The organism is Lactobacillus sp. IBH004 (assembly GCF_026185255.2).
GTDB lineage: Bacteria > Bacillota > Bacilli > Lactobacillales > Lactobacillaceae > Lactobacillus > Lactobacillus melliventris.
The window spans coordinates 1,034,898-1,150,240 of the sequence record NZ_CP110217.2 but is presented as its reverse complement, the minus strand read 5'-3'; the positions used below and the strand labels follow the sequence as shown (position 1 = coordinate 1,150,240).

At 35.7% G+C, this 115,343-nt stretch carries 111 protein-coding genes, 1 tRNA gene and 2 other annotated features (2 of these 114 cut by a window edge); of the genes, 95 read left to right on the top strand and 17 right to left on the bottom strand.

The window, feature by feature from the left end:
* Positions 1–268: the end of a nucleoside phosphorylase gene (locus tag LDX54_RS05765; RefSeq protein WP_265667652.1), read on the top strand. It extends 500 nt beyond the left edge of the window; the window shows 268 of its 768 coding nt (coding positions 501–768); its start codon lies off the left edge, out of view; its stop codon occupies positions 266–268.
* Between the two features lie 225 nt (positions 269–493).
* Here LDX54_RS05765 and LDX54_RS05760 read toward each other — a convergent pair whose 3' ends face one another.
* The gene (locus LDX54_RS05760) at positions 494–793 is read right to left on the bottom strand and encodes a hypothetical protein (RefSeq protein ID WP_265666626.1); all 300 of its coding nucleotides are present in this window, start codon (positions 791–793) and stop codon (positions 494–496) included.
* A gap of 59 nt (positions 794–852) precedes the next feature.
* Between LDX54_RS05760 and LDX54_RS05755 the strand changes: the two genes are divergently transcribed.
* Positions 853–1,227, top strand: a complete 375-nt coding sequence (locus LDX54_RS05755; protein WP_265666627.1) for a MerR family transcriptional regulator — start codon at positions 853–855, stop codon at positions 1,225–1,227.
* Positions 1,228–1,264: 37 nt separating this feature from the next.
* On the opposite strand, the gene lexA is transcribed toward LDX54_RS05755, so the two are convergent.
* Positions 1,265–1,888 carry a transcriptional repressor LexA gene (gene lexA, locus LDX54_RS05750; RefSeq protein WP_046325032.1) on the bottom strand — a complete coding sequence of 208 codons (624 nt, stop codon included), beginning with the start codon at positions 1,886–1,888 and terminating at the stop codon, positions 1,265–1,267.
* A 142-nt stretch (positions 1,889–2,030) separates the two neighbouring features.
* Between lexA and LDX54_RS05745 the strand changes: the two genes are divergently transcribed.
* From LDX54_RS05745 to LDX54_RS05725, 5 genes are all read left to right on the top strand, one after another.
* On the top strand, positions 2,031–2,279 hold the full coding sequence (locus LDX54_RS05745) for a DUF896 domain-containing protein (protein ID WP_046325031.1): 249 nt from the start codon (positions 2,031–2,033) through the stop codon (positions 2,277–2,279).
* Positions 2,280–2,347: 68 nt separating this feature from the next.
* A complete protein-coding gene (locus tag LDX54_RS05740; protein ID WP_046325029.1) occupies positions 2,348–2,563 on the top strand; it encodes a YneF family protein in 216 nt (71 codons plus the stop codon).
* Between the two features lie 72 nt (positions 2,564–2,635).
* On the top strand, positions 2,636–4,390 hold the full coding sequence (locus LDX54_RS05735) for an ABC transporter transmembrane domain-containing protein (protein WP_187157479.1): 1,755 nt from the start codon (positions 2,636–2,638) through the stop codon (positions 4,388–4,390).
* Between the two features lies 1 nt (position 4,391).
* On the top strand, positions 4,392–6,182 hold the full coding sequence (locus tag LDX54_RS05730; protein ID WP_265666628.1) for an ABC transporter ATP-binding protein: 1,791 nt from the start codon (positions 4,392–4,394) through the stop codon (positions 6,180–6,182).
* Positions 6,183–6,455: 273 nt separating this feature from the next.
* Positions 6,456–7,856, top strand: a complete 1,401-nt coding sequence (locus tag LDX54_RS05725) for an FAD-binding oxidoreductase (RefSeq protein ID WP_265666629.1) — start codon at positions 6,456–6,458, stop codon at positions 7,854–7,856.
* A gap of 71 nt (positions 7,857–7,927) precedes the next feature.
* Here LDX54_RS05725 and LDX54_RS05720 read toward each other — a convergent pair whose 3' ends face one another.
* A complete protein-coding gene (locus LDX54_RS05720; protein WP_265666630.1) occupies positions 7,928–9,103 on the bottom strand; it encodes a cyclopropane-fatty-acyl-phospholipid synthase family protein in 1,176 nt (391 codons plus the stop codon).
* An 82-nt stretch (positions 9,104–9,185) separates the two neighbouring features.
* Positions 9,186–9,800, bottom strand: a complete 615-nt coding sequence (locus tag LDX54_RS05715) for a 1-acyl-sn-glycerol-3-phosphate acyltransferase (protein ID WP_174795366.1) — start codon at positions 9,798–9,800, stop codon at positions 9,186–9,188.
* Between the two features lie 58 nt (positions 9,801–9,858).
* Between LDX54_RS05715 and LDX54_RS05710 the strand changes: the two genes are divergently transcribed.
* The 7 genes from LDX54_RS05710 to LDX54_RS05680 all read left to right on the top strand — a co-directional run bounded on the left by LDX54_RS05710 (position 9,859) and on the right by LDX54_RS05680 (position 17,319).
* The gene (locus LDX54_RS05710; RefSeq protein WP_265666631.1) at positions 9,859–10,890 is read left to right on the top strand and encodes a GIY-YIG nuclease family protein; all 1,032 of its coding nucleotides are present in this window, start codon (positions 9,859–9,861) and stop codon (positions 10,888–10,890) included.
* A 155-nt stretch (positions 10,891–11,045) separates the two neighbouring features.
* Positions 11,046–11,849 carry a 30S ribosomal protein S2 gene (rpsB, locus tag LDX54_RS05705; protein WP_110446199.1) on the top strand — a complete coding sequence of 268 codons (804 nt, stop codon included), beginning with the start codon at positions 11,046–11,048 and terminating at the stop codon, positions 11,847–11,849.
* A 40-nt stretch (positions 11,850–11,889) separates the two neighbouring features.
* Positions 11,890–12,765 carry a translation elongation factor Ts gene (gene tsf, locus LDX54_RS05700; protein WP_110446198.1) on the top strand — a complete coding sequence of 292 codons (876 nt, stop codon included), beginning with the start codon at positions 11,890–11,892 and terminating at the stop codon, positions 12,763–12,765.
* Positions 12,766–13,422: 657 nt separating this feature from the next.
* Positions 13,423–15,447 (top strand): FAD-dependent oxidoreductase, encoded by a 2,025-nt coding sequence (locus tag LDX54_RS05695; protein WP_265666632.1) that lies wholly within the window; start codon positions 13,423–13,425, stop codon positions 15,445–15,447.
* A gap of 89 nt (positions 15,448–15,536) precedes the next feature.
* On the top strand, positions 15,537–16,382 hold the full coding sequence (locus LDX54_RS05690; protein ID WP_265666633.1) for a MerR family transcriptional regulator: 846 nt from the start codon (positions 15,537–15,539) through the stop codon (positions 16,380–16,382).
* 24 nt (positions 16,383–16,406) lie between these two features.
* Positions 16,407–16,589 (top strand): hypothetical protein, encoded by a 183-nt coding sequence (locus tag LDX54_RS05685; RefSeq protein WP_122037689.1) that lies wholly within the window; start codon positions 16,407–16,409, stop codon positions 16,587–16,589.
* A 103-nt stretch (positions 16,590–16,692) separates the two neighbouring features.
* Complete coding sequence (locus LDX54_RS05680; RefSeq protein WP_265666634.1) at positions 16,693–17,319, top strand: hypothetical protein; 627 nt, start codon at positions 16,693–16,695, stop codon at positions 17,317–17,319.
* Positions 17,320–17,378: 59 nt separating this feature from the next.
* Here LDX54_RS05680 and LDX54_RS05675 read toward each other — a convergent pair whose 3' ends face one another.
* Both LDX54_RS05675 and LDX54_RS05670 read right to left on the bottom strand, forming a co-directional pair.
* A complete protein-coding gene (locus LDX54_RS05675; RefSeq protein WP_265666635.1) occupies positions 17,379–18,500 on the bottom strand; it encodes an acyltransferase family protein in 1,122 nt (373 codons plus the stop codon).
* Between the two features lie 98 nt (positions 18,501–18,598).
* Positions 18,599–19,471, bottom strand: coding sequence for a LysR family transcriptional regulator (locus tag LDX54_RS05670; RefSeq protein ID WP_265666636.1), 873 nt, complete (start codon positions 19,469–19,471; stop codon positions 18,599–18,601).
* Between the two features lie 157 nt (positions 19,472–19,628).
* Between LDX54_RS05670 and LDX54_RS05665 the strand changes: the two genes are divergently transcribed.
* The 33 genes from LDX54_RS05665 to LDX54_RS05505 all read left to right on the top strand — a co-directional run bounded on the left by LDX54_RS05665 (position 19,629) and on the right by LDX54_RS05505 (position 58,380).
* Complete coding sequence (locus LDX54_RS05665) at positions 19,629–20,486, top strand: acyltransferase domain-containing protein (protein WP_046325227.1); 858 nt, start codon at positions 19,629–19,631, stop codon at positions 20,484–20,486.
* A 4-nt stretch (positions 20,487–20,490) separates the two neighbouring features.
* Positions 20,491–22,131, top strand: a complete 1,641-nt coding sequence (mdcA, locus tag LDX54_RS05660) for a malonate decarboxylase subunit alpha (RefSeq protein ID WP_265666637.1) — start codon at positions 20,491–20,493, stop codon at positions 22,129–22,131.
* 14 nt (positions 22,132–22,145) lie between these two features.
* Positions 22,146–22,439: a malonate decarboxylase acyl carrier protein gene (gene mdcC / locus LDX54_RS05655; RefSeq protein ID WP_046325010.1), complete on the top strand. Its 294-nt coding sequence runs from the start codon at positions 22,146–22,148 to the stop codon at positions 22,437–22,439.
* Entirely contained in the window at positions 22,429–24,096 is a 1,668-nt protein-coding gene (gene mdcD, locus LDX54_RS05650) for a biotin-independent malonate decarboxylase subunit beta (protein ID WP_265666638.1), read from the top strand. Before mdcC ends, mdcD begins: the two co-directional genes overlap by 11 nt.
* Positions 24,084–24,746 (top strand): malonate decarboxylase holo-ACP synthase, encoded by a 663-nt coding sequence (locus LDX54_RS05645; protein ID WP_265666639.1) that lies wholly within the window; start codon positions 24,084–24,086, stop codon positions 24,744–24,746. Before mdcD ends, LDX54_RS05645 begins: the two co-directional genes overlap by 13 nt.
* Positions 24,747–25,556, top strand: a complete 810-nt coding sequence (locus LDX54_RS05640) for an alpha/beta hydrolase (RefSeq protein WP_265666640.1) — start codon at positions 24,747–24,749, stop codon at positions 25,554–25,556.
* A gap of 1 nt (position 25,557) precedes the next feature.
* Positions 25,558–26,394, top strand: coding sequence for an AraC family transcriptional regulator (locus LDX54_RS05635; protein ID WP_046325006.1), 837 nt, complete (start codon positions 25,558–25,560; stop codon positions 26,392–26,394).
* 98 nt (positions 26,395–26,492) lie between these two features.
* Entirely contained in the window at positions 26,493–27,698 is a 1,206-nt protein-coding gene (locus LDX54_RS05630; RefSeq protein ID WP_122037679.1) for an MFS transporter, read from the top strand.
* Between the two features lie 15 nt (positions 27,699–27,713).
* A complete protein-coding gene (locus LDX54_RS05625; RefSeq protein ID WP_265666641.1) occupies positions 27,714–28,766 on the top strand; it encodes a PHB depolymerase family esterase in 1,053 nt (350 codons plus the stop codon).
* Between the two features lie 182 nt (positions 28,767–28,948).
* Positions 28,949–29,860, top strand: a complete 912-nt coding sequence (locus tag LDX54_RS05620; RefSeq protein ID WP_265666642.1) for an ROK family protein — start codon at positions 28,949–28,951, stop codon at positions 29,858–29,860.
* A 163-nt stretch (positions 29,861–30,023) separates the two neighbouring features.
* Positions 30,024–30,755 carry a UMP kinase gene (pyrH, locus tag LDX54_RS05615; protein WP_265666643.1) on the top strand — a complete coding sequence of 244 codons (732 nt, stop codon included), beginning with the start codon at positions 30,024–30,026 and terminating at the stop codon, positions 30,753–30,755.
* Entirely contained in the window at positions 30,748–31,305 is a 558-nt protein-coding gene (frr, locus tag LDX54_RS05610; protein WP_046325001.1) for a ribosome recycling factor, read from the top strand. Before pyrH ends, frr begins: the two co-directional genes overlap by 8 nt.
* A 4-nt stretch (positions 31,306–31,309) precedes the next feature.
* Positions 31,310–32,044: an isoprenyl transferase gene (locus LDX54_RS05605; RefSeq protein ID WP_265666644.1), complete on the top strand. Its 735-nt coding sequence runs from the start codon at positions 31,310–31,312 to the stop codon at positions 32,042–32,044.
* Positions 32,045–32,052: 8 nt separating this feature from the next.
* The gene (locus tag LDX54_RS05600) at positions 32,053–32,850 is read left to right on the top strand and encodes a phosphatidate cytidylyltransferase (protein WP_265666645.1); all 798 of its coding nucleotides are present in this window, start codon (positions 32,053–32,055) and stop codon (positions 32,848–32,850) included.
* 10 nt (positions 32,851–32,860) lie between these two features.
* On the top strand, positions 32,861–34,117 hold the full coding sequence (gene rseP / locus LDX54_RS05595) for an RIP metalloprotease RseP (RefSeq protein ID WP_265666646.1): 1,257 nt from the start codon (positions 32,861–32,863) through the stop codon (positions 34,115–34,117).
* A gap of 25 nt (positions 34,118–34,142) precedes the next feature.
* Entirely contained in the window at positions 34,143–35,843 is a 1,701-nt protein-coding gene (locus LDX54_RS05590) for a proline--tRNA ligase (RefSeq protein WP_122026154.1), read from the top strand.
* A gap of 5 nt (positions 35,844–35,848) precedes the next feature.
* On the top strand, positions 35,849–40,156 hold the full coding sequence (locus LDX54_RS05585; RefSeq protein ID WP_265666647.1) for a PolC-type DNA polymerase III: 4,308 nt from the start codon (positions 35,849–35,851) through the stop codon (positions 40,154–40,156).
* Positions 40,157–40,261: 105 nt separating this feature from the next.
* Entirely contained in the window at positions 40,262–40,735 is a 474-nt protein-coding gene (rimP, locus tag LDX54_RS05580) for a ribosome maturation factor RimP (protein ID WP_046324995.1), read from the top strand.
* 19 nt (positions 40,736–40,754) lie between these two features.
* Positions 40,755–42,011, top strand: a complete 1,257-nt coding sequence (gene nusA, locus LDX54_RS05575; protein WP_265666648.1) for a transcription termination factor NusA — start codon at positions 40,755–40,757, stop codon at positions 42,009–42,011.
* 18 nt (positions 42,012–42,029) lie between these two features.
* Positions 42,030–42,326, top strand: a complete 297-nt coding sequence (locus LDX54_RS05570; RefSeq protein ID WP_110446180.1) for a YlxR family protein — start codon at positions 42,030–42,032, stop codon at positions 42,324–42,326.
* 2 nt (positions 42,327–42,328) lie between these two features.
* Complete coding sequence (locus LDX54_RS05565; RefSeq protein WP_046324994.1) at positions 42,329–42,640, top strand: ribosomal L7Ae/L30e/S12e/Gadd45 family protein; 312 nt, start codon at positions 42,329–42,331, stop codon at positions 42,638–42,640.
* A gap of 4 nt (positions 42,641–42,644) precedes the next feature.
* On the top strand, positions 42,645–45,284 hold the full coding sequence (gene infB, locus LDX54_RS05560) for a translation initiation factor IF-2 (protein ID WP_265666649.1): 2,640 nt from the start codon (positions 42,645–42,647) through the stop codon (positions 45,282–45,284).
* A gap of 17 nt (positions 45,285–45,301) precedes the next feature.
* Positions 45,302–45,664 (top strand): ribosome-binding factor A, encoded by a 363-nt coding sequence (locus LDX54_RS05555; RefSeq protein WP_046324992.1) that lies wholly within the window; start codon positions 45,302–45,304, stop codon positions 45,662–45,664.
* 46 nt (positions 45,665–45,710) lie between these two features.
* Positions 45,711–46,604 (top strand): tRNA pseudouridine(55) synthase TruB, encoded by an 894-nt coding sequence (gene truB, locus LDX54_RS05550; protein ID WP_265666650.1) that lies wholly within the window; start codon positions 45,711–45,713, stop codon positions 46,602–46,604.
* Between the two features lie 18 nt (positions 46,605–46,622).
* A complete protein-coding gene (gene ribF, locus LDX54_RS05545; protein ID WP_046324990.1) occupies positions 46,623–47,555 on the top strand; it encodes a riboflavin biosynthesis protein RibF in 933 nt (310 codons plus the stop codon).
* 135 nt (positions 47,556–47,690) lie between these two features.
* Positions 47,691–48,740, top strand: coding sequence for a heat-inducible transcriptional repressor HrcA (gene hrcA, locus LDX54_RS05540; protein ID WP_046324989.1), 1,050 nt, complete (start codon positions 47,691–47,693; stop codon positions 48,738–48,740).
* A gap of 12 nt (positions 48,741–48,752) precedes the next feature.
* Positions 48,753–49,346, top strand: a complete 594-nt coding sequence (gene grpE / locus LDX54_RS05535) for a nucleotide exchange factor GrpE (protein ID WP_265666651.1) — start codon at positions 48,753–48,755, stop codon at positions 49,344–49,346.
* 18 nt (positions 49,347–49,364) lie between these two features.
* Entirely contained in the window at positions 49,365–51,221 is a 1,857-nt protein-coding gene (dnaK, locus tag LDX54_RS05530; protein ID WP_046324987.1) for a molecular chaperone DnaK, read from the top strand.
* Between the two features lie 80 nt (positions 51,222–51,301).
* The gene (gene dnaJ, locus LDX54_RS05525; protein ID WP_187157522.1) at positions 51,302–52,444 is read left to right on the top strand and encodes a molecular chaperone DnaJ; all 1,143 of its coding nucleotides are present in this window, start codon (positions 51,302–51,304) and stop codon (positions 52,442–52,444) included.
* A gap of 369 nt (positions 52,445–52,813) precedes the next feature.
* Positions 52,814–54,652, top strand: coding sequence for a translation elongation factor 4 (gene lepA, locus LDX54_RS05520; RefSeq protein ID WP_265666652.1), 1,839 nt, complete (start codon positions 52,814–52,816; stop codon positions 54,650–54,652).
* 31 nt (positions 54,653–54,683) lie between these two features.
* On the top strand, positions 54,684–56,960 hold the full coding sequence (recJ, locus tag LDX54_RS05515; protein WP_265667653.1) for a single-stranded-DNA-specific exonuclease RecJ: 2,277 nt from the start codon (positions 54,684–54,686) through the stop codon (positions 56,958–56,960).
* Between the two features lie 100 nt (positions 56,961–57,060).
* Positions 57,061–57,588, top strand: coding sequence for an adenine phosphoribosyltransferase (locus LDX54_RS05510; RefSeq protein WP_265666653.1), 528 nt, complete (start codon positions 57,061–57,063; stop codon positions 57,586–57,588).
* A 273-nt stretch (positions 57,589–57,861) separates the two neighbouring features.
* Complete coding sequence (locus tag LDX54_RS05505) at positions 57,862–58,380, top strand: GNAT family N-acetyltransferase (RefSeq protein WP_265666654.1); 519 nt, start codon at positions 57,862–57,864, stop codon at positions 58,378–58,380.
* 102 nt (positions 58,381–58,482) lie between these two features.
* On the opposite strand, the gene LDX54_RS05500 is transcribed toward LDX54_RS05505, so the two are convergent.
* Complete coding sequence (locus tag LDX54_RS05500; RefSeq protein WP_265666655.1) at positions 58,483–60,756, bottom strand: HAD-IC family P-type ATPase; 2,274 nt, start codon at positions 60,754–60,756, stop codon at positions 58,483–58,485.
* A 613-nt stretch (positions 60,757–61,369) separates the two neighbouring features.
* Here LDX54_RS05500 and LDX54_RS05495 point away from each other — a divergent pair.
* Positions 61,370–61,705, top strand: coding sequence for a hypothetical protein (locus LDX54_RS05495; RefSeq protein ID WP_265666656.1), 336 nt, complete (start codon positions 61,370–61,372; stop codon positions 61,703–61,705).
* A 70-nt stretch (positions 61,706–61,775) separates the two neighbouring features.
* On the opposite strand, the gene eno is transcribed toward LDX54_RS05495, so the two are convergent.
* Positions 61,776–63,062: a phosphopyruvate hydratase gene (gene eno / locus LDX54_RS05490; RefSeq protein ID WP_046324981.1), complete on the bottom strand. Its 1,287-nt coding sequence runs from the start codon at positions 63,060–63,062 to the stop codon at positions 61,776–61,778.
* Positions 63,063–63,305: 243 nt separating this feature from the next.
* On the opposite strand from eno, the gene LDX54_RS05485 reads away from it, so the two are divergent.
* The gene (locus tag LDX54_RS05485; protein ID WP_174795341.1) at positions 63,306–64,136 is read left to right on the top strand and encodes a DegV family protein; all 831 of its coding nucleotides are present in this window, start codon (positions 63,306–63,308) and stop codon (positions 64,134–64,136) included.
* Positions 64,137–64,233: 97 nt separating this feature from the next.
* On the opposite strand, the gene LDX54_RS05480 is transcribed toward LDX54_RS05485, so the two are convergent.
* Positions 64,234–64,815: a phosphatase PAP2 family protein gene (locus tag LDX54_RS05480; RefSeq protein WP_187157516.1), complete on the bottom strand. Its 582-nt coding sequence runs from the start codon at positions 64,813–64,815 to the stop codon at positions 64,234–64,236.
* A gap of 240 nt (positions 64,816–65,055) precedes the next feature.
* On the opposite strand from LDX54_RS05480, the gene LDX54_RS05475 reads away from it, so the two are divergent.
* Together LDX54_RS05475 and LDX54_RS05470 are read left to right on the top strand one after the other, a co-directional pair.
* Positions 65,056–65,976, top strand: a complete 921-nt coding sequence (locus LDX54_RS05475) for a hypothetical protein (RefSeq protein WP_265666657.1) — start codon at positions 65,056–65,058, stop codon at positions 65,974–65,976.
* Between the two features lie 1,234 nt (positions 65,977–67,210).
* A complete protein-coding gene (locus LDX54_RS05470) occupies positions 67,211–67,945 on the top strand; it encodes a hypothetical protein (protein ID WP_265666658.1) in 735 nt (244 codons plus the stop codon).
* A 640-nt stretch (positions 67,946–68,585) separates the two neighbouring features.
* On the opposite strand, the gene LDX54_RS05465 is transcribed toward LDX54_RS05470, so the two are convergent.
* On the bottom strand, positions 68,586–68,717 hold the full coding sequence (locus tag LDX54_RS05465; RefSeq protein ID WP_265666659.1) for a hypothetical protein: 132 nt from the start codon (positions 68,715–68,717) through the stop codon (positions 68,586–68,588).
* 321 nt (positions 68,718–69,038) lie between these two features.
* Positions 69,039–69,128 (bottom strand) — tRNA-Ser (locus LDX54_RS05460).
* A 212-nt stretch (positions 69,129–69,340) separates the two neighbouring features.
* Between LDX54_RS05460 and LDX54_RS05455 the strand changes: the two genes are divergently transcribed.
* Positions 69,341–70,048 carry an AzlC family ABC transporter permease gene (locus LDX54_RS05455; RefSeq protein WP_265666660.1) on the top strand — a complete coding sequence of 236 codons (708 nt, stop codon included), beginning with the start codon at positions 69,341–69,343 and terminating at the stop codon, positions 70,046–70,048.
* Positions 70,035–70,358, top strand: coding sequence for an AzlD domain-containing protein (locus LDX54_RS05450; protein WP_122037654.1), 324 nt, complete (start codon positions 70,035–70,037; stop codon positions 70,356–70,358). Before LDX54_RS05455 ends, LDX54_RS05450 begins: the two co-directional genes overlap by 14 nt.
* Before the next feature lie 112 nt (positions 70,359–70,470).
* Here the strand turns inward: LDX54_RS05450 and LDX54_RS05445 are convergent, their stop codons facing one another.
* On the bottom strand, positions 70,471–70,839 hold the full coding sequence (locus tag LDX54_RS05445) for a MerR family transcriptional regulator (RefSeq protein ID WP_265666661.1): 369 nt from the start codon (positions 70,837–70,839) through the stop codon (positions 70,471–70,473).
* A 158-nt stretch (positions 70,840–70,997) separates the two neighbouring features.
* On the opposite strand from LDX54_RS05445, the gene LDX54_RS05440 reads away from it, so the two are divergent.
* The 5 genes from LDX54_RS05440 (at position 70,998) to pnuC (ending at position 74,739) form a co-directional block, all read left to right on the top strand.
* A complete protein-coding gene (locus tag LDX54_RS05440; protein ID WP_046324931.1) occupies positions 70,998–71,405 on the top strand; it encodes a carboxymuconolactone decarboxylase family protein in 408 nt (135 codons plus the stop codon).
* A 156-nt stretch (positions 71,406–71,561) separates the two neighbouring features.
* Positions 71,562–72,269, top strand: a complete 708-nt coding sequence (locus LDX54_RS05435; protein WP_265666662.1) for an AzlC family ABC transporter permease — start codon at positions 71,562–71,564, stop codon at positions 72,267–72,269.
* Complete coding sequence (locus tag LDX54_RS05430) at positions 72,256–72,579, top strand: AzlD domain-containing protein (protein WP_265666663.1); 324 nt, start codon at positions 72,256–72,258, stop codon at positions 72,577–72,579. The genes LDX54_RS05435 and LDX54_RS05430 overlap by 14 nt, the downstream gene beginning before the upstream one ends.
* Before the next feature lie 156 nt (positions 72,580–72,735).
* On the top strand, positions 72,736–73,881 hold the full coding sequence (locus LDX54_RS05425) for a cation:proton antiporter (protein WP_265666664.1): 1,146 nt from the start codon (positions 72,736–72,738) through the stop codon (positions 73,879–73,881).
* A gap of 144 nt (positions 73,882–74,025) precedes the next feature.
* Entirely contained in the window at positions 74,026–74,739 is a 714-nt protein-coding gene (pnuC, locus tag LDX54_RS05420; protein WP_265666665.1) for a nicotinamide riboside transporter PnuC, read from the top strand.
* A gap of 33 nt (positions 74,740–74,772) precedes the next feature.
* Here pnuC and LDX54_RS05415 read toward each other — a convergent pair whose 3' ends face one another.
* Positions 74,773–75,081 carry a TipAS antibiotic-recognition domain-containing protein gene (locus LDX54_RS05415; protein ID WP_281214424.1) on the bottom strand — a complete coding sequence of 103 codons (309 nt, stop codon included), beginning with the start codon at positions 75,079–75,081 and terminating at the stop codon, positions 74,773–74,775.
* Between the two features lie 163 nt (positions 75,082–75,244).
* Between LDX54_RS05415 and LDX54_RS05410 the strand changes: the two genes are divergently transcribed.
* The 5 genes from LDX54_RS05410 (at position 75,245) to LDX54_RS05390 (ending at position 78,914) form a co-directional block, all read left to right on the top strand.
* The gene (locus LDX54_RS05410) at positions 75,245–75,754 is read left to right on the top strand and encodes a dihydrofolate reductase (RefSeq protein ID WP_265666667.1); all 510 of its coding nucleotides are present in this window, start codon (positions 75,245–75,247) and stop codon (positions 75,752–75,754) included.
* A gap of 1 nt (position 75,755) precedes the next feature.
* The gene (locus tag LDX54_RS05405; protein WP_046324926.1) at positions 75,756–75,944 is read left to right on the top strand and encodes a hypothetical protein; all 189 of its coding nucleotides are present in this window, start codon (positions 75,756–75,758) and stop codon (positions 75,942–75,944) included.
* 59 nt (positions 75,945–76,003) lie between these two features.
* Positions 76,004–76,242 (top strand) — a binding site (T-box leader).
* Positions 76,243–76,284: 42 nt separating this feature from the next.
* On the top strand, positions 76,285–77,136 hold the full coding sequence (locus tag LDX54_RS05400; RefSeq protein WP_265667654.1) for a MetQ/NlpA family ABC transporter substrate-binding protein: 852 nt from the start codon (positions 76,285–76,287) through the stop codon (positions 77,134–77,136).
* A 19-nt stretch (positions 77,137–77,155) separates the two neighbouring features.
* Entirely contained in the window at positions 77,156–78,220 is a 1,065-nt protein-coding gene (locus LDX54_RS05395; protein ID WP_265666668.1) for a methionine ABC transporter ATP-binding protein, read from the top strand.
* Complete coding sequence (locus LDX54_RS05390) at positions 78,213–78,914, top strand: methionine ABC transporter permease (RefSeq protein ID WP_046324923.1); 702 nt, start codon at positions 78,213–78,215, stop codon at positions 78,912–78,914. Before LDX54_RS05395 ends, LDX54_RS05390 begins: the two co-directional genes overlap by 8 nt.
* Positions 78,915–78,976: 62 nt before the next feature.
* On the opposite strand, the gene LDX54_RS05385 is transcribed toward LDX54_RS05390, so the two are convergent.
* Together LDX54_RS05385 and LDX54_RS05380 are read right to left on the bottom strand one after the other, a co-directional pair.
* Entirely contained in the window at positions 78,977–79,258 is a 282-nt protein-coding gene (locus LDX54_RS05385; protein ID WP_046324922.1) for an HU family DNA-binding protein, read from the bottom strand.
* A gap of 160 nt (positions 79,259–79,418) precedes the next feature.
* On the bottom strand, positions 79,419–80,279 hold the full coding sequence (locus LDX54_RS05380; protein ID WP_265666669.1) for a glycosyltransferase family 8 protein: 861 nt from the start codon (positions 80,277–80,279) through the stop codon (positions 79,419–79,421).
* Between the two features lie 208 nt (positions 80,280–80,487).
* Between LDX54_RS05380 and LDX54_RS05375 the strand changes: the two genes are divergently transcribed.
* The 21 genes from LDX54_RS05375 to citX all read left to right on the top strand — a co-directional run bounded on the left by LDX54_RS05375 (position 80,488) and on the right by citX (position 102,611).
* Positions 80,488–81,132, top strand: coding sequence for an SLAP domain-containing protein (locus LDX54_RS05375; RefSeq protein ID WP_110446157.1), 645 nt, complete (start codon positions 80,488–80,490; stop codon positions 81,130–81,132).
* 51 nt (positions 81,133–81,183) lie between these two features.
* Positions 81,184–81,666: a nitroreductase family protein gene (locus LDX54_RS05370; protein WP_265666670.1), complete on the top strand. Its 483-nt coding sequence runs from the start codon at positions 81,184–81,186 to the stop codon at positions 81,664–81,666.
* A gap of 169 nt (positions 81,667–81,835) precedes the next feature.
* The gene (gene dhaK, locus LDX54_RS05365; protein WP_198203091.1) at positions 81,836–82,831 is read left to right on the top strand and encodes a dihydroxyacetone kinase subunit DhaK; all 996 of its coding nucleotides are present in this window, start codon (positions 81,836–81,838) and stop codon (positions 82,829–82,831) included.
* Positions 82,832–82,845: 14 nt separating this feature from the next.
* Positions 82,846–83,430, top strand: a complete 585-nt coding sequence (dhaL, locus tag LDX54_RS05360; RefSeq protein WP_265666671.1) for a dihydroxyacetone kinase subunit DhaL — start codon at positions 82,846–82,848, stop codon at positions 83,428–83,430.
* Complete coding sequence (gene dhaM, locus LDX54_RS05355) at positions 83,427–83,798, top strand: dihydroxyacetone kinase phosphoryl donor subunit DhaM (protein WP_265666672.1); 372 nt, start codon at positions 83,427–83,429, stop codon at positions 83,796–83,798. The genes dhaL and dhaM overlap by 4 nt, the downstream gene beginning before the upstream one ends.
* Positions 83,799–84,056: 258 nt before the next feature.
* Entirely contained in the window at positions 84,057–84,776 is a 720-nt protein-coding gene (locus LDX54_RS05350; protein WP_110446153.1) for an MIP/aquaporin family protein, read from the top strand.
* Positions 84,777–85,127: 351 nt separating this feature from the next.
* On the top strand, positions 85,128–86,084 hold the full coding sequence (locus LDX54_RS05345) for a N(4)-(beta-N-acetylglucosaminyl)-L-asparaginase (protein ID WP_265666673.1): 957 nt from the start codon (positions 85,128–85,130) through the stop codon (positions 86,082–86,084).
* A gap of 27 nt (positions 86,085–86,111) precedes the next feature.
* Positions 86,112–86,750 carry a copper homeostasis protein CutC gene (locus LDX54_RS05340; protein ID WP_265666674.1) on the top strand — a complete coding sequence of 213 codons (639 nt, stop codon included), beginning with the start codon at positions 86,112–86,114 and terminating at the stop codon, positions 86,748–86,750.
* Positions 86,751–86,947: 197 nt separating this feature from the next.
* Positions 86,948–87,197, top strand: a binding site (T-box leader).
* A 92-nt stretch (positions 87,198–87,289) separates the two neighbouring features.
* Positions 87,290–88,663: a branched-chain amino acid transport system II carrier protein gene (gene brnQ, locus LDX54_RS05335; protein WP_265666675.1), complete on the top strand. Its 1,374-nt coding sequence runs from the start codon at positions 87,290–87,292 to the stop codon at positions 88,661–88,663.
* A 124-nt stretch (positions 88,664–88,787) separates the two neighbouring features.
* On the top strand, positions 88,788–90,815 hold the full coding sequence (locus LDX54_RS05330) for a copper-translocating P-type ATPase (RefSeq protein ID WP_348650908.1): 2,028 nt from the start codon (positions 88,788–88,790) through the stop codon (positions 90,813–90,815).
* 185 nt (positions 90,816–91,000) lie between these two features.
* A complete protein-coding gene (locus LDX54_RS05325; RefSeq protein WP_265666676.1) occupies positions 91,001–92,404 on the top strand; it encodes a class II fumarate hydratase in 1,404 nt (467 codons plus the stop codon).
* Between the two features lie 30 nt (positions 92,405–92,434).
* Positions 92,435–93,829 (top strand): flavocytochrome c, encoded by a 1,395-nt coding sequence (locus tag LDX54_RS05320; RefSeq protein WP_265666677.1) that lies wholly within the window; start codon positions 92,435–92,437, stop codon positions 93,827–93,829.
* A 402-nt stretch (positions 93,830–94,231) separates the two neighbouring features.
* Entirely contained in the window at positions 94,232–95,161 is a 930-nt protein-coding gene (locus tag LDX54_RS05315; protein ID WP_265666678.1) for an L-lactate dehydrogenase, read from the top strand.
* Between the two features lie 20 nt (positions 95,162–95,181).
* Complete coding sequence (locus tag LDX54_RS05310) at positions 95,182–95,892, top strand: RraA family protein (protein WP_265666679.1); 711 nt, start codon at positions 95,182–95,184, stop codon at positions 95,890–95,892.
* 5 nt (positions 95,893–95,897) lie between these two features.
* Positions 95,898–97,364: a DASS family sodium-coupled anion symporter gene (locus tag LDX54_RS05305; protein WP_187157229.1), complete on the top strand. Its 1,467-nt coding sequence runs from the start codon at positions 95,898–95,900 to the stop codon at positions 97,362–97,364.
* Positions 97,365–98,159: an alpha/beta hydrolase gene (locus tag LDX54_RS05300; protein ID WP_265666680.1), complete on the top strand. Its 795-nt coding sequence runs from the start codon at positions 97,365–97,367 to the stop codon at positions 98,157–98,159.
* A 20-nt stretch (positions 98,160–98,179) separates the two neighbouring features.
* Positions 98,180–99,235: a [citrate (pro-3S)-lyase] ligase gene (gene citC, locus LDX54_RS05295; protein ID WP_265666681.1), complete on the top strand. Its 1,056-nt coding sequence runs from the start codon at positions 98,180–98,182 to the stop codon at positions 99,233–99,235.
* Positions 99,225–99,521 carry a citrate lyase acyl carrier protein gene (gene citD / locus LDX54_RS05290; protein WP_265666682.1) on the top strand — a complete coding sequence of 99 codons (297 nt, stop codon included), beginning with the start codon at positions 99,225–99,227 and terminating at the stop codon, positions 99,519–99,521. The genes citC and citD overlap by 11 nt, the downstream gene beginning before the upstream one ends.
* Positions 99,522–100,436: an aldolase/citrate lyase family protein gene (locus LDX54_RS05285; protein ID WP_046324903.1), complete on the top strand. Its 915-nt coding sequence runs from the start codon at positions 99,522–99,524 to the stop codon at positions 100,434–100,436.
* On the top strand, positions 100,426–101,964 hold the full coding sequence (gene citF, locus LDX54_RS05280; protein WP_281214423.1) for a citrate lyase subunit alpha: 1,539 nt from the start codon (positions 100,426–100,428) through the stop codon (positions 101,962–101,964). Before LDX54_RS05285 ends, citF begins: the two co-directional genes overlap by 11 nt.
* Before the next feature lie 89 nt (positions 101,965–102,053).
* Positions 102,054–102,611 (top strand): citrate lyase holo-[acyl-carrier protein] synthase, encoded by a 558-nt coding sequence (gene citX / locus LDX54_RS05275; protein ID WP_122037628.1) that lies wholly within the window; start codon positions 102,054–102,056, stop codon positions 102,609–102,611.
* Here the strand turns inward: citX and LDX54_RS05270 are convergent.
* Both LDX54_RS05270 and ybaK read right to left on the bottom strand, forming a co-directional pair.
* Complete coding sequence (locus LDX54_RS05270; RefSeq protein ID WP_046324900.1) at positions 102,608–103,552, bottom strand: sugar-binding domain-containing protein; 945 nt, start codon at positions 103,550–103,552, stop codon at positions 102,608–102,610. The genes citX and LDX54_RS05270 overlap by 4 nt on opposite strands.
* A gap of 132 nt (positions 103,553–103,684) precedes the next feature.
* Positions 103,685–104,185, bottom strand: coding sequence for a Cys-tRNA(Pro) deacylase (ybaK, locus tag LDX54_RS05265; RefSeq protein WP_046324899.1), 501 nt, complete (start codon positions 104,183–104,185; stop codon positions 103,685–103,687).
* Between the two features lie 63 nt (positions 104,186–104,248).
* Between ybaK and prmA the strand changes: the two genes are divergently transcribed.
* From prmA to LDX54_RS05210, 11 genes are all read left to right on the top strand, one after another.
* Positions 104,249–105,193, top strand: coding sequence for a 50S ribosomal protein L11 methyltransferase (prmA, locus tag LDX54_RS05260; protein WP_265666684.1), 945 nt, complete (start codon positions 104,249–104,251; stop codon positions 105,191–105,193).
* Between the two features lie 43 nt (positions 105,194–105,236).
* Positions 105,237–105,590: a hypothetical protein gene (locus tag LDX54_RS05255; protein ID WP_194240838.1), complete on the top strand. Its 354-nt coding sequence runs from the start codon at positions 105,237–105,239 to the stop codon at positions 105,588–105,590.
* 20 nt (positions 105,591–105,610) lie between these two features.
* A complete protein-coding gene (locus LDX54_RS05250) occupies positions 105,611–107,851 on the top strand; it encodes a bifunctional (p)ppGpp synthetase/guanosine-3',5'-bis(diphosphate) 3'-pyrophosphohydrolase (protein WP_046324893.1) in 2,241 nt (746 codons plus the stop codon).
* Entirely contained in the window at positions 107,851–108,288 is a 438-nt protein-coding gene (gene dtd / locus LDX54_RS05245; RefSeq protein ID WP_187157223.1) for a D-aminoacyl-tRNA deacylase, read from the top strand. The genes LDX54_RS05250 and dtd overlap by 1 nt, the downstream gene beginning before the upstream one ends.
* A gap of 269 nt (positions 108,289–108,557) precedes the next feature.
* On the top strand, positions 108,558–109,844 hold the full coding sequence (gene hisS, locus LDX54_RS05240) for a histidine--tRNA ligase (RefSeq protein WP_198203075.1): 1,287 nt from the start codon (positions 108,558–108,560) through the stop codon (positions 109,842–109,844).
* Positions 109,845–109,846: 2 nt separating this feature from the next.
* Positions 109,847–111,697, top strand: a complete 1,851-nt coding sequence (gene aspS / locus LDX54_RS05235; protein WP_198203074.1) for an aspartate--tRNA ligase — start codon at positions 109,847–109,849, stop codon at positions 111,695–111,697.
* A gap of 164 nt (positions 111,698–111,861) precedes the next feature.
* Positions 111,862–113,346 (top strand): PRD domain-containing protein, encoded by a 1,485-nt coding sequence (locus tag LDX54_RS05230; RefSeq protein ID WP_265666685.1) that lies wholly within the window; start codon positions 111,862–111,864, stop codon positions 113,344–113,346.
* Positions 113,306–113,770, top strand: a complete 465-nt coding sequence (locus LDX54_RS05225) for a PTS sugar transporter subunit IIA (RefSeq protein WP_265666686.1) — start codon at positions 113,306–113,308, stop codon at positions 113,768–113,770. Before LDX54_RS05230 ends, LDX54_RS05225 begins: the two co-directional genes overlap by 41 nt.
* A gap of 78 nt (positions 113,771–113,848) precedes the next feature.
* On the top strand, positions 113,849–114,793 hold the full coding sequence (locus LDX54_RS05220) for a ketose-bisphosphate aldolase (protein ID WP_110446131.1): 945 nt from the start codon (positions 113,849–113,851) through the stop codon (positions 114,791–114,793).
* An 18-nt stretch (positions 114,794–114,811) separates the two neighbouring features.
* Positions 114,812–115,264: a PTS sugar transporter subunit IIA gene (locus tag LDX54_RS05215; protein WP_174795453.1), complete on the top strand. Its 453-nt coding sequence runs from the start codon at positions 114,812–114,814 to the stop codon at positions 115,262–115,264.
* Positions 115,265–115,282: 18 nt separating this feature from the next.
* Positions 115,283–115,343 carry the 5' end (the start) of a fructose PTS transporter subunit IIB gene (locus tag LDX54_RS05210; RefSeq protein WP_110446130.1) on the top strand. The gene runs 254 nt beyond the window's last position, so the window shows 61 of its 315 coding nt (coding positions 1–61); it begins with the start codon at positions 115,283–115,285; the stop codon falls past the right edge of the window.

Sequence of the window (115,343 nt, the reverse complement as noted above, 5' to 3'; positions counted from 1 at the left end):
TGAAGAAGTAACTACCTGGACAACTGATGGCTTCTTTAGGGAAACTGTCAAGAAAGTAAAGCAGGCTAAAGAGTTGGGAGCCTCTTGTGTAGAGATGGAATGTGCAGCAATGGCTGCGTGTGCACAATTTAGAGGGGTCGACTTTGCACAAATATTATTTACAGCGGATTCTCTTAAAGACCTAGAAAAACATGATGACAGAGGCTGGGGCAGGGATGCTCATGAGACTGCTATCAATTTGGCAGCAAATATTATTAAGGAAATTTAACCAAGTTTGTGAAAAAATACTGCTGTGGAACCAAAGTGAAACAGCCACACAATTCACAAGCAAATAACATAAAAGCTTTAGAAACAACATTTTGAAGTATATTTTCAATATAAAGTTTGTGAATAGATCTAAAGCATTAGTTGTGGAAAGTCAATTTCTTGCCATCATGACAGTATTTTGAGAAGTTACGCTTGACTATTAACAGGAATTTTGCTAGATAAATATCTAAAAATACTTAAAGTTCAAGCAAATCAAAATAATAGTCAAAATAAGTCTGATAAACCAGTGAGACCAAGTGATTTGTCCGTAAAGAAAAATTCCATTTGCTAGAGCGGTAAGTAAAACTGCTACTAGAAATATACTAGTTAAAAGTGGTTTTTTTAGAAAACTTCCGGCAATAATGCCTAATGCGGACAAAACGTTGATCATGATTAGCCAAATTGGCAAACTAGTAAAAGATAGAAAGCTGGCGCTGATCATGATAACACTATATATAATATTAAATAAAATTGTAAGATATGACATTTTAATACCTCCACAAAAATTTAACCATCTGGGGTCGACCCAACGTCAAGGAAATAATTATGTATTTGAAAGAATTTATTCAAAAGGAAAATACTACACCTGATACCGTTAGACATTATATCTATTTAAAATTATTAAATCCTGGTCGTAAGGGAAAAAACTATTGGTTTACTGAAAACGAAACTGATTCTTTTGAAGCAATTAAAGAGTTCCAAGGCTTAGGCTTTTCACTTCAAGAAATAAAGGACATAAAAAAACTACACGATGAGTCGTGTAGTACTGAAAAGCAGCGTAAACAAAACTTAAAGTTAATTAAGGATAAAATCGCTGTTATAAATGCAAAAATAAACAAATTAAAAATGCAGAAAAAAGTGCTAGAAGAAGTAGGAGAAATTTTGCAAATAAAAAGCATTATTGAAACTCGTAAAAAATAATTTTTATTTATCCCAATAATGCTATAAAGTTCTTTTGTTAAATAATAGTATTACGGTATAGACCAACTACCTTACCTAAAATGTGAACACTTGACAATATAATCGGTGCCATCGTATCATTTTCAGGCTGCAATCGATAGTGACCTTTTTCCTTGTAAAATCGTTTTACAGTTGCTTCATTTTCATCGGTCATAGCCACTACAATTTCTCCGTTGATTGCTGAAGACTGCTTACGGACAATGACATTGTCTCCGTTTAAGATACCAGCGTTGATCATACTTTCACCATGAACTCTCAACATGAAAAGATCTCCGGCATCGTTTGCCAGATCTGGAGGTAAGGGAAAGTAATCTTCTATATCTTCAACAGCCAAAATCGGTTGACCAGCTGTGACATCACCAACTACGGGAATTTCTTTCGGCTGGACGCCAATTGCTTTTTTACCTTCATCTGTTATTTCCAGAGCTCTTGGTTTGGTGGCATCCTTGATCAGTAGACCTTTATTTTCTAGCCTAGATAAATGGCCGTGTACAGTTGAAGTTGAAGATAAATCTACAGCATGACAAATTTCGCGTACAGTAGGAGGGAATCCTCTGTCCTCAACTGTTTCATATATATAGCGTAGAATTTGCAACTGCTTAGTATTTTGTTTAGTTGTCATAATTATCTCCAGTATTATAAACGTTTTCTTATATATTTAATTTTAGCAAAATATTTCGTATAATGCAAACAAACGTTCTAAAAATTTATACTTTTTTTCGTTGCCAAAATAAGGTAGAATTTTTTAATTGAGAGGTGCAAAGATGAGTGAAGATCCCGAAAAAAAATTAATCAATCGTATTAATGAGCTTTATCACAAAAAGAAATCCGTAGGCTTAACTGAAGCTGAAGAGAAAGAACGTAAGGAATTACACCAGGAATTTATCAAAAATTTTAGAGCTGGCTTCAAGCAAGATGTTGAAAATTTAGTCATAATTGACAAGAATGGTAAGGAAATTACGTCTGAGAAAGCAAAGCGAGCTCAAAGAAAAAAAGGTTTAAGAAAAGATTAACTTTGATCTTTAATTTTCCTTATTTTTTAGGTAAGATATAACTATTGGACAAATTGAGGTGATTTTTTATGAATTTAGGATTAGCGATTTTTCTGATTGTGATTGCACTATTATTGGGCCTTGTAGGGGGCTTCTATGGTGCTAGATCATATATGAAAAAATATTTTAAAGATAATCCGCCAATCAGTGAAGATATGATTGTTGCTATGATGTCTCAAATGGGCCAAAAGCCTTCGGCTAAGAAGGTCAACCAAGTGATGAACATGATGAAGCACCAAAAATAACAATTTTACTAGATTGAATTAGTGCGGCGGAGAATAATTTCTCCGCTTTTTTACTGAATTTTAAGGTGAATAATGGGAATATTTTTTAAATTAGGATGGTTCTTTAAAAAAGAGAAAAAGCGTTACCTCATCGGTATTACATTTTTAGCACTTACATCTGTTGTTAACTTAGTACCACCGAGAATTTTAGGCTTAATGGCAGATCAATTGGATAAGGGTCACATTAGCTGGCAAGAATATAGTCTGTTAATTTTAGCTATTATTTTCTCCGCTCTTTTGCTTTATGGCTTTCGCTATTTTTGGCGTAGACAAATATGGGGTGGAGCTGCTGAACTTGAATTGCAATTGAGATCGAAATTATTTGATCACTTTATGGCGATGGATCGTACTTTTTATCAACGTCACAGAACCGGGGACTTAATGGCTCATGCCACAAATGATGTTTCAGCTGTCCAGGAAGTTGCGGGTGAAGGTGTTTTAACTTTGGTGGATTCTCTTATCATGAGTGTATCGACTATGGTTGCAATGATTGCATTTGTTGATTGGCGCCTGACGATTGTTGCTCTTTTGCCATTACCATTTCTAGCTTGGGGAGCTTGGAAATTAGGTGACAGGCTTCACGATGCATTTGACAAATCCCAAGCGGCTTTTTCAAGGCTGAATAATAAAACGCAGGAATCAGTTTCAGGTATTAAAGTTTTAAAAACATTTGGTCAGGGTCAAGAAGATACTGCCGCTTTTGACCAGATGGTTGAAGACACCATTAAAATTAATAAACAAGTTTTTAAATGGGATTCACTGTTTGATCCTTTAGGAACATTGCTTATTGGTTTAACCTATACTATTACCATTATTTATGGTGGTCTTTTGGTTTTCAATAAAGCTCTTACCATTGGTCAACTGGTTTCTTTTATTGCATATATTGGCAATATGGTTTGGCCGATGTTTGCGATTGGTTATCTTTTTAATATCTTAGAGCGTGGTAGTGCCAGTTACGACCGTATAGAAAAGTTGCTGGAAGAAAAATCAGAAATTACTGATAAATTTGCAGATCAAAAGATTTCGGCTAAGGACATAGCAGGGGATCTTGATTATCACGTTAAATTTTTCGCATATCCGGATGAACCAAATGTTCAAGTGCTGAATAATATTAATTTTACTCTAAAAACGGGACAAACTTTGGGACTTGTTGGTAAAGTTGGAGCCGGTAAAACAACTATAATTCAGCTTTTGCTGAGAGAATTTGACAAGTATGATGGCCAGATAACTCTAAATGGGTATGATATTAGAGAAATTCCACTTAATGTTTTATTGCGGCAAATTTCTTATGTACCGCAGGATAATTATTTATTTTCTACTAGTATTCAAAAGAACATTGCATTTTCAAATGCAGATAGTGATAAGGATGCAATTATCACTGCCGCAAAAAAGAGTGATTTACACAATGACATTTTAGAAATGCCGGGTGGCTACAACACCCTGGTTGGTGAAAATGGTGTTTCACTTTCTGGTGGGCAAAAGCAAAGGATGTCGATTGCGAGAGCTTTACTTAAGCACAGTCAAATATTAGTTTTAGATGATGCTCTCTCTGCTGTTGATGCCAGAACAGAAATGGCTATTTTGCATTCTTTAAAGAAAGAAAGACAAGGCAAGACAACTTTAATTGCGACACACAGACTTACTTCTGTCATGAATGCCGATTTAATTTTAGTATTAAAAGACGGCCGCATTGTTGAAAGAGGTACTCACGATCAGTTACTCAAACTAGATGGCTGGTACGCTGATATGTGGCAAAGACAGGAATTAGAAGACAAGGTGGGTGAATAAGATGGATGATGAAAACTCATTTCAATCTGTTTGGTCTCAAGAAATACCAGTAAAAGAACAGCTCAGCATTTTTAAGCGCCTTTTGCGTTTTGTAATGCATTTTAAGAACGAAATGATTATTGCCGGAATTGGAGCGCTTTTAGTAAGTATAATTAATGTTCTGCTGCCATATGGCTTACAGTATTTTTTAGATAACTTTTTGGTAAAAGCAGATGTAACCACTCAAATAATATTATTTGCTGGTTTTCTCTATGCTTTTGGTTCAGTTGTCAAAGGAATTTTACAATTCACATACGAGTACTTCTTTGCCCTAGGTTCTGAAAAATCGCTTGAAGGCTTGCGTGCGGAATTGTATCAAAAATTACATACTCTGGGAATGCGCTACTTTGATCAAACTCCGGCTGGATCGATAGTTTCAAGAGTAACTAATGATACTATGACATTGAGTAATTTTCTTACCGTTTTATCTAGTGTTGTAATGTCGTTTTTCTCAATCATTTCAGCCATGGTGGCAATGTTTTCAACAAATGTGATGGCTGGGCTGATTGTGTTGGCTTTTCTGCCCTTACTCTTGGTAATAATATGGCAATATTCTAAAAGAAGTTCCAAACTTTACCGCAGTTACCGTGAGCGATTGAGTCGCATTAATACTAACCTGAATGAGTCAATCGAAGGAGTTTCGTTAATCCAGCAATTTAAGCAGGAACAACGTATGACTAATCATTTTGAAGATGAAAATACAGCTTTAATGAAAACAAGATTTAATATGATAAATCTTAATTCTCTTTTGCTTTCCCCTTTGACTAGTTTACTGTATTCACTCGCCCTTGCTTTAACTTTAATGTACTTTGGTTTTCCATTAAGGGAAACTTTTGTACCAGCTGGTGTGGTTTACGCATTTTCACAGTACATCTCACAGTTTTTCAATCCAATCGCTAATATGATGGATCAAATGACTTTCTTCCAGGACGGTATCGTTGCGGGCAAAAGAATTTTCCGGATTCTGGATAATACTGACTATGAACCTAAACAAAATGCTGAAAAAGGCCTGACAATAACACAAGGAAAAATTGAATTTAAGCACGTCAGTTTTTCATACGATGGTAAAAACGAAATTTTACATGATATTTCATTCACCGTTAATCCCGGTGAAACTCTCGGTATTGTAGGTCATACTGGCTCAGGCAAAAGTTCAATTATAAACGTGATGATGCGTTTTTATGAATTCTATCAGGGTGAAGTCTTAATTGATGGTGTAGATATTAAAAAGTATCCTAAAGCTGAATTGCGTAAAAAACTTGGCCTGGTATTGCAGGAGCCGTTCATGTTTTATGGGGATATAAATTCAAATATCCGTCTTTATAATAAAGATATTACTGATGAACAAATAAAAGAGGCTGCTGAAACTGTCCAAGCGGACGGCTTTATTGAAAATCTTCCCGGTAAATATCATGCAAAAGTGGGTGAAGGAGGAAGTGAATTTAGCCAAGGACAAAGACAACTGATTTCATTTGCACGTACATTAGTTACTGATCCTAAAATTTTAGTTTTAGATGAAGCTACAGCAAATGTTGATACTGAAACCGAAACACTTATTCAACAGGGCTTGAAACGGCTTCGTAAGGGTCGTACTACTCTTGCTATTGCGCACAGACTTTCAACTATTGTGGATGCAGATCAAATTATTGTATTAAATGACGGCAAAATCGTTGAAAGGGGTAATCACGAAGAGCTTCTTTCACAAAAGGGTTATTATTATAACTTGTATACATTACAGAACAGTCAAAAGTAAAAAGGTACTCGATTAAAAGCTTTGATAAAACCTCCAAATTATTTCAATTTGGAGGTTTTATTGTGTCTATTTTTAATAAAAGAAACCAAATTAAAAGCTTTTATTTTTATTTTCTAGGATTAAAGAAGTGTAATTGAAACTTTTAATGGACTTTTAACTTGGAAAATATTTATATACGTTATAAATATATACACTATTGACAGCGTTTGCAGTATAGAGTAAATTAATTTATAAGCATAGGATACTATGCTTTTTAGTAAGAAGGGAATTATAATGGAATATCATAAAATCAATGAAACTGATTTGGAAAATTTAAGAAAATTTATCTCAGATCCAGAAAGATTTATTACTAATCCCACAAAGCACTGGGATCATGACCAATTTCGTACTGTGAGGGCAATGCCAGATTTGGTAATTCAACCGACAACTAATGAAGAAGTCATGAACGTTGTTAAATATGCAAGTGACCACTCAATACCTTTAGTTCCAAGAGGTAATTCCACTGGTTTAATGGGAGCTAACTTGACAGTTGATGGCGGAATTTCACTTGATATGATCAAGATGAATAAGATTTTAGAATACGATCCTGAAAACTTGACAATGACAGTTCAAGCAGGAATCAGGTTGAAGGACCTAGACGAGTTTTGTGCTGATAAGCCATTTGTTTATATGCCAGCACCTGCTATGCATTGGGCTACAATAGGAGGAAATGTTTCAACAAACGCCGGTGGTCTTAAGGCTATAAAGTACGGTGTAACGAGAGAGCATATTCGTGAGATCAAGGCTGTTTTGACAAATGGCAAGTTATATAAATTTGGCTCCAAAGCAGTTAAATCATCGTCAGGTTATTCGTTAAAAGATTTGTTTATCGGTGCTGAAGGTACTCTTGGGGTTATAACGGAAGTTACAATCCGGTTATATCCAAAACCTCACAAGTCAATAAATGCTATTATTCCATTTCCAACTCTAAATGATGCAATTAAATCCGTTCCGGCTATTTTAAGATCAGGTGTTGTGCCAACAACTGTTGAATTTATGGGACGTAAAGTAATTAAATTATGGGAATCATATGCTAAAGATGAATTTCCACTTAAAAAAGGTGATGGCTTCATTATGATTGGTATTGATGCCTTTACTGAAGATGAGTGGAAGGCGGAGCTGAAGGAAACTTTGGAAGTAGTAAAGCCGTTTAAAGCTGAAAAAGCTGTTGTCCTGGGTGCTGATTCCGAAGAAGCCAAGAAAATTTGGCAATGTCGTGAAGAATTGCTTTTAGCAATTCAAAATTCCACTCCAAAAATGGACGAAATAGATGTTTGTGTACCAATAAATCACATTCCTGTAGTTTTGGACCGCATCGAAGAACTTGAGCAAGAGCTGAATATTCGCATTCCAAACTTTGGTCACGCAGGCGATGGTAACCTGCATATCTACCTTTGCTCTGACAATATGACAGATGAAGAATATGTCAAGACTAGCAATAAGGTTATTTCTGAACTATATAAGACTGCTAAATCTCTTGATGGTAATATGTCAGGTGAACATGGTATTGGTTATGCTAGAGCAAATTACTTTGAAGACTTTTACGGCAAAGAATATACTGATTTATTGCGTGAAGTTAAAAAGCTATTTGACCCTAATTATATTATCAACCCAGGAAAAATTTTTGAACCTTAAAAAATTTTCTTGTTTTAACATTAAAAAAGCTGATAAATTTTGTTTTATCAGCTTTTTTTATGTAATATTTTTTACTTGTTTAACATATATTTCCTAGTCATAGGTAAATTTTTACCAGATGGTCCTTTGGTGATGAGATATTGCACAACATCAATATTTCCCGATTCAAAGGAAGCAGCACAAGCCTGTAAATATAGATCCCACATTCGGGTAAAACGTTCGCCCATATTCTTTTGAATTTGATCTCGTTTGCTGTTGAAGTTATGATCCCAAATTTCCAAAGTTTTTTGATAATGCCTTCTTAGCATTTCGATGTCTGCAATTTGCATATTATTTGCAATAATATGGTCAATATTTTCTGCTAAGCCAGGAATATAACCACCCGGGAAAATGTACTTATTAAGCCAAGCATTTTTAGCACCACCTTGCTGGCGAGTAATGCCGTGAATTAAAGCGACTCCGTCCTTCTTTAAGTATTTTGCAACATCTCCGAAATATTGGCCTAAGTTTTCTTTACCAACATGTTCAAACATGCCGACAGAAGTTACATAGTCCCACTGCTGATTGCCTAATTCGCGATAGTCCTCTAACCTAACTTCAGCAACATCTTGTAAGTTTTGATCATAGATTTTCTTTTGCACTAACTTATATTGTTCTTCACTCAGGGTTACACCAGTCACCTTTAGGCCGTATTCTTTTGCAGCTAGCAGCATGAGTGTTCCCCAACCACAACCAATATCAAGCAGAGTTTTCCCTTTTTCCGGATTTAATTTGTTGAGAATATGATGTATTTTTGCCAACTGCGCAGTTTCAAGGTCATCATTTTCATTTTCGAAATAAGCACAGGAATAAGTTAAAGTAGGATCGAGCCATAATTTGTAAAAGTCATTACCGATATCATAATGACGTTGAACATCTTTTTCGCTTTGTTCTTCTGTATGCTTTTCTTTTGGTAAAAATTTACGGAATTTACTGGAGCGCAAAAAGCTTCCAGCACTTTCATAAGCTCCGCAAATTAATTTTTGCAAACTCCCTTTAATTTCAATTTTTTTATCCATATATGCTTCTCCAAGAGCTAAAGAAGCATTTTTAGAAATAGCGCTGGTTGGGATCTTTTCGTTAAAAATAATCTCAATATTCGGAGTACCGTTTCCATATATTTCGCTTTTACCGTCCCAGTAAGTTACTTTAACAGGGAACGGAAAAGACTTACTTAACATTGTTCTGTAAAAAGTTTTTTCTAACAATTTTCAAAATCCTCCGTCTGACATTTTCACACTAATATTCTAACACCGGAATAAAATAATTTTTATGTAAAACTATCTCTTTTTATTGAGGATGGTAATGAAAATTTGGATTCTGTTCGTAATCAATTTTATCCCAGGCCTTTTTTAATTTGTTATCGATCTGTGCTTCATTTTCATGTGTAAGCTTAGTTTTACGATCAACCATGAATGGTTCGCCAAAACAAACTTCCAAAGGTTGCCTCTTTAACAATCCGGTAAAGGTTAGGGGACCTTGATAAACGACGGGGACTATGGGCTTATTCGACAGTTTGGCAATAGCAATAGTGCCACCTTTCATTTCAGCTGAATGTCTGGTACCTGAGGGGAAAATAATTAGTGAATAGTTCCCATTTTTCAAACCTTTAATTGGTGTTTTTAAAGCTGAAGGTCCAGGATGTTTCCGATCAACAGGAAAAGCATGTGCGTGCTTTAAGATAAAGCGCAATATGGGATTTTTGAATAATTCTATCTTAGCCATAAACATAAATTCTTTGGGACTAGCGGCAAGTGCAAACAATATTGGTTCCCACCATGTTCTGTGCGGTGCTGCTAAAATATAGTTGCCTTCTGGAATTCTTTCTTTATGATTAACGTGTAGATGTCCGTTTAATAGCCAAACTATAAAGCGAGCTACGGGACGAATAAAATGATAAAACATAATTTCCTCCAATTGATGTAGAATATTATAACAAAGCTGAGGAAGAGGACAAATTTTTATGGCAAAATTATTGAAAAATGAACGCATTGATTATATGTATAGTGATGATTTACGAATTATTCAAAATAAAACCTCTTTTAGTTTTTCTTTAGATACGCTGTTATTAGCGGCAGCCGCAAAAAATGCTATCAAAGACAGTTCTAAAGTAGCTGATTTATGTGCCGGCAATTGTGCAGCTACGATATACATGGCTTTTTTTAATCGTGCTAAATATGATGCAATTGAAATTCAAAAAGAAGTGGCATCACAGGCAAGACGATCTATTGCATTAAACCATATGGAAAACAGGATTCAAGTTTTTCAAGAAAATGTTAAGGATGCCCCCAAATTTTTAAGAAAAGATTCTTATGATGTTATTGTCGTAAATCCACCGTATTTTAAAGTGGCACCAAATCATAAAGTCAATCCTGATCCAGCAAAAGCCATTGCTAGACACGAGATCTTAATTAATCTTGAAGAAATAATTGCTGTAGCAAGCGGCCTGCTTAAGATGAAGGGAAAAATGTTTATGGTTCATAGGCCTGAGCGGTTAAACGAAATTGCTTATTTTTGTCTTCAGCATGATTTGAGTATAAAAGTGATCCAGCCATACGTTTCTCATCGCGGAGAAGACTGCAATTTAATAATTATTGAAGCCGTTAAACATACAGGTAGCGACGGACTAGTGTTAAAGGATGCAATTGAAGTACACGATCAACAAGGCAATTATCTTCCCGCTATTCAGTGTATCATTCGTGAGACTGAACAAGATAAGGTCAAAAGGAAAAAATTAAAAAAATACTTTTTTTATGTTTTGTTGTGCAGCGATGGCAGCTTTTATGGGGGCTTTACGGACGATCTATTAAAAAGATTAGAGGCTCATAACAACGGTAAGGGTGCTAAATATACTAAATCACGCAGACCAGTAAAATTAATTTATCATGAAGAATTTCAAGATAAAAATTTGGCACTTAAGAGAGAATACTGGTTTAAACACCATAACAGATTATGGAAAGAAAAGTTTTTAAAAGAGCATAAAGTTGACTTTTAGCCTTGCATCTTCAGCAATAATCTAGTATTATTTTAACGTATGCGTTTTAGCATATATGTAGAAAACATCAAGGGCGATCAGTATTTTGGTGCCACACAATGGTGAAATACTGAAATGACCGCTTGAGAGGATTAAAACCGTAGGAGGAATTTAATATGTCAGTAGTTTCAATGAAACAATTGCTTGAAGCTGGTGTCCATTTTGGTCACCAAACCAGAAGATGGGATCCTAAGATGGCTCCTTATATCTTCACCCAAAGAAATGGTATTTACATCATTGATTTGCAAAAAACCATCAAAATGTTGGATGATGCTTATGCCTTTGTTAGAGCCGTTGCTCAAAATGGCGGAGTTATTCTTTTTGTTGGTACTAAGAAGCAAGCACAAGATTCAATTGCTGAGGAAGCTACTCGTGCTGGTCAATACTACGTTAACCAACGTTGGTTAGGTGGTACCTTGACTAACTGGAAGACTATCCAAAGCCGAGTACAAAGATTAAAAGATTTGAAGAAGATGTCAGAAGATGGCACATTTGATGTGTTGCCAAAGAAGGAAGCCTCTCTTTTGACTAAAGAAAAGGATAAATTGGAAAGATTCTTAGGTGGTATTGAAGATATGCCTAGAATTCCTGACGTTTTATTCGTAGTTGATCCTAAGAAAGAAAAGATTGCTGTTCACGAAGCTAACATTCTTGGTATCCCTGTTGTTGCTATGGTTGACACTAACACTGATCCAGATCCAGTTGACGTAGTCATTCCTGCAAATGATGATGCTATCCGTGCAATTCGTTTAATTACTGGTGCCATGGCTGACGCTGTTATTGAAGGTAAACAAGGTCAAGATGACGATGATGCCGAGGCTGAAATGGCTAAGGGTGCAGAAGAAAAGCATGCTGATACTGAAAATGATGCAGAAAAAGCAGTAGAAGCTGAAGAAACTTCTGACGCAGATGAAGACTAGTTTTTAATTATCAATAAGTTTTTATTTGGAAGGGAAAATAATGGCAAGTATTACTGCTAAACAAGTAAAAGAATTACGTGACCGCACCGGTGCCGGCATGATGGATTCCAAGAAGGCTTTGGTTAAAGCTGATGGTGATATTGAAAAAGCAATTGACATTTTAAGAGAAAATGGCGTTGCTAAAGCTGCTAAGAAGAGTGGTCGTATCGCAGCTGAAGGCCTGGCTGAATATGCTTTTGATGGCAACGATGCAGTTGTGGTTGAAGTCAACTCAGAAACTGACTTTGTTTCATCTAATGATAAATTTATTAAGTTGGTAGACGATGTTACCAAAGCTATTTTGGCAGCGAAACCAGCAAACGTTGACGAAGCATTGAAAGCTCCGCTGGCTGATTCAACAATTGGTGATGCTATCACTAATTTAACAGCAGTTATTGGTGAAAAAATCACTTTAAGAAGATTTGATTTAATTACTAAAAATGATGACGAAGTCTTTGGTGCATACAAGCATAATGGTGGTGCAATTGTTGCGGTTGTTACCTTAAAAGGAAACAGTGAAGAAGCAGCCAAGAACATTGCCATGCACGTTGCCGCAATTAATCCAGAATACTTGAACAAAGATTCTGTACCAAAGGCTGACTTTGATCGTCAAAAAGAAGTTTTCACTAAGGAAACTGAAAATGAAGGCAAACCTGCTAAGATTATTCCTAAGATTGTTGAAGGTAGAGTAAACAAGTATCTTAGTGAAATTTGTTTAGTAGACCAACCTTATGTTAAAGATGGCGACATGACTGTAGCAGAATATGCTAAATCAGAAGGCTGCGAAGTTGTCGGCTACAAGCGCTACGAAGTTGGCGAAGGTATTGAAAAGAAGCAAGAAGACTTTGCTGCTGAAGTAAAAGAACAAATGAAATAGATATTTTTGATAAAATTATCTGATGAAAAGCTCTCATCTCTATTGATGAGGGCTTTTTGTATTCAGTTGAACGCTCATTTTAAGGTAACAAAAATCTTAATCAAGCCTAAATGATAAGAAAAAACAAGATAACGTATAAAATAAACAGCTATCTCAACAAAAAAACTTAAATTTTCTTTTATTTTTAAAAGCAATTTACATTTATTGCGGAATTTCTTTTAGAATTAGTGCAGTATTTATTAAAGGACAAAATTTTGTTTATAACTAGATTTATTTATAACGAGGTGATATTTATGGGTTTCTGGGTTATGATTCTTTCACTAATTTTCGGAGCAATACTAATATACCTTAGCTTTGCTGGTCGGCTTTCTAAAACAACAAAATATATTGCTTTTTTAGCAGGATTTTTACTGTTAGCTGGAGCCATTTTTATAGCTACACCAGACGGAGCGGACTTTATAATGAAAATCACATAGGAAAGTGAAATGTATTTAAGTGCTAGAGCTTTTATAAAAATTGGCACTGTATCTTGTTGCACTGGCAGCAAGATACTTTTTTTATAAAAATTGTGACTTTTATCACTTATGATCTTGACGATGAAGTTACTTCATCAATTAAAATAAATTTGTAAAAGATATTTAATAAGGAGATTTAAAGATGACTAAGAAATCATTTGTAGGTAAAGGCCAGGGATTTAAGAGTCAGATAGTTTTAAAAGGAGAATTTGCTGACAATAAATTAAGTGAAATAGAGTTAGTTTCAAGTAATGAAAGCCAAGATATCGGCGAAAAGGCTTTACCCAAATTAATTACTGCAGCTAATAAAAGTAAGAGTTTTCAAGTAGATGCTGTTTCTGGTGCTTCCAGAACCTCTAAGGGTTTTAATGATGCGCTAAAAGATATTGAGAATCAGCTTAATGGTGTAGAAGCCGAAACAGAAACTGCTGTAAAAGATGGTAATTATACAGTTGAAGTAAAGTCTTTTAAAGAAAACCAGGGACTGCCTGGTACTGGCAGGGCTTTGATGAATGTCACATTTAAAGATAATAAAATAACAAATATTGTTGTGCCAGAATATACTGATACGCCAGTAATTGGCGGAATGGCATTTGATTTGTTAAAAAATAAAATAATAGAAAATCAGTCTACTGCTGTTGATGTGATCACTAGTGCAACAGTTTCTTCAAATGCATACATTTCTGGTGTTGCAAAAGCAATTTCAAAAGCGGGTGGTAACCCTGAGTCTTTTACAAATCGCAAAATTCAAAAACCTGTTGCTAAGCATAAGGAAATACATACAGATGTTATAGCTATTGGAGCAGGTTTAACTGGGTTTAGTGCTGCAATTGAAGCAGCAGACGAAGGTGCTAAAGTAATCCTTCTAGAAGCAGGACAAACTTATAGCAGTTCTACTACCCGTGCACAAGGATTTGTCATGGGTGCTGATACGGATGAACAAAAGAGAAGGGGGATTAAGGACTCAGCCGATGACTTTTATAATGATTTAATGACTGTTTATGGTGATGAGCCAAATATTGAACCCAAATTGTTACGCAAGCTAGCTAATGAGTCTGCAGATTATATTTCATTTTTAGAAAATCAGGGAATAAAATGGGATAAAGTGGTTAATATAGCTCCTAAAAAGCCAAGATTAACAAAACGCGCTCACACTATTAAAGGTATGGGAACCACTTTAATTCATGCTCTGGTTGATTCAGCCAAAGCAAAAGGTGTAGATCTGCGATTGGGAATAAAAGTAGATGAGCTAATCGTGGAAGATGGAAAAGTTAAAGGTGTTAAAGCAACTACTGTAGATGGTGATAAACTGTCGATCTATGCGTCAGCGGTAATAGTTGGAACAGGTTCTTATACCGCAAATATGGCAAAAATTAAGGAACTTAATCCTAAAATGACCAATATAGAGGTAATAGTTGGCAATGGCGATGGATCAGCTTTGAACTTTTTCAAGCAGGTTAATGCCAAAATAATAAATGTTCCTTATTTGCAATTTATGTATTACTTTTACGGTGTCTCTTTTGGCGATAAATTCCCAGAGGCAATTCCTGAATCTCCTACTTTACCAAACTATGATGTCTTATGTGTTGATGGTGGCGGTCACAGACTGGTTTCTGAAGATGATTTCACATTTGAGTTTACTAAAAGATGCTGGCGTAATGGTTATGATGAAGGCTATGCCGTTTATGGGCAGAAGACGGCAGAAAAGTATCCAGTTATGACGGAATTGGGCCTAACCAAAAAGACAATTCATGGTAAAAACTTTGGTTATAAAGAAGATAATCTTGAAAAATTGGCAAAGGATGTTGGAATTAATCCTGATAACCTCAAAGAAACAGTTTCGCGGTACAATATACTCTGTGAAAAAGGAAAAGATGAGGACTTCCACAAAAACAGTAAAAATATGATCAAAATAACTGCGCCATTTTACATTTTAAGAATGCCACAAATTTGTACTGATGGTTATACTGGAGCAAAAATTAATGAAAACGGTCAGGTGCTCGATAATACTGAAAAGCCCGTTCCAGGATTATACGCAGCCGGTTCATGTGCTGACAGTGGAGTAATGGGAATCGATTACTTTGGAGATGGTATGTCATTACTAAATTGTGGAGTATTTGGACGCGCTGCAGCTAAAGATGCCGTTTCTAAATTGAATGAAAACTAGTTAAAAAAATTTAAAAGACTTTGACAAAATATGTTAAAGCCTTTTTTTCTGCTTTAATATAGCTATAAGCATGCAAAGGAAGTAGAAAAATGATAGATCATAAAGCGTATCCCTATGTTTATACTTCTTCACAGTTGGGAAAGTATTTTGGAATTTCCATTAAAGGCATAGAATATTATGAGAGAAAAAAATTAATCAAGCCTAAAAGAGTAGGCAATAATAATCAGAGACAGTTTAATTTAAATGATACATATCGAATTTTCATGGCTAGGTATCTTAGTCAGTCGGGTTTAACTCTTAATGACACACTGGATGTATTAAACGCTTCAAATGAACAAATTGCTTTAAAGTTTTTAGTAAAAAATTTGCATGATTCTGAAAAAGAATTTGACCGTATTAAAGCCTCCATAGAAGTAATGACTCACAACATAAAGCTTTTACAAAAAGTTTTGAACTATCACAGTTTTTTTGAAATAACAAAATCACCAACATTAAAAACATTGTTTTTACGAGAAATGGACGGCCCTCATAAAAGTAATCAAGAACAAACAGATGAATATCGCACTTGGAATGAGTTAATGCCAATAACCAATGGCTCAATCCGTTACAGAAAAAAGGATATTTTGAATAAAACATCAAAAATTGAACCAGAAATTGAAATGATTATCAGCGAAAAATATTTCAAAGCTTTTGGTTTAAAAAATAGTAATCGTGTTAATACTATCCCTTCCAAAACTTGCTTGCATACAGTTGTAGTGGGTAATGCTCAAAATATTGATAATAAGGGGTGGTTAAATTCTATAAGATCTTATTTAAAAGAAAATAATTATCTTTTAAATGGTGATATCATAACTTCCTTACTTTTAGTCTTAGATAATTCGCAAAAGCATATCAGATATGATGAGGCCTGGATACCAATAAAAAGTAAGTGGTGAAAATAGTAACATAGGAGGAAATTTATGAAGTTTTGGATTATGGTTTTAGGTCTTGCCTTTGGAGCAATATTAATTTATCTTGGTTTTGCTGGTCGGTTTTCTAAAACAACAAAATATATTGCTTTTTTGGTCGGTTTCTTGTTAATAGCTGGAGCTATTTTCTTATCTACACCAGACGGAGCCGAATTTGTAATGAAAATCACTTGATTTATCATGAAATCGCTTGCAAAAGATTAGCATTCCGTGTATACTTTAAAACTGCACTGTTAATTTACAGCGCAGTATTTTAGTTTTTAATGGAGGCGTGAAAATGGAATTTACTGAGCAAGATTTTGAAAATCGTAAAAATTTTGTCAAAGGTATGTTTTCTTTGGGCGGATTAAGTGAATGTGGCAAATCAGCTGCTGGAATCTATTTTGACAGCATTGGTATTAAACGAATGAAGATTATTGCAATAGAAAAAGAAATGATGATAGAACGTAATTATCAGTTCACTGGACATCCATCAGAACAAGATTTTACCAATCTTTATGCCAAAGACACTGAAAAAGTGTTTAAAGAGTTTTTATATCGTTTAATAGGTAAAATGCAAGAAGAAAATATTCATTATGCATCAATAGAAAGCCTCTACCGTTCGAAATTAGGTGTCTATCTTAAAAACGAACTGGGTCCTAAAATGATGAACATTTACGTTGAAGCGCCTCTTGAAGTTCGCGCACAAAGAGAATATAAAAAGCAAACAATCGATAACGGCGAGAATTTTACTTTTGATGAAATAGTAGAACGCACCAAAAAGAAGGATCAGTTCAAAATCAAGCATGGAGCGCTAAAAGTAAAGGATATAGCAGATATTATTGTTAACAATGACTCTTTTGTGGAAAATGAAAAACAATACTTAAATATTATGGCAGGCATTGCTTCTATAGTAAAAAAGTAAAAAAATAAAGCACTTTGACTCTTTTTAGTGTCAAGGTGCTTTTTGGTAAGAAATATTTATTATTTTAGACTAAACCCGCTTAAGAACTTTTTTGCTTTTGACCACCAAGTATGAAGACAATATGCTGAAGTGAAGGATAATGTCCATGTCAGTACCCACATGCCAAAAAAGGTTAGAAATGGGTGATAAACAGCATGATAACTCATATTTAAGCCACGCCACAGCAGTTGATTCCAAAACACATTTGATAAATATGCTCTATAGGCATAGGTTGCTAAAAAGTGAAAAACTTTTAAACAAGTTTCTGATTTGTGTCTAACGTTAAATAAACATAGTGCAGCTATCAAAGCAATTACAGCCAAGCAATAAAATGTCATTGATGGTTTATAATAAGGCGCGTTTGCAAAAAGAACCGGATGACCAAAGCCATGTAATTCAAAATTAGTCCAGAAAAAACATGCAGCAAAAACAACTAAAATTAGCCACCAAAACTTATATAGAAACGTGTTAACGTAATCCCTAAATTGCCACGCCAATACACCAAAAACACCGTAAATCACAAACGAAATGAAAATACGATCTAGCAGATACCAACTTTTTTCGTGTGGCCCATGAAAAACGTAAAAGTCATAAAACCACAGCCAGAAAAAATACAAAACAAACGTAATACCGGCAACTGATAAACCCCGTTTTACGTTGTTAGCAACATAACGACTGATTCCCCAGAAAATTGGCATCAAAATTATAAATTGTAACATCATGGTGTTATACCATAGATGAGGAGCAGCATTACCGTTGACAAATTGCCAGCAAAATGTACCAAAATTATTGAACTTTCTTATTTGCTGAAGCCAGGGCATTCCCAACAAGTAGATCAAAGTCCACCAGATTGTAGGAACAAACAAATTTGACCAGTTTGCTCGTAAATGTTTTTGATATGAAAAATTGCCTGCTATATCGTTAGTACGAATAGTTGTATACAAAATGCCAAAGATAAATGCTGGAGCAGTGTACTTAACCAAATTATACATAACGCCAAAAATATCTTGCGTATTATATGGTTGTCCCACTCCCATAATTAAGGACATTATTGGTTGAGACATAACGGCGCTGCAAGCAAAAACCTTTAGGTAATCACCTATGTCAGCTATTTCGTATGCCGGATAATGATATTTATCCATTTTATTTAAGACCTTTCTTAGTAGATTTGTGAGATCCCTAAGAAGTTAAATTCAATATATGCGCTTTTTTAAAAAAATGCAAGCTCATTTTCTGTAATTTAATATGATTGTGCTTCTACTAATACATTGGCAATTTCATTACTGAACAATCTTTGCGTGTCAGTTAATGTCTGGTGTGGCGTGTTTAAATAAATTATGCGATGAGGAGATTTAGGAATAATTCTGGCAATATCAATTGCATTAGAATTTTTAAAGTATTCTCCCCAAGTTACTGAAGGAATAAACCCTATTCCTAATCCAGCAATGATCATTTCTCTAACAGTCGCCGGTTCATCTGACTGGTATTTAAAATTCAATTTTAAATCATTACTGAGCATAAATTTATTGATAGTTTGCTGTAATTCTGTTTCGTCATTTTCACCTACAAAAGTAAAATTTTCTAGTTCAGTAATATTAAACATATTCTTTTTTCGCATAAAGTTTCTTTTCCAGCCAATTACAATTTCTTCTCTTAAAAGTGGAATTGTCGTAAAATCGGTGATCTTATTTGAAGAAATAATAAAATCGAATTGCTTGAGATCCTTGGCAAAGGTTGTCCTTTGATGAATGTTCAAACTGACATTGGGCAGTAATTTTTGCATTTTTAAAGCAATAATTGGAATTAAGGGAGAACCTACGGTAAAAAGTACGTTAATTTCACTGGTTTTGTTTATAGAATTAACCCTAACAGCGTTTATGCCACGATTCAATAAATTAAGGCTGTCAGAAACATACGTGTAAAAAACCTTTCCTTGTTGATTCAATTTAATAGTTCTTCCTTGACGATCAAACAACTTAACCCCAATTTCTTCTTCAAGTTGTTTAATCGTTTTACTAATTGCCGATTCACTTACAAACGCCCTTTTAGCAGCTTCAGTAACTGATCCAAGGCTTGCAACACTGACAAAATACTTCAGACCTGTTAAGTTCATTTTTTACCTTCACTAATAACTTTTTGGTTAACTATTATTCCTATTATCTATTATAAATGGTTATTAAATGGGATTAAACTAATATTGTGAGATCCAAAGAGGTGATAACGTGAAGTGTTTGTGGTTGTTTCCTGGGCAGGGAGGTCAAAACCCAGGTATGTTAAAAGATATAGACCCAGATTTGAAATTAAAAGTTGAAAATTGGACGGGAGTGAAGTTAACAGACAGTTTAGAAGGCTACCAAGATTCACAACAGATACAGCTAAGTATATTGCTTTTGCAAGTTAGCGAGGTTGATCAACTTAAAAAAATGGGTTGGCAACCAGATCTTGTTGCGGGTCATTCTCTCGGAGTTTTTGGCGCTGCTTATGCCGCAAATGTAATTACTAAAGAGGATGTTTTTAAATTAGTTAGTTTAAGGGCAAAATTAATGCAGTCTTCTTATCCAGAAGGCTATGGTATGGGAGTAATAGTAGGTTTATCTCGGCAAGAAGTTGCTGAAATGGTTAAAACTATACATACGTCAGAAAATCCGGTATATTTGTCCAATCAAAATTCGGAATTGCAAAACACATTGTCAGGCAAGCTTTCTGCCATTAAGCAGGTACTAAATCTTGCTACTAAAAGTGGTGCGACAAAGGCTAAATTGTTGCGCGTTCCCAACCCATCACATTCGCCTTTAATGGCAAAAGTAGCAAATAAATTGAGTCAGGAAATAACAAAGCTGAACTTGCAGGATCCTGACTGTATTTATCTAGCAAATAATAATGGTCATCCTGTGAAAAAAGCTGAAGAAGTTAAATATGATTTAGCAAATAATTTAATCCATCCAGTTTTTTGGGAAACAATGATCGATGTGGCGCTTGAGTATAATCCTCAAATTAGTATTGAGTTTTCTCCGGGGAACGCGTTTACCAAATTATTAAAAATGAAAACAGATCAAATAGCTAATATTGTTTTAAGTGAAATGTCAGTGTCAGATGCCGACTTTTTACTTAATAAATGGAAAGGATAATAAAATGAGTGAAAGAAATTGGCATTCTCATCGAGATGCAAAGCTTGCTCGGCTAAATAGTGCAAGTAAGCTTCTGGATGGTAAATTTGCTCAAACAGAAGATGTTGTTAAGGTTCTTGAGACTTTAATTAAGCCTCAGGATAAAGTGGTTTTAGAAGGTGATAACCAGAAACAGGCTTCCTTCTTGTCTGAAGCCCTAGCTAAAGTAGATGTGGAAAAAGTTCATGATTTGCATATGATTATGTCCAGCATTTCCAGGCCGGAACATCTTGATATTTTTGATTTAGGTATTGCTACTAAAATGGACTTTTCATATGCTGGCCCACAAAGTACGCGAGTATCACAGATGATTGCCGATGGGACCATGAAAGTAGGTGACATTCATACTTATCTAGAGCTTTTTGGGCGTTTGTTCATTGATTTAATTCCAAATGTTGTTTTAGTAGCAGCGGACAAAGTTGACCATGAAGGTAATTTATATACTGGCTTTAACACTGAAGAAACACCTACGATAGTTGAAGCAGCAGCTTTTCATGATGGAATTGTCATTGTGCAAGCAAATGAAATTGTTGACAAGGTTCCTCGGGTAGATATTCCAGCTGATTGGATAGATGTAGTCATTCCTGCTGATAAACCTTATCAACTTGAACCCTTGTTTACGCGTGACCCCCAAGCAATTAGTGAATTGCAAATTTTGATGGGAATGATGGCAATTCGCGGAATTTATGAAAAACATAATGTTCAAACTCTTAACCATGGTGTCGGCTTTAATACTTCTGCCATTGAGCTTTTACTACCAACATATGGCGAGCAGTTAGGCCTTAAAGGTAAAATTTGTCGTAACTGGGAACTGAACCCGACTCCAACTTTAATTCCTGCAATTGAAAGTGGCTGGGTCGATTCGATCCATTCATTCGGCGGAGAAGTTGGTATGGAAAAATATATTGCTGCTCGTCCTGACATTTTCTTTGTGGGTAAAGACGGCACTATGCGTTCTAACCGTGCTCTTGGGCAGGTAGCTGGTCAATATGCCTGCGATATGTTTGTTGGCTCAACTTTGCAAATTGATCAGTGGGGCAACTCTTCTACCGTTACTCATGGTCGTTTATCAGGCTTTGGTGGTGCTCCTAACATGGGCTCAAATCCAACAGGGAGACGGCATTCGACTGCAGCCTGGCAAAGCTTAAAGCCGGCTGATAATCCGTTAGCAAAAGGTCAAAAATTAGTGGTACAAATGGTTGAAACCTTTGGTTCAAATAAAAAACCAGTTTTTGTCGATCATTTGGACGCAGAGGAAGTTAGAAAAGAAGCAAAACTAGCTAATGTGCCAATCATGATTTACACAGAAGATACCACGCATATTGTGACTGAAGAAGGGATTGCATATCTTTATAAAACAGATAGTATGCAAGAGCGTAAAGCTGCTATTGAAGCAATTGCCGGTGTCACTCCTATTGGGCTTCGTTCTGATTCTGCAGAGGTTAAGAAATTGCGCGCCCAAGGGATTGTTGCTTTGCCTGAAGACTTAGGAGTTCGCAGACAAGATGCTAAACGCTCATTACTAGCTGCTCAAACAATGGATGATCTGGTCGAATGGTCACACGGTTTATACAATCCACCGGCTAAGTTCAGATCATGGTCATAATGGAGGTCAATAAAATGGAGAAACTTAATTTTACTTATCAAAATTCAGAAACTGTAAAAAAATTTGTTCATGTTGGTGTAGTGGCTTCCGGAGACTTGGAAATCTTACTTTATCCGGCCGAGAAGACAACGGTAGACATCGTAACTGGTAGTGATGGGTTCAAAGAAGTTTGGCATAATGTTCTTGATCGCTTTTTTACTCGTTATCCTTTAAAGGGTAAATTTGTTATTCATGATTTTGGAGCGACCCCAGGCGTGGTTAATCTTCGCCTCACTCAAGCAATGGAGGCATTAAACGATGAAAAATAGTTTTGTAGAATTGAATGGACGTCAACGTGCTTTTAGTTTACTTGATGAAAATTCAGGCCGCGAAATTGTTGGCCCTGAATTTGATTTCATTTCACCACATTTGGAACCACAAAACATTGTTCCTGAAAGTGATGATGGTGTGATTGTCGTCAAAGGTAAATTAAACAAAAAGGATGCCGTTATAATCTCAATTGAAGGAAGCTTTCAAGGAGGCGGAATTGGTGAGGTTTCTGGTGCAAAAATTGTAGCTGCCTTAGAAAAAACGCTTGAGGATAATAAAAAAGGTGAAAAAGAGTATCCAATTATTATCCTTGATACTGGTGGCGTACGTTTGCAGGAAGCTAATTACGGGTTGTTGTCAATTTCAGAAATACAAAATGCAGTTATTGCTCTCAAGAAATATGTGCCGGTAATAGGTGTTGTACCTGGAAGAGTAGGTAGTTTTGGCGGCATGTCTATTACAAGTGCAATTCTCTCATACCTTATTACAACTCCAAAAGCCAGGATTGCGCTGAATGGCCCAGAAGTTATAGAGCAAGAAGCTGGTGTTAGAGAATTTGATTCAAGTGATAAGAATTTAATATGGGACACTTTAGGCACACGTCAAAGGGTTAAAACTGGCATTGCTGATGAAGTCGTTACAGATGATGTTGCAGCCATTAAAGAAGCTATTTCAAATGCAATTATGGAAAATAAGGATGCACATAGAACTGAGCAAGCTGATTTTTATCTTTCTTTAATAGATAAAATTGATTTTACTCAACCCCTAGAAACCAAGGAGTATAGTAATTTATTTGCGGCAAACAATCCAGTAGAGCATGAAGTTCAAGAAGCTCATGCAAGTAAACAACCAAAAACAAAATCACGTGGTCGACTCTGGTTTGAAAAACTGACAGGAATTGAAAATGCTGAATCTAATTACTCTACGGTTCTTCATGCTGCAAAAGATGGGAAAGAATATATTGCTATTGTTCCTGATGAGCATAATCGTTTTCCTCGAGTACGAGAAGGTGAAGTTGGCTTACAGGAAGGTTTCTTAGTAGCTAAAGTTGTTAACCAGATTGTTGCAGAAGATAAAGATAAGCAGACAAAGCGTCCGCTGGTTTTAGTGGTGGATGTACCAAGTCAGGCTTATGGTTATAAAGAGGAATTAATTGGTATTCATATAAGTTTGGCATCTGCTGCTGCGGCTTACGCAAAAGCCCGTCAATCTGGACATCCCGTAATTGCCTTTATTCCTGGTGACGCTGTTTCAGGTGGATTTTTGGCCCACGGATTGCAATCAAATCGCATTATTGCTTTAGCAGACGATTCAATCACAATCCAGGCCATGTCTAAAGCTTCTGCCGCTCGAATTACTGAGCGTACAATTGCAGAACTTGAAGAGGCTACTAAGCACGTTCCAGCAATGGCCTATGATATTCATAATTATGAAAAACTAGGTGCTTTATACAAGTTAGTGCCCGATGTTTCTTCATGGGATGCTAATGAGGAAGCGACTCAAAAGATTGAAACAATTATTAACGAAGCAATTGTAAGCACTAAAAATCAACCAACTGATTTAAGTTTTAGATACGAGACACCAATTGCTGTTGAAAGTGGACGAAAAGCAACAAACCAAATGCGGAAAATTGTGTTTGATCAATGGAAAAAATAAAACAAGTTTGGCCACATGACTTGCTAACTTTCAATGACAACCATGATTTAATTCTAAAAGGGAATCCTTTACCTGACTGGGCAAAGGATTCTTTGTCTAAAGCAAAAATCGTTGTTGTCAGACGTGGACTTGCAAAGCAGGGCCTTATTCCTGTGGGTCTGAGAGGAAGTCGTAGGAGTCAGCGCTTAGCTGGATTTTTAGTGAAAAAGCGAGTAATAAATTGTTATAGTCCAGCTTATTTTATAAAAAATAAATCATGGGAAATTTTGACTCCTGAAAGGCGAAAACTGCCTCAGTTTCAAGCTCTAGAAAAAATATGTCCCTTATTAAGGAAATATAGTTGGGGTATTGGTGGTTCCTTGGCTTATGAAATGGCAACAGGTATTGCTATGGTACAAAATAATTTAAATCATAGAAGTGATTTAGACATAATTTTAGTTGCAAAAAGAAAGATTAATATTGAACAGTCTAGAAAATTATTGACCATGCTAAGCCAATATCAAGTTCATGCAGATGTTCAGGTAGTTAAAGGACAAAATGGGTTTGCGTTAGCAGAATACGCAGCAAACCGTAGTCCCAAAGTATTAGTCAAGACAACTGCTGGCCCAGTCCTTACGGCTGATCCATGGCATTTTTTAAAGGTAAACTAGATGAGCTATTATCAAACAAAAGACGGTGTAAATTTAAATTTTCATCTCTACGGCAAAGGTAAACCAATAGTGCTAATAACCGGTTTTGGAGGTTATCAAGAAATTTGGCTGAAACAAATCTCTTATTTAGTGGATATGGGTTACCAGGTCTTAACTTATGATCATCGTAACATGGGTCAAAGTGAGCGGACGGCATGCGGTCATACTCTTAGGCGATTAACTACTGATCTAATTGAATTGTTGGATTTTCTTGCAATTAATCACGCTGCTTTTATTGGTCACTCAATGGGAGGCAGCGTTTTATTTGCATTAATTGATAGCAAGCCAAGCTTAATTGATTTAGCTTGTATTGTTGATCAGAGCCCATATATGCTAAACACGACAAATTGGCATTTTGGCTTTATGAATTTCACTGCCCAAAATTACAAAACTCAATGTCAAAAAGCTCCAGATATCAAAGAAACTTTACATGGACTTGATTCGGATGTAACTCATAGACTTAATTTAATTAAAAGAAAGTTTCCTTTTAATAGACAAAGCAATCTGGACCTTTTACAAGAGCATATTCAATATGATTGGCGCGATCTTATAAAATATACTGATCGTAAAATGGCTGTTTTTGCTTCCCGCCAAAGTCCATATTACAATGCAAAATTTGCCGAGTGGATGTGTCTAAATAATCTACACATTAAGTGCGCCATTTTGGATAACTGTGGACATGATATAATGGCAGAAGTACCAAGCCAGTTCAACCAACTTTTACGCCATTTTCTATTAGCAAGCGGCTATTTACCTGGAGGGGGCAATTAAAATGTTTCGACACGAAATAGTCATTACACAAGGAATTTTACCGTTTAAAATCATTATTCATAACAAGTCTGTTATTCAAATCACTAAGCACTGGCATCAATCTCTGGAAATTGATTATACAGTACACGGTGATGGTGACTATTTTGTTTCAGGTCATAAAACTCATTTAAAAGATGGAGATTTCATAATTATAAATTCTGGAGAAGTTCATGGTGTTGAAAACATTGCTCCAGGTGACAAAAGAAGATCGCTCACTCTTTTAATTCCTGCAAAAACCATGAAAAAGATGGTGCCTAATATTGCTAATTACTATTTTGTTTCCCAACATACCGATCCTAAGAAAAATAAAATTATTAAAAAGGAGTTAGCGGCCATTTATTATTTGTGGACGAAGAAGGATAATCACTATGCTCAAATTGAAATTCTCGGGCACTTTTATTTACTATTTTCGCATCTTTTGCAAGATTTTTTAGTCCAAAAAAACGAAGTTTTAACATTTAATGAGGTTAAAAAACAGGATAAAGTTAAAGAAATTATTGCTTATCTTTCGCAAAATTTTACCGAAAATTTGACACTTAGCGATATAGCAAAACACTTTAATTTCTCTAAAAATTATCTTGATCGTCTTTTTGAAAAGGAAGTTCATACAAGTCTTATGCATTACCTCCAATTGATTAGATTACAATATGCTTATCAGGAAATTGCCAATACCAACTTACCCATTAATATTATTGCCGATCATTGTGGCTTTGCTAATGTTAAGAGCCTACAAAAGCTATTTAAAAAAATATACCAAGTTTCTCCTAAACAATATCGTGAACAATTAAAAAGTCAATAATTTGCCTATTATAAGTTAATTTTTTTAACTTTGTAAAGCACATTTTCCCTATACTTAGTGTGTAGTTAATGCAAGCGATTACATATTAAGGAGGAGCTATGACTATTAAAATTGATAAAAATAAGCCGCTTTTAAAAATAGGTATTTTAGCTATTTCAACCTTATTGACAGCTGCCAGTGCAGTTTCTGGTACTATGCCAATGATGGAAAAGCAGTTTTCAGGTGAAGGGTCAGCAAATGTGAAGGCTTTACTGACTATACCATCAATCGGAATGGTAATTTTTGTGCTTTTGTCATCTATTTTTATTAAATATTTAGGTAAGCGCAAAACCGTTTTGCTGGGGCTATTTTTAGGTTTAATTGGTGGAACCTTACCATTTTTTATAAATAATTTTCATGTAATTCAGGTATCGAGATTTGTTCTAGGAATGGGTAATGGACTTTATTCCACCTCAACTGCGAGTTTAATAGGTGATATTTGGTCAGGAGATGAACAAAGGACACTTCTGGGATACCAGTCGGCCATTCAAACATTTGGCCAAAGTCTAGCAGTTTTTGTTGCTGGACTATTACTGGGAATAAATTGGCATGCGGCATACTTAGTTTATTTGCTTTTTATCCCAATTATTATTCTTTTTGCCTTGGGATATACACAAAGTACTGAAAACCGAATACAGGCCGAACAAAAAGAAATTCTCAAAAATGCTAAAGCTGAAAAAAAGACCACAAATGTACCAGTTTTGGCTTTAATAGCTATTTTGATGTCTTTTGTTTATTTCAATGCCATTATGCCTCAACAAACTGATGCGCCACTAGTAATCCAGCAATTAAATTTGAATCATCAGGAATTCTTTTCCACCTCTTTAGCTTTGGCTGGTCTTGTGGGAGCTGTTTTTACCGCTTTTTACGGCAAAATTTATAAAGTGCTGAAACATTATACTCCTGTATTTGCAATGGTCTTAGGTATTATCGGTTATTGGGGCATCATACATTCGCCTAACATGCTGGTATTTACAATTTCAATGATGATTATTTCGGCCACTAATATCATTTTTCCTTACATTTATGGCGCAGTAATGGAAGATGTGCCCGCAACTTCGAAAGACTTTTTCCTCTCTCTTGCTAAGGTATTTAATAATGGGGGAGCATTCCTTTCCCCATATACAATGGCGCTGACAGCATCCATTTTAGGTGTTTCCGGTCCAATTGCTATTATTAAAATAGGAATGTGGTACCTGGTGTTCGTGGGAATAGTTTTTATAATACTAGCAGTTTTACGCAATAAATTAGCAAAAAGGAATTAAGGCAGGTATCACAAAATGAATATTAATATAATTTACCAAGAAGAAGTTACAGATAATGGCACTTTTGTCACTAGTGCTATGCTCAAGTCTGATACTGATTTAAAAAAACTAGAAAAGGACGTTTCTTTTACGGTAAATAATAAAGAAATTAATATTAGAAACGTTGAAGAAAAATCAAATAGCTTAATTTATTACTTTGAAGAAATGAGTGAATTGTCAGTTTTAAGCTTTGATGCCGAGAAATTTATTAATAATGTATCATTGCCTAATATTCTTGTTCAAGTAAAAAATTATTTACCACATATTGCAGCAGAATACCGCAAAGATCCCTTCTTAAAAGATTTTGCAGAAAAAATCATACAAACCGATAAAGTACAGTTAAGCTATTCAATTTATGCTTCTGGTAATAAAAATGTTCCCAGGCCTTTGGTATTATTTTTACATGGTTCAGGTGAACGCGGCTTTTATAATGGTATGCCACTTTTAGGAAATGATGTCCCCAAGACCCTATATACATATGCTAAGGAAAAAGAGAATGCTGTAATTTTGGTTCCCCAAGCTACATGGGCACCGACATTAAATGGCTGGTTTAGAAAAGAATTTCGCGCTGCTCTGTTTAAATTATTGAAACAGATAACAAAAGAATATAATATTGATTCAAAACGAATTTATCTAACAGGACTTTCAAATGGTGCCTCTACTACCTGGTTTTTGGGAGCTAATTATCCTGATTTGTTTGCAGCACTCGTTCCTTGTTCAGGCTATGTCTATGAAGATGGCAAAAAAGGTTATGGAGAACAAGGAAAGGGCAGATATATGTTGGCTACGAGTGAAGAAGGACAGTCCTTGGCGCAACTACCAATCTGGGCTTTTCATGCTGAAGATGATCCGGTAGTAGGGGTTTTAGGCACTAAAAAAGCTGAGGAGGCAATTAAAAACGCTGGGGGAAAGAAACTGAAGGTGACAATTTTCCCTAAAGGGAAAGTGAGACCAAATCCACATGCTAGCTGGGCATATGCATATAATAATCCTGAGCTTTTACCGTGGCTTTTTAAGCAGCATAAATAAAAGCTGTTCTAAAATTGTAAATTTTGCTATAATGAACAACTTGTTGAAATAAAATTTAAACACCAAGTAATAAATTATATTTCAAATTTAAAACTGTTTTGGTGTAAAATTTTTAGTGCTGGATTGTGCTAGCTTTAAAGCCAAACGGTTTTATTGATTTTGTCATTATATGGAAGAGATTTATGAAAAATTATTTGAGCATTGATATTGGTGGAACTGAAATTAAATTTGCTAAATTAGATTCTGCAGGAAATATAATTGAAAAAGATAAAATTGCTACTGATCAAGATAAAGCAAAGTTTTTAGAAAATATTGACCAGATTGTTAGCCGCTATATTTCAGATATCAAGGGCATCGGCTTTTGTGCTCCTGGTAAAATTGAAAATACTAAAATTAGATTTGGCGGGGCCTTACCATTTTTAGATGGCATTGACTTTGCCGAAATATATGGTAAAAAGTATCACATAGCGGTTGCTGTTATTAATGATGGTAAAGCCAGTGTTCTAGCTGAAAACTGGTTGGGGAGTCTAAAAGGTGAACAAAATTGTGCCGCTATTACTTTGGGAACAGGAGTTGGCGGTGGCATAATTATTGATGGTCACTTATTAAGAGGAACACATTATCAGGCTGGTGAATTAAGTTTTATGATTAATGATTTATCTCACCCAGATAATATGCAGGGCTCTTTGGGTAACATTGGCTCTGCCGTCAATTTTATTAAAAAGATAAACCAACAACTTAATTATCCTAAAGAAAATGATGGACTTCATGCTTTTGAGGCAATTAAGGAGAAGTCACCTGACGCGGTAAATATCTTTCAGAACTATTGTCTTACAATAGCTGGTTTAATTCTCAATATCCAAACCGTAGTAGATGTTGAAAAAATTGCTATTGGTGGTGGTATCAGTGCCCAACCAATTTTAATAAGTGGTATTAACAAAGAATATGACAAATTGGTACAGGAAAAGAACCCTATTATAGGAAATACTTTAACTAAGCCTGCCATTGTTTCTGCTCATTTTAGGAACGATTCAAATTTGTATGGGTCACTTTACAATTTATTGCTGCAAATTAATAGGGAAAATAAATATTAATTATATTTTGAAAATCTCGAAGTAGATAACTTTGAGATTTTTTGCTTTTCCCGTTAATTTTTAGTTCAAAGAATTTTTTTAAGAAATCCCTCTCTTTTATTTCTAAGTCCACATTTGCGCTTTTTATATGGTAGAATAACTAAAGTTAATAGAGGAGGCTGTCATGACTAAAGTTAAGTATAAGCGTATAGTTTTAAAAATTTCTGGTGAAGCTCTTGCTGGTGCTGAAGGAACTGGAATAAATTCCACGGTCATTAGTCATTTAGCAAAAGAAATCAAATCAGTTCATGAACTCGGTGTTGATATTGGTATTGTCGTTGGTGGCGGTAACATGTGGCGAGGTGAAACTGGTGCAAAACTAGGAATGGAGCGTTCACAAGCTGATTATATGGGTATGCTTGCTACTATAATGAATGGTTTAGCTCTTCAAGATGGCTTGGAACATGTAGGCGTACCTACTAGATTACAAACATCGATTGAAATGAGACAAATAGCAGAACCATATATTAGAAGAAAAGCAATTCGTCATTTAGAAAAAGGGCGAGTAGTAATTATGGGTGGTGGCACTGGTAATCCTTACTTTTCGACTGATACCACTGCTGCACTAAGAGCCGCTGAAATAGGCGCGGATGTCATTCTGATGGCTAAAAATGGAGTTGACGGAGTTTACTCTGCTGATCCGAAAGTTGATCCCAATGCCAAAAAATATAGTGCACTTTCCCAGTTAGATCTTATTTCTAAAAACTTAAAAGTCATGGACAGAACGGCAAGTTCACTTTCAATGGACACGAACATTCCTCTTATTGTATTCAACGTTAATACTGAAGGTAATATTAAAAAAGTGGTTTTAGGTGAAAATATTGGAACAGTAATCGGAGGAGAAAATAATGAATAATGATGCTATTAAAAAAGCACAAGATAATATGAATAAATCAATTACCGTTTTTGAAAAAAACTTGGGCTCTATTCGTGCTGGTGTTGCTAATGCAGCTTTACTTGAAGGTGTAAAAGTTGATTATTATGGTGCCCCGACACCACTAACGCAAATGTCCAGTGTCACTATTCCGGAGCCGCGAGTATTATTAATCACGCCCTATGACAAAAGCAGTCTTGATAATATTGAACATGCTCTTTTGGCTTCAAACTTGGGCTTAACACCTGCAAATGATGGTAAGGTGATCCGTTTAGTGATCCCGCAACTTACTGGTGAAAGACGACAAGAAATTGCCAAAGAAGTCAACAAGATGGCTGAAGAGAGTAAGATTGCCATTAGGAATGTTCGTCGTGATGCTATGAACAGTCTGAAAAAACAACAGAAAGACGATGAAATCACGGAAGACGAACAACGCAATTTGGAAAAGAAAGTGCAGAAAGTTACGGATGATGCTACTAAAAGAATCGACAAAATTGCGGAAGAAAAGCGTAAGGAAATTACACAAGGCTAATTAAATGGCAAGTAAAAAAAATCAATTAAACCATTTAGCTATTATAATGGATGGTAATGGTCGTTGGGCAACTAGGCAAGGGAAACCACGAATAGCAGGCCATTACGAAGGCATGAATAATGTCGAAAGAATAACTTTGGCAGCAGATCAGCTTGGTATCAAAGTCTTATCACTATATGCATTTTCTACAGAAAATTGGGCCAGACCTAAGGAGGAAGTAGCATATCTGATGAACTTGCCAGTGCGTTTTTTTGATAAATTTATGCCTACACTGATGAAGGAAAATGTCAAAGTGAATATTATGGGCTACTTAGATGAGCTGCCGCCTAAGACTTATGATGTCGTCCAAAGAGCAATGGCGGAAACCGCCACAAATAGCGGCTTAATTTTGAACTTTGCTTTCAATTATGGCTCTAGAAGAGAGATTACGACTGCAGTAAAAGAACTTGCCACGCTCGTTGAAACAAATGCGATAACAAGCGAAGAAATTGATGAGGAAATGATTTCCCACAGATTGATGACTGCGAGTTTTGGCGAATATAGCGATCCTGATCTATTAATTAGAACATCTGGTGAACAAAGGATTTCTAATTTTATGCTTTGGCAGTTAGCTTATTCAGAACTTGCTTTTAGTGAGAAAAATTGGCCAGATTTTACTAAAACTGATTTAGAAAAATTTGTTAATAATTTTCAGAATCGTCATCGTCGTTTCGGCAAACTTGATGAATCGGATAGTTAGGTATTTATATGAAACAACGTATAATCACAGCAGTAATTGCTTTAATTTTATTTATTCCTATTGTAATTATGGGTGGGCTCTGGATGGAATGGCTCACCGTCATCTTTGCAGCCGTTGGTATTAGTGAATTCTTTTTAATGAAAAAGCAAATTCTGGTTTCAGTCAATTTTTTATTGGCGTTACTGGCTACAATCACTTGGGCTGTACCAGATAATTTTATCCAGTCAATGCCATTTCACTGGACGAAATATGGTATTTATTTTGCCCTTATCATGCTAATGCTTACCTGGACTGTTTTAACTAAAAATAAAACCACTTTTGACGATGTAGCCGTTTATACTTTAGGCTCATTATATGTCGGCACAGGCTTTCATTATATGGCAAGCGTCAGAAATGCAAGTAATGGTCTTGCACTTCTTTGCTACGTTTTTGTCGTTGTATGGCTTACTGACACAGGTGCATATATGATTGGCCGAAAAATTGGTAAACATAAGTTATGGCCTGTGATAAGTCCCAATAAAACTTGGGAAGGATCAATTGGAGGCACAATTTGTGCAGTGATTTGTGCGGCAATTTATGTTTATTTTGTCAACTTAAATCATTCTCAAATTGAAATGATTATTTTTGCCTTTGTGCTATCAATTGTTGGACAAATGGGCGACCTAGTTGAATCAGCTTATAAGAGATATTACGGGGTTAAGGATTCTGGCAAAATACTACCTGGTCATGGCGGTATTTTAGATCGTTTTGACAGTATGCTCTTTGTTTTGCCTGTATTTGCTGCTCTAATGGGAATCATGCACTAGGAGAATTCTTGTGAAAGGTATACTAATCTTTTTAGTTGTATTTGGAATATTGGTTTTTGTCCATGAGTTTGGGCATTTTATTGTTGCTAAAAAATGCGGCATTTTAGTGCGTGAATTTTCAATTGGGATGGGACCTAAACTTTTCCAAGTGCGACGCAATCCTACTACTTATACCATTAGATGGCTGCCTTTAGGTGGCTATGTGCGTTTGGCAAGTAAAGATGATGAAACTACGTTAGCTCCTGGTATGAGAGTAGTTTTGCAACTTAATCAGCAAAATGAAGTAGTCAGGATTGATGCTTCTGAGTCGGATGTCCTGCTTGAAGGAATTCCATTGCAGATCACTAAGTTTGATCTAGTTGATAAACTCTTTATTTCAGGGTATGAAAACGGCGAAGAAGAAAAACTAGTAACATATCATGTTAATCATGATGCCACTATCATTGATCAATCAAATACTGAACTGATCATTGCTCCCCGTGACACGCAGTTTCAAGAAGCAAATGTCTGGCAAAAATTAGCTACTAACATTGCTGGCCCTTTAATGAATATTATTCTGGGTTTTGTTGTCTTTTTGATTTGGACCTTTACCGTTCCTGGTCCAGCTACTACAGAAGTAGCAGAAGTGGCACCAAATTCGCCGGCTGCGCTTGCAAAACTTGAGCCTGGTTCAAAAATAACGGCTGTTAATGGTCATAAAATAACCTCTTTTGAACAAATATCTGAAGAAATTTATCAAAGCAAAGGCAAAAAAACTAATATTGCGGTGGTCAAAAATAATCACCAAAAAGTGATAAGTGTTCAACCACAAGTCGTTAAGGTGCAGGGGCAAAAAGTTTATCAAATTGGAATTAGAGCAAAAAGCGATGATAGTTTTAATGCTAAGTTTAAGCGTGGCTGGGATACAGCCGTTTCCACTACGGGGATGATTTTTAATGCAGTTGGTGGTTTATTCCGTCACTTCAGCTTAAATAAACTTTCTGGCCCAGTTGGGATTTATTCACAGACATCACAGGTTTCTAAAATGGGCTTCACCTATATTTTGGCTTTTTTGGCAATGATTTCTATTAACTTGGGTATTGTCAATCTAATACCAATTCCTGGCTTAGATGGTGGTAAATTTTTACTAAATATTATTGAAATCATTCGTGGTAAACCAATTTCTGAAAATCATGAAGCTATAGTGGAATTAATCGGTTTCGGTTTACTGTTAGTTTTAATTATTGCTGTAACGGGCAATGATATCTACCGTTACTTTATTAAATAAAAAAACAATTTGGGAGAGAGAATTAATGCGTCAATCTAAATTATTTATGCCGACTTTAAAAGAGGCACCAGCTGATGCTGTTGCTGAAAGTCATAAATTAATGTTGCGAGGTGGATATGTTCGCCAAGTAACAGCTGGAGTTTATGCCTATTTGCCCTTAGGATATCGCGTCTTAAGTAAAGCCGAGAAAATAATGCGCGAAGAAATGGCAAAAATCAATGTGCCGGAAATGGCAATGCCAGATCTTTTGCCTGCGACTCTATGGGAAGAATCGGGTAGATGGCAAAAATATGGGCCTGAAATGTTTAAATTAAAGGACAGACATGGCCGCCAAAGTTTACTGGGACCGACTCATGAGGAAACCTTTACTGATATTGTCGCTAAAGATTTAAAGAGCTACAAACAAATGCCAATCGCTCTTTTCCAAATTCAATCAAAGTTTAGGGACGAAAACAGACCTCGTTTTGGTTTATTAAGGTCTCGTGAATTTATAATGCTTGATGCCTATAGCTTTGCTGCCACTAAAGAGCAACTTGATCAGCAGTTTGAGGATGAAAAGAAAGCTTTTACGGCCGCTTATCATCGGTGTGGTTTAAAGGTTACCCCAGTAATTGCTGATTCTGGTACTATGGGTGGCAAAAATTCGACAGAATTCCAAGCTCCTGCAGCAATTGGTGAAGATACTATTGCCACTAATGAAACAGGAACATATTCAGCTAACTTAGAAATGGCTTCAAGTGTCGATACTTTCAAGCCAGAAGAAGAACAATTAAAGCAAGTTGAAGAAGTTGCTACTCCAGGTAAAGAAACTATTTCTGATCTTGTTCAATTCCTGCAAGTGCCAGCTACACGGATAGTTAAAAGTATCCTTTACCTTGCTGATGAAAAAGCAAAGGTATTGGTTTTAATTCGTGGCGACAAACAGATCAACGAAGTAAAATTAAAGCACCTGTTAGATGTAAATTCACTTAGAGTAGCTACAGATGATGAACTAGAACAGATAACTGGTGTCACTAAGGGAAGCGTCGGACCAATTAATGCTGACTGGGCAGATCAAGTTGTTGCAGATAACACGGTTAAAAACTTGTATAATGTTGTTGTTGGTGCTAATAAAACTGGTTTTCAATTTAAAAATGTGAATTTAAAGCGTGATATTAATCCAGACAAGTTTGGAGATATTAGGGTAGCCAATGAAGGTGAACCGGATCCGGTTGATCATCTCCCTTTAAAATTCACTACTTCTATTGAAGTTGGTCATATTTTTAAACTGGGAACATATTATACCAAAACCATGGGTGCAGACTTTTTAGATCAAAATGGTAAAGCCCAGCCCGTTATAATGGGTTCATACGGCATTGGCGTTACCAGAGTATTATCTGCAGTCATTGAACAACATTTAACCAAAAATGGTGTAGCCTGGCCCAAAGAAATCGCACCATTTAGTCTTCATATCGTTCAAATGAAAATGAAAGATAATGATCAATCTGCTCTGGCTCAAAAACTTGAAGAAAAATATAGTGCTAAGTATGATGTATTATATGATGATCGTAATGAGCGTGCTGGTGTGAAGTTTGCGGATGCTGACTTACTTGGCGCTCCGGTCAGGGTAACAGTCGGTAAAAAAGCAGCTGAAGGTGTAGTCGAAGTCAAAAGACCTGCTGACGAAAAAGCTACTGAAATGACACTGTCTGAATTAGATGATTTTGTTAATAAAGAGTTAGGATAATTTTCGTGACTGATAAAAATAAACTATTTTTAAGGTTATTGCAGCAAATAAAGTTTCCGCAAGAATTTGCAGATAATAAATTGTTGCAAAAAGGCGAAATTGAGAACGTGGATGTTTACGCTAGAGAACACAGGTGGGATATCCACGTTCTTTTTACTACACCGTTAAAATTTGCAACTTTTGATGCACTAAATAAGGCAATAACCGCTAATTTTTCTTCTTTTGTTAATACTCGCTTGTATATTCGTTCCCAGGATGGAGCAGATGACTATTTAACCGATTATTGGCACTATGCTGTTCAGAATTCTCAGGCTTTGCAGCCGGTGGCTCGAGAATTTATTTCCAGCCATAAGCCTAAAAAGGAAGATGGGCGCTGGATTATTCCCGTAGATAATTTAGTAGTTGATGGGCTGCTTGAACAAAAGATGCTTGATGAGCTAGCTGAAGAAATGAGGAATTACGGTTTCTTTAATTTAAAGTTTGTAACTGAAATCGATGATGAAAATTCTCTCAATAATTTAGCCAGTCTGCAAGAATTGCAGCAGCAGCATGAGCAAAACATGCAGGAAGAATATGATGCTGCTCCAACACAAGAGAAAGTCAAAACTCCAAGTTATCCTACTAAAAAAAGTCGTTATGGCAACCGTAAGCTTGATGAAAATCTGCCTCTAACACAAATTAAAGATGTTATCGATGGCAGCAGAAATGTTGTAATAGAGGGAAATATTTTTAATATTTCCAGCAGAGAATTAAAAACCGGTTCAATTATATTTACTGGTGAAATAACAGACTATACTGATTCTATCTCATTTAAGAAATTTGTTTCTGATAAAGATCAAATTCAAAGTATGAAAGACATAAAACCTGGAACCTGGGCAAAAATGCAGGGATCAGCTTCTCAGGACCAGTGGAGTCATGATACAGTTTTTAACATTTCGGCTTTGGAAATTATTGAGCATGGCGGTCGAACGGAAAAGTATCAAGGCGAAGAAAAAAGAGTAGAATTACATCTGCACACCAATATGAGTCAGCTTGATGCAACCAATACGGCAACAGACTTTGTCAAAGCCGCCAAAAAATTCGGTCAAAAAGCAATCGCGATCACAGACCATGCCGATGTTCAAGCCTTTCCAGAAGCATATAATGCTGGTAAAAAGAATGGCGTCAAAATTATTTATGGTCTTGAAGCTAATATGATTGATGATCATGCTCTGCTTGTTCTTAATCCTGCATCAATGACTTATAAAGATCGTGAATTTGTCATTTTTGACGTTGAAACAACTGGTCTTTCTTCTGTTTACGATACTATCATTGAAATTGGCGCCGTTAAGATGAAAAATGGTGAAGTTCTGGAAAGATTCGATAAATTTATTAATCCCCACCATCCATTAAGCGAACAGACAATTAACTTAACTTCAATTACTGATGAAATGGTTGGGGCTGCTGATGACGAAGCTGTAGTAATTAAGCAATTTCAAGATTTTTATGGCGATCGACCACTTTGCGGTCATAATGTGCAATTTGACGTTGGATTTGTTAATGCTGCATTAAGACGGGCAGACCTCAGCGAAATAACTCAACCGGTAGTGGATACACTTGAAGTATCGCGCTTGCTTCACCCAGAACAATCAAGACATACACTTGATTCACTGGCTAAAAAATATAATGTAGTCTTAGAGCATCATCATCGAGCTAATCAGGACGCTGAGGCTACGGGCTATTTAATGTTTAAGCTTCTGGAAGCTTTTACCAAAAAGTATCATGAAGATGATTTAGGTAAGATGAACGAATATGCTGCTCAAGGTCAAGTGTTTAAGAGAGCACGACCACAACACATGACTATCTTAGCTAAAAATCAGACGGGTCTTAAAAACATGTACAGGTTGGTTTCAATCGCAAGTACAAAAGATTTTTATCGGATACCAAGAACGCCAAAGTCTGATTTGGTGAAAAATCATGAAGGCTTGCTATACGGTTCAGGTTGTTCTGAGGGCGATGTTTTTGTCGCAATGATGCAGAAGGGATATGATGAGGCCCGTAAAAAAGCCCGCTTTTATGATTATCTCGAAATTCAACCTCCCGCAAATTATTCCATTATGATTGAAGATCATTTGATTGCCGATGAAGCAGAACTTGAAGAAATTCTGACTAACATTTATAAATTGGGTAAGGAATTGAATAAACCAGTGGTAGCTACTGGAGACGCGCATTACATTGAGGAACATGATGCTATTTACCGTACAATTTTAATTTCGGCACAACGCAGCAATCCTGATAGAAACAAAAAGCAGCCTGATATGCACTTTTACACCACTCAGGAAATGCTGGACGCATTTAGCTTTTTAGGTGAAGATGTTGCTAAGGAAATAGTCATAACCAACCCTAATAAAATAGCTGAATCAATTGAAGAAATTTCACCTATTAAAGATGGACTTTATCCTCCTCACATTGATAATGCAGATGAAGAAATGAAACGTTTGACTTATGACAAGGCTCATGAACTTTATGGAGATCCGTTACCTAAGATAGTTCAAGACAGACTTGACATGGAACTCAACTCGATCATTTCAAATGGTTATGCAGTTATTTACTTGATTTCACAAAGATTGGTGGCTAAATCTAATAAAGACGGCTACTTAGTTGGCTCTCGGGGCTCTGTGGGCTCCAGCCTTGTTGCTACAATGTCAGGAATCACTGAAGTCAATCCTCTGCCACCGCACTATCGTTGTCCAAAATGTAAATACTCGGAGTTCTTTGAAAATGGTGAATTTGGTTCAGGCTATGACTTGCCTGATAAAAAGTGTCCCAACTGTGGGGCAGAGTTAGTTAAAGATGGCCAGGATATTCCATTTGCAACATTTTTAGGGTTCCATGGTGACAAAGTTCCAGATATTGATTTGAATTTCTCTGGTGACTATCAACCAGTGGCTCATAACTTTATTCGGGTAATGTTTGGACCTGATAATTCATACCGTGCCGGTACAATTGCCACAGTGGCAGATAAAACAGCCTATGGTTATGCTAAGCATTATGATGAAGAAAAAGAATTGAATTTGCGCGGAGCAGAACTAGATCGTCTTGCAGCTGGAGTCAGCGGCGTTAAAAGGACAACTGGTCAGCACCCGGCAGGAATTGTTGTGGTTCCAGATGATATGGATATTTATGACTTTACTCCGGTACAATACCCAGCAGATGATGTTAATGCTGCCTGGTTAACGACGCATTTTGACTTTCATTCCATTCATGATAATATCTTAAAATTTGATATTTTAGGCCATGATGATCCAACGATGATTAGGATGTTGCAGGATCTTTCAGGCGTTGATCCGTTAACAATTCCCCCTGATGATCCCGGAGTGATGTCACTTTTTTCAAGTCCCAAAATATTAGGCGTGACCCCTGAACAAATTCAATCAGAAACAGGTACCCTAGGGGTACCGGAATTTGGTACTAAATTTGTTAGAGGGATGCTTGAAGAAACCAAGCCAACTACTTTTTCTGAGCTCTTGCAAATTTCAGGTTTGTCACATGGTACTGACGTTTGGCTAGGAAATGCCGAGGAATTGGTTAATAATGGTACGTGTAAGTTAAAAGATGTTATTGGCTGTCGTGACAATATCATGATGGACCTGATCCACTGGGGTGTTAAACCTGAAGTAGCCTTTTCTACAATGGAATCTGTGCGTCATGGCCGCGGAATTAGTGATGAAGATATGGCTGTTTTAAAGAAAAACGATAAGATACCTGACTGGTATATTCCGTCGTGTCTCAAAATTAAGTATATGTTTCCTAAGGCCCATGCTACCGCTTATATCCTAATGGCTCTTAGAATTGCCTGGTTCAAGGTTTATTATCCTGAAATTTACTATACCGCTTATTTTTCAGTCCGTGCCGACTTATTTGACTTGGTCGCTATGAGTCATGGTAAAAATACGGTCAAAAAGGCAATGGCCGATATTCAGAATCAGGGAAACGATGCATCGGCAAAGGACAAGAGTTTGTTAACTGTTCTTGAAATTGCTAATGAATGTTTGGAACGTGGAATTAAAATTAAAATGGTCGATATAAATAGGTCAGAAGCGACCAATTTTAAAATAATAGATAAGCATACTATTTTAGCACCATTCAATGCTGTTCCCGGATTAGGCAACAATGCAGCTAAACAGATTGTGGCTGCTAGAACTGAGCAAGAATTTTTATCCAAAGAAGATTTGGCTAATCGGGGCAAAGTATCGCAATCGATCATGGATTATTTGGAGGATAACGAAGTCTTAGCAGGTATGCCAGACCAAAATCAACTGTCACTCTTTTAAAATTTTGCAGTATTAATATAAATGTGTTATACTTCCTAAAGAAGTTCGAATAAATGATTCGGAGTGGGCAAATTTGCTCACTCTTTTTATTACGGAGGAAAGTACTTGGCGAAAGTTAAAGATTCTGTTATTGAAGAGATCAAACCAATTATTGCTGAACGAAACGATGAGTTTGTCGATATGGAATATGTTAAAGAAAAAGGTCAGAATTATTTAAGAATATACGTTGACCGTGAAAATGGTATTGATATGGATGAAATTGCGGGGTTAAGTGAACTATTATCTACGAAACTTGATCAGTTGCAACCTGATCCATTTCCTGATCCATATATTTTAGAAGTTTCTTCACCTGGTATCGAGAGACCATTAAAAAATGCTTCCGACTGGCAAAAGGCTTTAAATGACTATGTACATGTTAACCTTTATCAAAAAGTTGAAGGCGAAAAGGAATATGAGGGAACTTTAAAATCTTATGATGATAACGAAATCAAACTTGAAATAAGAGTAAAAACAAGGAAAAGGGTTTTATCACTTCCCCGTAAATTAATTGCAAATATTCGTTTTGCAATTGAGTTTTAGAAAGGTTGATTTAGAAATTATGTCTAAAGAAATGCTTGAAGCGTTTGCTACTTTGGAAAAAACTAAAGGTATAAAACAAGATGTAATTGTTGAAGCAATAAAAGCGGCATTAGTTGCAGCATATAAAAAGAATTATAACCAAGCAACAAATGTCATAGTTGAATTCGACGAACGCAGAGGGGACTTCAAATTAATGACTGAAAAAACTGTCGTTGAGGAAGTTCATGATGAACGCCTAGAAATCAGTTTAAAAGATGCTTTGACAATTAACCGGGCATATGAACTTGGTGATAAAATTCGTTTTGAGGTTGCTCCCAAGAACTTTGGTCGTATTGCTGCTCAAACTGCTAAACAGGTTATTATGCAACATTTACGCGAAGCTGAAAGAAACCATATTATTGATGAATATTCTCAATATGAAGATGAATTGATAACTGGCACAGTTGAAAGACGTGATAATCGCTTTGTTTATGTTAAAATTGGTAATGTTGAAGCAGTAATGCCTCGCAATGATCAAATGCCAGGTGAAACTTATAATCCACAAGATCAGATTCGCGTTTTAGTGACTCACGTTGGCTCGGATTCTAAGGGAGCCCAAATTACGGTTTCACGCACTGCCCCTGATATGGTAAAAAGGTTATTTGAACAGGAAGTACCTGAAATTTACGATGGAACTGTAGAAGTTGTTTCAATTGCACGTGAAGCAGGAGACAGAACCAAGATTGCCGTGAAATCGAATGATCCTAACATTGATCCGGTTGGTACTTGCGTTGGTCAAAGAGGTGCCAGAGTGCAAAATGTGGTCAACGAACTTGACGGTGAAAATATAGATGTAGTTAAATACGAAGAAGATCCATCAGATTATATAGCTAATGCTTTGAATCCTGCAGAAGTTATTGCCGTGCAATTTGGCGATGAAGACGATGAAAAAAGTGCTTTAGTAATAGTTCCTGATTACCAATTATCACTGGCAATTGGGAAAAAGGGCCAAAATGTTCGTTTGGCTGCACGGTTAACCGGTTATAAAATAGATATCAGACCAGAATCAGAAGTAGAATTTGTTGATGAAAGCAGTGATCAAGCTGAAAAGGAAAATAAAGAAGCTGAATCTGACAATTTAGTAGCAGGTGATGCAAGTTCTGCAAGTGATGTAACAGATGATTCTGCTGCAGAAGAAGAACCTGAAGCAGAAACTTCATCTGAAGAGACCAAAACAGAAGATGGACTTCAAGCTGAAGCTACTATCGGTGAAACGATAGATACTACTGAAGAGTAATGCAAGGGGTGAAACTTTTTGAAAAAAAGAAAGATTCCAATGCGAAAAGACTTGTTAACTAATACTATGCAGCCCAAAAAAGAATTGGTCAGAATTGTGGTTGACAAAGAAAAAAATATCGCAGTTGATCCTACTGGAAAGAAACCTGGTAGAGGAGCATATGTCTCACTTGATCCAAGTCAGATCAAAAACGCTCAGAAAAAGGGATTGATTGAGCGCAGCTTAGGAACAAAAGTGCCTGAAGAGTTTTACCAAGAGCTTTATTCATATGTTGACCATCAAAAGGCAAGAAAAGAATTGTTTGGTGATAAATAGGTTTGCAAAATAGACAAAAAGCATTAAATTTAATAGGACTAAGCCAAAAGGCAGGTAAACTGGTTTCAGGATTTGAAATTGTGTCAATAAGCGTAAAGGCTAAAAAGGTTAAGCTGATTATTTTAGCTCAAGACGCACAGACGGATACCACCGCAAAGATTACCAAGATTGGAAAACAAAATAACGTATCTGTGATTACAGAATTTAATAGTAGTGAAATTTCCCAAGCTATTGGTAAAAAGCGTAAAGTTTTGGGAATTACTGATACTGGTTTTGGAAAAGCATTGTTACAAAAAATCAAAGAAGGAGTGTGATTTGATGACTAAAACAAGAATTTATGAATTGGCGAAAGAATTAGGCATCGATAATAAAACTGTGGTCAATAAAGCAAAGGACCTGGGGTTTGATGTTAAAAATCATATGTCATCACTTGAAGATACACAAGTAGAGCAAATAAAGGGTAGTTTCCGCAGTAGCTCCGCTCCCGCCAAAAAGCAAGAAAGACCAGCGAAAAAGAGCAGTAAAATCAAAATTTCTGTTACTTCAATTCGTAAAAATGAAAAAAAGCATGATGAAACTAAGAATGGTAAAAGTAATAGAAAAAACAATAACTTTCACAAGTCAAATAATAGATCTAGACAAAGTCAAGATCGCACTAGACAACATTCCAATTTGAGTCAAAAAACTTCTAAACCAGTAGCCCAAGATTTATTAAAGCAATTAAAGCAAAAACAACGAGTGGAAGAGAAAAAATTAAATCGGCAAACAGAAAGAGCACAAAAGACTTATAAGGAAAATCAGACTAAAACTAAACCAACGTCTGCTGAAACTAATAAACCTGTTTCTAAGAATGAAAATAAAGTAGTTAAAACTGAAACTACTGCTCCTAAAGTGACTGGACCTAAAATTCTTAAACCTTCACCAGCCAGGTTTAAGAATAATCAAAAGTCTACGCCTGTTCGCCAGCCTAAAATTTTAGATACTGCTGCTCCTGAACCCGAAAAAGAAGAAAAACGTCGTGGCAACGGTCATGGTCGTAACTCTGGCAAGCCAGGCAGAAAAGGTAAAAATCAAACCTATGGTGCAAATAATTATTCGAAACACCAAGAAAAGCGTAAGCGTAAAAATAAGAAGAAGCAGTTTGAACAAGTACCTAAAAAGCAGCCAACGCAAAGAAAAGAGCGGCCATTACCAGATACTCTGGTTTACGAAGTGGGTATGAATGCTCAAGACTTAGGAAAAATTTTGCACAGAGAGCCAGCTGAAATAGTCAAAAAATTATTTATGCTGGGTGTCATGACTAATCAAAATCAATCCCTTGATAAAGATGCAATAGAGTTAGTAGCGGCTGAATATAATATTAATGCTCAAGAAAAGGTGCACGAGGATATATCTGACATTGATAATCTTTATGACAAGAGAATGAAAGCTTCTCTGAAATCTAAGCATTTAATTAAACGCCCACCAGTAGTTACTATTATGGGACACGTTGACCATGGTAAGACAACACTGCTTGATCGTTTACGTCATACGCATGTTTCGGCTCATGAAGCTGGAGGAATTACTCAAAAAATTGGTGCTTATCAGGTAAGAGTTGATAATCAGCCAATTACTTTTTTGGATACACCAGGACATGCCGCATTCTCAAATATGCGTGAACGTGGAGCAGAAATTACCGATATTGTTGTCTTGGTTGTTGCTGCAGATGACGGTGTAATGCCTCAAACTGTTGAAGCAATTGATCATGCTAAGAGTGCTAAAGTTCCAATTATTGTTGCCATTAACAAGATGGATGTTCCGGGAGCAAACCCTGAGCATGTTACTGAGCAGTTAATGAAGTACAATTTAATTCCGGAAAATTACGGTGGTGACACAATATTTGTTAACATTTCTGCTAAAACTGGTGAAAATGTTGATGAACTTTTGCAAATGATCCTTTTGCAAGCGGATGTGATGGAATTGAAAGCAGACCCAACGCAAAAAGCAATTGGTACTGTTATTGAAGCCAGACTTTCTCGTGGACGTGGTCCTGTTGCCGACCTTTTGGTTCAACAAGGAACACTAAAAGTTGGCGATCCAATTGTAGTTGGGAACCGCTTTGGTAGAGTTCGTGTTATGACTAATGACCGCGGTCGTCAAGTCGAAAAGGCTACTCCGTCAATGCCAGTAGAAATTACCGGATTAAATGATGTTCCAGAATCTGCTGATAAAATAGTAGTGTTCGATGATGAAAAGACGGCTAGAAGTGTTGGTGAACAAAGAGCGCAACAAGCTTTGCAACAATCTCGTGAAAATGTTCAACATGTTACTCTTGATAACCTGTTTGACACAATGAAAAAAGAAAACATGAAGGAAGTAGATGTTGTCTTAAAAGCGGATGTTCAAGGTTCTGTAGAGGCTTTACAGCAGTCACTTGAAAAGATAGAAGTTGAAGGTGTGCGTGTAAACATCATTCATGCTGGAGTTGGTGCTGTAAATGAATCAGATGTTACCTTGGCTGGCGCTTCGAATGCCTTCATAATTGGCTTTAATGTTCGTCCAACAGCTACCGCAAAGTCACAAGCTGAAACAGATGGTGTAGATATTCGTCTGTATAGCATCATATACAAGGCTATTGACGATGTTAAAGCAGCCATGAAGGGTATGCTTGAACCAACTTATGAAGATAAGGTTGTGGGCAATTTGACTGTACGGGAAACTTGGAAGGTTTCCAAGGTAGGAACAATTGCTGGTGCCTTTGTCGATTCTGGTTATGTTTCAAAAGATTCTGAAATCAATTTGATTCGTGACGGTGTTGTAATATATACTGGAAAAGTGGCTTCACTTAAAAGATTTAAAGATGATGCTAAAATGGTTAAACAAGGGTTTGACTGTGGTTTAACAATTGAGGGCTACAATGATATCAAAATTGGTGATGAGATGGAAGCCGTTGAAAAGCAAGAAGTCAAACCTGAGTAATTAACAGGGAGGAAAGCATGAAACACAGAATTGGTCGTGTTGAAGGAGAAATCCTCCGTGAATTAACGAAAATTTTGCGCAAAAATATTCGTGATCCACGTGTTAATGACGTTACTATTACAGCAGTTGAATGCACTAATGATCTCTCGTATGCTACTGTTTACTACAGTATTCTTTCAGAAGATGCTAAAAAGGAAGAAGAGGCTGCAGCTGGTTTAAATAAGGCAAAGGGCATGATGCGGCATTTGTTGGGTCAGGTCTTAACTGTCTACAAAGTTCCTGAATTAATATTTAAACGAGATAATTCAGTTAAATACGGTAGCAAAATTGATCGGTTAATTGCTGAAGTTAAAAAGCAGGATGAAAATCGAAATAATTAATAAAAGCGCTGTTAGGCGCTTTTTTCATGGTTAAGGTACGGGAAAAATGTTAAATGGTATATTGGTGATAGACAAAGAAAAAGGCATGACGAGTGCTGATGTTGTCTATCAATTACGCAAAGTCTTGCACATTAAGAAAATAGGTCATGCTGGTACTCTTGATCCTGATGTTACAGGTGTTTTACCAGTCGCAATAGGACAAGCTACTAAACTAATTGAGTTAATGCATACTCAAAATAAAAGATATATCGGCCAGGGAATACTTGGTTTTGCCACCGATAGTTGCGATATTAGCGGCAAAATAACAGCTAACAAAAAGATCACGAATAAAGTCAAATCAACTGAGATAAAAGATGCAATGCAAGAATTTGTGGGACAAATTGAACAGGTGCCGCCGATCTATTCTGCTGTGAGGGTTAACGGTAGGCATTTATATGAATATGCACGAGCTGGTATTGAGGTAGAACGACCTAAAAGGCAAGTTAAAATTTTTGCTTATAATCTTGTAAATGAACCTATCTTTGATAAAGAAAAAGGTCAAGAAATGTTTGACTTTGAAATCGAATGTAGTAAGGGAACCTACGTTCGTTCTTTAATAAATGATTTAGGTACCCAACTGAAAATACCAGCGGTAATGAAAAGTTTGCGCCGCACATCTAGTTCAGGTTTTGATATTAGTCAGTCTGTAAAACTTTCTGAAATTACCGAAGATCCTAAATTAATTGATCAAATTATTCAACCAATTGATTCTTTTTTTAGAAATTACGTGCAAATAGATCTTGATGATAAATTATGGTCTAAAGTTAAAAATGGTGCAGCTATTTCTTTGAAAACGAATGCAAAAAAGATGGCATTACGTTACAATAATAAAGTTAAGGCAATCTATCGCAAAGATGGTACCATTTATCGCCCTTATTTAATGCTTTTACAAAATGAATAGGTGAATGAAGGTTTTATTATGGAAATTATCCATTTAACATACCCTTTTAAGGAAAACATAATTCCCCAAAATATAATTCTTGCTTTAGGTTTCTTCGATGGGGTTCATCGCGGACATCAAGAATTAATCAAAATCGCAAAAGAAAAAGCAAAGCAAAGACATTTACCACTAGTAGTAATGACGTTTGATCGTCATCCAAAAGAAGTTTATCAAAATAAAAAAGTTACATACATTGATACTCTTCCAGAAAAAGCATACAAGATGCAGAAACTTAAAGTTGACTATTTGTTGGTGATGCACTTTAATGAAGCTTTTAGTAAACTAACTGCACAGGAATTTGTTGATAATATTATAGTAAAATTACATGCCGACACTGTAGTTGCTGGCTTTGATTACACATATGGCCCTAAAGACACGGCTAATATGAAAAATTTCCCTAAGTTTGCTCAGGGAAGGTTCAATATAATTAATGTCCCTAAGCAGTCTTATGATGGTCAAAAAATTGGTTCTACGGAAATCAAGAAAGCGATAACTAGTGGAAATATGGAATTAGCCGCTAAGTTGTTAGGCTTTCCCTATGTTATGTCAGGCTATGTAGGTCACGGTTTGCGCAATGGGCATAAACTAGGTTTTCCCACAGCTAATTTGGTTTGGAGTGAAGACAAGGCTGTTCCTAAAATTGGCGTATATGCGACTAAAACCAAGATTTGTGGTAAGTGGTATGACTCAATGACAAGTGTAGGCTATAATGTGACTATCAATCAGGGGAAAAAGCTTTATATTGAGTCAAACTTATTTGGCTTTGATCAGGAAGCCTATGATGAGGAAATGGTAATTAAATGGTATAAGTATACCCGTGGTGAAATTAAATTTGCCAATTTAAAAGAGCTAACACAACAAATGAGTCAAGACGAGGCTGAAATTAAAAATTATTTTGCTGCGATGAATTAATTAATGATACTAAAAAAATGATTGACGTTTTTTAAGAAAAAAGTTAGCACTCAACTTGACATTCTGCTAAAAGCTAGTATCATATAAATTGTTAGCACCTAATCAGATTGAGTGCTAAAAGTGAGGGCGATATTTATGTTGACCGAACGTCAAGAATTAATTTTAAAAACAATTATCAATGATTTTACGCAGACACATGATCCTGTTGGGTCCAAAACTGTTATGAATCAACTGCCTATTAAGGTTTCAAGTGCTACTATTCGTAACGAAATGGCTGTTTTAGAAGATAAGGGTTTGATTGAAAAAACTCATTTGTCTAGTGGTCGCGTGCCTTCAACTGAAGGCTACCGCTATTATCTTGACAATTTAGTTGAACCTTTACAAATTTCATCTTCTGTATACAAGCGAATCATTAGTCAGCTTGATCAACCATTTCATCAGGTTAACGATATCGTACAGGCAGCTGTCAAAATTTTATCGGATCTAACCAATTACACAGCATTTGCGGAAGGTCCTGAAAATAGTGAATTAACTATTACTGGTTTTCGTATCGTGCCATTGTTTAACAGACAGATTATGGCTGTCTTAGGAACTAGTGACGGTGACGTTCATGACCAGGTTTATACTTTACCTTATAATGTTAATGGTGATGAAATTGAACAGGCTGTGCGCATGATTAACGATCAGCTGGTGGGCAAAACTTTAGATCAAGTTACTCCAGACTATCTTAAAAAGACTTTGGGCAATAAACTTAAAGTTGCTCATGTCTCTGAACTGATTAATTTGGTCGAGGATGTTATTAACGATGCTGCCAGTGAGCAAACCTATGTTGATGGTCAGATTAACCTGCTTAACAACATTTCTCTGGACGATATTTCAAACTTAAGATCGCTCTATGAAATGATTGAGCATAATGATTTGATTTCCAGTATTTTGGACAATAGGCAAAATTTGAAAAGCGACAGGTATCCCGTTCGAGTTAGTTTAGGATCCGAATTATCAAATGATTTGTTAAAGGATTACAGTCTGCTTACGGCAGAGTACAGCGTTGGCTCTCATGGAAAGGGCATAATTGCTTTACTTGGCCCTGATAATATGCCGTATTCTCAGGTGATTGGATTACTCGAGTATTTCAGAAACGAACTATCTAAAAAATTACTTGATTATTATGGTAGATTCAAATAAAGGAGGTTAGCCGTGAGTAAAGAAGAAAATAATAGTAAAAACTCAAAAAAAGAGCCAAAAAAAGATGAGCATAAAAAGTCAAAGACAGAAGTAGAAAATTCTAAGACTAAGGCTAACGAAGAAAAGAAACCAGAGTCTTTGGAAAGTAAATTGCAGCGTAATTTGACTCAATTGCAAAAAGAAAAAGACGATCTGGAAGATAAGTTTTTGCGCAGTCAAGCTGAGATGCAAAATATGCAAAATCGCTACAATAAAGAAAGAGCGCAGCTTATCAAATATGAGTCTCAATCCTTAGCTAAAGATGTTTTGCCAGCGATGGATAATTTAGAAAGAGCTTTAGCTACTAAAGTCGATGACGAAGCATCAAAACAGCTTAAAAAAGGTGTACAGATGACACTTGATTCACTGGTTAAAGCTATGAAAGATCACGGTATCAGTGAAATTATAGCTGAAGGTGTCAAATTTGATCCCAATTTACACCAAGCTGTTCAAACCGTTGCAGCTGAAAATGATGATCAAAAAGATCATGTTGTACGAGTTTTACAAAAGGGATACTTGTACAAAGATCGTACTTTAAGACCGGCTATGGTTGTTGTAGCACAATAATTGAAAGGAAGCATATCAATGTCAAAAGTTATCGGAATTGACCTCGGAACTACTAACTCAGCAGTTGCCGTTTTGGAGGGTAAAGAACCCAAAATTATTACTAACCCAGAAGGAAATCGCACTACCCCTTCAGTAGTTGCCTTTAAAGATGGAGAAATCCAAGTTGGTGAAGTTGCCAAAAGACAAGCAATTACCAATCCCAATACTATTTCTTCTATTAAACGTCACATGGGCGAAACTGATTACAAGGTCAAAATTGGTGATAAAGCATATACACCACAGGAAATTTCAGCAATGATCTTGCAGTATATCAAGAAATTCTCTGAAGATTATTTGGGCGAGAAAGTAACCGATGCTGTTATTACCGTACCTGCATACTTTAATGACGCTCAGCGTCAAGCTACCAAAGATGCTGGTAAAATAGCTGGTTTAGATGTTAAGAGAATCATTAACGAACCTACTGCATCTTCCCTTGCATATGGTCTTGACAAAGATGCTGAAGACGAAAAAGTTTTAGTTTACGACCTTGGTGGTGGTACTTTTGATGTTTCCGTTTTGCAATTAGGTGACGGTGTGTTCCAAGTTCTTTCAACTAATGGTGATACCCATCTTGGTGGTGATGATTTTGATAACAAGATTATTGATTGGTTGATTAAGAACTTTAAAGATGAAAATGGTGTTGACCTTTCTAAAGATAAAATGGCTTTACAAAGGTTAAAGGATGCTGCCGAAAAGGCGAAGAAAGATTTGTCTGGTGTTTCAGCAACCCATATTTCATTGCCATTTATCTCTGCAGGTGAATCTGGCCCATTGCACCTTGAAGCCGATTTAACTCGGGCAAAATTCGATGAATTAACTTCTGACTTAGTTGAAAAGACTAAGATCCCATTTGATAATGCTTTAAAAGACGCTGATTTAACAGTTAATGACATTGACAAAGTCATTTTAAATGGTGGTTCTACCCGAATTCCTGCTGTACAGGATGCCGTTAAGAAGTGGGCCGGTAAAGAGCCTGATCACTCAATTAACCCAGACGAAGCTGTTGCTTTAGGTGCTGCTATTCAAGGTGGTGTCATTTCAGGTGACGTTAAGGATGTTGTCTTACTTGATGTAACCCCATTATCACTTGGAATTGAAACAATGGGTGGTGTATTTACCAAACTTATTGAAAAGAATACAACTATTCCAACTTCAAAGAGCCAGATTTTCTCAACTGCTGCTGATAATCAACCAGCTGTTGATGTGCACGTTTTGCAAGGTGAACGCCCAATGGCTGCCGATGATAAGACTTTAGGACGGTTTGAATTAACTGATATTCCTGCAGCCCCTCGTGGTGTACCACAAATTCAAGTTACTTTTGATATTGACAAGAACGGTATCGTTAATGTTTCTGCTAAGGATATGGGAACTGGTAAAGAACAAAAGATTACTATCAAGAGTTCATCCGGCTTATCTGATGAAGAAATTAAGAAGATGCAAAAAGAAGCTGAAGAACATGCGGAAGAGGATAAGAAGAAGAAAGAAGAAGTCGACTTACGTAATGAAGTTGATCAATTAATCTTCTCCACTGAAAAGACCTTGAAAGATGTCAAAGGCAAAGTCTCTGATGATGATACTAAGAAAGTTCAAGATGCACTTGATGCTTTAAAGAAAGCTCAAAAAGACAACAATTTGGATGAAATGAAAGCTAAGAAGGATGAATTATCCAAGGTTGCACAAGACTTAGCAGTCAAATTGTACCAAGCTAATGGTGGAGCTCAAGGTGCACAAGGACAAGCTGGACCTCAAGCCGGACCACAAAATCCTGGTTCACAAGATGGTAATAATGGTTCTGCAGGTGAAGGTGAATTTCATAAGGTAGACCCAGATAAGTAAAGGGTTTATAATTGAATAAATTAGAAAAGAACTGCCAGGAAAAGTAGTTCTTTTCTTTTGTAAGGTTAAGGAGCTTATAGATGGCACAAGAAGATTATTATGAAGTGCTGGGAGTAGATCGCAATGCCAGTGACAAAGAAATTACCTCTGCTTATCGCAAACTTGCCAAGAAGTATCACCCTGATTTAAACCATGAGCCTGGTGCTGAGGAAAAATATAAAAAGGTTAACGAAGCCTATGAAGTATTACATGACAAGCAAAAAAGAGCCCAATATGATCAATTTGGTTCAGCTGGAGTCAATGGTCAAGGAGGTTTTGGCGGTGCTGGTCAAGGATACAGTGACTTTGGGGGCTTCGGTGATTTTGGCGATATATTTAATGATTTCTTCGGTGGTGCCACTGGTGAGAGTCAACATCATGTAAATCCCACGGCGCCAACTCGCGGTGAAGACTTAGATTATACGTTGTCTATTGATTTTATGGATGCAATTACGGGTAAGAAAACACAAGTTTCCTATACTCGGAGTGAAACCTGCCCAACTTGTGGGGGCAATGGTGCTGAAAAAGGCACACATCCGATAATTTGTGATAAATGTAATGGCTCAGGTTATATGACTATTACTCAAAAATCCCTGATAGGTATGATACGACAGCAAGCTGTTTGTGACAAATGCCATGGAAAAGGTGTAATTATTGAACATCCATGTCAAACTTGTCATGGTAATGGCGTAATTGACGGTAAGAATACCATTGAAGTTAATATTCCTGCTGGAATAGATAATGGCCAGCAATTGCGTTATGAAGGTCAAGGCGAAGCTGGTAAAAATGGTGGTCCTTACGGTGATTTGTACATCAATTATCGGATTAAACCATCAAAGGAATTTGAGCGTAAAGGTACAACTATTTATACGACCGTTCCAATTTCATTTGCCCAGGCAACGTTAGGCGATGAGATTAATGTTAAAACTGTACACGGCGAAAAGAAGCTAAAAATTCCTGCAGGTACTCAACCAAATAAGAAGTTTACCATCCACGGACAAGGTGTTCCGTATTTGCGTGGCAACGGTAATGGTGACCAGATTACTACCGTTCAAGTTCAAATTCCAAAATCAATTAATGAGAAGCAAAAACAGGCTCTAGTTGATTTTGTCAAAGCAGGTGGAGGGTCAATAACGCCGCAAGAAAAAGGATTTTTTGAAAGGCTAAAAGAAAAATTGCAGTGATAATTACGTTATCATAACTTCACTGATTAGATCTTTTTGATTAAAATAGAAGAAAAATTGCAATGTTAGAATGTCCTAAGGGTTATAAATATTGGAATAAAAATGATACCGGGATAACTATATCGGCGGATGCACCTCAATGGGCAAAAAAAGAATTTCATAAATATATGAAACTTTTTGCAAAAAATGGAAAACCTGATAAACACGGTATAGTCAAGTATTATTAACATTTTGGCAATTTGAACAAGAGCTGATTCCTAAAATATCAAGGAATTAGCTCTTTAATTTTGGCATGTTTCTTAATTCGTTTTATACAGTCTGTTGAATTTGCTATAATAATAAAGATAGAGTAAAGGGTGCAAATTATTTATGGACATAACAAAATTACAAGATTATCAAAAACATATTCGCAACTTTTCCATTGTTGCTCATATTGATCATGGAAAATCAACGATTGCGGACCGTATTTTAGAGTTGACCGATACAGTATCTGAACGCCAATTAAAAAATCAGATGTTAGACGATATGCCGCTTGAGCGCCAACGCGGTATTACCATTAAGATGAACTCGGTTGAAATTAAATATCATGCTCAAGATGGCGAAGACTACATTTTTCATCTAATTGATACACCAGGACACGTGGATTTTTCATACGAAGTTTCACGTTCTTTAGCTGCGTGTGAAGGTGCGCTCTTAGTAGTCGACGCTTCGCAAGGCGTACAAGCCCAAACTTTGGCAAATACTTACTTGGCAATTGATGATGATTTAGAAATATTGCCTGTAATAAACAAGATCGATTTGCCTTCGGCTAACCCAGAGCAGGCTAAAGAAGAAATTACAGAAATGCTGGGACTTGATGCATCCGACGCTGTTGAAGTTTCTGGTAAAACTGGTCAGGGCATTAAGGAGTTGCTTGAACGGATCGTAAAAGACATTCCGGCACCGCAGGGTAATTTGCAAAACCCACTTAAAGCATTAATTTTTGATTCTAAGTATGATGACTATCGCGGGGTAGTTCTCTCTGTCAGGATTGAAGAAGGTACGGTTAAACCTGGCGATAAAATAAAAATCATGAATACGGGTAAAGAGTATGAAGTAACTGAAGTGGGAGTTTCTAGTCCACATCCGGTTAAAAAGGATATTCTGATTGCGGGGGATGTTGGTTACCTAACGGCTAACATCAAATCCGTTCGTGAAACTCGTGTTGGTGATACAATTACTGCAGCGGAACATCCCACAGCTGAGCCATTACCAGGGTATCGGCAAATACCACCAATGGTTTATTCTGGTATGTATCCCGTAGATAATTCCAAATATGATGACCTTAAGGAAGCTTTACAAAAATTGCAGCTCAATGATGCTGCTTTAGAATTTGAACCTGAAACTTCAACCGCTTTAGGCTTTGGCTTTAGGTGCGGCTTTTTAGGTTTACTCCACATGGATGTGGTGCAGGAGAGACTTGAACAGGAATTTGACCTAGACTTGATTATGACTGCCCCTTCTGTTGATTATCATGCGATTATGAATGACGGTACGACCAAAGTAATTGATAATCCTTCTGATTTACCGTCTGCAGGTGAATATAAGGAAGTTCAGGAACCTTTTGTTAAAGCAGAAGTAATGGTGCCGAATGATTTTGTCGGTCCTGTGATGGAATTATGTCAACGCAAACGAGGCGAGTTTGTGACAATGGACTATTTAGACAAATATCGGGTTAACGTAATTTACAATATGCCATTGGCTGAAATTATTTATGACTTTTTTGATGATTTGAAGTCTTCTACTAAGGGTTATGCTTCTCTTGATTACGAAATTACGGGTTACCGCGCAACAGATTTAGTTAAAATTGATATTCTGTTGAATAAGCAAGTTGTTGATGCTTTAAGTTTCATAGCCCACCGGGATGAAGCACAAAATAGAGCAAGACAAATGACCTCGATGCTTAAGAAATTAATTCCGCGGCAAAACTTTGAGGTTGATATTCAGGGAGCAATTGGTGCTAAAATAATTTCGCGTGCCACTGTTAAGCCATACCGCAAGGATGTAACTTGGAAAATTCATACGGGAGACCCTGATAGAAGAGCTAAATTACTAGAAAAGCAAAAGAGGGGTAAAAAGCGGATGAAGGCTGTAGGGCATGTTGAAATTCCTCAAGATGCTTTTATGGCAGTTTTAAAAATGAATGATGATGATTTAAATTCAAAATAGTAGGAAAATAAAAAGGCTGAATTAATTAATGATTGAATGGCGTGAGCGCAAGGGTGAAAAATTAGCTCCAGAATTGATTGAAAAGTATCAGCTTAGTCCGATTACGGCTAAGCTGCTTTCTTTGCGCGGAATAAATACTGACGCAAAACTTGCATTTTGGTTTAATGCAACTGAAGACGATTTAGCAGACCCGTACTTAATGCACGATATGCAAAAAGCTGTTACAAGGATTAACCAGGCAATTGATGCAGGTGAAAAAATTACTATTTATGGTGATTATGACGCAGATGGTATTACTGCCACCAGTATCATGATGGAGACGCTGGGAATTTTAGGAGCCGATGTTCATTTCTTCATTCCTGATCGCTTTAAAGATGGCTATGGTCCAAATCTTGATGCCTACAAGAAAATTGCGGCAGACGGTACGAAACTAATTATTACTGTTGATAATGGTATTACAGGGGTTGAAGAAGTAGACTATGCTAAAAATATGGGCGTTGATACAATAATTACTGATCACCATAAATTTCAAGATAAAGTGCCTGAAAGTTATGCCCTAGTTCATTGTAATTACCCCGGACAAAAATATCCGTTTGATGACTATTGCGGCGCTGGTGTTGCCTATACAATTAGCCGAGCCTTGATGCAAGATTCAATGCCAGAATTATTGGAGCTGGCAATGATTGGTACAATCGGCGACATGGTTAAAGTCTCAGGGGAAGGCCACATTCTCGTCAAGCGGGGCCTTAAAATGCTCAACGAAACTGAGCGACCAGGTTTGAGAACTCTAATAAAAAAAGCCGGCTTGCAAATGGGACACATAGATGAAACAGATGTTGGTTTTAATATTGCACCAAGACTGAATGCGGTTGGCAGACTGGATAATGCCAGTTTAGCTGTAGACCTTCTCTTGTGTGAAACTGATGATGAGGCAGAAAAGATTGCAGATAAAATTGAAGAATTAAACGCTAAACGTAAAAATTTAACTAGTAAAGTTTACAATTCCTGTCTCAATCAAATTAAAAATAATGGCTGGGAAAGAAAGAAAACCTTAGTTTTATATAATCCTAAGTTTCATGAAGGCGTTTTAGGATTAGTTGCCAATAAACTGGTAGAAAAAACTCACAAACCAACTATAGTATTGACTAAAAATGACAAGGGAATCATAAAAGGTTCTGGGAGGTCTGTAGACGGTTTTAATCTTTTTAATGCATTAGAACCTTTGAAAGATAAACTGTTTCTCAAATTTGGCGGTCATGACTTTGCCTGTGGTCTGTCAATGACAGAAGACAAGATAACTTCATTGCGTGCCACTTTCGAGAAAAGTTTTAAAGGAATTTATAATCAAAATATTCGCTATTATGATTGTGAATTACCATTTTCTAATCTTGACTTGAAAATAATTACTGACATTAAAAAGGCGGGGCCGTTTGGCAGCAATAATGTGACTCCTGTTTTCAGCATATTGCATCCCACAATAAATAGCTGCTTTTACATGGGAAAAGAAAAGAATCATATTAAGTTAAATATTAGAAAAAATAATAAAAATATTGATGTTGTCGGCTTCAATAAAAAATATTTGACCAAGATCCTCTTACCATATGTAGATCAAATATTTATTCAGCTGCAGGAAAATTGTTACCGTAATCAGGTAAAACTGCAAGGAATAATCAAGGGCATCATTTTTGCTGCGCCAAAATTAGTAGTTCCTGCACCTGTTATTGATTTGCGGGATGAAAAATACATAATGGGATTTGCCGATAGGTATTTGATTTTTGATAAAAGAAATAAAAATATTGCCTCTAGCCTATATGATATTGATCCGGCTAAAATTACATTGGTAAATGATTATAACAATGAGGGTGAAGTAGCTGCTTTTCTTGATGTGCCCCGTAATCAGCAGGAACTTAATTTAGCTTTAACTTATAATTATGAACAACTTTATTTGCGCTTTATTATGGATCAATTGCCTGTTAAGCGGCTCCCGCCAAAAGTTGATTTTGTGAGACTGCTAAAATACGTGTATTCTCACCCTGGTTTGGCTGTAGCAGATTATCGCACGGTAGGTTTATTTTTACAAATCGCTTATGATAAGATTCTTTTCATTTTGCGGGTGTTTTTTGAACTAAAATTTGTCAAATTAGAAGATGATAGAATATTTGGCGTTGACAATCCCATAAAAAGAAAATTAACAGATTCTAATTATTTTAGGGCAACTAATTCCCAAATTAAATTTATAACTGATTTAAGACAGATGCCAAGTCAAAAATTATTAATGTACGTGAATGAGCAATTAAAGCAACATTAATTTTTCACGTATTTAATGCTTTTAAGTTCAAAATCTGTTAGAATATTAAGGTCGAGTAAGCTTTAGCAAGAAAGTTAAGTTTTGGAGGTTTTTTCTTCTTATGGCAAACGATTTTGAGAAACATATTGCAAGTGTTAAGGATTTCCCTAATAAGGGTATTATCTTTCGTGACATTACCCCTGTTCTACAGGATGGCAAGTTGTTTCAAGCAGCTACTCATAAGCTAGCTGAATACGTAAAAAGTAAAAATGCTGATTTAATTGTTGGTCCGGAGGCCCGTGGCTTTATTGTTGGCTGCCCTGTAGCTACAGAATTGGGTATTGGTTTTGTTCCAGCTAGAAAGCCGCACAAGTTACCGCGGGAAGTCGAAAGGGCTTCATATGATCTGGAATACGGTTCAAACAGCTTGGAAATTCATAAAGATGCCATTAAACCTGGTCAGCGTGTAGTAATCTGTGATGATTTACTTGCTACTGCAGGAACTTTAAGGGCATGTAAAGAGTTGGTTGAAAATCTTGGTGGAGAATTAGTGGGTTCAGCTTTTTATATTGAATTACCAGATTTGAAGGGAAAAGAAAAATTACCAGGACTTGACGTATTTTCACTCGTTAAATATCATGGTGCTTAAAATCACCAAAAGCTAGAAATTTAGGGTAAATCCGTGATTTGTAATTAAATACTGCTTTTATCTTAAGTGTTCTTAATAGTTAGACAATAGAGTCAACTATTAAGGGCACTTTTTTCATGACTAAAATAAATTATTGCGCAAAACTTAAAATTTAAGGAAAGCGATTTCTGAAAAATGAAAACTTTTATACTCTTTTTGAGTGCAAATTTTTTACAAGACAAAGTCAAGTATATATAATGATACAGTATTTTTAAAAAAGGAGAATAGAGTAATTTGCAATTAAGAAGAGCAACAATGGCCGATTTTGACCGAATTATCGCTATTTTAAAAGACGGGGCCAATCAACTGGCTGAACGTGGTGTTGATCAGTGGCAAGGAGATTATCCGTCAAAAGAACAAATTAAAGAAGATATTGAAAACGGCTGGGCCTTTTTAGCTGTTTCTGAAGATCAGGAAACAGTTGGTGCTATTGCCATAGTGGACGGACCAGACCATGTTTATGATCATTTAGATGGCAAATGGTTGGCTGATACTAATAAATATGTGGTTATTCATCGTTTGGCAATTCATTCTCAGCATTCTGGTAAGGGCTATGCTACCAAGCTGTTACAGGCTGTTATCAATGATATTAAAAACAACAGGGACGATATTGACTCAATCAGAATTGATACTCACGAAGACAATAAAGCCATGCAACATTTGATTGCAAAGATGGGTTTTTCTAAAGTTGGTTATTTGCATGGCGCTTACCGTCCTAACGAAACCTCATATGTTTATGAACTACTTAAATAAAAGAAAAAATTGTTATCAATTATCACAATAGCAATCTATTCAAAACTAAAAACCTGGTGATGGCGTTTTTCCATTACCAGGTTTTTCTATGCTTTTATTTAATTAGCGATTCTTCATAATTGGTTGGTAAAAGACATCAATCAATATGGCAGCCACTAGGGCAACAGCGAAAGTGAGTAGCAAATTAGTCCAGCTAATTTTCGTCATAGCAATTCCCAGTAAAGCTAATATTATGGTTAAGAGTACATCAGCTAGTTGGGTTAAGCCAACAGCTTTAGAAGGATAATCCTGCCAGAAAAACTTTTTAGTTCTGGTGATCAGGACAATAAACATTGCGCTTAAAACCAAATAAACATAAACCATTGTTGATATTGTGCCGTGGCTCCAGCCATGAGTATTGAGATAAGCAATACCTGCTATTCCAATTACGGTCCAGCCGAAAGCTAATGAAAAAGCAATTTTAGCCAATTTAGCCATGTTCCAATTTTCAGGTTTATAGGTGATATGAGTTCTGTCAGTACCGATCATCATCGTCACCATGTTATTCATGATTGTATAAATAACCATGGCGTTTAGTGCCATCGGAATATAATTGAAGAATAAATAACCAAAGGTCAAGAGCATGGTTAGTTGTGCGGTTCTGGCTAGCTTGGTCAAGGACCAGGTCGTCATTCTTTGATAAACTCTGTGTCCGGCATCAAGTATCTTTACTATTGAAGATAAGCCATCATTCAAAAGAACCATTTTGCCAGATCTTTTTGCAACATCTGCCGCATTCGAAACGGCAATCCCAACCTCAGCTTGTTTTAAGGCTGGCGAGTCATTTACACCGTCACCCGTCATCCCCACAATATAGCCTTGCTTTTGAAAGAATTTAACCATGCGCAATTTATCTTCTGGTAAAACATCTGCAATTCCAGCTAGTTTACTAGTATCAGTTTGATCAGTAAAATCATGAATAGAAATTACCTCACCTTGTAGGTCAACCTGTTTAGCAACTGCAACGGCCGTTTTTTGGTTATCGCCAGTTAACATAATCGGTTTCACTCCACGTTTTTTGAGTTCACCTAAGGCTTCTTTAGAATCAGATCTCACCATATCTTGCAAGATGAAAACACCGGCTAATTTATCATCAATTAATAAAGCGACTGAACGACCAGCACTAAAATCAACTTCCTTAGCGTTTTCGTTCGCATTTCTATCAATTAATGATAATTGTTTAAAAGAGCCAAGTTTAATATTATGACCGTTGTAATTTGCCATTGAATAGCCTGTACTAGAGGTAAAAGGAGTAAAGTCAGAACCTGATTTGACGGTTAAACCCTGCTTTTTTATGTATTCAGCAATCGCAGTGTCTATTAGCTTTTTATTTCTTTGATCTGTAGCTGCTGAAGCTAATTCAAGGGCTTCTTTATCACTAAATGAGCTGAAATTTGTCCATTGACCAACTGCTGTTTTATTTTCGGTAATGGTGCCCGTTTTATCGAGCAAAATCAGATTTAGGTTTGCGGCATCTTGAATTCCAGTTAAATCTGAAGTTAATACTCCTTCTTTACTTAGACGAGTAGCTTCAAATGAATTGGAAAGGGCAAAGGTAGAGGGCATTGCCACTGGAATGGAAGCTATAAACATCATTGCCAAAAATGGCAGCATATTAATGAGATTATTAATGTCTCCTCCTTTGAAGAAAGAAGCAATGATAATTATTAAAGTTAAAATACCGTCAAGAATACACAAATAATAGATAATTTTAGTAAGTAGTTGTTGCAAGTGACCCGGGGCAGCGGAATTATTAATTAAATTAATTGTTTTACCAGACCGTGAATTAGCTCCGGTAGCCGTAACAACTGCAAGGCCGTTGCCTTCCGTAACGGTAGTACCGGCGTAGGCTGTATCTTGGGGATTTTTCCGAACTGTTCTGGCTTCACCAGTAATTGAGCTCTCATCAGTAGAAATTTGGCCATCAATTAGTTTTACATCAGCCGCCAAAACATCTCCAGCTTGCATACTGATTAAATCTCCTGGGACTAAATATTTAGAGTCAATATTTTGCCATTGACCATCCCTTTGAACAGAAATAGTAGGGGTCAGTTTGTGTGAAATATTATTTAAAACGCGTCTAGACTGCTTTTTCTTGGAAGCACCGTTCCAAGCAGCGAAAAGAAGCATTAAAAGAACGAATAGGGATTGTATCCATTTCCCTAAAACACATTCCAAAAGTAGGGCAGCTTCGAGAATCCAGGCTGATAAATTCCACAACTTGGACAAAAACTCTTTAAAAAAATTGAACTGGGGTTCCGGTACCTCATTTAAGCCATTTTTTTGCAAAAGTTTATCTGCTTGGGCCTGAGTTAAACCAGTGATTTTTTCCGACATAATTTTACTTCCTTAGTTTTAATACTTTAATTAAAGTAGCATAAAAAGACCGCTTTTGCTATAAATTTATACCCAATTTTGTTTTAAAAAATCCCAAAATAGTGTACACTAGGTATAGTAGTGTATTAGTACACTTATCTTAAACAATTATAATTATTCCAAAGTCTGTCGGATGTATGCAGTTATACCTAATTTAATCAGGTGAGTCCCATGTCCTTTAAAAAGATACTTTTAGTTTCATTGCTAACAATTACAGCTTTCTTTTGTTTTTCGTTTTTATTCATAATGAAATTTTGGATTACTTTAACCCTGCGCTTCCGGAAACCAAAAGTTATGCTCAAGGACCGCAAAATGTTCAACAATATTATAACGTGCGAGCATACGATTCAAACTGGAAGTTAAGCATCCCTATAAAATAACCAGGTTAGGAAGATATAATAATTGATTATAGAGGCCAGTATGTTAAGAAAATTCAATACGTTTCTAAAAAATAATTTTTAAAAGTTGTAAATAAATAAGAAATTCTATCGATTTTAGTGCAGCAGTAAATAAACTTGTTATCTTTAAAAATTGGACAAAAAGTATAAATAACGGCTAGCAGAAAGGAAATACCATGTTTGAAAAAATGTTAGTACCAATATATGTTTGTTTTTTAATTATCACAAACCAAATTCCTTTAAACCATAATTCATGGACTGATAGAGCAGATCCCACAATTGACGAAGCTATAAGTTATGCGAAAGTTCCGGCTAATACTCAAGAGTATCTAAATGTTCAAGCAATAGATCCAGAAACTGGTAAAAAATTGCCATATAAAATCAAGAGAGTGGGCGGCTATGAACCAGGTAGGCAATATATTAGAATTGACCACAAAGGGCAGTATGTTAGAAAGATTGACTATATTTCTAAAGCCACTTACCTAAAAGCAATTAAACAAGATAATGAGTAACCACTTTGTTATCAGCTTAAAAAGGCACAAAAAAAGTCTGCAATGATTGCAGACTTTTTGAATTGATAAATTAATCTTTATCAACACTGTCTGGGAAGGTAGCTAAACGCTCGCCTTCACCAAGTTCTTCTTCGATTTCAAGTAAACGGTTGTACTTTTCAACACGTTCTGAACGAGCTGGAGCACCAGTCTTTAATTGACCACCGTTAACAGCAACGGCAAAGTCAGCGATAAATGTGTCACCAGTTTCACCTGAACGGTGGGAAATCATAGTGTTGTAACCATTCTTACGTGAAAGACGAATAGTTTCCAAAGTTTCAGTAACAGTACCAATTTGGTTTAACTTGATTAATGAAGCGTTACCAGCACCTTCCTTAATAGCTTTAGTCAAAAGCTTAGGGTTGGTACAAATGAAGTCATCCAAAACAATTTGAATTCTGTCTTTGTGGCTTTGAGTAAATTTAATCATGCCGTCAACATCATTTTCATCGTATGGGTCTTCAATTGAGATTAATTCTGGGAATTCGTCAAGTAACTTATCATAGTATTGAGCTAATTCTTCATCGTTAAATACTTTACCTTCAAAGTGGTACTTGCCATCTTCTTTGTTGTAGAAGTAGGAAGCAGCACAGTCACAAGCTATGGCAATGTCTTCACCAGGCTTGTAACCAGCCTTAACGATGGCGTCATGTAAAGCTTGTAAAGCTTCTTCAGAGTTCTTCATGTTAGGAGCGAAACCACCTTCATCACCAAGGCCAGTTTCGTAACCCATATCTTCAAGCACTTTCTTTAAAGTGTGGTAAGTGTTAACGATCTTTTCAAAACCATCACGGAATGAAGTCTTCTTAACTGGAGTGATCATGAATTCTTGCACGTCAATACCGTTGTCAGCATGCTCACCACCGTTAATAACGTTGTGGAAAGTTTGAGGCATTTCAAGATCAGTGCCGCCAAGGTATCTGTATAAAGGTTGGTGGCTGTCTTTTGCGGCAGCAGCTGCAGTAGCCATAGATACACCTAAAATGGCGTTAGCACCAAGCTTAGCTTTGTTAGGGGTACCATCTAATTCAATCATTACGCGGTCAATGTTTGCCTGATCGTGTGGATCCAAACCCTTTAAAGCATCAGCGATTTTAGTATTGACGTTTTCAACGGCTTGGGAAACACCTTTACCGCCTACACGGCTGCCACCATCACGTAATTCAACTGCTTCATTTTCACCAGTTGAAGCACCTGATGGAACTTCAGCTTTACCAACGACACCATTTGATAAGGTTACAAAAGCCTCAACAGTTGGGTTACCACGTGAATCATAGATTTCCAGTGCATGAACATTTTCAATGACTGATTTTAACATCTAAAAACCTCCTAAATAATAAATGCTGTACTATTTTGTGTAAGTACATACATTAGTGGAGCACAAGCTCCATATCTACATCACAAATTTTAGCCTAAGTTTGTGATTATGTAAACATTTGTAAACGATTTCTAATGTTAAAAAATATTAAAAATATTTTTGTCGCTTTTTTTGCAGGTTTGATTTATGATTTAGCTATATATTTTTTAAAAAGGATAGTTTATTTCTATAAGGACATAAAATATGGATAAAGTAAAGTTAATAATCGACTCTGGTTCAAACGACAGAATGAATGATGATTTAACTGTCGTACCATTAACAATGACGATTGCCGGACAAGATTTTGTCGATGACGAAAATCTTGATCTTGATAGTTTTATTGCTAGTATGGAAAAGAACACTGAAGAAGGCAAAACATCTTGCCCTAGTATTAATCAATGGCTAAATGCTTTAAAGGGATCAGAATTAGCGATCATTATGACGATTACTAGTGGTTTGAGCGGAAGCTTCTCCTCTGCATTTCAGGCAAAACAAATTTATGAAAAAGATCATCCAGGAAGCCACGTGCTTGTAGTTGATTCCAGAACGGCCGGACCAGAAATTTCTGTTATTTTACGGGAAATTGAAAGGTTAGTTAATAGTAAGACCCGTTTCGTAGACTTAGAGCAAAAAATTTCAGATTACAAGACACATACACATTTACTTGTTGTATTAAAGTCGCTCCATAACTTAGCCCTAAATGGCCGAATAAACATGGCTGTTGCCAAAGTAGCAAAAGTTTTAAATATTGATGTGGTTGGCACCGCCAGTGATGAGGGTAAATTAGAGCCATTATCAAAAGTTAGAGGGATAAAGCGTGCTTTTAAAGAAATTCTTAAATTAATGGCCGAAATGAAATACAAAGGTGGGCGTTTGATTATAGATCATTGTAGAAATGAAAAAGATGCCCAAACGTTAAAAGAAAAAATTTTAGCAAGTTACCCTCAAGCAGAAATAGTAATTCGTTCAATGAGAGGGCTTTGTACCTTTTATGCCGAAGAGGGAAGCTTAATGATAGGCTTTGATGATTTGTGATTTTCAATAGCAGATAGTCTGCTTTTCTTCTGTATAAGATAAAAATAATTTTGTATGCAAAAAACAGCTCTAACTTTTTTAGTTGAGAGCTGTTTTTTTAAATAATCATTAGTAATAATTGTTGAGAAATGCTAAAACAGAATACTGCAAGCGACGTTGCTCCGATAATGTCCGATGGGAAATGGGCTTTAAGACTGATACGGGAAATGACCACCATCAGCCAAATTATCAGCAAAATCCAAAGCAGCCTGTTTCCCAGTTGGCCTGCAAAGAGGTGCCAGATAATTAAAGCCATGACAGTACTTCCTAAAACATGTCCACTAGGGAAACTATAACCGTCTTCTAAATCTGAATGCAGAATTGGACGTTTTCTGCGCATCCATTTTTTTAAAAAAATCCCAATCAAATCGGTAAAGCCTAATGTAAATAAGGCCCAGAAGGCAAGTAAATTTTCATTATTACTAATTAAAAAACTTGCTAAAAATACATCCAAAACAACCAGCAGTTTAGGATCGTTAATAAATGCAATTATTTGCCAGCCAATGCCATCACGCCTTCTAATCAGTTTGTGGTGCAGCCAGTGATCGAATAGATTGAAACGCCGTGAATTTCTGACATTAAAGATAAGTAGTATTAGTATTAGAGCAGATAATAAAGATATCCAAAAATTAATATTCAAAACACATCCCTACCTATAATTTATATTCGCTTGTATTTTAACAGCAACGGGGCAAAGCATAAAAATTAAAATCTACTCTTGAGTAAAACTTAAGAATTGTAATTTAAAGGAGATTCAGAATTATAACTTTCGCTAAGATAAGTTCTAGCAAGGTAATTATTTTTAAAAGAAAGCTTGACTTTAATTAAAACCAACTTAAAATTATTATTATCAAGTTAGGTCGTAATTTAGGAGGAAAAAATGAGTAAAAATCACACTTCTAAGCAAGAGACTGTGGGTGAAGCTATACGTGATATTGCTCACCATGAACATAACTTTGCTTTAGCTGATAATTCTACCAATCATATTGGTGATCTCGTGGTTTATGGTGCCCTTTATCTTCTGGCAATTTTATTTTATGTCATTTGGTTTGACTGGCTATTTGTATTGTTGGCTATTGTTGCAATCATTAGCGTAATCCGTTACCAAAACTTCTTGCGACACAAGGTTAATTCCCAAAAAATGACATCGTTTTTCGTAAATACTAGTTTGATTTCAACTGGGATTAGGTCTTTCGTAATTGGAAACGCACCATTACTAGCTCTCAGTATGCATACTCAGGGAAGATTTAACCTCCTTATTTCTTTGCTGGTTGGTATAGTTGTAGCTTTGATTGGATTAACCTGTCAGTATCATTACCTAAGTAATCATCAAGTCATTGACAGGCAAAAGGAATCACTAGGAAAGACCTGCAAAAATGCTATTGACTTTAGTGTTAAAAGCTGCAAAAAGGGTTATGTTAGCCAAGGTTTTTTCTTTGATATTGCGTGTGGTTTTGCACTTTTGGCAAATCATTTTTCCTATAAAGAATTCATCTTAGTTAAATTTGAAGCTTGGCAATTTGTTTTAATTACTATTTTAATAATATTGGGTACAGTTATATTTCAAAGGTTTTTACACAATAAAGTTGTTACAAATAATATAAGTAAAGGCTTTAAGTGGGGTACTTTATTAATGACGGCTGCGCGCGGCTATCTGATAGCCATTGTACCATGGGTTGCAGTGTGTCTGTTCAAGGGCAATTCAATCAATTGGTTAGAAGCAAACTTGTTAGGAGCATTGGTAGCAATATTTGGCCTAGGATTGCAATACAAATATTTACATAAAGTCAGAGTCTTTTAATTATAAGATTAAGTTTGGATAATTTTAACAGTTGTGACGCTGATACAAAGAGAAGCCAGTAAAAGTAATTTCTTTCACTGGCTTTTTTTAATACCGAAAGTAGATTTGGTTATAAAGCTTGATTTAATGAGGTGTCATAGATAGTTTGCTTGAATGAGAGACACATTAGCCAATACAATTGATATTTTTTATTGGAGGTAAAGAGTGCAAAGAGGAAACAATATTTGAAGCCCTAAAAGAATTTTTTAAAAAATTCACACTTGGGTTAACCCAAACTTTTCGTTGAAAGTAGACAATTCCTAGCTCTGTGTATTTTGGTTTTAAACGATTTTGACAAAACTGGTTTTGGTAAAATTAAGAAGCATAAATGCATTCGCGGATAGTTGCAGTAATTATCCTAGCAATTTCAATAGTGGATATTTTATTTATCAATTCCTATGAAAAAAGGATTGTAGCTAATGAATTTCACTTGGCAATAAAGTGTGCAAGCATTATAACTATGGTCATCAGATTAATTTTAATGTATTAATTATTTGGCATAATTTAGTCAATGTGAAGATCAATATGGACTTATCAGTGGTGATTTGCTTACTAATTATTGCAATGGTATTTTGTTATGGATCGAATTTCTGTCAAAAAATAATTGGGACGATACTAAAAAATTAGTAGAACCTAGATATGCCTAACAGATAAAATTTTTTGTCCAAAAAAATATAATTCTATTCATTAATTATAAACTTTAAATAAATAGATAGTAGAATACAATTTAAAATGTTCAATGTACTCTAATAGTTATATCTAAACAGTTAATACTTTTATTTTATGTTTTGCTCATTTAGCTGAAACAACTGAATTCTAAGGAATTTTTAAGATAAAAATCTTTAACATCGTGAAAAAACTTTACAAAAATAATGTTTAAAAGTGAAAACATATATTAATAAAATTATCCTTACCTTGCTTTTAAAGAATAGAAGGTAACAAAATTGAATGAAGCAAAGAAAAATAGCTAAAAATTTGAATTAGATAGAACTGAAGAAACAGGATCTGTTCAGAACTCTTAATGGTTTGGATGAATTTAATAACAATTATGGCATCCTGATTAATGGAGATAAGTCAAAGTAATTTTCTAAAATAAATAATAGATGATCTGAAAATTAGTTCTCTAGGGTGGTTGATTTTTTGTATAATAAAAACTGAAGAAATAAACTAAAGTATAGAAAGCGTTAATATATATATGATTTTTTCTGTTTTAATTATATTATTATCATTTGTTTTATTTGTTATTACCTTATATATAGATCCATCATTAGTATATTACATTACAAAAAAAATTTTTTCAATATTTATTATTATTATAAATAAAATCAATGAATATGCTAATGCTAACAGCAAAAACAGCAAAAAGGTTATAAATTTTTCAGCTGCGTTTTACGTCTTTTTAGGAGTGATTATTTTGAGTAAAATGAAAATACCATATATGAAATGGGTGGTATTAGCTCATGTGATATTTACAGCTTATATTTCTGTGAAATTATTTAAACAAAAAAACCAAGATGTATATGTAACTAATTTTTTAATTTTTAGTGCTATATATGCATTATTAATTACACTACTTTTTAATTTTTTTGAGTCAGATCTAAATAAATTTTTGAGCTCTAAAGGTAATTTTAATCAAATTAGTTGGTTGGTTTTTTCGATATTTTTTTTAATGATTACTTTTTGGCATTTATACTATCTTACTGCTGAATCAGCAATAAAAAGGTTTAAGACTATAAATCTTTCAGAGCTGAGAATGGTTACATATAAAAGTGCATTGCAATCCATAGTGGGCTTTATAGCAATTGCGGGTATTGCATCAGTACAATTAAATGGCGTAGCTTTGCTAATACTTCTATCGATTAATATTTATGCTTTGTTTATTTTTCCAATTATTGATATAAATATTTTTGTATTGCAAAAAATTAAGTAAAGATAATCAGAAACAAGAAAAAGTAAATTAAAAAAACATTAAATAAACGAAGCAAAAAATTAAAATACATTTGTATCTGTGAAAGCCTATGTCTTTGTATACAAAATGGCAATTGACAAATGAATTAAGTATAAACATCTGTTTACTAAAACAATCACTCTGGAGATATGCTCACTAGATTTACTATTTTTGTTTTAAAACTTATAATTTTAGACTAGTTTATCAATAAACTGAGCACTGATATAATGGAATCATTTTTATGAATTGTTCATATTAAGAGTAATATCGCAGCATTTATACTTTATTTACAGGATTTGACAAAAAGTCTTTTTATACAAAATATTTGCAAAGTTGACAGACGCCTATCTGATAGCAATTGACTACTTACCTAATTGTTTCATATAATCACCTTTAGTTTGATAAGAATAATCATGCTTTATTATGTTTCTTGTATAGACGGAGGAATATCCCATATTGTAATATGATTTCATTACACGTTTGCCATTTTGCTTATAACGCGTGACATGTAATTTTTTAAATCCTTTTTATTCAGCTACAAAGGACTTGAACATTTTGTATAAATACATGTTTAGTGATCTTTATATGATTCCCTTTATTGCGCCATTTATATTCGTACCAATTACCTCTTAATTCTGTAGGGGGTAGCATTATGCCCTATATATTTGGCTTCTACTTTTGAAGAAAAGACGAGTCCAGTTGCCACCAAAATTAGTGTAGCAGCCAATATTCCCAATGTTTTCTTTAATTTCATTTAACTTCACCTTCTGTTAAATTTTATCAATGAAATAAAACGCTAGTAATTGATAATAATAAAGCTTAGTTATTGAATCATTAATCAAGTAAAAATAACAATATAGGGAACTCGAATACTGATTATAATGTTAATTAAGTAAAGAATGGGACCAATGTGCTAGTAATAAACAAACCAATATTTTATTACTAACTCAAATTGATCACCAATCCAATTTGGCCGAACTAGCATTAGGTAATTTAAAGTTGATAGGATCGATAGATGGAATATGGGTAAGTCATATAAAAGTCTGTAATAGCAGCAATTACAGGGCAAAATAAAAGGAGAGTACAGGATTTGAACCTGCGCGCCAAGGAAAAACTTGGTTCGCCGGATTTCGAGTCCGGTGCATTACCACTCTGCCAACTCTCCGTAACGAATAACATTATACCTTATCTAAAAATTTTTTCAACTTGTTGTTTATACATAAAACTGGGTAATAGTCAGTATTCTGCAGTTTTTAGCTATCGTGCAATGCAAAAGATGTTGTTGTAAAAAATAATAATAAATGTTAAGCTACAAATTAATTTAAAATTAACTTAATTAATATTTTATTTAGACAGCTTGCAGAAAAGGGTGCAGCAATGGACGGTTACCTAACTAAAAAAGCAGCAATTAAAGAAGCACTTCCTACTATATTTGGCTACATTGGTATCAGTGTAGCTTTTGGAATTATCGGTAAGGCAAGTGGCTTTTCTACCATCGAAGTATCTTTAATGTCACTTATTATTTACGCTGGATCGGTTCAGCTGACAACTCTCAATATGCTGATTGCTGGCAGCCCGATAGCTTCAATTGTATTAGCGGCGTTTTTAGTTAATTCACGAGTAATCCTGATGAGTACAACTGTCGCAGGCTATTTAAAACAAGAAAATTTAAAAAGAAATATTTTGATTGGAACTTTCCTCACCGATGAGAGTTTTGCTCTTAGTATGAATAAGATAAATTACACCAATGGTAAATTAAACTTTACTTGGTTTAATACTGTCAATATTATTTCTTATTTGACTTGGCAAGCTGGAACACTTCTCGGTGCAATATTGGGCGGCTTTATTACAGATCCTAAAAAGTTAGGACTGGATTTTGCCATTGTAGCAATGTTTATTGGTCTACTTTATTTGCAAGTGCTGGGTGACAAAAACCTTAATAAGATATTACAGATAATTGTAATATTAATATCTTTTGCGCTGACCTACTTATTGACCATTGTTTTGCCAGCTAATTTAGTAGTAATAGTTGTTACTTTGATCGGCTGCAGTTTAGGAATGGTGCTCAAACATGTCTTCTTCTAAATATATTTTAATAACGATAGTTTTGTGCGGAGTGACCACTTTGCTTTCAAGAGTGATACCATTTGTTTTATTGAAAAAATTCTCATTGCCGCCAAAGTTGGTTGAATTTCTTTCTTTTGTTCCCATAGTAATTATGGCTGCACTCTGGTTTAGTAATTTAATTATCGCTAGGCCGGGTCATTTACCTAAATTTAATTGGCAGTATGTTCTGGCATCCTTGCCAACCTTTGTTGCCGCAGTCATTAGTAAGTCTCTATTAGCCATTGTAATAGTGGGAATGATTTCCCTAGCGGTTCTGCGCTTAATTTAAAAACGGATCATAGACCGATATGATCACCGAAATTAAGATAATTTCGGAGGTCATATTTTTATTTCTAAATTAGCTAAATAAGATAAGATTGAAATTCATGAATATCCCACTCTTATTCTTTTAAATCTCCAATTGTCTTGAGATAGGTTTTGATCTTTTGTTCTACAAACTTGATATTATCTTCAATTTTCTTTTCTTCTTCATGGAGATTATCTAATTGATTAAATAATAAAACTAATCTTTCGGGGATAGTTTGATCGCCAGCATAACGTAATTGGGCGTACTTTTGCATTTCTCTAATGCTCATGCCTGTCTTCTTTAACCGTGAGATAAAACTGATCCAAGCTACATCTTTTTCGCTATAAACCCGGCGATTGTTCTCATCTCGCTTCGGAAAAAGTAATTTTTGCTTTTCATAATAGCGTAATGTGTCAATTGAAAAACCACTAAGTTCTGAAAATTGACCAATTGAATATTTCATCGAATTTCCTTTCAAAAATAATTTTGACTGCGGTAAATAGTATATCGTCATATTTTATTACTTCAAAATTTTTTAAGAAGTAGTTGACATGGACTATACTCCAGCAATTATTCTGAAATTTGTTAAATATCAGAAAACAAAATGAAAAGGAGAAAACCATGACAAACGATGAACGCTATCAAAAGGGTCTGGAAAATTTAGAGAAAGTGGACAGGGAAGGAGGCCAGTCAGTTATTGACTCACTTGCTGGCTTATCAGAAGATGTGGGGCGCTACATTATTGAATTTGCTTTCGGTGACATCTATGACCGGAAAGTTTTAGATTTGAAGCAAAGAGAAATGATTACCATCACAACTTTGTTGACGCAGGGTGACACTGAACCACAATTGAATGTTCATATTAATGGCGCTTTAAATGTTGGCTTAACGCCTGAAGAAATAATTGAAACCTTTATTCAAACTATTCCTTATGTCGGATTTCCTAAAGTCCTGAATGCAATTACTGTTGCAAAACAAGTTTTTAAAGACCGCGGAATTGATTTCACCAAGTCTCATAAGAGTGAATAAAGTTATGATAAAAACTAGTTGCTGTTAACAAGTACGCTAGTTTTTTAATTTCAGACCTTTAAAATGTAAACGAATGTGCTTTTTTAGCATTAAAGACCAGAATATTTGAATTTAGGTTAATTAATATTTTGTATTAATGATTAAAGAAAGTGTTATATGGGAAGTTCATTATCAAAACGCGCTGCTGTGTCTGATACTATTCCAACTGTTTGTGGTTATCTGGGAATTGCAACTGCTTTTGGCGTGATCGGTCGAGCCATTGGTTTTTCGACTATTACTGTAATTTTAATGTCGCTTATTATGTACGCTGGCTCGGCAGAATTTACTACTGTTAGTATGCTGGCGGTGGGTAGTCCAATAGGTTCAGTTATTTTTGCCGCATTTATGGTCAACTCAAGAATGATTTTAATGAGTACGACTGTTGTGCCCTATTTTAAAAAAGATAGTTTGGGTAAGGGCGTTTTAATTGGTACGCTTTTAACTGATGAAAGCTTTGCTTTAGCTATGAATAAAATTAATTATACAAACGGGAAAATGAATTTTACCTGGTTTAATACCGAAAATATCATTTCTTATGCAGCCTGGGTTAGTGCAACAATGATCGGTGCGGTGCTGGGCAATTTTATTAAAAATCCCCAAAAATTAGGACTAGATTTTGCAAATGTGGCAATGTTTATTGGGTTATTATATTTGCAAATAAAGGGTGATAAAAATCTAAATAAGCTGCTGCAAGCAATAGTAGTTTTATTGACATTGGCGTTAACATACGGTTTAACGATATTTTTGCCCGCCAATTTAGTTATTATTGTTGTTACGCTTATCGGATGTACATTAGGGATGGTAATAAAACGTGTCTTCTTCTAACTATATATATTTAACAATTATCGGTTGTGGAATTGCAACTTGGTTATCCCGGGTACTGCCTTTTTTTCTATTAAAAAAATTTTCTTTACCAAAAGTGGTAATTGAGTTTTTATCATTTGTGCCAATTGTCATAATGTCAACTATGTGGTTTGGCAATTTATTCATAGCTCAACCAGGACAATTATCCAAGGTAAGAGTAGATTTTTTAATTGCTTCGTTACCAACTGTGGTAGCAGCAATTATTAGTAAATCTTTGCTAGTGATTGTAATTGTAGGCATAATATCTTTAACAGTCCTACGCTTAATTTAGAAAATTTAAGTTAAAAATGGTAGAATATTAATATTATAAATATTTTGGTTGGAGTTTAAGGCTTTCAAGAATTGTTCTTTGGTTTGGGTTGCCAAAGCAATTTGTGAAGGCCTTTTTTTGCTGTAGAAAGTGGGAGTGCAAATGAGGTTTTTAGGGATGCTGAGCGTTATTTTATTAGCCACGTTAATTGGAGGACAATTTAGTGCCAGATTAAAATTGCCGGCAGTTGTTGGTGAATTGCTGGCTGGAATAATAATTGGTCCTGCAGCTCTTAATCTTGTGCAACCTACAGGAATCATAAAGGTATTTTCCGATATTGGGGTAATTTTTTTAATGTTTTTAGCTGGTCTTGACAGTGATCTGAAAACTTTAAAAAAGTTACTGCGTCCCAGTGTGTTGGTGGCTGGATTTGGTATGATTGTACCAATTATTATTGCTTATTTCACTGGTATTCTTTTTGCATTTTCTCAAGTGGAGAGTTTATTTTTAGGTTTAGCGTTTTCAGCCACTTCTGTTTCGATTTCTGTTGCTGTTTTGCAAGAAATGGGGCGCTTACAAGGAAAAGAGGGCATGACAATTTTGGGCGCAGCAGTAGCAGATGATTTGCTCTCAATAATACTTTTGAGCATTGTTAGCGGACTAACGGGTGTATCTGAGCCCGGCTCAAATAAGGGTAAAGATTTAATTCTAAGCCTACTGACCCAAGCAGCATTCCTGATACTTTTAGTTTTTGTTAGTGTTTACGTTATACCCCGTTTGATAAAGTTAAGTCAGCGTCTAACATTACCGGTTCCAGAGACGCTAGTGGCAATGATTATTGTAGTAATGGCTTCTTGGGGAGCTGAGAAGGTGGGCCTTAGTAACGTGATTGGAGCCTTTTTTGCCGGACTATCTTTGAATCGTACTTCAGCGCAGAAAACTCTCAAAAAGAATTTTACGGTAATTGGCTACAGCAGTTTTATTCCCATCTTTTTTGTTAGTATTGGTTTAGACATGAGTATTAAAGGCATTCTAAATGACTTTATTTTATTTTTGGTCTTGGTAATTGGCAGTGTTTTTTCAAAATTGGTGGGTGCGGGGTTAGGAGCAAAACTAGCTGGTTTCAATAATTCTAGTTCTTTATTAGTTGGAACCGGGATGGTTTCGCGTGGTGAAATGGCTCTTGTGGTTGCGCAAATGGGCTTAACCAACCATTTACTTGCACCTGCGGCTTATTCAACTGTAATCGGAGCAATCATTATGACCACTGTAGTCTCGCCTTTTCTCCTAAAATGGTCAATATCAAAAATGGCTCAGAAATAATGAAACTCCAAAATACCAATTACTAAGGCTATAATCATTTGCCTGGCCATCTAGTCAAATCTCTTAAAATTGCTTAAAAGTTATGATAATATGGAAAACATGTTTTTTTCATTGTTAAATTTAAGCAGAAGGTAGGAAGGTCGAATGAAAATTCAGCCAGGTGCTGAAATCTTTAAATTAAGATGGTATATTAAGCAAATGCGGGGTTGGAGCTTTAAAACCTATTTATTATTAATGTTGGGAATAGGCATTATCATTGGTGCTACTGTGGCATCGCCCATCAGTCAAATTTCTTTGTTAACGATGATTGCTGCTATTCTGGGCTTTACGTGCACCCTTGCTATTACTAACGCTAGGCAAATTAACGGCATCTTGGGTTTAGTTTCCGCTGCAATTTATATTATAATTTCTGTCTATGCGAAAAATTACGCTAACGTGATCTTGCAAACTATTTATATTCTGGTATTGGATCTGCCAGTCTTAATGTTATCGTCATGGTCTAAAGATACGGAAAAACATATTCATGGGTTGACGCTGAAAAAATGGCTTATGACAATTAGCTTTTTTACTATAGTTTTAGCTTTACTTTATCTGCTGGACACCAAAATATTTATTAGTCCACGTCCTGTAATTGATGCAACTGCGGGTGCAATAGGGATTACCGGCTCGCTTCTTTGTATGTTGCATTTTCGCGAGCAGTATTACTTTTGGACTGTGCAAGGAATTTTTTCAATTATTTTATGGGGAGTCACTGCCTTTCAAGGTGATGCTAATCTCACATTGTTCTTAACATATATTTTGTATTTAACCAATGATTTACTTGCTTTTACTGATAAGCATGTTCACTGGTTTCATTAACAAAAAAGAAGTCTTTTGTGTACAAGACTTCTTTTATTTTTCCAAGTGGTTTTTCACAATTTTACTTAAGATTTTGGTTGCACCTTTACCGGCTTTATCATCATAATAGGATTGATAGCGTGTATCATTATCATAGGCATTAACAATAGCCAGGTGAATTTTGGTAGAATAATTTGGCATGATAATCTGCAGCCATTTCTGGTGGTTTTTAAAAATAGCAGCACTTAAAACTTTTTCTTGCTTGGGATCATTGATAACTGCTTGTAAATCTCGTACAAGATCGGCTTCTGTTTCTTTCATTTTATGATATTTTTCTTCAGTTAGTTGATTTGTTTTAGCCATGTTTCCCTCCAACGAATTATTCAGATACTTAAATTACTATAGCAACAAAATAGGTAAAAATCACATAAAAATACGTAGATTTAATTCCAGATAATTGGTAAAGCTAAGCAGATGCTAAGAAATCCGCTAAATAAAGCGCTATAATAAAGAGAGAGGCGAATTGATGATTACTTTTGTTTGGGCAGAAGATCAAAAACACCAAATTGGTATAGATGGACATTTACCTTGGAAACTGCCTGCAGATCTACACCACTTTAAAAAAATTACTTATGGACATCCAATTATCATGGGTCGTAAAACTTTCGTGAGCTTGCCTCATCTTTTACCTGGGCGCAAACACGTTGTTTTGACGACCAGTTTGACGTTAAAAAATAAATATCGTAATAATAAACAGGTTTTAATTATTAAATCAGTCAAAGAATTACAGGACTGGATCAACAAGCATAAACAGCAAAATCTCTGTGTGATAGGTGGTAATTCGGTTTTTAACGCTTTAAAAAATCAGGTAGATTGTTTAGAAAAAACTGAAATAATAGCAACTTTTAAAGCTGATGTCACAATGACGAAAATTGATTATGATGACTTCATTTTAGTAAAAAAAGAATTTCATCAGCCTGACAACGTTAATCTTTATCCTTATAAATTTCTAACATATATGAGAAAGGAGAAATAACATGAAACAAGTTATTACTTCAACGATCACCTTTATAATCTGTATTATGATCTTAATTAGCAGCTTTTTTCTGGCAGAAAACTTAAATCATAACTATTGGTGGCAAGTAATTGGCATGGCCATTGTCACTTTTGCTGTTGGACAATATTTTTTCGCAATAATAAAATCATACCAATCAACTAAAAAATAATTTAATTTATGGTTGACAGATTATTTTTTCAATGTTAAATTAATAAACAATTAAATAATTAATACATCTTGAAAAGCAGAGTAGCTAAGTTTTTGTTAATAAAGAGAGCTGACGTTTGGTGAGAGTCAGTTAGCATAATTTAGTGAACATGGGCTTGAAATGATGACCGCTGGTGATATTTAGCTAGTGGCGGAGTTGCATCCGTTATAATTGCAAGCTATTGTTAGATAGCTGTTGAGGTTTATTACGTGAGTAATAGACAAATTAAAGGTGGTAACACGAAGCACTCGTCCTTATTTGAGGAAGAGTGCTTTTTTTATTGAAAAATTGGGAGGTTTTTCTGATGACAAAAAAGAGTCGCAATATAATTATCGGAGTGATTGCAGCAATTATAATTATTGCTGTCGGTTGGTTTAGTTTTGGTAAAAAAAGTGGTGACCAAAAGAGCAATCACGTTGTTACTGTAGGTATTGTTAGTGAAACAAAGCCAAAACAAGTTATTTGGAACAAAGCTGCAAAATTGGCTAAAGAAAAATATGGAGTAACGATTAAGATCAAGAACTTTACCGATTACAATCAACCGAATAAGGCAGTTAAAAGTGGGGATATCGACCTTAATTCATTTCAACACTATGCATTTTTGAAAGCGTGGAACAAAGCAAATCACGGTGGTGTAGTTGCAATTGGTCGAACTGAAATTAACCCTATTAGACTATATTCTAAGAAGTACCACAAACTCAGTGATATTCCAAAGGGCGCAACCATAGCTGTGCCAAATGATGCAAGTAATGAATCTCGTGCACTCTTTGTTCTCAAAAATGCTGGTCTGATTAAGTTACGTAAAGGAAAAATTTTAGTTTCCGCTGCTGACGTAATTAAAACTTCTAAAAACATTAAAGTTAAAGAAGTTAGTGCCGATCAATGTGGTCGCGTAATTAATTCAGTTGATGCCGCTGTTGTTAATAATGACTTTGCAGGTCCTGCTGGTCTAGGTAAGAAACAGACAATTTTTGTTGAGCCTGTTAACAAAGATTCTCTACAATGGGTAAATATCATTTGTGCAAAGAAAGGTCAGGAAAAGAATAAAGATTATCTAGCAGTGGTTAAGTCATATCAAACAGCTGAAACTAAGCGTCTAGACAAAAAGTTTTATGGTGATATGAGTAAACCAGCTTGGGATGTTAAGTTTTAATGATCGGAGAAGATTGTAAATGGGTATTATTGATTTAGAACACGTTAGTGTGGATTTCCCTAGTAAAAAAGGCAAAATTGTTCAGGCTGTCCATAATGTCAGCCTAACAGTTGAAAAGGGTGATATCTATGGCATTGTAGGCTTTTCCGGAGCAGGTAAGTCTACTTTAGTAAGAACTGTTAACTTGTTGCAGAAACCAACTGCCGGAAACATTAGAGTCAATGATACTGATTTTGTCAAAGATGGTAAGCAAGTAATTGCTAATAAGGATTTACAACTAGCTCGCAGAAAGATCGGCATGATTTTTCAAAATTTCAACCTATTAAACGAAATTAGCGTAGTTGATAACGTGTCTTTTGCCCTGAAACATTCCGGCTTAAAAGAAAAAGAAATTAAAGAAAAGTCATTAAAATTATTGGACCTGGTGGATTTAAAAGATAAAGCAAATTCATACCCAGCTCAACTTTCTGGGGGTCAGCAGCAAAGAGTTGCTATTGCCAGGGCTCTAGCAAACGAACCAGATATTTTGATTTCTGATGAAGCTACGAGTGCACTCGATCCTCAAAATACATTGCAAATTTTAACTTTATTAAAGAAGTTACAAAAAGATCTTAACCTAACCATCGTACTGATCACACATGAAATGGCTGCAGTCAAAAAAATCTGTAACAAAGTAGCGCTAATGCAATCTGGTCAGGTGATCGAAAATGGCAATCTTCGTGAAGTAGTCTTGCATCCGCAAAAAGATTTAACTAAGAGTTTTGTTGGTGGATCTTTGGAAGTTATTAATACTCTAAGGTCTCTTAAGATTAATAAATTAGATAACGATAATGAAGCTATTTATCAACTTGTTTACAGTATGGCTAACGTTACTAAAACTATTATTATTGATTTATACCGTAAAGTCGGGGTTGAAGCTAGTATGCTATATGGTAACGTAGAACTGCTTGATGATGAGCCAATTGGAACTCTGCTTGTTCAAGTTAAAGGTGATAAGACAAAACAGCAAGAAACAGTAGATTATTTGAGAAAAGAAAAAGTCGCTGTTACTCGTTTGAACGAAAAGGGGGATCTTTATGAGTAGTTGGTTTAGCAGAGTTTTTCCCAATGTTGTGCAACTGGGCTGGCTAGGTGATACTGGCTGGGGAACCAGCATTTTTCAAACATTATATATGACTTTTTGGTCCGGAATATTTGGGGGAATTTTAGGTTTGATTTTCGGTGTAATTTTGGTTCTGACCAAAAGTGATGGAATAAGACCTAATAAATTCTGGTTCAATGTTTGCGATAAAATAGTTTCAATTTTTCGTGCTATTCCGTTTATTATCTTGTTAGCATTTATAGCACCAGTTACTCAAAAAATTGTCGGGACTCAGATTGGTATAAAAGCGGCTCTGGTTCCATTAACATTGGGCGTTTTTCCTTTTTATGCCCGTCAAGTTCAAGTGGCTTTAGAAAGCGTTGATCACGGTAAAATTGAGGCAGCACAGAGCTTGGGTGCTACGATTTGGGATATTATTTTTAGTGTTTATTTAAATGAAGCGAGATCAGAACTTGCTCGTGTTTCTACCGTTACAATTATTAGTTTAATTGGTTTAACTGCAATGGCTGGAGCCATTGGTGCAGGTGGCTTGGGTAATACAGCAATTTCATATGGATACAATCGCTTTAACAATGATGTAACACTTGTAGCAACAGTGCTGGTTATCATTTTGATATTTATCATTCAAGTGATCGGTGACTTTTTCGCTAAGAAGTTAAATCATCAAAGTCGCTAAAAAATATAAAAAATAAAAACAACGAGGTAAACTCGTTGTTTTTTTCGTATTTAAATATAGAGCTATTTAACTGCATCTTTCAAAGCTTTACCAGGTTTAAACGCAGGAACCTTAGTTGCAGGAATAGTTAAAGTTTCGCCAGTTTGTGGGTTTCTACCTTTTCTAGCTGCACGATTACGTACTTCAAAAGAACCAAAACCTATAATTTGTACTTTTTCACCTTTAGCCAAGTTATCCTTGATTGATCCGATTAAAGCATCGATGACTTTTTCTGCCACGTTTTGCTTAAGTTCTGCTCTTGCTGCAACCTCTTTAGTGAGTTCAGATTTGTTAATTGAAGCCATAATTCTTCTCTTTTCTATAAAAATTTATACTTATTCAATGCTGTTAAATAGTTCGTATTTTTCTATACTAATCCACCTAAAGCATTGTGTCGCTTGATATCCGGCAACTTTTATTATTTTAGCACAGATAATGCTACCTTCAATAGTAAAAAGCTAAATGTTAACTTAATTTTTGTTGATCTAACAAGCGGTTGACCATTTGCAGATAGTTCAAATAAAGAGGTTTGAAGCGAGAATGTTTTTCTTTTTGCCAAGGCTTGGGTTTACCGCAAAAATGCAAAATTGAAGTGTTTTTCATGACCCATTCTGTGTTAATTTCACCAGTGCTTCTAGCCAAGTAAACTGAAAAAGCTCTTGCATCATAGTTCCAACGTGTTTCAGGAATTTTGAGTATATCCTCGCCATATAAGTAGTTTAGAATATCCTGATCAGGCAAAATCAGGGTATCATGATGTTGTTCAATTGCTTGAGTGATATCTTCAATTTTGATCTTTTTTCTCATTTGGTCCAAATCCATTAACATTATTCCAGAGTTAAAGTATCCAGTTGAAGTCCCAAGTCTGATATTATTGATTGAACTCATAATATCTGTTAAACCCTCATGAACCGAAGCAGCAAACATTTTACCTTCAAGATCTAATTGCCATAATGGCACGACTGAGTTTATAACTAATATGTCCGGATCAAGGTAAATAATTCGATGTAAGTTTGCAGGCAAAATTTTACTTGAAAGTAGCCTAAAGTACATTTCCTTGGGGTAATCATGCAAGTTTAGCAATGATTTTGGAAATTTAATTTTTTTGTTCATAGTTAGGGTTGATACTTTAATTCTAATTTTTGTACCAAATTTTTTAAGTTTATTTAGAGCATGTTGATCAATATTATCGTAAATTAACCAGACATGGAACTCCTCAGTCATATTGTTCAGTCTGAGGGAATACATCATCACTTCAAGTGGTTTGATATAGTTTTGGTCAATAGTAACCAATATTTCGATCGGTTCTTTTTGAGGATTATTCATAAAGTCTTCCTTTACCAGTTTCTTGTTTATTTTCACTATTTATTAGTATAAAGCAAAACATGTTAAGATACCTCATAATATAAGTTGTAAAAATAACATAGTGTGAAAATATCATAACTAAATTTGTTGTCTTAGATTTTACCAAGGAAATTATTTATTCAAAGTAGTAGAATGTATATAAATAAAGTTTTAACAAAGAGGTATTAACATGAAGAAAAAATTATTGCTAAGTTTAACTGGAATTACTTCTTTAATATTGGGACTATCTGTTAGCAAACCAGTTGTAGCTGCAAATTCGTCAATTCAAGGACAGAATCCTGCTACAGCTAAAGAAACAAATACTGCAACTCAGAGTGACAGCAATAAGGAACAAACTAACTCAAACGAAACATCTACTACTGGCAATTCATCCAAAAATACTAATAATTTAAGTAAAGTTTTAAAGTATTTGCAAAAAAGTGTCATATTAAAAAAGCCAGCATATATTTATGATAACAAAGGCAAAAAGATAAAAAATAAAAAACTAAAAAAAGGAACAATTATATATGTTTCCGGTCTTAATACTGCTAAAGGACACAGCTTTTTACAAATAAGTACTAAAAGTAAGAAAAAACAATATATTAAACCAGGAAATGTTAAAATTCTAAAAATTAAAGTTTATAAAGTTAAGAAAAACGCCAAAGTTTACGACAAAAAGGGTAGACTAGTGGTAATAGGAAATAAATATCCATTTGTTAAAAAAGGAGTAAAGATTCCCGTCTATTACCTGAAGAAAATTAATGGGCAAAAATTTGCGGGAATTTCTAATACCCAATTTTTAAAATGGTCTGATTTAGTTCATAAGACTAATTAAAATTGCTTTAGAATAATGGTAGTTAAAGAATTTACAGAAAGAGGTACTAAAATGACTGATGCAGTTTTAAAGAGAGTAGCTATTAGGAAATATACAGCTGAAAAAGTCTCTGAAGACGACATAAAAGCATTGATTGCAGCATTTCAAGCTTCACCTTGTGGTATGCACCAAGCTGATGTGATGCAGATGACAGTGGTTAAAGATGAGAATTTGTTATCTGAAATTGAACAGGTAACAAGCAATGCTTGTTACAATGCTCCTTTATTGTTTATTATTAATGTCAAAAAAGGTAATGAATTTGGTGAGAGAGATGCTTCAGTTGCTGCAGAAAATTTGATGGTAGAGGCAGCAGCACTTAACTTGGGTTCAGTTTATCTAATGAATGCAGCAAATGTGTTAAATTCTGCTAAAAGTTTAGAACAAAAGTTGGAAGTTCCAGAAGATTTTGAAACTAGTGTCATTGTGGCCTGCGGACATGCTGCAGAGCAACCAAATGATGACAGGTCAAATAGATATAAAGTTGTAAGAAAATAACTGCTTTAAAAGACTTAATATTAAAACTGTAGTCCTATTTTTAACTGATGTGGCTACAGTTTTTTTGACAAGAAAATTAAATTTATTAAAGCCAGAATGGTTTATGGCTATCTTACTTGATATAATAATTATGTAAGCGTTACATTTTTTTACTTAAGGAGCAAGTTTCATGAAAAAGATTATTAATGATCCAGCAAATGTTGTACCGGAAATGGTTGAAGGAATGGTCAGATCATATCCCCAGTATATTGCCAAGGTTAAGGATACTGAAGCTGTTATGAGAGCAGATAAAGATTCTATGACGGGAAAAGTCGGTATTGTAAGTGGCGGAGGTTCAGGTCATGAACCTACTCATGCTGGTTTTGTGGGCAAAGGAATGCTTAGTGCAGCTGTTTGCGGACAAGTTTTTACTTCCCCAACTCCAGATCAAGTATATGAGGCTATTAAGGCTGTTAATCAAGGTCAGGGCGTTTTTTTAGTAATTAAAAATTATTCAGGCGATGTGATGAATTTTGATATGGCTAAAGATATGGCTGATATGGACAATATTAAGGTCAAGTCAATTGTGGTAGATGATGATATTGCCGTCGAAAATAGTACATTTACCCAAGGAAGACGAGGAGTAGCAGGAACTTTGTTCATGCACAAGATTTTAGGAGCAATGGCTCAAAATGGTGCCAGTCTAGACGAGATTGATGCGACAGCCAAAAAGGTATTGCCTAATATTAAAACAATCGCGGTTGCTTTGTCTGCTGCTACCAATCCTGAAACAGGTAAACCCGGTTTTGTTCTCAAAGATAATGAAATTGAATACGGTATTGGTATTCACTCAGAGCCTGGATACCGGCGTGAACAGATTAAACCTGCTAAAGATTTAGTAACGGAATTAGTGGGCAAATTAAATGATGAAATGCATTTAGACCAAAATAAGAAATATGCTGTGTTGGTAAATGGTATGGGCGCTACACCATTAATGGAACAATACATTTTTAGTAATGATTTACTTAACAAACTAGCAGAGTTCAATGTCAAGCCAGCTTTCATGAAAGTGGGTAATTACATGACTTCGCTTGATATGGCAGGTATTTCACTCACAATATTTGAATTAGCTGATGACAAGTGGCTTGATTATCTCAATCAGCCAGTAGAAACAATTGCTTGGTAAAAGGAGAAGTTAATATGGGCTTAACAGTTAAAAATGTGATTGAATGGATGAATAATTTTTCTGCTAAAATTGGACAAAATAAGCAATTTTTAAGTGATCTGGATACTGCGATTGGCGATGGTGACCACGGTTTTAATATGAGCCGAGGTATGACAGCGGTTAGTCAAAAATTAAGTACTGAGCCCAAAACCATCACAGATGCTTTTAAGCAAATCGCTATGACTCTCATTTCTACAGTTGGTGGGGCCTCTGGTCCACTTTATGGAACTGCTTTCTTGGAAATGGCGAAGAAAAGCAGCACAAGTTCAGACATAGGAGACTTACTGGCTGCTGCATTGACAGGTATTAAAAAACGTGGTGGTGCTGAACCTGGTGATAAAACCATGGTTGATGTGTGGACCGCATTAGTTCCAGAAGTTAAAACCAATAAGCTAACACAGGAAAAAATCGCTTCAGCTGTAGAGGCAACCAAAGACTTAGTTGCCAAAAAAGGTCGTGCTTCATATTTAGGCGAAAGATCAAAAGGCCATGTTGATCCTGGCTCGCAATCAAGTGGGTACCTTTTTGAGGCGTTACTTGAAACAGAAGGTATCTTATGAGTTTAGGCATTACTTTAGTATCCCATGTTCCAGAGATTGTAACCGGTTTGTCTGAGCTATTGGAACAGGTTGCAAAAGATGTGTCAATTACCACTGCGGGTGGAACTAACGCTGATGATCTTGGCACCAGTATGGACAAAATTTTGCAGGCTTTTTCTGAAAATAAAGCTGATGAAATATTGGCATTTTATGATTTAGGCAGTGCCAAAATGAATCTTGAACTAGCAACGGAAATGACATCTAAAAAGATTCATCTATATGATGTAGCCTTTATCGAAGGGGCTTATACTGCCGCTACTTTAATTGAGGCGGGGGTCAAGTTAACGGAGATAGAAGGACAGCTTAAGCCCCTAGCCCTTAAGAAATAGGATAAATACTAGATTTATATTGAGTAAAAATAACACTAAACGTATCCTAACTTAATTTTAGCCGAAAAATTTGGAACCCCTTTTAAATCTTATGTTATAAAATAACAACAAATTGAGTTTTTTTGGAAAGATAGTTTTATTTAAAGAAAGGGTTTACATAAACACAATTTTATAATATATTGAATCTGGGAGTAATTTACTACTAAACATTATTTTGGGTTTCAAAGGAAGTCCAATAATCGAAGTAGGAGATTAAAAATGAATAATAGCTTAACAATGCAAGTAGTGGGAGAGTTCCTCGGAACTATTATCTTGGTATTGCTTGGAGATGGCGTTTGTGCCGGTGTCAATTTGAATAAGTCGAAGTCAAAGGGCAGTGGCTGGATCGTTATTTCTTTTGGCTGGGGCTTTGCCGTGACATTTGGTGTATTCTGTGTTAGCTGGCTTTGTCCAGGTCACTTTAATCCGGCAGTGTCACTAGGTATGGCAATTGCCAATAAGTTGCCATGGTCTTCCGTTCTGCCATATATGTTGGCACAGACAGCTGGAGGCTTTATTGGTGGTATCTTGGTATGGCTAACCTATTTTCCTCACTGGCAAGAAACAACTGATCAAGATGGTATTTTAGGGTCGTTTGCTACGACACCAGCTATAAGAAATTACGGTTGGAATTTCTTTACTGAGACGATTGCTACCTTTGTTTTGGTATTTGGCTTGTTGGGATTGACCAATACAAAATTAGCTCCAGGATTTAATCCATTGTTAGCTGGATTTTTGATTACAGCGATTTGTTTGTCTTTAGGAGGACCGACTGGAATCGCGATTAATCCAGCCCGTGATTTGGGACCTAGACTGGCTCACCAATTTATGCCGATTGCCAATAAAGGTGGTTCAGATTGGGCTTATAGCTGGGTTCCGATTTTTGGCCCACTTCTTGGCGGAGTAATTGCTGCATTATTATTCAATGTTATTGTATAAAAAAGCATAAGCTTTTGATAACACCTTCAAATTTGTAAAGTTTGGGGGTGTTTTTTGTATCTAATCCATTTTCCTTATCCGGTCTGATTTTATTAAAGAATAAGTTTTCTAGTTTAAAACAATTCAAATTAAAATTGCAGAGCTTGAACGCTCATGTACTAAATATTTTTTGTTGCTTTATTAAGCTTAATCTTCTAGCATTATTTAAATTCATTTTTATAAAAAATTGTTTATCAGCAACGATTTTCACTAGATCAGGCTATATTCTACTGAAAATTGTGTTAGGTGCTTGTTTTTTGCTGCTTTAGTTTAGTATTATTAGCATTAGATTGAATTAAAAAGGCGGTTTAAATGAATAATTGGGCTGTAATATCAACTTGGAGTATGTCGTATGACGGATTGGTGAAAGCGGCAGAGCTGTTGAAAAAGGATAAAAGTGCTGGGGATGCTGTTGAAAATTTGCTAAGAAAAGTCGAATCATATCCCCTTTATAAATCCGTGGGATATGGCGGACTTCCTAACGAAGACGGAGTTGTTCAAATGGATGCTGCATTCATGGACGGTGACACCTTGGCACAAGGTTCTGTAGCTGCAATTGAGAACGTAAAACATGCTGTTTCAGTTGCTCGAAGACTAAGCTTAAATAAGATCAACAGCTTTTTAGTCGGAGAAGGAGCGACTAAATATGCAATGCAGAATGGCTTTGAAATGACTAATATGTTGACTGAAAGGGCCAAAACTATCTGGCAGAACAAGGTAAAACAGCAACTTCAATCAGACCTGCATCCCTATGATGGTCATGATACCGTAGGAGCAATAACTCTTGATCGAAATGGTTCGCTGGCAGCTGCTACATCAACCTCCGGCTTATTTATGAAGAAAAATGGTAGAATCGGCGATTCACCTCTGTCCGGATCTGGATTTTATGCGGATAGTCACATTGGAGCTGCGACTGCAACTGGCCTAGGAGAAGACATCATGAAGGGCTGCCTTTCATACGAAATAGTCCGTAAAATGGCAGAAGGAAAGTCTCCCCAAGAAGCCTGTGATGCTACAGTTTATCCGTTTTGTAATGATTTAAAGAAGCGTTATGGTAAAGTAGGCGAAATTTCCCTCATTGCCTTGAATAAAAAAGGCGAGTGGGGTGTAGCTACTAACGTGGAGTTTCCTTTTTGTATTGCTGCTAAAAAGCAAGAACCTCAGATATTAATGGCAAATCCGGGGCTGCACAATAACACCAAAATTGAACCAATTTCTCAAGCCTGGTTAGATAACTACCAAAAGCAAATCAAAGCTCCTGTAAAGTAATCATTGTTAAAAAGAAAGTGAAGTTAGATGTTAAAAGAAGCATGTGTAGAAAATTTTACTAGTATTCCTTATGTGATTAATAAAGGTGCTGACAGAATTGAACTGAATAATAACTTAACATTAGGTGGCACCACGCCTTCTTATGGAGTTATCAAAAAAGCAGTTACTTATGCCTCTAATTTTCACATACCAGTTATTGTGATGATTAGGCCGAGGGGTGGAAATTTTTGTTATAGTGAAAGTGAAATAGAAATAATGGCCAGTGATTTAGAAATAGCAGCTAAATTAGGTGCTCAAGGAGTCACCTTTGGCTGTTTAACCTCTCAAAATCATTTGGATAAAGTAAAAATGAAGCGTCTTATTTCATTAGCCAGATCTTTAAATATTGATGTTGTCATGCACATGGCTTTTGACGCAATGCCTTTAACTGAGCAAGAAGATGGACTAAACTGGTTAGCGAATAATGGTGTTAAGAGAATTTTGACACATGGCGGAGAGTTATCAATTCCTGTTTTAAATACCATTTCTCATCTAAAAGAAATTGTTAACTGGGCAAACGGCAAGATAGAAATATTACCAGGTGGTGGCATTACCGCCAAAAATAGCACTTTAATTGCTGAAAGATTGCAGGTAGACCAGTTACATGGTACAAAAATTGTTGAATGAAATTAATTTTTAACATAGCTCAAAGTCTGATTACTGAAAAATAGTTGCACATCAAAATATACAGCCACTTTAAGCAATAAGGCATTAGTTTTATTTGTCTACAGCAGCTGGATAAGAAATTTAGGTAGTGCTTTTATTATTTTGACTAAAATATAGTTGACAGGAAATAAGTCATTGATTAAAATATCTTTAATATTGATAAAGCGATGAAAAGATAAGTAAGTTTGCAAGTAACGTTTTAGAGAGTCCTGTTGCTGAAAAGGGACCGTGATGGTAAGCTGAAAGTAACTTTGAGCTATATGGTGAAAGTTAGTAGCTATTATTGGGTACACCCATTAACGTGTTAGCGTATCGCAGTATGCCGTACGTGAAGTGACTGTGTTTTTGTCATCTTTAATGATAATTATTGCAGTAATATAGGTGGTACCGTGCTTAAGCACCCTTGATTTTCAAATCAAGGGTGCTTTTTTATTACCTAAATAAATTCATCAAGGCCCTTTATCTATATTAAGTGTTTATATTTTTCAGGAGGAACTGTAATGGAAGAAATCGAAAGAGATGTTAATACCAAGCCTTTATCATGGAAACAATATTTAGTAGTTGCATCATTGCTATTCGGTCTATTTTTTGGTGCCGGTAATTTAATTTTTCCACTTCATTTAGGCCAGCTTGCAGGAGCAAATTGGGGAATGGCCACTTTTGGCTTTTTAGTAACGGCTGTGCTTTTGCCACTATTAGCCGTTTTAGCTATTAGTGCCAGTCATGCTAAGGGGGTTTACGATATTGGCAAACCTTTGGGAAATAGTTTTGCTCTCGCGTTTATGGTTTTAATCCATTTGACCTTAGGACCATTATTTGCCACACCGCGGACCGCGAGTATTTCCTTTTCAGTTGGCTTGCAGCCGGTATTGCCGAAATCAGCCACTAAGCCGGCACTTTTAATATTCTCGGCAATATTCTTCATTTTGGCTTTTATTATTTCTTATAAGCAATCTACGATTTTGACCAGTATTGGCAAAATTTTAAATCCTTTGTTTTTATTGCTGTTATTTTCAATTTTTTTATTAGCTGCTATTTCTCCAATGGGTGCTGCCCAAAATCAAAATGTTACTGCGGCTTATCAAAGTGCACCTTTCTTTAATGGTTTTTTGGAAGGGTACAACACTATGGATGCACTGGCTGGATTGGCTTTTGGCTACACAATAGTTTCAGCCGTACGCCAACTTGGAAAAACTTCGGCGAAAAGTAACGCAAAAGTGACTGCCAGAGCCGGTGTGATTGCCACAAGTGCAATTGGTGTCATTTACGTTGGTTTAATTTGGGTTGGAGCAACGACATTAAATCAATTTAAAATTTCTGCTGAAGGCGGTACTGTCTTTAACCAAATAGTGACTTATTATCTGGGTGACTTTGGTCATGCGCTACTTGCTACGTTAGTTACACTAACCTGTTTAACTACAGCAGTCGGTTTGATTGCCGCTTTCGCGCAAGACTTTCACCGCAGTTTTAGTAAAATTAGTTACCATGGCTGGCTGACAATTATGACTATTGTTTCCTTCATTACTGCTAATTTTGGTTTGGACACAATTATTTCCTGGTCAACACCAATGTTAATGTTTTTATATCCAATCGCTATGGTATTGATTATATTGTCGATTTCTGGTTCTTTATTTGACCATGATCCAGTTGTTTACTTCTGGAGTATCGTCTTTACTTTTATTCCAGCCATTTTGGATATGATTGCGTCTTTTCCTGCGCTAGTTAGCAAACAAGCATGGGCACTACAATTAAGAGCATTCCAATTACAATTTCTTCCTTTTGCTGACATAGGTATGGACTGGGTTATTCCAGCAGTTATTGGATTAGCAATCGGTTTTATTGTTCACTTTTATCATAAGCAAAGAACTAATTAATTGTGTAAATATTGTTCGATTTCTCAAGCGCATCTTTTGACAACAACTGTTTATAAAAGTAGATTAAAGAAAAAGCAATTTTGTTAATGTAAAGGTAGGATTGAGTATTTTGGATAATATGAACATGAATCATAGTGAAAATATGAATCATTCAATGAACGCCAATTCTTCGATGAAAATGGGTAGTCATGACATGATGATGCATGGCGGTCATATGATGCATATGGGTAATTTGAAAAGAAAGTTTTGGCTTTCATTAATATTATCTTTGCCAATTATCTTTTTGTCCCCAGCAATGGGGGTCCATTTGCCATTTCAATTTTCTTTTCCAGGTTCTGAATGGGTTGTAGCCATTTTTGCCACAATTCTTTACTTCTATGGCGGTGAGCCCTTCTTATCAGGTGCATTTTATGAAATAAAAGCAAAAAAGCCTGAAATGATGACTTTGATTTCTTTAGGCATCACTACTGCTTATATTTATAGTATTTATGCTTTCGTTGAAAACAATTTACTAAGCAGTAAAGTCCATGTAATGGATTTCTTTTGGGAATTGGCAACTTTAATTTTAATTATGCTTTTAGGACATTGGATTGAAATGATGTCCGTGATGAATGCGAATAGCTCAGTTCATGATTTAGCAAAACTTCTACCAGATAAAGTTCACGTTCAAAATAATGGCCGAACAGAAGATGTGGCAATTAATGCTGTCCAAAAAAATGCTGTCATCTTAGTCAAAGCCGGTGAAAGTATTCCTCTTGATGGCGTAGTATTAAACGGTTCAAGTCAAGTAAATGAATCGCTCGTGACTGGAGAATCCAGTGCAGTTACGCGCAAAGAAAATGACAAAGTAATTGGTGGCTCGATAAATGGCTCTGGTACTTTAACTATCAAAGTTACTAGCTCCGCAAATTCAGGTTTCTTGGCCAATGTTAATAAGTTAGTGCAATCTTCTCAAATGAATAAATCACGGCTGCAAAACTTAGCCGATCGGGTTTCCAGCTGGTTATTTTATGCCGCACTTGTTTTTGGTATTATAGCTTTAATCGTTTGGACCAGTTTACGGGGAATTTCTGGCGGTCTTGAACGAATGGTAACTGTTTTAGTTATTGCTTGTCCTCATGCACTCGGTTTGGCTATTCCTTTAGTAAATGCCAAAAGTACCTCGATTGGTGCCAAAAACGGCTTGCTCATTAGAAACCGCAACGTTATCAGTGTTAGTTCAAAAATAAATTATCTTCTTTTAGACAAAACGGGAACTTTAACTGAAGGCAAATTTCAAGTAAGAAAATATGATAGTTTAAATAAAGCATATGATTCTGCTGAAATCATCAAACTGATCGCTTCACTTGAGCAAGATTCCAATCATCCAATTGCTCAAAGCATTTTACAATTTGCTAAGGAAAAAAATATTGAGCTCTATCCATTGTCAAACAGTAAGACTTTGGATGGTAAAGGTGTTTCTGGAACTTTAAATGGAAAGGAATATCAACTTGTAAATGAAAAAGCTGCTAGAAGTTTGGTGAGTCATTTCCCGGAAATTGATGCTTTAAATTACACTTCCAGCTATTTAGTTGCAGGAAATGAACTTTTAGGTTACGTAGCAGTTGGTGATGAAATAAAGAAAAATGCAGCAGCTTTGATTAAGCAAATTAAAGATCTTAACATTACACCGGTGATGCTAACCGGCGATAATGAAAAAGTCGCTCAGAGTATTGTGCAGAAACTAAAAATTTCCGAGGTTCACTCAGGCTTAATGCCAGCTGACAAACAAAAAATTGTCGCACAGCTTCAAGAAAAAGGAAACAAAGTCATGATGGTGGGAGACGGCATCAATGATGCTCCTAGCTTAGCTAAAGCTGATATTGGTGTAGCTATTGGTGCAGGAACTGATGTTGCCGTGGACTCAGCTGATGTTGTTTTAGTGAACAGTGAACCACTTGATATTATCAGTTTCCTCAACCTTGCTCAGCATACTCAAAGAAAAACCATCGAAAACTTATGGTGGGGAGCAGGCTACAATATCATAGCTTTACCACTGGCAGCGGGTATACTTGCACCATGGGGAATTTTGCTATCACCGGCTGTGGGAGCGATTTTAATGTCTTTGTCAACAGTTATCGTAGCTATTAATGCTGAAACACTAAAAATATAAATATCTAGTTAAGGCACTCAATAAGAGTGCTTTTTTGCTAAAATAAAATAAATTTTAAAATTTTAAAATGATACCCCTTTTATTTTAAAATATTGAAAATAATACTAAAAACCTGTATTATAAGTGCAAGAGAATATTACTGCTTTAATAGCTTAAATACTAACATTTGAAAAAGGAGATTTAGTATGAGTAAAGAAGAATACCGTGTTGAAAGTGATACAATTGGTCCTGTTAAAATTCCTAAAAATGCACTGTGGGGTCCTCAAACTGAGAGGAGTCGTAATAATTTTCCCAGTGGCGAATTAATGCCACTTGCAATTATTCGTGCTTTTTTACATTTAAAAAAAGCTGCAGCCGAATCAAATGTAGAAGTTGGCGCTGAACCAGCAGAAAAAGGACGAGCTATTGAGGAAGCGATTGATCAACTATTAAAATTAGATGATCATGAATTGCGTCAAGATTTTCCGTTACACGTATTACAAACCGGTTCTGGTACTCAGAGCAATATGAATGTTAACGAAGTAGTAGCAAATTTAGCTAACAAGATGCATCCCAATTTGAATATTTTGCCTAATGATGACGTTAACAGAGGACAATCTTCAAACGATACTTATCCCACAGCAATGAACATTGTGGCAGTGGAAGCTTTAGATAAACTTGAACCGGCTGTGCAACACTTAATTGACGAACTCAAAATTAAGCAGGACAAGTATTGGAAAACCGTCAAAGTTGGCCGTACTCACCTGCAAGATGCTACTCCGATAACTTTTGGGCAAGAGGTTTCAGGTTATATTTCAGCTTTAAAACATGATTTATCTTATATTCAAGAGCTTAAGCCTACATTGTATGAACTGGCGATTGGTGGTACTGCTGTTGGGACAGGCCTTAATGCTGCACCTGGAATGACTGTCAAAATTGCTGACAAACTATCCCAAGTTTACGGCCACGATTTTAAAGTTAATACCAATAAGTTTTGGGGTTTAGCTCACCATTCTGGCATAGATGTTGTCCATGGTGCTTTAAAAACTTTGGCTGCCGATATGTTTAAGATAGCCCAAGATATAAGATTCTTGGCATCAGGTCCAAGAGCAGGCTATCACGAACTTAATATTCCGGCTAATGAACCGGGTTCCTCAATTATGCCTGGCAAAGTTAACCCTACTCAGGCTGAGGCGGTGACTATGGCAGCTGCAAAAGTTTTTGGCAATGATACTACTATCACTTTTGCTTGTTCCCAGGGCAATTTTGAAATGAATGTTTATAAAACAGTTATGATCACCGCGTTTTTAGATTCTTGCGACATTTTAACCGGTACCATTAATGGTTTTGCTGATAAAATGATTGCCGGCTTAACGGTAAACGCTGAAAAAATGGACGATTTGCTTGCAAGTTCTTTAATGACAGTGACGGCTTTGTCACCTCATATTGGCTACCATGCAGCTGCTAAGATTGCACAGACTGCGGATAAAGAAGGAACAACGCTTAAAGAAGCAGCCCTTAAAAGTGGCAAATTAACTGAAAAAGAATATGATGAATGGATGGATTATATGGAGATGACCAATATCTCTCAGACTAATCCTGAAAAATAAATCTTTTAAATTTCTGTAGAGGAGAAATCAATGGGTAAATTTGTTTTTACGCCTAATAAGGCTTCTGAAATACAAGAAAGTTATGACGCAATTATAATCGGTGCAGGTGGTGCCGGCTTAACTGCAGCTATTCAGGCTCATGAATTAGGACTGAATGTTGCTGTCTTTGAAAAGAATTCTGATTTAGGTGGGAACACAAACAGGGCTTCTTCTGGAATGAATGCTTCTGAAAGTCTTGTTCAAATAAAACAGGGAATTATAGATGATAAAGAAGATTTTTATCGTGAAACTCTCAAGGGTGGAGGAATGATGAATGACCGTGAACTTTTGCGCTACTTTGTCGATCATTCTGCTCTTGCAATAGCTTGGCTAAAAGATCACGGGATAGAGCTAACTAATTTAACTATTACTGGTGGGATGAGCAAGAAGAGAGCTCACCGTCCTGCTTCAATGGCACCAGTCGGCAATTATTTAGTTACTGGTGCTTTAAAGCAAATACAAGAAGATAAAATACCAGTTTTTAATAATGCAAAAGTAACTAAGCTTTTACAAGATAACAAACAGCAAGTAACAGGTGTCCAGGTTGATACTCCTGAAGGACAAGTAAAAGTAAGTGCAAACGCTGTGCTATTGGCTTCAGGTGGCTTTGGCTCGTCTAAAGAATTAATTAAAAAATATCGTCCTGACCTGGTAAATTATCAGACTACCAATCAGCCTGGTGCTACTGGCGATGGTTTAAAACTTGCTAGTCAAATTGATGCACAACTAGAGCAAATGGACTTTATTCAAGTGCACCCAACTGCACAAACTGATACTAACCACATCTACTTGATCGGAGAAGGCTTAAGAGGAGAAGGAGCTATTCTCGTTAACAAATCTAGTAAAAGATTCGTCAACGAGTTAAGTACACGTAAAATTGTTTCTGACGCCATTAGCAACTTAAATGAGAACGGTGCTTTTTTGGTGTTCGATCAAGGTATTAGAAATAACTTTACTGCTGTTGAATTTTATGATCACGTAGGATTGGTTAGTCACGGAGAAACAATTTCTGATCTAGCTCAAAATATTGGTGTCACAGCTTCGAACTTGAATGAAACTATTACTAATTGGAATGAGTCTGTCACCAATAAAACAGATAAAGAATTTGGCAGAACAACAGGAATGGAGCATCAAATTGCGCAGGGACCATTCTTTGCAATTCATATTAACCCGGCTATCCACTATACTATGGGCGGTATCCATATCAATTCCAAGACCGAAGTTTATGATACAGACGGGAACATTATTAAAGGCCTCTATGCTGCGGGAGAAGTTTCAGGTGGATTACACGGAAATAACCGAATTGGTGGCAACTCGATTGCTGAAACTGTCATTTTTGGTAGGCAGGCAGGAATACAAATGAGCAAGTTTGTCAAAAACCAATAACTATAATTTAACTAAATTGGCGCTTAAAAAAAGTGTCAGCCGTTGATAATACTGATAGGTATTTTGTTAGTTTCTACGCTTTGTAAGCTGGGGTTTTGCCAGTGATTTGTTTACTGTTTTTTATTTTACATAAGCAAAATTATGTTTAGCAGTTTTCAAGCTCTTTGTCGTTTAGCAGCGACGAAGGGCTTTTTTATTTTAGGTTTTTAAGTAAACGGGTATGCCAAAAATACTAATTTTTACCTTATTAACAAACCGAATTTTAAATATGTAAGACTGTTTTTATTTTTAAAAAATTAAAAAATAAATTATTTATTTTAAATATTGCAAATAATAGAAATAAAATTTATAATGTGGATGTAAAGGATTACATTTTTAAAAAATTCGAAAGGAAATGACTTAATGAATAAGAAAGTATTATTGGTTGGAGACGGAGCTGTAGGTTCAACTTTTGCAAATGACTTGTTGCAACATACTAGTGTTGACGAGCTGGTAATCTGTGATGTGGTCAAGAATCGTCCGGTGGGAGATTCAATGGATTTGGAAGATATACTGCCTTTTACAGGCGAGTGTAATATTCATTCTGGTGAATACTCTGATGCAAAAGATGCTGCTGTGGTGGTAATTACAGCAGGTGTTCCCCGCAAGCCAGGAGAAAGTCGGCTTGATCTTGTGAATAAAAATGTTAGCATCTTGAAAAGTATCATTCAACCAGTAGTCGAATCGGGCTTTGATGGTATTTTCTTAGTTTCTGCTAATCCAGTTGATATATTGACAACTTTAACCCAAAAACTATCTGGCTTTCCGAAAAACAAAGTAATTGGGACAGGTACATCACTAGATACTGCTCGTTTAAAGGTTGATTTAGCCAGAAGATTAAATGTTCCGGTGGCTGAGGTTAATTCCATGGTTTTAGGTGAACATGGTGATACTTCATTTGAAAACTTTGATGAGTCAACTGTGGGCGGTAAGCCACTAACAGAATTTGCTCATATTGATGATAATATTTTGAACCAAGTTGAACTGAATATTCGTCAAAAAGGTGGAAAAATAATTGAAAATAAAGGTGCAACATTTTATGGCATTGCGATGATGTTAACGCAAATTGTTACCGCAATATTGACTAACCGTTCAATTGCTTTGCCTTTATCTGCACCAATTAATGGTGAGTATGGCATTAAAAGCGAACTTTATTTAGGCACACCTGCAGTAGTTGACGGGTCTGGAATCAGCCAGGTGATTGAGACTGAACTTTCAGAGTCTGAAAAGGCAAAGATGGTGGATTCGGCTGCCAAAATGCAAGAAGTACTAAATAATATTGCTTTAGATTAATTAAAAAGAAGGCATGAATAATGCAGGTTGGTAAGAGAATTTTTTTACAAAGAAAGCTTCCCGCAAAAGAAGTAGTTTTTGCATATAAAAAGCTGCCCTCATCAAATGTGGCTGACTGTATGAATAGAACAGGTGCAATGTCGCCCAGAATTAGGCTGATGTCACACCCACATGAAGAAATGTGTGGTCCAGCTTTTACAGTTCATAACCGCCCAGGTGATAATTTAACTATTTATGCAGCTTTAAAATATTGCCAAGAGGGTGATGTGGTGGTCATCGATAATGAAAATGATAATACCAGGGCAGTTATTGGTGAAGTAATGATGACATGGCTGCGGGATCAAAGACATGTAGCTGGTGTAGTAGTTGATGGGCCAATAAGAGACATTGATAGTTTAAGCAACTGGGATTTGCCTATTTATGCTGTAAGTACCACTCCAGATGGTCCTTATAAAGAAGGACCAGGAGAAATTAATGTACCGGTTTCTTGTGGTAACGTAAGTGTTAACCCAGGTGACGTCATTTTAGGCGACGCTGACGGTGTTATCAAAATTGCTCTGGAAGAAGCAACTGAATTGTTGCCGATTGTTCAGAATTTTCATGAAAAGGATGAGGCAAAAGCAGCTAGTTTTCATGATGGTTCAGGAAATATAGATTGGCTTGATGATGAATTAAAGAATAAGAATTATAAAATTATCGACGATTTTTATCGCCCGGAAAATTATAGGTAATTACTATGAAAACACTTGAAAAAGTTAATTATAAGGGCTTTGTTTTACCTTTAGTGATTGGCGTGATTCTATGGGGCATCACACCGTTGAGACCTGGTGGCTTGTCTGCTTCCGCATGGGAGATGTTTGCCATTTTTGTAGCAACTATTGTTGGCTGTATTACAAAGCCTTTGCCAATAGGTGGTACTACTTTAATCGGACTGATAGTGACGGTTTTAGTTGGTTTGGCTCCAATCAAAGATGTTGTAGATCCCAAAACTGGTAAAGTGACATCTGGCATTCTCAGCGCCTTTAGTAATTCTGCTTCTTGGCTAATTGCTATGGCTTTTATCATGGCTTATGGTATTAGCAAAACCGGTTTAGGTAATCGAATAGCGTATTGGATGATTGAGAAATTTGGTAAGAAGTCCATTGGTATCGGCTATGCTATTACCGGTTTGGAATTAGTTTTAGGAGCTTTAATACCATCAAATAGTGCTCGTACAGGTGGTGTAGTTTGGCCGGTGACAGAATCAATCTCTAAAGATTATGATTCTGATCCTAATGATCCTTCAAGAAAGAAAATCGGAGCTTATCTTAGTTTTACAGCCTTCCATGCCAACATTCTGTCAACTGCTCTGTTTATTACAGGTGCTGCTCCTAATATGGTTGCTTCTCAAATGGCGGCACAGAAAAATTATAATATGACCTGGATCAGCTGGTTTACAGCTGCGATAGTTCCTGTTCTAGTTGCAACTATTATTATTCCAGTTGTGATTTATAAGATTTTTCCTCCAGAAATTAAAGAAACTCCCAACGCTAAAAAATGGGCCAGTGACCGTTTAGCAAAAATGGGACCAGTGACAAAGCCTGAAATGATTATGTCAATAGTATTTTTGCTGGCTATTATTTTATGGGTTTTATCCGGAATCTTCAAAATTCCTCAATTAGATTCTACTTTTGTGGCCTTTTTAGCTGTCGGCTTATTGCTATTAACTGGTGTCTTAACTATGAAAGATGCTTTAAACCAAACTGGAGCTTGGAACATTCTAATTTGGCTGTCAATTTTAATATTTATGGCAAGTAAACTTATTTCCTTTGGTTTCATTGACTGGTTTTCTAAGACTATTCAGACTAGTCTTCACGGAATAAGCTGGCAAATAGTATTAGCCGTTTTAGTGATCTTGATGTTTTACACCCACTACTTCTTTGCAAGTGGTACTGCACATATGACAGCATTATACCTGCCATTCTTATCTGTTGCTGTTGCTACAGGTGCTCCATTAGGATTATCAGCTATGCTCTTGGCGTTTACCGGGGCAATTAATGCTTCAACTACTCACTATGCTAACGGACCGGCTTCTATATTAGCTACAACTGGTTACATTAAGCAGAGTGAATGGTGGAAATATAATTTTATTTTAGGAATTCTTTATTTACTGATTTTCGGCGTAATAGGCACTTTATGGATGAAAGTTATTGGAATTTGGTAAATGCTTAAGGCAAACAATTTTATAACAAATGATGGTATTCGAATAACTTATTACGATACATTAAAAAGTGGTCAGCCTATTTTAGCGGTTCCTGGCATAGGTAGTTCTGCCACATTATGGCAAGAAGCTGTAAAGCTTTTCACAGAAGATTATCGCTTTATCATAATTGATCCTCGAAATCAGGGACGTTCTCAAAGAACGTTTAAGGGGCAACGTATTAGTCGTCATGCAGCTGATTTAGCCGAGCTCATTAGCAGATTAAATTTAAACAATATTATTGCTGTTGGCAATTCCATGGGAGCCGCAAACATTTGGGCTTATGTTTCACTATTTGGCTCCCAGAGATTGCAGGCAATTGTTGACTTAGATCAACCTCCCAAAATGATTCAAGACAGCACTTGGCACTATGGGTTTAAAGATTTAACTTGGAAAAATTATCCGGATTATTTAAAGATAGATCAGGGCAATGGTATTTATGCTCACATCAATGATGAGATGTTTAAAAAGGCCAAAATTGAAGCCCAAAAATATCCGTATAATGCTGAAGAAAATTATCTTTGTCGAATAGATCATGCTGAGCAGGATTGGCGGGACGTTTTAGTTAGCTTAAAAGTTCCTATGCTCGTTTTAGCAGGACAAAATTCACCCTTTTTTGATTATCATTTTGCCTATGCTACAAGAGAATTGAATCCTAAAATTGACACAGGAATAATAGCAAATTGTGGTCACTTAATTCAGGCGGAACAGCCTCTGAAAATGTATCAAGAAATCATGAAATTTTTGCAAGAATTTTAGCTAAAGTGAGAACCAAATAAATGGATAAAACAATAGAGCTCAATTTAAATTTTCCAGACACAAAAACAAGATGGGAAAATTTCTTAATTAATCAGGGAATTACAGATTTCAGCTCCCGCGAAGTTGACGTTCTTGATCATACTATTGGTTTAATAGATGAAGATGGCCATTTGGTTGGAACTGGTAGTATTGCGGGCAAAGTTCTTAAATACATAGCAGTGTCAAATGATGAAGCTGTTCACGGGGCACGCTTTAATCAAATAGTGTCGGCTTTGCAAGAATACCTTTTTAGTCAGAAAATTTATCATTCATTCGTATTCACCAAGGCAAAATATTCGTCTAGTTTCGCCCATTTAGGCTTTAATGAGTTGGCTCATACTGATACTGCGGCTTTTTTAGAAAGTGGAACACCAAGTATTCAAGACTTTTTAACAAAAATGCCTAAAATTAAAAACCAAAATCAAAAAGAAGTTGCGGCAATTGTAATGAATGCTAATCCATTTACTTTGGGCCACCAAAAGTTAGTACAACTAGCAAGTAGTGAAAATGATTTGGTTTATGTTTTTGTAGTGGCTACAGATGCTTCTTTATTTAAAACAGCTGAAAGAATGGATTTAGTAAAAAAAGGAACTGCCAACTTTAAAAACGTGGTGGTAGTCAGTGGTGGAGATTACCAAGTTTCACGCTCGACATTTCCGGCTTATTTTTTAAAGTCACCTGATGAACTAATTACAACACAAACGGCGATTGACGCTTTAATTTTTAAAAATATTATTGCACCAAAATTGACAATTAAGAAACGTTATCTGGGTACTGAGCCATTTTCAAGGACGACTAATTTCTATAATCAAAGTTTACAAAAAATACTTAGTCCCACTATTGAGGTTAAAATTGTGCAACGCTTTCGTGATAACGAGAAAATAATTACGGCAACTAATGTGCGCCAATTGATCAAAAATAGTGATTTGAAAGATATTTCCACTCTAGTTCCACCAACTACAATGAATTTTATAAATGAAAATTATCAAATTTTACAAGAAAGAATAAAGAAAGGAATGAACATTGATGGAAATTAAAACTGTTGGAGTAGCAGGAACATTAGAATCTTCAGATATTCAGGTAATGATTTCTGCTGGTCAAAAAGGAATTGAAGTTGATCTGGATTCAGAGGTAGCTAAATCATACGGTGATCAGATCAAAAAGGTAATAACTGAAACCCTAAATAAATTTGGTATTACTAACGCAAAAGTTAAGGCTACAGACAAAGGAGCTCTTGACTGCGTGATTGCTGCAAGAACATTAGCAGCTGCGCAAAGAGCAACTGAAACTACTGACAAGCCGAGATTGGAGGTATTGCAATAAATGACTTATGTTAAAAATCGTTTGCGTCGAACAATGATGTTTGTACCAGGTAATAATCCTGCAATGGTTAAAGACGCTGGCATTTATGGAGCTGACTCTATTATGCTGGACTTAGAAGATGCAGTTTCATTAACTGAAAAAGACGCAGCCAGAATGTTAGTATTTAATGCTATTAAAACAGTTGATTTTGGTGGCGCTGAAATAGTCGTTAGAATTAACGGTCAAGACACTCCTTTTTATGACGAAGACGTAAAGGCAATGGTGCGCGCTGGAGTAGATGTTATTCGCCTGCCTAAAACTGAATCGGCCGCTATGATTAAAAAATTAGTAGCGGATATGGAAGATGCTGAAGAACGATATGGAGTGCAAAAGGGCTCAATTGGTGTTATGGCAGCGATTGAGAGTGCAAAAGGTGTTCTTAATGCTCCTGAAATTGCAACAGCAACCCCATTAATGATGGGCTTAGCCGTTTCTGGTGAAGACTATACTGCAGATATGCACACACACCGTTATCCGGATGGACGTGAGTTAGAATTTGCCCGCAACATGGTATTGCAAGCTGCTAGAGCAGCCGATGTTTATGCTTTCGATACTGTGTTTTCTAATATGAATGATACAGAAGGATTTTACCGTGAAACCAAATATATCTATGAACTAGGTTATGATGGTAAGTCTTTAGTTAATCCAAGACAAATACCTATGGTTAACAAGGTATTTAACCCTACCAAGGAAGAAATTGAAAATGCTCTTTCTGTCCAAAATGCTATTCAAGAAGCAAAGGCAAAAGGCTCAGGCGTTATCTCAATGAACGGTAAAATGGTCGACAAACCGGTTGTTGAGAAGGCTAACCGTGTTATTGCAACAGCTAAAGCATCGAATTTAATTGATGAGGAGGGTAATTACATTGGAGAATAAAGTAAAACGCAATTTGCCTGATGAGTTGATGACAAAAATGAATCTTAAACCATTTGCATCTGTGGAAATAGGTAATCCTGAAGTAAAAAGAGTGGCTCCTAAAGTACAAGTTACTACGGGCGAATCAAAAGTGGTGGATTCTTTAGAAGATGTTATTAAGAAAACTTTAAAAGATGGTATGACTATTTCTTTCCACCATCATTTTAGAAATGGTGATTTTGCTTTTAATAAAGTAATGAATCTAATTATTAAAATGGGTTATCAAAACTTAACATTAGCTCCATCTTCCTTAACCGGTGTTATGAATGACACGGTGATTGAAGCAATAAAAAAGGGTGTTATCACAAATATTACTTCATCGGGAATGAGAGGCAGCTTGGGAGATTTTGTTTCCCATGGTGGTTTGAAAAACCCAGTGATTTTCCGTTCTCATGGCAATAGAGCTCGTTCTATTGAAGAAGGAGAAATCAAAATTGACGTGGCATTTTTAGGTGTTCCAAATGCTGACCCAGCTGGTAATGCCAATGGTCAAGAAGGGGATGCAGTTTTTGGATCTCTGGGCTATGCTTTGATTGATGCACAATATGCTGATAAAGTAGTTTTGCTGACTGACAATATAGTTGATTATCCAAATACGCCTGCCTCAATTAAACAAACTCAAGTCGATTATGTTGTGAAGGTTGATCAAATTGGTGATGCTGATAAGATTGGTTCAGGAGCGACTCGTTTTACCAAAGATCCTAAAGAACTGAAAATTGCACAAACTGTTAATAAGGTGATAACAAATTCACCATATTATAAACAAGGATTTTCTTTCCAAACCGGGTCTGGAGGAGCTGCGTTGGCAGTGACCAGATACTTAAGAGAATCTATGCTAAAGGATGGGATTAAGGCATCATTCGCTCTAGGCGGTATAACAAAGCCTACGACTGATCTCCTTGAAGAAGGCCTGGTCAAGAAAATTATGGATGTTCAGGACTTTGACAAGGGTGCTGCAGCTTCAATGGCTCAGAATAAAGACCAACAGGAAATTGATGCCTCCTGGTATGCTGATCCTCATAATAAGGGTGCCGTAGTAAATAACTTAGATGTGGCCATTCTCTCAGCTTTGCAAATCGATACCAATTTTAACGTTAACGTAATGACAGGTTCCGATGGTGTTATTCGTGGTGCTATTGGTGGTCACCAGGATGCGGCTGCAGCAAAAATGACTATTATCACTGCTCCGCTAGTACGTGGACGCAATGCTACAGTAGTCCCAGAAGTGGAAACAGTTGTTACACCAGGAGATTCAATTGATGTTTTAGTGACCGAAAGAGGAATTGCGATTAATCCCCGCCGTAAAGACTTAATAGCTGCTTTTGCTAAGGTTCCTGAACTCAATATTGTTGATATCAAAGAACTGCAAAAAATGGCACAAAAACAGGTTGGAACACCAAAGCCACTAGAATATACTGATCGTGTTGTTGCTTTAATTCAATATCGGGATGGCACTATTATTGATACAATTAAGCAAGTAAAAGATTAACTAATTATTTTAATAAAGTGTGAGAATGAGGCTAAGACTTGTTCTCACACTTTTTAGTTATAATATAAAAATAGAAAGAAGATGATAAAATGGTAAAAACAATATTTACTGAAGGAGAACCACAGAGTATTACAGAGGTATTAGCAAATAAAGATGAAAGGGTAGAGTTGCAACAAACAATATTTCACAAGTTTCCTGAATGTACGCTGCTGGATGTTAAATTAAACATTCCCGGCCCTATTAAAAACAATCGCTATTTAAAAGAAATTTTTGCTTCAGGTATTCTAAATTTAGAAGAAATTTTGCAAAATAGCCAGTTACCTTTTACTTTGTATGAACATTGGGAGAGAGCAGCAGGTTCAGAAAACTTTTATCTCGTTAATGCTGATTATCGTTTAGTTAAAAAAAGGGCAGTTGAATTTGAAAATAAACAAAAAATTAATCGGCTATTTGATGCCGATGTATTAATTAAAAAGCAAAAACAGGCAATATCCCGCAAAGATCTGGACTTGCCTGTTCGCAAATGCTTTTTATGTTCAAAACCCGCTAAAGAATGCGCTCGCTCAAGAACACATTCAGTGGCAGATCTGCAAAATTATATTACAAGCTTATATAATGAAGAGTTCTGTAAAAAATCCGCAAATTAAAGTGCCTCATTTTTGCGTAAAACTCTTTCAGCTATACCCGAAGTGGTAATTAAATGCGTTATTATGCCAGATCTAAGAGCCCCCAAAAGTGCATCTTCCTTAAACCGGTTTTTAACAATTACAAACCGATCAGGAACTGCAAAAATGTCGGAAAGACTGATGCCAGATATATGAGGCTCAATTGGACTATAAAATCGACCTTTAATATCATAAGGTCTGCCAAAAATAATTCCTGCTAACTGATTTTTTTCAATTCCAGTAAACAGTTTATCAGCGTAATAATCCATAAAAAATTGTCCTGATTCCAGTGATTGCATGGTACCAATACTTGCAAATACCAGATCAAGTTGTGAAAAATATTTTTCAATATATTGATAATAAGGTTCTTGCTGAATTTTTTTGACGAGTCTCGGATCAATTGCATAAAGAGGTGCGGGAAAGGTTAAACTTTTAGCATTAAATTTGTCAGCAGCATGTTGAATAAGCGGCTGCTTGCGTTTACTAGAATTTACCACTTGACCTAATAGTTGAATAAATGTCAGGTCAGCGCGAGTTTCGGCTGAAAAATCATCAATAATGTCTCTTAAAAGTGTCCCCCAAGTTAATCCCACGACGTGAGCAGAATTAATATAGTTTTGAATTTGTTTGGCGGCAAAATTGACAATCATTTCATTGTCTTGATTTTTAGTTTCTTTATCTTCTAAGATATAAACTTCTTTCAGATCGAAAAGTTTTTGAAACTCCCGTTCAAGATTTTGCGCTCTTTTGGGACTTTGATAAATACTAATTTTTACAATACCCTTGTCTTCCGCTTCGTCTATTGCTTTTGCAATAAGATAACGAGAAAGGTTGTATTTCTTAGAAATTTCAGCAATATTTAACTTACTTAAAAAATAGTCATGTGCAATATTTGCAATTTGCTCATCTGTTAACAATGTCATTTGGTTATTCCTATTCTTCATACTCTACATTTATTTTAATTATATTAGAAAAAGCGCTTTAATACTATAACCTAAACAACTTTTTAAAATAAAATATTTTTCAGAATATCAGAAAAATATATTTATTTTTTCTTACTCTAATAAATCGCAAAACTTCGCATGTGTAATTTTTTGCAAATCTTGTGGTTTTAAAAAGACGCTGCGGCCAATTTTACCACTTGAAACAGCTATCTCGCTTTCTTTAGACATGCTTTTATCAAGAAAAATAGGAAAATGATGTTTGAAATAAATACCAATAGGCGTGTTGGCACCGTGAGCATAACCTGTAGTTTTTTCCAAATCTTTTAAAGGTAACATTTCACATTTTTTGTTCCCAGAATTTTGCGCTAGTTTTTTCATGCTTAAATGTTCTGTTACTGGTACAACCCCTACCAGAACTTTAGTATTATTTCCAGAACAAACGAGAGTTTTATAGACCAAATGTTCTTTCTCGTTTAAAATGGATGTATCCATTTGTGCTACACCACCAGAATCCTCGTGGGTGGCAAACTCTGCTTGACGATATGGAATCTTGTTCTTGTCTAAAATTTTTTCGACAAGTGTTTTTTCAATATTATTTTTCTTTTTTGACATATAGATCACCCTTTTCATGATAGCATTACAAAAAGGGAAAATAAAAAGGAAGTTTAAAAAATAATGAAATTATTGATTATTAAAATTGAAACTAGTCACGAAGTTGAAGATGCCTTAAACATATTTAGTAATGATGTCTTGCATTGTTTGGGCACCGAGACCCGAAAACGGTCCGACTTTGAACATGCTGGCTGGAAATCTGACTCAACAATGATTAAGCTTGATGAAATAAATGATTTACCAGAAGATTTACAGTTTTTAGCTTATTTTGATAGTGATCAAGATAAAGAAAAATTGATTGAAGAATACAAGCAAAAGTTATCTGAATTAAAAAGCTATGGTTTAAAAATAGGTAAAGCAGAAATAAGTACATCCTACATTAAAGATGAGGACTGGAATACTGTTTGGCAAAAGTTTTATCATCCAATTGATTTTTCCCGCCATTTGGCAATAGTACCTGAATGGGAAGAATATCAGCCGGCTTTTAAAGATCAAAGATTAATAAAATTAGATCCTGGTTTGGCTTTTGGCACTGGCTCGCATGAGACAACGCAGTTAGCCCTAGTTGGACTTGAGCAAACGCTTATAAGACCCAAAAAAGTTTGTGATGTTGGCACTGGTTCAGGAATCTTAGCTATTGCTTCCTCTTTTTTGGGAGCCGGTTCTGTTCTGGCAACTGATATTTCAGACGAAGCAATTACTGCTGCTCGTGAAAATATTTCTTTGAACGATTTAACAAATATTAAACTTAAAAAAACCAGCTTGTTAGATAATGTTCAGGGTAAATATGATATTATAGTTGCTAATATTTTAGCTGAAATACTCCTTGATTTGATTCCGCAGTTAAATAATCATCTCAATGAGGGCGGACAGGTCATTTTTTCAGGAATAGATTGTTCTCAGGCTGCTAAAATAAAGAAAGCTTTAAGCGAAAATGGCTTCCAGGTTGTCCTATCAATGCAAAGTGGCCGCTGGATAGGATTAATTATTGAAAGAAAAGATAACTAAAATGAGTTATAATAGATAATTAAATTAGTAAGGGATTAGCAAGTTGATTGACAAAATAAAAAATATACCTGTAATTAAGAAGTTAAATAGTTATGAGGTGACACCAGTCATTTACTGGAGCGTTTTAGTCATGATCCTGCCGTTATTATTTAGTCTTTTTTCAATAGGGACTATTTGGCGTGTAAGTTTATTATTTATATTAGCTAACAGCTTTATCAGTTACCATGTTGGTAAACTAATTAAAAAACGCAATCTCAAACATTATTGGCTGTTATTAATGCCTGGGTGTTTTTGTTTAATCGTTTTAATTAAATATGCCAATTACAACTTTCTGTTTGGGTTAATCTACCTCATTTTAGAAATTTTTGGCGTAATGGATAATCAAATTTATGCATAATATTAGAAGGGTCGATTTATATGTCAAAGTACATTGAAATGACACATGAGCAGGTGATAGATACCTGTAAAAAATATATGAATGATGATCAAATTGCATTTGTCGAAAAAGCTTATGAATTTGCTGCAAACGCGCATAAAGAACAAAAAAGAGCTTCAGGACAACCCTATATTGTTCATCCTACTCAGGTTGCCGGTACGCTTGCTAATTTGAGTCTTGACCCTGACACTGTCGCTGCAGGCTTTTTGCATGACACTGTAGAAGATACGCCAGTTACAAATGATGATATAAAAGAAAGATTTGGCAAAGATGTTGCCTTTATTGTTGATGGTGTTACTAAACTAAATAAATACCAGTATAAATCACACCAGGAATTTTTAGCTGAAAACCACAGGAAAATGCTAATAGCAATGGCTAAAGATATCCGGGTAATTATGGTTAAACTGGCTGATAGACTTCATAATATGCATACTTTAGAGCATCTGCGTCCCGATAAACAACGCAGAATTGCTTCAGAAACAATGGATATTTATGCACCTTTAGCAGATCGTCTGGGTATTGGAACAGTTAAATGGGAACTTGAAGATATGAGTTTTCATTATTTGAATCCTAAAGCTTATTATCGCATTGTTAATTTAATGAGCCTTAAGCGTAGTCAAAGAGAAAAATATATTCAAGATGCCATCAAGACACTTAAGGAGAGCTTGGACAGTCTAGGAATTAAATATGAAATATATGGCAGACCCAAGCACATCTATTCTATTTATAAAAAGATGGTTAACAAACATAAGGATTTTAATGAAATCTATGATTTGTTAGCTGTACGGGTTATCGTTAAAACAGTTAAGGACTGTTACGCAGTGCTAGGAGCTGTTCATACGAAATGGAAACCAATGCCTGGCCGTTTCAAAGATTACATTGCTGTTCCCAAAGTAAATGGTTATCAGTCTCTTCATACGACTATTATTGGTCCTGGCGGCCGACCACTTGAGATACAAATTAGAACTGAACAAATGCATGAAATTGCCGAATATGGTGTTGCCGCCCACTGGGCTTATAAAAGAGGTAATTTTAAGGGTGTAGAACAGACCAGTTCAAATGAAAAATTGGATATGGTGCGCGAAATTTTAGAATTAAAAGACGAAACTCAGGATGCTGATGAATTTATGAAAAGCGTTAAGAGTGAAATCTTTTCTGATCGCGTTTATGTTTTTACTCCCAAAGGTGAAGTTTATGAACTGCCAAAAGGGTCAGTAACCTTGGACTTTGCTTATGAAATTCATACTCAGGTTGGCAGTCATGCTGTTGGAGCTAAAGTTAACGGTAAATTGGTACCTTTAGACTATAAGCTGAAAAACGGCGATGTCATTGAAATTATGACACAATCAAATGCGACGCCATCTCGTGATTGGGTTGATTTGGTTAAGACTTCCCGTGCTCGCAATAAAATTAGGCGGTATTTTAGAAACCTTGACCGGGACCACAGCATCGAGCAGGGTCAGCAAATGGTTGCTGATAAATTGCGTGATCAGGGACTTTCACCAAAAGAATTCATGTCTAAAGATCATATCGAGCCACTTTTGGAACAAATTAATTATCATACTGCTGATGAGATGTATGCCTCAATAGGCTTTGGTGATCTTTCCGCCATTGGTGTAGTTAATAGGCTGACAGCTGATATACGCCATGAAAACGAGAAAAAGAAACAAAAGCAGTTAGAAGAAGAAATTCTTAACTCTGGACAAAAATCTGTCTCGGAAACTACAACCACTAAAAAAGATTCTAAAGCAATGAAAATCAAGCATAAAAATGGTGTCATGATTCAAGGAATTAGTGACTTGATGCTTCATTTAGCTAAGTGTTGTAATCCAGTCCCAGGAGATGAAATTGTTGGTTACGTTACTAAGGGCCGCGGGGTGACTATTCATAGAACAGATTGCCGTAATATCGTTAATAACGATGATAGCCAGGGCAGATTGATTGAAGTTCAATGGGAAAATGTTGAAGAAAACAGTGCCCAAGCATTTAATGCCAATATTGAAGTTTTTGGTTACAATCGCGGAAAGCTGCTTACTGACGTAATCACTAAATTAAATACACTAACGCCAAATATTAATAATATTTCTGGTAAAGTTAATGAAGATAACATTGCTCATATTTATGCGACAGTTGCGGTTAATAATTCTGCACAATTAGACGGAATTTTATCAAAATTAAGAGATATTCCTGATGTTTACCAAACAAGGAGGGCTGATAATTAATGCGAGTTGTCGTCCAAAGAGTAAATAATGCCAGTGTCAAAATTGCAGGCAATACGGTTGGCCAAATTAATAAAGGCTTGTTATTGCTGGTTGGCTTAAAAGAAGGCGATGGAGTAGAACAGATTAAAAAGGCCGCTGCTAAGATAGCCAAAATGCGAATTTTTGAAGATGAAAATGGCAAAACCAATTTGGCAATTAAAGATGTTGGCGGACAAATCTTAAGCGTGAGTCAATTTACTTTATTAGCTGACACTAAAAAAGGTAATCGACCAAGTTTTATCAAAGCTATGAAACCACCAAAATCCGCGGAATTATGGGAGCAGTTTAATGAAGAGCTCAAAAAGCAGGGCTTAACTGTTGAAACCGGAGAATTTGGTGCAGATATGCAGGTTGATTTACAAAATGATGGTCCTTTTACTATTGTGTTGGATCTGTAAAAATTAGGCTTAACTGCACTACAGGTTGACTTTTTGCCTGGAAAACTATAAGCTAAAAAAGAATTATCAATGACAAAGACTGAAGTATAGTTTTTAATTTCAGAGACCGTCTGTTTTGCTGAGAGGACGAAAATAAACTAACTGTGACCCCTTTACCAGATAATAAGCGCATCGCGAGCGTTATTCGCAGCAGGTAAAAGGTGGTACCGTGCTAATTCAGAGCGCCCTTGATTTATTCAAGGACGTTTTTTTATTAAAAGGATGATTAAATGAGAGTTCAAAGACCTAAAGGGACAGTTGATATTTTGCCAGACGAATCTGGTTCATGGGAAAAAGTAGAACAAATATTGCGTGATTTTTTTAAACAAGCAAATTACCGGGAAATTCGGACACCGAGTTTTGAAAATTATAGCGTTTTTGCTCGTTCAAGTGGTGAGACATCGGATGTCGTTGAAAAAGAAATGTATGACTTTAATGATAAAGGCGGCAGGCATATTGCTTTAAGGCCCGAGGGAACAGCTGGAGTAGTTAGAGCTTATGTAGAAGATAAACTTTATGCTCCTGAAGTGGTTAAGCCTTTAAATGTCTACTATATCGAGTCCACGTTTCGGTATGAAAGGCCTCAGGCAGGCCGCCAGCGTGAGTTCCATCAAATTGGTATAGAAAGTTTTGGCTCGGATAATCCTTTAGCTGATGTAGAAACAATTGTTTTAGCACATGATTTATTAGCCAAACTGGGTGTCAAAAATTATGAATTGCATATTAATACCTTAGGAAACTCCAAGGTTCGTCAGGATTACCATGATGCTTTAGTCAATTACTTTACACCTTTTAAAGATCAGCTTTCAGATGACTCAAAAAGGCGGTTAGAAAAAAACCCTTTACGTATTTTAGATTCCAAAGATGACCAGGATAAGCAATTTTTACCTGGCGCCCCCCGAATAATTGACTATTTAGATGAGGAATCAAAGGCTAATTTTGATCAGATTTTGGAAATGCTGGACCAACTGGACATTAGTTATGTGATAGATAATGATTTAGTTCGCGGACTTGATTATTATACTGGCGTCATTTTTGAATTTATAGTCGAAGATAAAAGTATTTGGGAATCTGCCTCAACCATTTTAGGTGGTGGTCGTTATGATAACTTAGTTAAGGAATTTGACGGACCAGTTACACCTGCCGTTGGTTTTGGTATCGGAGAAGAACGGTTAATGCTAGTTTTACAAAAGCAAAACCCAGCATTGTTTGCGGATCAAGGCATTGATTTCTTCATTACTAATATCGGTCAAGAAACACAAATAAAAACTGTTGAAATTGCTCGTTTGTTGCGTAAAAACGGACTAAAGGTGCAATATGATGTTGACCAAAAGAAATTAAAGGCGCAATTTAAAAAGGCTGACAGGGCAAATGCAAAATTTGTTATTACTCTTGGAGCTAAAGAATTATCCGACGGAGTTTTAAATGTTAAGCGCCTTTCTGATGGGCAAACTTTCAAGTTCAGTTTTGATGATCTTGAAAATATGAATGCAATAATGAAACAATTAAAGGAATAAAAATGAAGCAAGTAGAAAAAAGAACTGATTATTGTGGCAATATTACCCCCAAATATCTTAGCCAAGAAGTAAACTTATATGGCTGGGTTCAGCGCGTGCGAAACCTTGGTAACTTGGTATTTATTGATTTGCGCGATCGTGAGGGTATAGTTCAGGTAGTTGTTAATCATGAATCAGGTCAAGACTTGATGACTACTGCTGACGCACTGGGAAATGAATTCGTTATTCAAGTTAAAGGAAAAGTAGTCAAACGCTCCAGTATTAACCCAGATATGAAAACCGGTGAAGTTGAAGTTGACGCTAAAGAAATTATTATTTTGAATAAAGCAAAGAACCCACCTTTTGAAATAAAAGATGATGTTGAAGTTGCTGAACAAACAAGATTAAAATATCGCTATTTGGATTTACGCCGACCAAGCCTGCAAAACGCGATTATTTTGCGTTCAAAAATATTGCAAGCCACGCACGAATTTTTTGATCAAAACGGCTTTATTGATATTGAAACACCAATATTAGGAAAATCTTCTCCCGAGGGAGCGCGAGACTATTTAGTTCCTTCCAGGATTTATCCGGGTAGTTTTTATGCATTACCGCAATCTCCTCAACTTTTCAAGCAATTATTGATGGGTGCAGGCTTTGATAAATATTATCAACTAGCAAGATGTTTTAGAGATGAAGATCTGCGTGGTGATAGACAACCTGAGTTTACGCAAATTGATATGGAAACGTCTTTTACTGATGAGCAACAGGTGCAGGACTATACCGAAGGCCTATTAAAGAAAATTATGAAAGATGTAATGGGGATTGATTTAAAAACACCTATTGCACGCATTTCTTGGACTGATTCAATGAATAAGTATGGCACTGACAAGCCTGATATTCGTTTTGGCATGCTGATTCACGATTTAAGCTCTGTGTTTAAAGATAGTGATTTTAAAGTGTTTTCTAATGCCATTGCTAATGGTGGTTTTGTCAAAGGAATTGCGGTTAGAGGCGGCGCACAAAAATATTCTCGTAAACAAATTGAGAAAAAGCAAGACTATATTAAGCGCTATCATGCAAAGGGTCTGGCTTGGGTTAAATTTGAAGATGGAGAATTTTCTGGACCAGTTTCACGCTTTTTAACTGCCGAGAATAAATCCGCATTAATTAAAGAGTTTAATTTAAAAGGTGGGGAATTAGTAGTATTTATTGCTGATAAATGGAAAGTTTGCTGTGATTCACTTGATCACTTACGTCGTGAATTTGCCAAAGAAACTGATATTATACCTAAGCACGTATTTGATTTTATTTGGGTAGTGGACTGGCCATTATTTGAATACGATGAAGGCTTCGGTAGATGGATTGCTGCACATCATCCATTTACAATGCCGGATGACGAAGGCATCAAGCTTCTTGATACTGAACCGCATAAGGCTCATGCGCGTAGCTACGATATAGTTATGAATGGTGACGAGCTTGGTGGAGGATCCATTCGTATTCACAAGCGGTCAATTCAGGAAAAAATGTTTAAGGCTCTCGGTTTTACTAAAAAGCGTGCCTATGAACAATTTGGTTATTTGCTAGAAGCCTTGGACATGGGATTTCCACCTCATGCTGGTCTAGCCATTGGACTTGACCGTTTTGCAATGCTTCTTGCAGAAAAAGACAATATTCGTGATGTACTAGCATTTCCAAAAAACGCTAATGCATCTGAACCAATGATGCATGCTCCCGCACCTGTATCTGATCAGCAATTAAGTGATTTGGGCATAGTTGTCGAAGATAAGTATCATGATGATGTTGCAAAGATTGAAGCTAACTTAAGAGCACAGGCTGAAAAAGACGCCGCTCAAAATACTACTTGGGATTAGCAGATTTAAATATATTTTTATTTAGAGCACAAGAGCTGTGAAGAAATTTTCACAGCTCTTGTGCTTTTTTATTTGTCCTCATTCAATTTTGCTTGAGGACATTTTCTTATGGTGTAGCGCTTTCACAGACTTATATAATAAAAAATGTCGGAAGGAGAAAAGGAATGGTTAAAGATTTGAATCAGTCCATAATCAACTATTTAAAAGTAAATCATGGTTTCAATTCTTCGGCTAAAATTTCACAAGAGTTACACGTCTCACGTAAAACAATAATTAGGAGGATCGATCAGCTAAATAAAAATTTCCCAGAAAAAATAATTGTATCAAAACGAAGTCAAGGATTTGAGTTAGTCTATCAAAATTATTTAAAGTATGATCACAGGAATTCAACTACATTTTCACAAATTAATGAACGTCAAGAAAATATTTTAACCAGACTTTTGATTGCGTCTCCTAAAGCGGTTTCAATAACGGATATTATTAATAGTATGTATGTTAGTGAAGCGGTAATTCAAAATGATGAAAAAATAATTGCTGCGAAGATTAGAAAATGGAATTTGTCATTAGTCCGCAAACAACGCTTTTTAAGCATCAAGGGTACCGAAAAAAATATTAGAAATGCCATTATAGAAGTCGTTTTACATGTTAACAACACAACAGAAATTAGTAGTTTACGTAATAGCATTGGAAAATATGACGATCAAGATTTTGACTTTGCATTAGAGCAATTGAAACTTGCGGTGAAGTCTTTAAACAATAATCTTCCATATCCCTATAATATTAATTTTTTTACGCATATTTATATTCTTTTAAACAGAGCCAGAACCTATAAGTCAGTAAATTATTCAGTTGAATCAAAATCAAGCATAAAAAGAAAATCGCGGGAAAATCCGGAAATTTTTAAGATATGTCATAAAATTATTCAACATATCGAAAACTATTTAAATGTACGGCCTCTGACATTAGAGGTAGAAACATACTATCTATTCGAGTACCTGATTTCATCTCGATTAGGTGATAAAAAAAGTGAAATAACTTCCGATGATCATAGATTAGCGGAGCAAGTTTCTGAAAAATACATTACTTCAGTTTCACATTTTTTAAAAACCAATTTTAGCAGATACATATTGAATGATATTAAAAATCATATTTTTTCAATGATTATTCGCTTGAAAATGCAAGTTTCATTACCAAATGCTTTATTAAATGATATTAAATTGGAATACAAGCCAGTCTTTGAGGCTACTAAATTAGCTTCTGAACAAGTAAGTCATCAATTTCATTTACCAACGATTTCTGATAATGAAACAGGCTTTATATGTCTTTACTTTGTTAAGTATTTGGAAGCTCAACCAGAAAGAAATAAGAAGGTACGTGTTTACATTATTTGTACTACAGGCATTGGCACATCAGAAATAATCTCGACCAAAATAAGAAAATTAATGCCAGAGTTAAAAGTTATCGGATTAGGTTCCAGCTTTGAGATAGAAGACATATTAAAAAAGTATAAAAATATTGATCTAATAATAAGTACAGTACCAATAACGATCAAGACCAATATACCTGTTGAATTGGTCAGTGCTTTTCTAACAAAAGAAGATGAAAAAAATGTCAGACAAGCAGTTCTCAGAATACAAAAGCAACAATAATTTTTTTATAAAAATGAATATTCACCAAAAAATAGGGAAAAAAGACCTTTTTTCGCTTATTTCACAAACTGTTGCATTTCAAAAAGGAACATCACAGGTGGGGATTTTGAAAAGTATGCAAACGAGAGAAAACCTTAAAAATACTGCTTTTGGTTATGGCATAGCATTTCCTCACATTATTTTAGAACAGGAGGTAATACCTACTTTAATAATTTGTAAGTTAACACGAAAAATAGATGAGTGGAAATGTCCGGACAATACGGCTGTAAACATTTGTTTAGTTTTGGTAATCAGCCGGAAATCTAAAAGCAATGATCAGAGAATCAAAAGAATGACTAAAATATTTCGCAAATTTGCGGATAAAAAATTCGTTATCAAAATAAGTCAGTGTCAGACAGCACAAGAAATCGAAAGATATCTATAAAGGAGAAAAATTATGAAAAGTGGACCATAAAAAGTTTGTTTTTCAGAAAATATAATTTATTAATTTTTGGAGGTAAAAATGGTTTTAGTAACAGGAAAAAGATTATTAGATGTAGCTCATAAAAATCACTTTGCAATACCAGCATACAACGCAGGATCAGGACAACTTTTCACAGCAACTCTGGAAAAATGTATTGAAGATCAAACGCCTTTTATAATGGCAATTCATCCAACCGAATTGGCATTTTTGCGTGATAACTTTGTAGGACAAGTTTTACAGGGCATCAGTAAAACTGATTTACCGATCGCTTTGCACTTAGATCATGGTGCTACTTATGAAGACTGCATACACGCTATTCATCTTGGTTTTACCAGTGTTATGATCGATTGTTCTATGAAGCCATATGATGAAAATGTAGCTATTACCAAAAAAGTAGTTGAAGCAGCTCACGCTACTGGAATATCAGTTGAAGCTGAAATTGGAACAATAGCTAATACTGGATATGACGTCAATGGCCATTTGACAAATGATGTGCATTACACCACACCTGAAATGGCAAAGGACTTTGTTGAAAAAACTAATGTTGATTCTTTGGCAATAGCAATAGGCACTGCTCATGGTCTTTATCCAAAAGATGTACAGCCTAAATTAAAGCCAGAAATTGCCAAACAGGTTTCTGAGGCTGTAGATGTACCCCTAGTTTTACATGGAGCTTCAAATAATCCTGATGATAAAATTCAAGAAGCTATTGACAATGGCATTAATAAAATAAATATCTCAAGTGATATCAAAATTGCATTTGCAACCGGTTTGCGGCACCTACTGGACAATAGTGATCCTAACGAAATGCGTGAACCAAAGCTGATGTTTCCTGAAGCAATGATTGAAGAACAAAAAGTAGTGCATCATAAGAATGAACTTTGCAAAGCAGTTAACACAACTCATTTATATTTTGAGCATGAAGAACCGGTTGAAGTACCGTACAAAGTAGAAAACTTCCAAACCGAAACATTTAAAGCATAAAAACATTTGGTTTTACATATGGAAAATATTACTTCTGTTTTAGATCCTAAGGTTATAAAGATTGGCCTTAATGCTAAAAACAAGCATGAGGTTATAGTTCAATTAGCGGAACTGCTTAAAAAAGCCAATTATATTGATAAAGTTGATCCTTTTGTCAAAGATATTTACTTACGAGAAAAAGAAGGGCTAACCGGAATTGGTCAAGGCATAGCAATCCCTCATGGAAAAAGTGATGATGTTAAGCATATTGGCGTTGCTATTGGTATTTTGAGCCATGGGATTGAATGGGAATCGTTAGATAATGAAAAAATTAGGATAGTGATTTTGTTTGCTGTAAGCAATGATACTAATTCAGCAAAAAATCAATTAAAATTATTGTCAATATTTGCTGGCAGATTAGGACATAAGCAAGTTGTTGACAAATTAAAAAGGGCTCAATCCATTCAGGAAGTGATTGATGCTTTTAAATAATAAAGGAGATGTTGATGGATGAAAATTGTTGGTATAACAGCTTGTTCAGCTGGTATTGCTCATACGTACATAGCTAAAG

Coding starts and splice junctions, on each gene's coding strand:
- LDX54_RS05760 (WP_265666626.1), bottom strand. CDS start 793: ATGTCATATCTTACAATTTTATTTAATATTATATATAGTGTTATCATG.
- LDX54_RS05755 (WP_265666627.1), top strand. CDS start 853: ATGTATTTGAAAGAATTTATTCAAAAGGAAAATACTACACCTGATACC.
- lexA (WP_046325032.1), bottom strand. CDS start 1,888: ATGACAACTAAACAAAATACTAAGCAGTTGCAAATTCTACGCTATATA.
- LDX54_RS05745 (WP_046325031.1), top strand. CDS start 2,031: ATGAGTGAAGATCCCGAAAAAAAATTAATCAATCGTATTAATGAGCTT.
- LDX54_RS05740 (WP_046325029.1), top strand. CDS start 2,348: ATGAATTTAGGATTAGCGATTTTTCTGATTGTGATTGCACTATTATTG.
- LDX54_RS05735 (WP_187157479.1), top strand. CDS start 2,636: ATGGGAATATTTTTTAAATTAGGATGGTTCTTTAAAAAAGAGAAAAAG.
- LDX54_RS05730 (WP_265666628.1), top strand. CDS start 4,392: ATGGATGATGAAAACTCATTTCAATCTGTTTGGTCTCAAGAAATACCA.
- LDX54_RS05725 (WP_265666629.1), top strand. CDS start 6,456: ATGGAATATCATAAAATCAATGAAACTGATTTGGAAAATTTAAGAAAA.
- LDX54_RS05715 (WP_174795366.1), bottom strand. CDS start 9,800: ATGTTTTATCATTTTATTCGTCCCGTAGCTCGCTTTATAGTTTGGCTA.
- LDX54_RS05710 (WP_265666631.1), top strand. CDS start 9,859: ATGGCAAAATTATTGAAAAATGAACGCATTGATTATATGTATAGTGAT.
- rpsB (WP_110446199.1), top strand. CDS start 11,046: ATGTCAGTAGTTTCAATGAAACAATTGCTTGAAGCTGGTGTCCATTTT.
- tsf (WP_110446198.1), top strand. CDS start 11,890: ATGGCAAGTATTACTGCTAAACAAGTAAAAGAATTACGTGACCGCACC.
- LDX54_RS05695 (WP_265666632.1), top strand. CDS start 13,423: ATGACTAAGAAATCATTTGTAGGTAAAGGCCAGGGATTTAAGAGTCAG.
- LDX54_RS05690 (WP_265666633.1), top strand. CDS start 15,537: ATGATAGATCATAAAGCGTATCCCTATGTTTATACTTCTTCACAGTTG.
- LDX54_RS05685 (WP_122037689.1), top strand. CDS start 16,407: ATGAAGTTTTGGATTATGGTTTTAGGTCTTGCCTTTGGAGCAATATTA.
- LDX54_RS05680 (WP_265666634.1), top strand. CDS start 16,693: ATGGAATTTACTGAGCAAGATTTTGAAAATCGTAAAAATTTTGTCAAA.
- LDX54_RS05675 (WP_265666635.1), bottom strand. CDS start 18,500: ATGGATAAATATCATTATCCGGCATACGAAATAGCTGACATAGGTGAT.
- LDX54_RS05670 (WP_265666636.1), bottom strand. CDS start 19,471: ATGAACTTAACAGGTCTGAAGTATTTTGTCAGTGTTGCAAGCCTTGGA.
- LDX54_RS05665 (WP_046325227.1), top strand. CDS start 19,629: ATGTTAAAAGATATAGACCCAGATTTGAAATTAAAAGTTGAAAATTGG.
- mdcA (WP_265666637.1), top strand. CDS start 20,491: ATGAGTGAAAGAAATTGGCATTCTCATCGAGATGCAAAGCTTGCTCGG.
- mdcC (WP_046325010.1), top strand. CDS start 22,146: ATGGAGAAACTTAATTTTACTTATCAAAATTCAGAAACTGTAAAAAAA.
- mdcD (WP_265666638.1), top strand. CDS start 22,429: ATGAAAAATAGTTTTGTAGAATTGAATGGACGTCAACGTGCTTTTAGT.
- LDX54_RS05645 (WP_265666639.1), top strand. CDS start 24,084: ATGGAAAAAATAAAACAAGTTTGGCCACATGACTTGCTAACTTTCAAT.
- LDX54_RS05640 (WP_265666640.1), top strand. CDS start 24,747: ATGAGCTATTATCAAACAAAAGACGGTGTAAATTTAAATTTTCATCTC.
- LDX54_RS05635 (WP_046325006.1), top strand. CDS start 25,558: ATGTTTCGACACGAAATAGTCATTACACAAGGAATTTTACCGTTTAAA.
- LDX54_RS05630 (WP_122037679.1), top strand. CDS start 26,493: ATGACTATTAAAATTGATAAAAATAAGCCGCTTTTAAAAATAGGTATT.
- LDX54_RS05625 (WP_265666641.1), top strand. CDS start 27,714: ATGAATATTAATATAATTTACCAAGAAGAAGTTACAGATAATGGCACT.
- LDX54_RS05620 (WP_265666642.1), top strand. CDS start 28,949: ATGAAAAATTATTTGAGCATTGATATTGGTGGAACTGAAATTAAATTT.
- pyrH (WP_265666643.1), top strand. CDS start 30,024: ATGACTAAAGTTAAGTATAAGCGTATAGTTTTAAAAATTTCTGGTGAA.
- frr (WP_046325001.1), top strand. CDS start 30,748: ATGAATAATGATGCTATTAAAAAAGCACAAGATAATATGAATAAATCA.
- LDX54_RS05605 (WP_265666644.1), top strand. CDS start 31,310: ATGGCAAGTAAAAAAAATCAATTAAACCATTTAGCTATTATAATGGAT.
- LDX54_RS05600 (WP_265666645.1), top strand. CDS start 32,053: ATGAAACAACGTATAATCACAGCAGTAATTGCTTTAATTTTATTTATT.
- LDX54_RS05590 (WP_122026154.1), top strand. CDS start 34,143: ATGCGTCAATCTAAATTATTTATGCCGACTTTAAAAGAGGCACCAGCT.
- nusA (WP_265666648.1), top strand. CDS start 40,755: ATGTCTAAAGAAATGCTTGAAGCGTTTGCTACTTTGGAAAAAACTAAA.
- infB (WP_265666649.1), top strand. CDS start 42,645: ATGACTAAAACAAGAATTTATGAATTGGCGAAAGAATTAGGCATCGAT.
- LDX54_RS05555 (WP_046324992.1), top strand. CDS start 45,302: ATGAAACACAGAATTGGTCGTGTTGAAGGAGAAATCCTCCGTGAATTA.
- truB (WP_265666650.1), top strand. CDS start 45,711: ATGTTAAATGGTATATTGGTGATAGACAAAGAAAAAGGCATGACGAGT.
- ribF (WP_046324990.1), top strand. CDS start 46,623: ATGGAAATTATCCATTTAACATACCCTTTTAAGGAAAACATAATTCCC.
- hrcA (WP_046324989.1), top strand. CDS start 47,691: ATGTTGACCGAACGTCAAGAATTAATTTTAAAAACAATTATCAATGAT.
- dnaK (WP_046324987.1), top strand. CDS start 49,365: ATGTCAAAAGTTATCGGAATTGACCTCGGAACTACTAACTCAGCAGTT.
- dnaJ (WP_187157522.1), top strand. CDS start 51,302: ATGGCACAAGAAGATTATTATGAAGTGCTGGGAGTAGATCGCAATGCC.
- lepA (WP_265666652.1), top strand. CDS start 52,814: ATGGACATAACAAAATTACAAGATTATCAAAAACATATTCGCAACTTT.
- LDX54_RS05510 (WP_265666653.1), top strand. CDS start 57,061: ATGGCAAACGATTTTGAGAAACATATTGCAAGTGTTAAGGATTTCCCT.
- LDX54_RS05500 (WP_265666655.1), bottom strand. CDS start 60,756: ATGTCGGAAAAAATCACTGGTTTAACTCAGGCCCAAGCAGATAAACTT.
- LDX54_RS05495 (WP_265666656.1), top strand. CDS start 61,370: ATGTTTGAAAAAATGTTAGTACCAATATATGTTTGTTTTTTAATTATC.
- eno (WP_046324981.1), bottom strand. CDS start 63,062: ATGTTAAAATCAGTCATTGAAAATGTTCATGCACTGGAAATCTATGAT.
- LDX54_RS05485 (WP_174795341.1), top strand. CDS start 63,306: ATGGATAAAGTAAAGTTAATAATCGACTCTGGTTCAAACGACAGAATG.
- LDX54_RS05475 (WP_265666657.1), top strand. CDS start 65,056: ATGAGTAAAAATCACACTTCTAAGCAAGAGACTGTGGGTGAAGCTATA.
- LDX54_RS05470 (WP_265666658.1), top strand. CDS start 67,211: ATGATTTTTTCTGTTTTAATTATATTATTATCATTTGTTTTATTTGTT.
- LDX54_RS05465 (WP_265666659.1), bottom strand. CDS start 68,717: ATGAAATTAAAGAAAACATTGGGAATATTGGCTGCTACACTAATTTTG.
- LDX54_RS05455 (WP_265666660.1), top strand. CDS start 69,341: ATGGACGGTTACCTAACTAAAAAAGCAGCAATTAAAGAAGCACTTCCT.
- LDX54_RS05450 (WP_122037654.1), top strand. CDS start 70,035: ATGTCTTCTTCTAAATATATTTTAATAACGATAGTTTTGTGCGGAGTG.
- LDX54_RS05445 (WP_265666661.1), bottom strand. CDS start 70,839: ATGAAATATTCAATTGGTCAATTTTCAGAACTTAGTGGTTTTTCAATT.
- LDX54_RS05440 (WP_046324931.1), top strand. CDS start 70,998: ATGACAAACGATGAACGCTATCAAAAGGGTCTGGAAAATTTAGAGAAA.
- LDX54_RS05435 (WP_265666662.1), top strand. CDS start 71,562: ATGGGAAGTTCATTATCAAAACGCGCTGCTGTGTCTGATACTATTCCA.
- LDX54_RS05425 (WP_265666664.1), top strand. CDS start 72,736: ATGCTGAGCGTTATTTTATTAGCCACGTTAATTGGAGGACAATTTAGT.
- pnuC (WP_265666665.1), top strand. CDS start 74,026: ATGAAAATTCAGCCAGGTGCTGAAATCTTTAAATTAAGATGGTATATT.
- LDX54_RS05415 (WP_281214424.1), bottom strand. CDS start 75,081: ATGGCTAAAACAAATCAACTAACTGAAGAAAAATATCATAAAATGAAA.
- LDX54_RS05410 (WP_265666667.1), top strand. CDS start 75,245: ATGATTACTTTTGTTTGGGCAGAAGATCAAAAACACCAAATTGGTATA.
- LDX54_RS05405 (WP_046324926.1), top strand. CDS start 75,756: ATGAAACAAGTTATTACTTCAACGATCACCTTTATAATCTGTATTATG.
- LDX54_RS05395 (WP_265666668.1), top strand. CDS start 77,156: ATGGGTATTATTGATTTAGAACACGTTAGTGTGGATTTCCCTAGTAAA.
- LDX54_RS05390 (WP_046324923.1), top strand. CDS start 78,213: ATGAGTAGTTGGTTTAGCAGAGTTTTTCCCAATGTTGTGCAACTGGGC.
- LDX54_RS05385 (WP_046324922.1), bottom strand. CDS start 79,258: ATGGCTTCAATTAACAAATCTGAACTCACTAAAGAGGTTGCAGCAAGA.
- LDX54_RS05380 (WP_265666669.1), bottom strand. CDS start 80,279: ATGAATAATCCTCAAAAAGAACCGATCGAAATATTGGTTACTATTGAC.
- LDX54_RS05375 (WP_110446157.1), top strand. CDS start 80,488: ATGAAGAAAAAATTATTGCTAAGTTTAACTGGAATTACTTCTTTAATA.
- LDX54_RS05370 (WP_265666670.1), top strand. CDS start 81,184: ATGACTGATGCAGTTTTAAAGAGAGTAGCTATTAGGAAATATACAGCT.
- dhaK (WP_198203091.1), top strand. CDS start 81,836: ATGAAAAAGATTATTAATGATCCAGCAAATGTTGTACCGGAAATGGTT.
- dhaL (WP_265666671.1), top strand. CDS start 82,846: ATGGGCTTAACAGTTAAAAATGTGATTGAATGGATGAATAATTTTTCT.
- dhaM (WP_265666672.1), top strand. CDS start 83,427: ATGAGTTTAGGCATTACTTTAGTATCCCATGTTCCAGAGATTGTAACC.
- LDX54_RS05350 (WP_110446153.1), top strand. CDS start 84,057: ATGAATAATAGCTTAACAATGCAAGTAGTGGGAGAGTTCCTCGGAACT.
- LDX54_RS05345 (WP_265666673.1), top strand. CDS start 85,128: ATGAATAATTGGGCTGTAATATCAACTTGGAGTATGTCGTATGACGGA.
- LDX54_RS05340 (WP_265666674.1), top strand. CDS start 86,112: ATGTTAAAAGAAGCATGTGTAGAAAATTTTACTAGTATTCCTTATGTG.
- brnQ (WP_265666675.1), top strand. CDS start 87,290: ATGGAAGAAATCGAAAGAGATGTTAATACCAAGCCTTTATCATGGAAA.
- LDX54_RS05330 (WP_348650908.1), top strand. CDS start 88,788: ATGAATCATAGTGAAAATATGAATCATTCAATGAACGCCAATTCTTCG.
- LDX54_RS05325 (WP_265666676.1), top strand. CDS start 91,001: ATGAGTAAAGAAGAATACCGTGTTGAAAGTGATACAATTGGTCCTGTT.
- LDX54_RS05320 (WP_265666677.1), top strand. CDS start 92,435: ATGGGTAAATTTGTTTTTACGCCTAATAAGGCTTCTGAAATACAAGAA.
- LDX54_RS05315 (WP_265666678.1), top strand. CDS start 94,232: ATGAATAAGAAAGTATTATTGGTTGGAGACGGAGCTGTAGGTTCAACT.
- LDX54_RS05310 (WP_265666679.1), top strand. CDS start 95,182: ATGCAGGTTGGTAAGAGAATTTTTTTACAAAGAAAGCTTCCCGCAAAA.
- LDX54_RS05305 (WP_187157229.1), top strand. CDS start 95,898: ATGAAAACACTTGAAAAAGTTAATTATAAGGGCTTTGTTTTACCTTTA.
- LDX54_RS05300 (WP_265666680.1), top strand. CDS start 97,365: ATGCTTAAGGCAAACAATTTTATAACAAATGATGGTATTCGAATAACT.
- citC (WP_265666681.1), top strand. CDS start 98,180: ATGGATAAAACAATAGAGCTCAATTTAAATTTTCCAGACACAAAAACA.
- citD (WP_265666682.1), top strand. CDS start 99,225: ATGGAAATTAAAACTGTTGGAGTAGCAGGAACATTAGAATCTTCAGAT.
- LDX54_RS05285 (WP_046324903.1), top strand. CDS start 99,522: ATGACTTATGTTAAAAATCGTTTGCGTCGAACAATGATGTTTGTACCA.
- citX (WP_122037628.1), top strand. CDS start 102,054: ATGGTAAAAACAATATTTACTGAAGGAGAACCACAGAGTATTACAGAG.
- LDX54_RS05270 (WP_046324900.1), bottom strand. CDS start 103,552: ATGACATTGTTAACAGATGAGCAAATTGCAAATATTGCACATGACTAT.
- ybaK (WP_046324899.1), bottom strand. CDS start 104,185: ATGTCAAAAAAGAAAAATAATATTGAAAAAACACTTGTCGAAAAAATT.
- prmA (WP_265666684.1), top strand. CDS start 104,249: ATGAAATTATTGATTATTAAAATTGAAACTAGTCACGAAGTTGAAGAT.
- LDX54_RS05250 (WP_046324893.1), top strand. CDS start 105,611: ATGTCAAAGTACATTGAAATGACACATGAGCAGGTGATAGATACCTGT.
- dtd (WP_187157223.1), top strand. CDS start 107,851: ATGCGAGTTGTCGTCCAAAGAGTAAATAATGCCAGTGTCAAAATTGCA.
- hisS (WP_198203075.1), top strand. CDS start 108,558: ATGAGAGTTCAAAGACCTAAAGGGACAGTTGATATTTTGCCAGACGAA.
- aspS (WP_198203074.1), top strand. CDS start 109,847: ATGAAGCAAGTAGAAAAAAGAACTGATTATTGTGGCAATATTACCCCC.
- LDX54_RS05230 (WP_265666685.1), top strand. CDS start 111,862: ATGGTTAAAGATTTGAATCAGTCCATAATCAACTATTTAAAAGTAAAT.
- LDX54_RS05225 (WP_265666686.1), top strand. CDS start 113,306: ATGTCAGACAAGCAGTTCTCAGAATACAAAAGCAACAATAATTTTTTT.
- LDX54_RS05220 (WP_110446131.1), top strand. CDS start 113,849: ATGGTTTTAGTAACAGGAAAAAGATTATTAGATGTAGCTCATAAAAAT.
- LDX54_RS05215 (WP_174795453.1), top strand. CDS start 114,812: ATGGAAAATATTACTTCTGTTTTAGATCCTAAGGTTATAAAGATTGGC.